This window comes from Paraburkholderia sp. BR10923 (genome assembly GCF_040948765.1).
Lineage (GTDB): Bacteria > Pseudomonadota > Gammaproteobacteria > Burkholderiales > Burkholderiaceae > Paraburkholderia > Paraburkholderia youngii.
Window position 1 is genome coordinate 56511 of sequence record NZ_JBFPKO010000014.1, and the last position, 114005, is coordinate 170515.

104 protein-coding genes and 2 pseudogenes (2 of these 106 cut by a window edge) are annotated in these 114005 nt (G+C 63.8%); 46 read left to right on the top strand and 60 right to left on the bottom strand.

All coding sequences use genetic code 11. From position 1 onward, the window contains the following. A protein-coding gene (locus tag AB3X94_RS24315; protein WP_176106501.1) for a gallate dioxygenase crosses the window boundary here: on the bottom strand, positions 1–464 show its 5' portion. It extends 379 nt beyond the left edge of the window; only the first 464 of its 843 coding nucleotides appear in the window; it begins with the start codon at positions 462–464; its stop codon lies off the left edge, out of view. A 391-nt stretch (positions 465–855) separates the two neighbouring features. On the opposite strand from AB3X94_RS24315, the gene AB3X94_RS24320 reads away from it, so the two are divergent. Both AB3X94_RS24320 and AB3X94_RS24325 read left to right on the top strand, forming a co-directional pair. Further along, a complete protein-coding gene (locus AB3X94_RS24320) occupies positions 856–1557 on the top strand; it encodes a GntR family transcriptional regulator (protein ID WP_368612958.1) in 702 nt (233 codons plus the stop codon). Beyond that, the gene (locus AB3X94_RS24325) at positions 1554–2861 is read left to right on the top strand and encodes a LysR family transcriptional regulator (RefSeq protein WP_368612959.1); all 1308 of its coding nucleotides are present in this window, start codon (positions 1554–1556) and stop codon (positions 2859–2861) included. The genes AB3X94_RS24320 and AB3X94_RS24325 overlap by 4 nt, the downstream gene beginning before the upstream one ends. A gap of 22 nt (positions 2862–2883) precedes the next feature. On the opposite strand, the gene AB3X94_RS24330 is transcribed toward AB3X94_RS24325, so the two are convergent. After that, a complete protein-coding gene (locus AB3X94_RS24330) occupies positions 2884–3117 on the bottom strand; it encodes a hypothetical protein (protein WP_368612960.1) in 234 nt (77 codons plus the stop codon). A 182-nt stretch (positions 3118–3299) separates the two neighbouring features. On the opposite strand from AB3X94_RS24330, the gene AB3X94_RS24335 reads away from it, so the two are divergent. The 6 genes and pseudogenes from AB3X94_RS24335 to AB3X94_RS24360 all read left to right on the top strand — a co-directional run bounded on the left by AB3X94_RS24335 (position 3300) and on the right by AB3X94_RS24360 (position 9179). Then, positions 3300–3896, top strand: coding sequence for a molybdopterin-dependent oxidoreductase (locus AB3X94_RS24335; protein ID WP_368612961.1), 597 nt, complete (start codon positions 3300–3302; stop codon positions 3894–3896). A 182-nt stretch (positions 3897–4078) separates the two neighbouring features. Then, positions 4079–4489 (top strand): DUF2946 domain-containing protein, encoded by a 411-nt coding sequence (locus AB3X94_RS24340; RefSeq protein ID WP_368612962.1) that lies wholly within the window; start codon positions 4079–4081, stop codon positions 4487–4489. A gap of 220 nt (positions 4490–4709) precedes the next feature. Further along, positions 4710–5600, top strand: a pseudogene (locus AB3X94_RS24345) (TonB-dependent receptor); the annotation flags it as partial. Between the two features lie 35 nt (positions 5601–5635). Continuing rightward, a complete protein-coding gene (locus AB3X94_RS24350) occupies positions 5636–7141 on the top strand; it encodes a PepSY-associated TM helix domain-containing protein (protein WP_368612963.1) in 1506 nt (501 codons plus the stop codon). Between the two features lie 101 nt (positions 7142–7242). Then, positions 7243–8037: a DeoR/GlpR family DNA-binding transcription regulator gene (locus AB3X94_RS24355; protein ID WP_368612964.1), complete on the top strand. Its 795-nt coding sequence runs from the start codon at positions 7243–7245 to the stop codon at positions 8035–8037. Beyond that, positions 8034–9179 (top strand): MFS transporter, encoded by a 1146-nt coding sequence (locus tag AB3X94_RS24360; protein ID WP_368612965.1) that lies wholly within the window; start codon positions 8034–8036, stop codon positions 9177–9179. The genes AB3X94_RS24355 and AB3X94_RS24360 overlap by 4 nt, the downstream gene beginning before the upstream one ends. A 6-nt stretch (positions 9180–9185) precedes the next feature. On the opposite strand, the gene AB3X94_RS24365 is transcribed toward AB3X94_RS24360, so the two are convergent. The 11 genes from AB3X94_RS24365 to AB3X94_RS24415 form a co-directional block, all read right to left on the bottom strand. Beyond that, positions 9186–10052: a sterol desaturase family protein gene (locus tag AB3X94_RS24365; RefSeq protein WP_368612966.1), complete on the bottom strand. Its 867-nt coding sequence runs from the start codon at positions 10050–10052 to the stop codon at positions 9186–9188. Between the two features lie 714 nt (positions 10053–10766). Continuing rightward, positions 10767–10976: a hypothetical protein gene (locus AB3X94_RS24370; RefSeq protein ID WP_368612967.1), complete on the bottom strand. Its 210-nt coding sequence runs from the start codon at positions 10974–10976 to the stop codon at positions 10767–10769. Positions 10977–11018: 42 nt separating this feature from the next. After that, on the bottom strand, positions 11019–11246 hold the full coding sequence (locus AB3X94_RS24375) for a hypothetical protein (protein ID WP_129963069.1): 228 nt from the start codon (positions 11244–11246) through the stop codon (positions 11019–11021). A 97-nt stretch (positions 11247–11343) separates the two neighbouring features. Beyond that, entirely contained in the window at positions 11344–11487 is a 144-nt protein-coding gene (locus tag AB3X94_RS24380) for a hypothetical protein (protein WP_176106510.1), read from the bottom strand. A gap of 58 nt (positions 11488–11545) precedes the next feature. Further along, on the bottom strand, positions 11546–11836 hold the full coding sequence (locus tag AB3X94_RS24385; RefSeq protein WP_176106511.1) for a hypothetical protein: 291 nt from the start codon (positions 11834–11836) through the stop codon (positions 11546–11548). Between the two features lie 245 nt (positions 11837–12081). Further along, positions 12082–12414, bottom strand: a complete 333-nt coding sequence (locus AB3X94_RS24390; protein ID WP_368612968.1) for a DUF2322 family protein — start codon at positions 12412–12414, stop codon at positions 12082–12084. A 382-nt stretch (positions 12415–12796) separates the two neighbouring features. Further along, on the bottom strand, positions 12797–13648 hold the full coding sequence (locus AB3X94_RS24395; RefSeq protein ID WP_368612969.1) for a carbohydrate ABC transporter permease: 852 nt from the start codon (positions 13646–13648) through the stop codon (positions 12797–12799). 10 nt (positions 13649–13658) lie between these two features. Continuing rightward, positions 13659–14639, bottom strand: coding sequence for a carbohydrate ABC transporter permease (locus tag AB3X94_RS24400; RefSeq protein WP_176106514.1), 981 nt, complete (start codon positions 14637–14639; stop codon positions 13659–13661). Between the two features lie 61 nt (positions 14640–14700). Next, positions 14701–15954 carry an ABC transporter substrate-binding protein gene (locus AB3X94_RS24405; RefSeq protein ID WP_176106515.1) on the bottom strand — a complete coding sequence of 418 codons (1254 nt, stop codon included), beginning with the start codon at positions 15952–15954 and terminating at the stop codon, positions 14701–14703. Positions 15955–16042: 88 nt separating this feature from the next. After that, positions 16043–18019, bottom strand: a complete 1977-nt coding sequence (locus AB3X94_RS24410; protein ID WP_368612970.1) for a beta-galactosidase — start codon at positions 18017–18019, stop codon at positions 16043–16045. Between the two features lie 20 nt (positions 18020–18039). Next, positions 18040–19191 (bottom strand): ABC transporter ATP-binding protein, encoded by a 1152-nt coding sequence (locus AB3X94_RS24415; protein WP_368612971.1) that lies wholly within the window; start codon positions 19189–19191, stop codon positions 18040–18042. Between the two features lie 192 nt (positions 19192–19383). Between AB3X94_RS24415 and AB3X94_RS24420 the strand changes: the two genes are divergently transcribed. Continuing rightward, positions 19384–20427, top strand: a complete 1044-nt coding sequence (locus tag AB3X94_RS24420) for a LacI family DNA-binding transcriptional regulator (RefSeq protein ID WP_368612972.1) — start codon at positions 19384–19386, stop codon at positions 20425–20427. A gap of 61 nt (positions 20428–20488) precedes the next feature. On the opposite strand, the gene AB3X94_RS24425 is transcribed toward AB3X94_RS24420, so the two are convergent. Continuing rightward, the gene (locus AB3X94_RS24425; protein ID WP_176379363.1) at positions 20489–21697 is read right to left on the bottom strand and encodes an MFS transporter; all 1209 of its coding nucleotides are present in this window, start codon (positions 21695–21697) and stop codon (positions 20489–20491) included. A gap of 449 nt (positions 21698–22146) precedes the next feature. On the opposite strand from AB3X94_RS24425, the gene AB3X94_RS24430 reads away from it, so the two are divergent. The 4 genes from AB3X94_RS24430 (at position 22147) to AB3X94_RS24445 (ending at position 26346) form a co-directional block, all read left to right on the top strand. Further along, complete coding sequence (locus tag AB3X94_RS24430; RefSeq protein WP_176379362.1) at positions 22147–23148, top strand: sugar ABC transporter substrate-binding protein; 1002 nt, start codon at positions 22147–22149, stop codon at positions 23146–23148. 97 nt (positions 23149–23245) lie between these two features. Further along, on the top strand, positions 23246–24235 hold the full coding sequence (locus AB3X94_RS24435) for an ABC transporter permease (RefSeq protein WP_176106521.1): 990 nt from the start codon (positions 23246–23248) through the stop codon (positions 24233–24235). A gap of 20 nt (positions 24236–24255) precedes the next feature. Continuing rightward, on the top strand, positions 24256–25059 hold the full coding sequence (locus tag AB3X94_RS24440; protein ID WP_217709874.1) for an ATP-binding cassette domain-containing protein: 804 nt from the start codon (positions 24256–24258) through the stop codon (positions 25057–25059). Between the two features lie 42 nt (positions 25060–25101). Further along, a complete protein-coding gene (locus AB3X94_RS24445; RefSeq protein WP_176106522.1) occupies positions 25102–26346 on the top strand; it encodes an ROK family transcriptional regulator in 1245 nt (414 codons plus the stop codon). Between the two features lie 5 nt (positions 26347–26351). On the opposite strand, the gene AB3X94_RS24450 is transcribed toward AB3X94_RS24445, so the two are convergent. Further along, complete coding sequence (locus AB3X94_RS24450; RefSeq protein ID WP_368612973.1) at positions 26352–29465, bottom strand: transglycosylase domain-containing protein; 3114 nt, start codon at positions 29463–29465, stop codon at positions 26352–26354. A gap of 309 nt (positions 29466–29774) precedes the next feature. Further along, positions 29775–30728, bottom strand: coding sequence for a LysR family transcriptional regulator (locus tag AB3X94_RS24455; RefSeq protein WP_368612974.1), 954 nt, complete (start codon positions 30726–30728; stop codon positions 29775–29777). A gap of 159 nt (positions 30729–30887) precedes the next feature. Between AB3X94_RS24455 and AB3X94_RS24460 the strand changes: the two genes are divergently transcribed. The 3 genes from AB3X94_RS24460 to AB3X94_RS24470 all read left to right on the top strand — a co-directional run bounded on the left by AB3X94_RS24460 (position 30888) and on the right by AB3X94_RS24470 (position 34078). Beyond that, positions 30888–31820, top strand: a complete 933-nt coding sequence (locus AB3X94_RS24460) for a dihydrodipicolinate synthase family protein (protein ID WP_176106525.1) — start codon at positions 30888–30890, stop codon at positions 31818–31820. Between the two features lie 107 nt (positions 31821–31927). Further along, a complete protein-coding gene (locus AB3X94_RS24465; protein WP_368612975.1) occupies positions 31928–33217 on the top strand; it encodes an NAD(P)/FAD-dependent oxidoreductase in 1290 nt (429 codons plus the stop codon). A 105-nt stretch (positions 33218–33322) separates the two neighbouring features. Then, positions 33323–34078, top strand: a complete 756-nt coding sequence (locus AB3X94_RS24470) for a TetR/AcrR family transcriptional regulator (RefSeq protein WP_176106527.1) — start codon at positions 33323–33325, stop codon at positions 34076–34078. A 109-nt stretch (positions 34079–34187) separates the two neighbouring features. Here AB3X94_RS24470 and AB3X94_RS24475 read toward each other — a convergent pair whose 3' ends face one another. The 3 genes from AB3X94_RS24475 to aroQ are packed head-to-tail and all read right to left on the bottom strand — an operon-like array spanning position 34188 to position 37008. Next, a complete protein-coding gene (locus tag AB3X94_RS24475) occupies positions 34188–35555 on the bottom strand; it encodes an MFS transporter (protein WP_176106528.1) in 1368 nt (455 codons plus the stop codon). Positions 35556–35605: 50 nt separating this feature from the next. After that, positions 35606–36556, bottom strand: coding sequence for a shikimate dehydrogenase (locus AB3X94_RS24480; protein WP_176106529.1), 951 nt, complete (start codon positions 36554–36556; stop codon positions 35606–35608). Next, a complete protein-coding gene (gene aroQ / locus AB3X94_RS24485; protein WP_176106530.1) occupies positions 36553–37008 on the bottom strand; it encodes a type II 3-dehydroquinate dehydratase in 456 nt (151 codons plus the stop codon). Before aroQ ends, AB3X94_RS24480 begins: the two co-directional genes overlap by 4 nt. 318 nt (positions 37009–37326) lie before the next feature. Here aroQ and AB3X94_RS24490 point away from each other — a divergent pair, with 318 nt between their 5' ends. The 3 genes from AB3X94_RS24490 to AB3X94_RS24500 all read left to right on the top strand — a co-directional run bounded on the left by AB3X94_RS24490 (position 37327) and on the right by AB3X94_RS24500 (position 40166). Next, on the top strand, positions 37327–39219 hold the full coding sequence (locus AB3X94_RS24490) for a bifunctional sugar phosphate isomerase/epimerase/4-hydroxyphenylpyruvate dioxygenase family protein (protein WP_368612976.1): 1893 nt from the start codon (positions 37327–37329) through the stop codon (positions 39217–39219). Positions 39220–39422: 203 nt separating this feature from the next. Continuing rightward, a complete protein-coding gene (locus tag AB3X94_RS24495) occupies positions 39423–39755 on the top strand; it encodes a hypothetical protein (protein ID WP_176106532.1) in 333 nt (110 codons plus the stop codon). Positions 39756–39911: 156 nt separating this feature from the next. Continuing rightward, a complete protein-coding gene (locus AB3X94_RS24500; RefSeq protein ID WP_176106533.1) occupies positions 39912–40166 on the top strand; it encodes a hypothetical protein in 255 nt (84 codons plus the stop codon). A gap of 73 nt (positions 40167–40239) precedes the next feature. Here the strand turns inward: AB3X94_RS24500 and AB3X94_RS24505 are convergent, their stop codons facing one another. The 7 genes from AB3X94_RS24505 to AB3X94_RS24535 all read right to left on the bottom strand — a co-directional run bounded on the left by AB3X94_RS24505 (position 40240) and on the right by AB3X94_RS24535 (position 46106). Then, positions 40240–40569 carry a hypothetical protein gene (locus tag AB3X94_RS24505; protein WP_176106534.1) on the bottom strand — a complete coding sequence of 110 codons (330 nt, stop codon included), beginning with the start codon at positions 40567–40569 and terminating at the stop codon, positions 40240–40242. 17 nt (positions 40570–40586) lie between these two features. Beyond that, complete coding sequence (locus AB3X94_RS24510; protein WP_176106535.1) at positions 40587–41354, bottom strand: AraC family transcriptional regulator; 768 nt, start codon at positions 41352–41354, stop codon at positions 40587–40589. A 158-nt stretch (positions 41355–41512) separates the two neighbouring features. Next, positions 41513–42805, bottom strand: a complete 1293-nt coding sequence (locus AB3X94_RS24515; protein WP_368612977.1) for an FAD-dependent oxidoreductase — start codon at positions 42803–42805, stop codon at positions 41513–41515. Further along, positions 42802–43077, bottom strand: a complete 276-nt coding sequence (locus AB3X94_RS24520) for a (2Fe-2S)-binding protein (RefSeq protein WP_368612978.1) — start codon at positions 43075–43077, stop codon at positions 42802–42804. The genes AB3X94_RS24515 and AB3X94_RS24520 overlap by 4 nt, the downstream gene beginning before the upstream one ends. Next, entirely contained in the window at positions 43070–44221 is a 1152-nt protein-coding gene (locus AB3X94_RS24525; RefSeq protein ID WP_368612979.1) for an NAD(P)/FAD-dependent oxidoreductase, read from the bottom strand. The genes AB3X94_RS24520 and AB3X94_RS24525 overlap by 8 nt, the downstream gene beginning before the upstream one ends. Further along, positions 44218–45174 (bottom strand): 4-hydroxyproline epimerase, encoded by a 957-nt coding sequence (locus tag AB3X94_RS24530; protein WP_368613029.1) that lies wholly within the window; start codon positions 45172–45174, stop codon positions 44218–44220. The genes AB3X94_RS24525 and AB3X94_RS24530 overlap by 4 nt, the downstream gene beginning before the upstream one ends. A gap of 182 nt (positions 45175–45356) precedes the next feature. Beyond that, positions 45357–46106 (bottom strand): response regulator transcription factor, encoded by a 750-nt coding sequence (locus AB3X94_RS24535; protein ID WP_368612980.1) that lies wholly within the window; start codon positions 46104–46106, stop codon positions 45357–45359. A gap of 292 nt (positions 46107–46398) precedes the next feature. On the opposite strand from AB3X94_RS24535, the gene AB3X94_RS24540 reads away from it, so the two are divergent. After that, positions 46399–47700: an MFS transporter gene (locus AB3X94_RS24540; RefSeq protein ID WP_368612981.1), complete on the top strand. Its 1302-nt coding sequence runs from the start codon at positions 46399–46401 to the stop codon at positions 47698–47700. Between the two features lie 157 nt (positions 47701–47857). After that, positions 47858–49318: an MFS transporter gene (locus AB3X94_RS24545; protein ID WP_368612982.1), complete on the top strand. Its 1461-nt coding sequence runs from the start codon at positions 47858–47860 to the stop codon at positions 49316–49318. 22 nt (positions 49319–49340) lie between these two features. Here the strand turns inward: AB3X94_RS24545 and AB3X94_RS24550 are convergent, their stop codons facing one another. The 6 genes from AB3X94_RS24550 to AB3X94_RS24575 form a co-directional block, all read right to left on the bottom strand. Then, on the bottom strand, positions 49341–49613 hold the full coding sequence (locus tag AB3X94_RS24550) for a hypothetical protein (protein WP_176106542.1): 273 nt from the start codon (positions 49611–49613) through the stop codon (positions 49341–49343). A 62-nt stretch (positions 49614–49675) separates the two neighbouring features. Beyond that, positions 49676–50110, bottom strand: a complete 435-nt coding sequence (locus tag AB3X94_RS24555) for a DoxX family protein (protein ID WP_018434221.1) — start codon at positions 50108–50110, stop codon at positions 49676–49678. Between the two features lie 103 nt (positions 50111–50213). Continuing rightward, positions 50214–50621, bottom strand: coding sequence for a VOC family protein (locus tag AB3X94_RS24560; protein ID WP_368612983.1), 408 nt, complete (start codon positions 50619–50621; stop codon positions 50214–50216). Then, positions 50618–51088 (bottom strand): RbsD/FucU domain-containing protein, encoded by a 471-nt coding sequence (locus tag AB3X94_RS24565; RefSeq protein ID WP_176106544.1) that lies wholly within the window; start codon positions 51086–51088, stop codon positions 50618–50620. Before AB3X94_RS24565 ends, AB3X94_RS24560 begins: the two co-directional genes overlap by 4 nt. A gap of 62 nt (positions 51089–51150) precedes the next feature. Continuing rightward, the gene (locus tag AB3X94_RS24570; protein ID WP_368612984.1) at positions 51151–51432 is read right to left on the bottom strand and encodes a hypothetical protein; all 282 of its coding nucleotides are present in this window, start codon (positions 51430–51432) and stop codon (positions 51151–51153) included. Positions 51433–51454: 22 nt separating this feature from the next. Continuing rightward, a complete protein-coding gene (locus tag AB3X94_RS24575) occupies positions 51455–51823 on the bottom strand; it encodes a nuclear transport factor 2 family protein (RefSeq protein WP_176379337.1) in 369 nt (122 codons plus the stop codon). 342 nt (positions 51824–52165) lie between these two features. On the opposite strand from AB3X94_RS24575, the gene AB3X94_RS24580 reads away from it, so the two are divergent. From AB3X94_RS24580 to flhC, 6 genes are all read left to right on the top strand, one after another. Continuing rightward, positions 52166–52471: a type II toxin-antitoxin system RelE/ParE family toxin gene (locus AB3X94_RS24580; RefSeq protein WP_176110457.1), complete on the top strand. Its 306-nt coding sequence runs from the start codon at positions 52166–52168 to the stop codon at positions 52469–52471. After that, positions 52468–52770: an addiction module antidote protein gene (locus tag AB3X94_RS24585; protein ID WP_176106547.1), complete on the top strand. Its 303-nt coding sequence runs from the start codon at positions 52468–52470 to the stop codon at positions 52768–52770. The genes AB3X94_RS24580 and AB3X94_RS24585 overlap by 4 nt, the downstream gene beginning before the upstream one ends. Before the next feature lie 171 nt (positions 52771–52941). Continuing rightward, positions 52942–53790 (top strand): helix-turn-helix domain-containing protein, encoded by an 849-nt coding sequence (locus AB3X94_RS24590; protein WP_368612985.1) that lies wholly within the window; start codon positions 52942–52944, stop codon positions 53788–53790. 41 nt (positions 53791–53831) lie between these two features. Beyond that, entirely contained in the window at positions 53832–54368 is a 537-nt protein-coding gene (locus AB3X94_RS24595; RefSeq protein ID WP_176106549.1) for a GNAT family N-acetyltransferase, read from the top strand. A 744-nt stretch (positions 54369–55112) separates the two neighbouring features. Further along, on the top strand, positions 55113–55433 hold the full coding sequence (flhD, locus tag AB3X94_RS24600; RefSeq protein WP_018434215.1) for a flagellar transcriptional regulator FlhD: 321 nt from the start codon (positions 55113–55115) through the stop codon (positions 55431–55433). A 14-nt stretch (positions 55434–55447) separates the two neighbouring features. Further along, complete coding sequence (flhC, locus tag AB3X94_RS24605) at positions 55448–56017, top strand: flagellar transcriptional regulator FlhC (RefSeq protein WP_368612986.1); 570 nt, start codon at positions 55448–55450, stop codon at positions 56015–56017. A gap of 153 nt (positions 56018–56170) precedes the next feature. On the opposite strand, the gene AB3X94_RS24610 is transcribed toward flhC, so the two are convergent. The 6 genes from AB3X94_RS24610 to AB3X94_RS24635 all read right to left on the bottom strand — a co-directional run bounded on the left by AB3X94_RS24610 (position 56171) and on the right by AB3X94_RS24635 (position 65944). Next, positions 56171–57499, bottom strand: a complete 1329-nt coding sequence (locus AB3X94_RS24610; RefSeq protein ID WP_368612987.1) for an Nramp family divalent metal transporter — start codon at positions 57497–57499, stop codon at positions 56171–56173. Between the two features lie 58 nt (positions 57500–57557). Next, positions 57558–58709: an acyl-CoA dehydrogenase family protein gene (locus tag AB3X94_RS24615; protein WP_368613030.1), complete on the bottom strand. Its 1152-nt coding sequence runs from the start codon at positions 58707–58709 to the stop codon at positions 57558–57560. Positions 58710–58942: 233 nt separating this feature from the next. After that, positions 58943–60577 (bottom strand): efflux transporter outer membrane subunit, encoded by a 1635-nt coding sequence (locus AB3X94_RS24620; protein ID WP_368612988.1) that lies wholly within the window; start codon positions 60575–60577, stop codon positions 58943–58945. A gap of 13 nt (positions 60578–60590) precedes the next feature. Further along, positions 60591–63776: an efflux RND transporter permease subunit gene (locus AB3X94_RS24625; RefSeq protein WP_368612989.1), complete on the bottom strand. Its 3186-nt coding sequence runs from the start codon at positions 63774–63776 to the stop codon at positions 60591–60593. A 43-nt stretch (positions 63777–63819) separates the two neighbouring features. Beyond that, positions 63820–65043, bottom strand: coding sequence for an efflux RND transporter periplasmic adaptor subunit (locus AB3X94_RS24630; protein ID WP_176106554.1), 1224 nt, complete (start codon positions 65041–65043; stop codon positions 63820–63822). Between the two features lie 34 nt (positions 65044–65077). Next, positions 65078–65944, bottom strand: coding sequence for an alpha/beta hydrolase (locus AB3X94_RS24635; protein WP_368612990.1), 867 nt, complete (start codon positions 65942–65944; stop codon positions 65078–65080). 176 nt (positions 65945–66120) lie between these two features. Between AB3X94_RS24635 and AB3X94_RS24640 the strand changes: the two genes are divergently transcribed. Continuing rightward, entirely contained in the window at positions 66121–67125 is a 1005-nt protein-coding gene (locus AB3X94_RS24640; protein WP_176106556.1) for a LysR family transcriptional regulator, read from the top strand. Between the two features lie 210 nt (positions 67126–67335). Continuing rightward, positions 67336–67638: a DUF4148 domain-containing protein gene (locus AB3X94_RS24645; RefSeq protein WP_368612991.1), complete on the top strand. Its 303-nt coding sequence runs from the start codon at positions 67336–67338 to the stop codon at positions 67636–67638. 271 nt (positions 67639–67909) lie between these two features. Here AB3X94_RS24645 and AB3X94_RS24650 read toward each other — a convergent pair whose 3' ends face one another. The 8 genes from AB3X94_RS24650 to AB3X94_RS24685 all read right to left on the bottom strand — a co-directional run bounded on the left by AB3X94_RS24650 (position 67910) and on the right by AB3X94_RS24685 (position 81738). Further along, entirely contained in the window at positions 67910–68575 is a 666-nt protein-coding gene (locus AB3X94_RS24650; protein ID WP_368612992.1) for a DUF799 domain-containing protein, read from the bottom strand. Between the two features lie 10 nt (positions 68576–68585). Continuing rightward, complete coding sequence (locus tag AB3X94_RS24655; protein WP_368613031.1) at positions 68586–68939, bottom strand: DUF4810 domain-containing protein; 354 nt, start codon at positions 68937–68939, stop codon at positions 68586–68588. An 86-nt stretch (positions 68940–69025) separates the two neighbouring features. After that, positions 69026–69706 carry a CsgG/HfaB family protein gene (locus AB3X94_RS24660; protein WP_368612993.1) on the bottom strand — a complete coding sequence of 227 codons (681 nt, stop codon included), beginning with the start codon at positions 69704–69706 and terminating at the stop codon, positions 69026–69028. A 58-nt stretch (positions 69707–69764) separates the two neighbouring features. After that, positions 69765–71510 (bottom strand): ShlB/FhaC/HecB family hemolysin secretion/activation protein, encoded by a 1746-nt coding sequence (locus tag AB3X94_RS24665; protein ID WP_368612994.1) that lies wholly within the window; start codon positions 71508–71510, stop codon positions 69765–69767. Continuing rightward, the gene (locus tag AB3X94_RS24670; RefSeq protein ID WP_176106561.1) at positions 71507–72283 is read right to left on the bottom strand and encodes a bifunctional 2-polyprenyl-6-hydroxyphenol methylase/3-demethylubiquinol 3-O-methyltransferase UbiG; all 777 of its coding nucleotides are present in this window, start codon (positions 72281–72283) and stop codon (positions 71507–71509) included. Before AB3X94_RS24670 ends, AB3X94_RS24665 begins: the two co-directional genes overlap by 4 nt. Before the next feature lie 236 nt (positions 72284–72519). Continuing rightward, the gene (locus AB3X94_RS24675; protein ID WP_368612995.1) at positions 72520–72765 is read right to left on the bottom strand and encodes a hypothetical protein; all 246 of its coding nucleotides are present in this window, start codon (positions 72763–72765) and stop codon (positions 72520–72522) included. 52 nt (positions 72766–72817) lie between these two features. Next, the gene (locus AB3X94_RS24680; RefSeq protein WP_176106563.1) at positions 72818–73099 is read right to left on the bottom strand and encodes a hypothetical protein; all 282 of its coding nucleotides are present in this window, start codon (positions 73097–73099) and stop codon (positions 72818–72820) included. Beyond that, on the bottom strand, positions 73096–81738 hold the full coding sequence (locus AB3X94_RS24685; protein WP_368612996.1) for a hemagglutinin repeat-containing protein: 8643 nt from the start codon (positions 81736–81738) through the stop codon (positions 73096–73098). Before AB3X94_RS24685 ends, AB3X94_RS24680 begins: the two co-directional genes overlap by 4 nt. 341 nt (positions 81739–82079) lie before the next feature. On the opposite strand from AB3X94_RS24685, the gene AB3X94_RS24690 reads away from it, so the two are divergent. Continuing rightward, positions 82080–83060 (top strand): aldo/keto reductase, encoded by a 981-nt coding sequence (locus AB3X94_RS24690; protein ID WP_368612997.1) that lies wholly within the window; start codon positions 82080–82082, stop codon positions 83058–83060. 82 nt (positions 83061–83142) lie between these two features. Here the strand turns inward: AB3X94_RS24690 and AB3X94_RS24695 are convergent, their stop codons facing one another. The 4 genes from AB3X94_RS24695 to AB3X94_RS24710 form a co-directional block, all read right to left on the bottom strand. Further along, positions 83143–84048, bottom strand: a complete 906-nt coding sequence (locus tag AB3X94_RS24695) for a cation diffusion facilitator family transporter (RefSeq protein ID WP_368612998.1) — start codon at positions 84046–84048, stop codon at positions 83143–83145. A gap of 171 nt (positions 84049–84219) precedes the next feature. Continuing rightward, on the bottom strand, positions 84220–89058 hold the full coding sequence (locus tag AB3X94_RS24700; RefSeq protein ID WP_368612999.1) for an NAD-glutamate dehydrogenase: 4839 nt from the start codon (positions 89056–89058) through the stop codon (positions 84220–84222). A 198-nt stretch (positions 89059–89256) separates the two neighbouring features. Next, positions 89257–90105 (bottom strand): alpha/beta fold hydrolase, encoded by an 849-nt coding sequence (locus AB3X94_RS24705; protein ID WP_368613000.1) that lies wholly within the window; start codon positions 90103–90105, stop codon positions 89257–89259. After that, a complete protein-coding gene (locus AB3X94_RS24710; protein ID WP_176106569.1) occupies positions 90102–91139 on the bottom strand; it encodes a M14 family zinc carboxypeptidase in 1038 nt (345 codons plus the stop codon). The genes AB3X94_RS24705 and AB3X94_RS24710 overlap by 4 nt, the downstream gene beginning before the upstream one ends. Before the next feature lie 313 nt (positions 91140–91452). Between AB3X94_RS24710 and AB3X94_RS24715 the strand changes: the two are divergent. Further along, a pseudogene (locus AB3X94_RS24715) lies at positions 91453–91752 on the top strand (integrase core domain-containing protein); the annotation flags it as partial. Between the two features lie 160 nt (positions 91753–91912). On the opposite strand, the gene AB3X94_RS24720 reads toward AB3X94_RS24715, so the two are convergent. The 3 genes from AB3X94_RS24720 to AB3X94_RS24730 are packed head-to-tail and all read right to left on the bottom strand — an operon-like array spanning position 91913 to position 93682. Further along, a complete protein-coding gene (locus tag AB3X94_RS24720; RefSeq protein ID WP_368613001.1) occupies positions 91913–92626 on the bottom strand; it encodes a hypothetical protein in 714 nt (237 codons plus the stop codon). Next, complete coding sequence (locus AB3X94_RS24725) at positions 92623–93237, bottom strand: hypothetical protein (RefSeq protein ID WP_368613002.1); 615 nt, start codon at positions 93235–93237, stop codon at positions 92623–92625. The genes AB3X94_RS24720 and AB3X94_RS24725 overlap by 4 nt, the downstream gene beginning before the upstream one ends. Continuing rightward, entirely contained in the window at positions 93155–93682 is a 528-nt protein-coding gene (locus AB3X94_RS24730; RefSeq protein ID WP_368613003.1) for a hypothetical protein, read from the bottom strand. Before AB3X94_RS24730 ends, AB3X94_RS24725 begins: the two co-directional genes overlap by 83 nt. A gap of 412 nt (positions 93683–94094) precedes the next feature. Here AB3X94_RS24730 and AB3X94_RS24735 point away from each other — a divergent pair, with 412 nt between their 5' ends. Genes AB3X94_RS24735 through AB3X94_RS24745 form a run of 3 tightly spaced genes read left to right on the top strand, consistent with a single transcriptional unit; the run spans position 94095 to position 95566 of the window. Next, on the top strand, positions 94095–94565 hold the full coding sequence (locus tag AB3X94_RS24735) for a hypothetical protein (protein ID WP_368613004.1): 471 nt from the start codon (positions 94095–94097) through the stop codon (positions 94563–94565). Beyond that, the gene (locus AB3X94_RS24740; RefSeq protein ID WP_176106572.1) at positions 94558–95142 is read left to right on the top strand and encodes a lysozyme; all 585 of its coding nucleotides are present in this window, start codon (positions 94558–94560) and stop codon (positions 95140–95142) included. The genes AB3X94_RS24735 and AB3X94_RS24740 overlap by 8 nt, the downstream gene beginning before the upstream one ends. Further along, positions 95132–95566: a hypothetical protein gene (locus tag AB3X94_RS24745; protein ID WP_176106573.1), complete on the top strand. Its 435-nt coding sequence runs from the start codon at positions 95132–95134 to the stop codon at positions 95564–95566. Before AB3X94_RS24740 ends, AB3X94_RS24745 begins: the two co-directional genes overlap by 11 nt. A gap of 85 nt (positions 95567–95651) precedes the next feature. Here AB3X94_RS24745 and AB3X94_RS24750 read toward each other — a convergent pair whose 3' ends face one another. Next, positions 95652–95843 carry a hypothetical protein gene (locus AB3X94_RS24750; protein WP_368613005.1) on the bottom strand — a complete coding sequence of 64 codons (192 nt, stop codon included), beginning with the start codon at positions 95841–95843 and terminating at the stop codon, positions 95652–95654. 267 nt (positions 95844–96110) lie between these two features. On the opposite strand from AB3X94_RS24750, the gene phnC reads away from it, so the two are divergent. From phnC to AB3X94_RS24785, 7 genes are all read left to right on the top strand, one after another. Beyond that, positions 96111–97025: a phosphonate ABC transporter ATP-binding protein gene (gene phnC, locus AB3X94_RS24755; RefSeq protein ID WP_368613032.1), complete on the top strand. Its 915-nt coding sequence runs from the start codon at positions 96111–96113 to the stop codon at positions 97023–97025. 59 nt (positions 97026–97084) lie between these two features. Further along, positions 97085–98062, top strand: coding sequence for a phosphonate ABC transporter substrate-binding protein (gene phnD / locus AB3X94_RS24760; RefSeq protein WP_368613006.1), 978 nt, complete (start codon positions 97085–97087; stop codon positions 98060–98062). Next, positions 98059–98898 carry a phosphonate ABC transporter, permease protein PhnE gene (gene phnE, locus AB3X94_RS24765; protein ID WP_176106577.1) on the top strand — a complete coding sequence of 280 codons (840 nt, stop codon included), beginning with the start codon at positions 98059–98061 and terminating at the stop codon, positions 98896–98898. The genes phnD and phnE overlap by 4 nt, the downstream gene beginning before the upstream one ends. Positions 98899–99236: 338 nt before the next feature. After that, a complete protein-coding gene (locus tag AB3X94_RS24770) occupies positions 99237–99515 on the top strand; it encodes a hypothetical protein (protein ID WP_176110461.1) in 279 nt (92 codons plus the stop codon). After that, on the top strand, positions 99512–100561 hold the full coding sequence (gene mdtN, locus AB3X94_RS24775) for a multidrug transporter subunit MdtN (protein WP_176106578.1): 1050 nt from the start codon (positions 99512–99514) through the stop codon (positions 100559–100561). Before AB3X94_RS24770 ends, mdtN begins: the two co-directional genes overlap by 4 nt. Before the next feature lies 1 nt (position 100562). Then, positions 100563–102572: an FUSC family protein gene (locus AB3X94_RS24780; protein WP_368613033.1), complete on the top strand. Its 2010-nt coding sequence runs from the start codon at positions 100563–100565 to the stop codon at positions 102570–102572. A gap of 7 nt (positions 102573–102579) precedes the next feature. Further along, a complete protein-coding gene (locus tag AB3X94_RS24785; protein ID WP_368613007.1) occupies positions 102580–104160 on the top strand; it encodes a TolC family protein in 1581 nt (526 codons plus the stop codon). A gap of 236 nt (positions 104161–104396) precedes the next feature. Here AB3X94_RS24785 and AB3X94_RS24790 read toward each other — a convergent pair whose 3' ends face one another. Then, positions 104397–104708, bottom strand: coding sequence for a hypothetical protein (locus AB3X94_RS24790; RefSeq protein ID WP_368613008.1), 312 nt, complete (start codon positions 104706–104708; stop codon positions 104397–104399). 236 nt (positions 104709–104944) lie between these two features. Here AB3X94_RS24790 and AB3X94_RS24795 point away from each other — a divergent pair, with 236 nt between their 5' ends. Continuing rightward, complete coding sequence (locus AB3X94_RS24795) at positions 104945–105481, top strand: thioesterase family protein (protein WP_368613009.1); 537 nt, start codon at positions 104945–104947, stop codon at positions 105479–105481. After that, positions 105474–106466 carry an alpha/beta hydrolase gene (locus AB3X94_RS24800; RefSeq protein WP_176106582.1) on the top strand — a complete coding sequence of 331 codons (993 nt, stop codon included), beginning with the start codon at positions 105474–105476 and terminating at the stop codon, positions 106464–106466. The genes AB3X94_RS24795 and AB3X94_RS24800 overlap by 8 nt, the downstream gene beginning before the upstream one ends. Before the next feature lie 43 nt (positions 106467–106509). Here the strand turns inward: AB3X94_RS24800 and AB3X94_RS24805 are convergent, their stop codons facing one another. After that, positions 106510–107472, bottom strand: a complete 963-nt coding sequence (locus tag AB3X94_RS24805; protein ID WP_176106583.1) for a response regulator — start codon at positions 107470–107472, stop codon at positions 106510–106512. 620 nt (positions 107473–108092) lie between these two features. Here AB3X94_RS24805 and AB3X94_RS24810 point away from each other — a divergent pair. Next, positions 108093–108944, top strand: a complete 852-nt coding sequence (locus tag AB3X94_RS24810) for a hypothetical protein (RefSeq protein ID WP_368613010.1) — start codon at positions 108093–108095, stop codon at positions 108942–108944. A 12-nt stretch (positions 108945–108956) separates the two neighbouring features. Here the strand turns inward: AB3X94_RS24810 and AB3X94_RS24815 are convergent, their stop codons facing one another. Beyond that, a complete protein-coding gene (locus AB3X94_RS24815) occupies positions 108957–109631 on the bottom strand; it encodes an HAD family hydrolase (RefSeq protein ID WP_176106585.1) in 675 nt (224 codons plus the stop codon). A 463-nt stretch (positions 109632–110094) separates the two neighbouring features. Between AB3X94_RS24815 and AB3X94_RS24820 the strand changes: the two genes are divergently transcribed. Beyond that, positions 110095–111255, top strand: a complete 1161-nt coding sequence (locus tag AB3X94_RS24820; RefSeq protein ID WP_368613011.1) for a porin — start codon at positions 110095–110097, stop codon at positions 111253–111255. 29 nt (positions 111256–111284) lie between these two features. On the opposite strand, the gene AB3X94_RS24825 is transcribed toward AB3X94_RS24820, so the two are convergent. Continuing rightward, positions 111285–112166, bottom strand: coding sequence for a LysR family transcriptional regulator (locus tag AB3X94_RS24825; protein ID WP_368613012.1), 882 nt, complete (start codon positions 112164–112166; stop codon positions 111285–111287). A gap of 120 nt (positions 112167–112286) precedes the next feature. On the opposite strand from AB3X94_RS24825, the gene AB3X94_RS24830 reads away from it, so the two are divergent. Beyond that, complete coding sequence (locus tag AB3X94_RS24830) at positions 112287–113039, top strand: TerC family protein (protein ID WP_368613013.1); 753 nt, start codon at positions 112287–112289, stop codon at positions 113037–113039. Between the two features lie 58 nt (positions 113040–113097). On the opposite strand, the gene AB3X94_RS24835 is transcribed toward AB3X94_RS24830, so the two are convergent. Then, positions 113098–113730: a DUF2894 domain-containing protein gene (locus AB3X94_RS24835; protein WP_368613014.1), complete on the bottom strand. Its 633-nt coding sequence runs from the start codon at positions 113728–113730 to the stop codon at positions 113098–113100. Then, positions 113723–114005 carry the 3' portion of an OmpA family protein gene (locus AB3X94_RS24840; protein ID WP_176106590.1) on the bottom strand. 371 nt of this gene lie beyond the right edge of the window, so the window shows 283 of its 654 coding nt (coding positions 372–654); the start codon falls outside the window, past its right edge — the gene reads right to left on this strand; its stop codon occupies positions 113723–113725. Before AB3X94_RS24840 ends, AB3X94_RS24835 begins: the two co-directional genes overlap by 8 nt.

Below are 114005 nucleotides of genomic sequence, written 5' to 3' on the forward strand. Positions count from 1 at the left end.
TACTGCAGCACGTTGACTTCGAGCGGCACCAGCGACAGCGGCCAGCCGCCCTGATGCGGCAGCATCAGCGAGAGCGGCGAATTGACGCCGTGATCGAGCGCGCGGTCCTGGAAGACGGTCAGATCGAACTCGTCGGCGACCAGTTGCTCGACGATATGGATCGCCAGATCCGGGTGGCCGGCGATGTCCGGCAGCGGACGCTTGCCCGCGCCTTCATCGGCGAATTCGTGATTGGGCGACACGCCGAGCGCGAAGGTCGGATAGCAATCGAAGAAAAAGCTGTTCGCGTGATCGTTGTAGAACATCACCATCACGTCGGGCTTCTGCTCGGCCAGCCACTGCGCCACCGGTTCATAACCCTTGAACATCGGCGCCCATGCCGGTTCATTCTGCTTGCCCTTGTCGTACGCCAACCCGATCGTGGGTACATGGGACGTGCCGATACCACCAATGATCCTTGCCATATTCGTTCTCTTCCGTCACTTCGTGCTGCTGCCAATCGGATAGGTCGCCTGGCTTACCGCGCTAGTCACCGCGACCGTCTTGGGATACAAAGATAGAAATTGTGCCTTGATACGTGAAGTACGGGTATACCTAGAGTTGTGCCCGAATGATGGGGAAAAACCCGGTATGCGGGCGACAGGCGAGCCGACGAACCCCGCCGCGACCCTCGCCGCGCAGGGCTCCCTCGGTATCCCAAGCCCGCGCGGCGTGCCTTCCGCGGCCTTCTCTCGCTCCGGCATGCGATAAATAAAACAGATGACCCGGAAAACAACTCGCAACGCACTTTTTAAAGGCTTGGAGCGGTGCTGCACGCGTGGCTATACTGCGATGCTTCCGACGAGCGACGAAACGATGAACGAGACGACCCAGCAAGCGATTGTGCAGACCTTACGCGAGAAGATCCTGTCGGGCGAATTGTCGCCCGGGCAGCGGCTCGTCGAAGCGCAGCTAGCGCAATGGCTCGGCGTGTCGCGCACGCCGCTGCGTTATGCGTTGAGCGTGCTGTCGGCGGAAGGCCTGCTCGATCGTTCGGGCTCGCGCGGCTATGTAGTGCGCCGCTTCAGCGTGCGCGACGTCCTCGATGCGATCGACGTGCGCGGCGTGCTCGAAGGGCTCGCCGCGCGCTCGGTCGCCGAAAACGGCGTGAGCCCGGCGCTCGCCGCCGCGCTCGACGATTGCCTGCGCGAAGGCGACGAAATCTTCGAGCAAAAGCATCTGAAGCCAGGAGACGACGTGCGCTACGCGCAGATGAACGGCCGCTTTCATGCGCTGATCGTCGAAGCGGCGCAGAACCAGGCGATCACGGCCGCGCTGAGCCTGAACGACAAGGTGCCGTTCGTGTCGCCGTTCACGATCGCGTTCGACGAAGCCGCGCGCGAGCGTCAGTTCATGATGCTGATGTACGCGCATCGCCAGCATCACGCGATCGTCGACGCGCTGAAGCAAGGCGAAGGCGCGCGCGTCGATGCGTTGATGAAGGAGCACACGCATATCTCGAAGGAAAGTCTGAATTTGTCGCTGCCATCGTTGCATCTGATCGCGGGCGCGGCATGAGCAACGACGCACTTTCCGCCGAAGCCAGCCAGGCGGCCGCCAAAGCGCCGCTGTCGGTCAGCAGCAAGGACCTGCTCAATCTCGCGCAATTGCGCGCCTTCCGGCTCGTCGCGGACATGGGCAGCGCGACACGCGCTGCGGCCGCGCTGTTTCGCGCACAGTCGGCGGTCACGCGCTCCGTGCAGGAACTCGAGTCGGCGCTCGGCGTGCCGCTGTTCGATCGCGGTCCTTCGGGCATGCTGTCCACGCCGGTCGGCCGCGCGGTGCTGCACCGCTGCGAGCGGATCTTCGCCGAACTCGAAGAGCTCGCGCAATGGTGCGCCGCGCGACAGACGCGCCGCCGGCCCGTATCGGAGGGCGCCTTGCCCGCGTACCTGCTCAATACGCGGCGGCTGCAACTGTTCGCGGCGCTCGCGCGGCATCGGCATATGCCGAGCGCGGCAAAAACCTTCGGCATCAGTCAGCCCGCGGTGAGCACCGCGATCCGCGTACTCGAAAGCGGCTCGGGACTGAGCCTGTTCCATCGCAGCCCGCGCGGCATCCTGCTGACGGCCGAGGGCGAAACGTTCCTGCTGCACGTACGCCGCGCATTGAACGAACTACGGCACATCCCCGACGATATCGCCGCATTGCACGGCAAGATTCAGGGCTCGGTGACGGTCGGCGCGTTGCCGCTCGGACGCACGCTGATCCTGCCGAAGGCGATCGCGCGAATGACCTCGGAAAATCCCGGCGTGCGGGTGGTCACCGACGAAAGCGCGTACGAGACGCTGGTGGCCGGTCTGCGCGCCGGCGACATCGACTTCATTCTCGGCGCGCTGCGCGACAACGACGCGACGAGCGGCCTGAAAAACGAGCGGCTGATGTCGGAAAACATGGTGGTGCTGGTGCGCCGCGGTCACCCGCTGACTCAAGTGCACAATCTGACCATCATGGGTCTGCGCGACGCGCAATGGATTCTGCCGCGCAGCAACGCGCCGGCGCGTGCGCTGTTCGAAACGCAATTCAGGCGGATGAAGGTGAAGCCGCCTTTGCCGACCGTCGAGACCGCCGACCTCGCGGTGATTCGCGGGCTGCTGCTCGGCACCGACATGGCGGCGGCGTTGTCGGCGCAGCAGCTGCATCACGAGGTTCAATCCGGGCAACTGGTGGTGCTCGACGTACCGCTGCACAACACGCGGCGCGAGATCGGCCTGACGATGCGCGCGGCGGGTACGCCATCGCCGGCCGCACGGGCATTGATCGACGCGATCCGGCTGTCGGTCGTCGATGTGACGCGCACGGTCAGCATCGGCGCGACCTGAGCGTTGCCATCGATCAGTTCGCTCAACTGTTTCTGTCGGGGTCCGGCAGGCTGTCGAAAAACGCGCGCGACAGCGTGTCGGCGACGCGGATCTTCGCCGCGCGCGCCTTATCTCGCAGCGCATCGCGCCGCAGGTCGAACATCGACACCTGCGCGCCCTTCGCGGCCAATGCCGCACCGAGTATGCCGCCCGCTTCGCGGAAGCCGATGAATGAGATGCGCGTGAGTAGCACTTCTTCATAAACCTGCGAAGACATGCACCGTCCTGGATCACCGCGCGACGAAGCGTGCCAGTTCCGCTGTGAATCCCATGCGGAAAGAGCATAGCGAATGACGCGTAAATGAAGCATCGCCGTATCATCTGCGGCGGCAATTCTCCGACAATAGAAGAGCGCTCAAATGACCCCGCCAAGCCTCATCGACACCCGGAGAAAACGTAATGAACAAACGCCAGTTCCTGACCAGCGCCACGGTGCGGGGCGCGGCGGTCGCGCCCGCATTCGGCGCAAAGCGTGAGCACGCCGAATGCGCGCCGTCTCCAGTTCTCCTGACGATCTCCGGTGCGATCAGGAAGAGCAATCGCGGCGCGCTCAATCCGGCTTTCGATCAACTGCTGGCGAAGCACCAGGTGAAGTTTTCGCAAGCGTATGGCGTCGATCTGCCGTTGCTCGCCAGCATGAAATCCGTGACGATCCATCCGACGATCGAATACGATGCGCACCTGCATACGTTCAGCGGCCCGCTGCTGACCGACGTGCTCGCGCATATCGGCGCACCGGATGCAGGCAGCACGCAAATCGTCATGCACGCGGTCGACGGCTACGCGGTGCAGACGACGCTCGACAAGGTGCGCGAGTATCACTTCATCGTCGCAACGCAAATGGACGGCAAGCCGCTGGCGCTCGGTGGCGTGGGGCCGTTATGGGCGATCTACGACGCGGATCAGATTCCCGAACTCGCGGCCAAGCCGCTGAAGGACCGCTTCGAACTGTCGCCGTGGGGCCTGTATCACATGCAGCTCACCGAGGCGTCATAGCGCGCCGCCGAATCGCTCGACGCACGCCTGCCGCACGCGCTCGACCGAGCTCGCCCAGTCTTCCCCTGGCGCGCGCCGGAACAGACGCAGCGTGTGCGGATACCACGGCGCTATACCTGACACTACGAATGAGAGGATCGCGTGGTGATGCTAGAATCGCCCCCGTCTTTTCTTCGACGCTCATGACTCGACGCTCCCGCAACCACCTGACCGCATGGCTTGGCCTCGTCGCCATGTGGCTCGTCGTGTTCGCGCCGCTCATCAGTCAGTTGCTCGAATCGAGCCGCGGCCACGAGCCGATTGCCGTGCTGTGTTCGGCGCTTCATCCGAGCGGCGCGAGCGATATCAGCGATGCGAGCGTCGTCGCTCGAACCAGTCCCGCCTCCGTGCATCTGAGCCACGACGATGCATTCGGTGCCTGCGGCTACTGTCATCTGTTCGAACATCACGTCGCGATGCCGACGCTCGCCGCCGCCGAGCCGCCGGCCGCGCTGCCGCTGGCCGGCACCGCGCCGCCCACGCTGTCCACCCGCTTCACGCCGCTGGGCGCGTTCCCGTCGGGACGTCCGCGCGCGCCACCTGTCGTTTCCTGATCGCTGCCGGTTCTGATCGCGCCTTCGTCGCTCATGTCGACGAAGCCTGCGACTGCCTGTTCAATGCATCGAGGAAACGCTCATGTTCAACTTCGCGCTGCGAAGGCTGTCTTTTTGCGTCCGTCGTGACGCTGTCTGTTCCGCTCATCGCGCTGCTCGCCGTTCCGTTCGTTGGCCCGCCCTCGTGCCTGCTTTCGTGCCGGCTTTGGTTGCAACACCCGCGCAGGACGCATGGCGCTTTCTGCCGCGCTGGAAGCTCGTCTACGGCGTGCGCTATGAAGACTGGCAAGCCTACGACGGCGCGCAGTCGCTGCCCGGCACGACGATCGCGTACAGCGACGCCAGCCAGCGTCACTTTTCGCCGAAGGCGTCGCTGTCGTTCGATGCCAGCGACGATTTGACCTTACGCGCGTCGATCGGTCGCGCTTATCGCTTTCCGACCGCGAGCGAACTGTTCCAGGGGCAAATCAATGGCTCCGCGATCGTGAACAACAATCCGCATCTGCAGCCCGAGGACGATCTGTCGAAAGAACTGAGCGCCGAATGGGCGCACTGGAATGGCGTGTTCCGCTTGTCGCTGTTTCAGGACGACGTGAAGAACACGATCTTCAGTCAGACCGACACCACCGTGATCCCGAACGTGACGAACTTCCAGAACATCGGCAAGGTTCGCTCGCGCGGCGTCGAAACGAGCTACTCGGGCGAAGACGTGTTCGTGCGCGGACTCGATCTGCTCGCGAGCGTCGCGTACACGCAGTCGAAGATCCTCGAAAACGCTCAGAATCCGGCCTCGGTCGGCAAGTACTTTTACCGCATTCCGCTGTGGCGCGCGAATCTTGCCGCGACGTATCACTTCGACGCGCGAGCGGCGCTGACGCTCGCCGCGCGTTACTCGGGCCGTCAGTACAACACGCTGACGAATACCGACACCAACCCGAACGTGTTCGGCGGCACCAGCACCTACACGGTCGCCGACGCGAAGTTCACGTTCAAGCCGACGAAGCTCAGCGAACTCGGCATCGGCGTCGACAACCTGTTCGACGCGCGCTACTTCGTCTACCACCCGTATCCGGGCCGCACGTTTTATGTCGAAGCGAAGCTGCGTCTCTGAGTAACCCATCGCCCCATTTGCCCGACGAGGATTTGATGTCCACGACTCCAACCGCCGAACCCGTACGTGCGCAGAACAGTACGGCCGCTGGCGCCGCCAGCGGCCCCGCACATCCAGGCTATAGAACACTGTGGCGCTGGCATTTTTATGCGGGCCTCTTCGTGATGCCGTTTCTGCTCGTGCTCGCCATCACCGGCACACTGTATTGCTTCCAGCCGCAGATCGAGCCGCTGCTGTATCGGCGGCAAATGGTCGTTGCGCCGCAAGCGGTGCAGAGACTGCCCGACAGCGTGCTGCTCGCGCGAGCGCGCGCGGCGATGCCGCCCGGCTCGGTCGCGACGACCGCCGTGATCACACGCGATCCGCAACGCAGCGCCGAATTCGTGTTTCGGCTCGCGGACGGTACGCAGCAGAGCGTCTATCTGAATCCGTACAACGGCGATGTGCTGGGCACGCTGAGCGTCGAGCGTCGCTTGATGCAGGTGGATCGCATGATTCATCGCAAGCTGCTGCTCGGCAAGCTCGGCGAGCTGCTGATGGAACTGGCCGCATGCTGGACGCTCGTGATGATCGGCACCGGCATCGCGCTATGGTGGCCGCGCGGCAAAACGACCGCGCGCGCTATGCTGCTGCCGCGCCTCGCGCTGAAAGGACGTCCGCTATGGAAAAGTCTTCACGCGGTGATCGGCATCTGGCTCGCGCTGGGCGCGCTGGCGTTCGTATTGACCGGTCTGCCGTGGACCGGCTCATGGGGCAAGCAGTTCAAGGTGTTTGCGACCGCGACGAAGCTTGGCGCGCCGCCGGGCGCGTGGGGCGGTTTGCCATTGCGCTCCATCGTGCCAGGAGCGCAATCAGAACAGGCCGACCACGCGAGCGGCACGAGCGCGCATGCCACGCATGCCGACATGGACTCGATGCCCGGCATGGTGATGGACGATCTGCCGTTGCCGCTGACGCCGTGGGCCGCGGGCAACTCCAGCGTGCCCTCTTCCTCGAACAGCGACGCGGCACAGCCTCTGTCGCTCGGTCATATCGTTGCGCTCGCCGCGTCGCTCGGCATCTCGGACGGCTACAGCATCGTGCTGCCGAATTCCGCAACCGGCGTCTACACGCTTTCCTGGTTCCCCGCGAATCCGCGAGACGAACGCACGCTGTACGTCGACCAATACAGCGGCGCGATCCTGAAGGACATTCGCTACGGCGATTACGGGGCGATCGCGAAGGCCGTGTCGTACGGCACGTCGCTGCATATGGGGCGCTACTTCGGCGTCGCGAATCAGATACTGTGCGCGGCCATTTCGCTCGGCCTTGCCGCGCTCGCTGTGACCGGCTTCGTGATGTGGTGGAAACGCCGGCCGCAACGCTCGCTCGGCGCGCCGTCGCGCGAGCGCGCCGCGCCGCCGATGCGTGGATGGAAAGCCGGCCTCGTGCTGCTCGGCGTCGTGTTCCCGCTGATGGGCGCGACGCTCGTCGCGGTGTGGCTGCTCGATCGGCTGGTTTTCGGCCGTGACTCGCGACCGGAATTGAACGAAGTCGCCTGATGCCAGGGCAAGCCGCGTCAGGCTGCGCTTGCGCTTCACGAGCGTTTACGATACATTTTGCTCGTTTATGATCGGTTTGCACCGAAACGGAGACGAGACCCATGCAGCGAACCCGGGAAGAAGCGATCAACGGGCTACTGCCCGAGCAGCGCGAAGCGCTGATTCTGGAGCGATTGCGCACGCATGGTCGCGTGCTCGCGGCCGAGCTTGCCGCCGAGCTGCAGATCTCCGAGCACACGGTGCGTCGCCATCTGCGCGATCTCGCGGATCAAGGCCACTGCAAGCGGGTGTATGGCGGTGCGCTGCTGATGTCGCCAGCAGACAAACCCGCGGCGCTGCGCATGCACGAGGCCGTCGATCGCAAGGCACGCCTTGCCGCGGCGGCCGTGTCGATCGTTCGTCCGAAGCAGATCGTGCTGCTCGACGCGGGTTCGACGAACGTCGCGATCGCGGCGGCGCTGCCCGACAACGCCGGCCTGACCGTCGTCACCAATTCGCCCGACGCGTGCGCGCGGCTGCTGAACCGACCCGGGATCGACGTGATACTGATCGGCGGCCGCATCGCCGGGGGCGCGGCGGGCTCGCTCGGCGCGACCGCGCTGCTGCAGATCCAGCAGATCCGCGCGGATCTCTGTTTTCTCGGCGCCTGCGCCTTCGATCCCGACGAAGGCGTCGCCGCATTCCACGCTGAAGATGCAGAACTGAAACGCGCGATGGTCAAAGCGAGCGGCCAGATCGCCATCGCGCTGACCTCGGAAAAGCTGATCACGGCGGCGCCGTTCGCGGTAGCGCCGGCTTCGGCGGTCGATTATCTGTTCGTCGAAGCGGACGTACCGGGCGCGCGTATCGCGAGCCTCAAGGCCGTCTGCGATAACGTGATGGTGGCACGCCCATGAACTCACTCGCCAGGGAACGCATCGCGACGCTCGCCGTCTTTCTCGCCAACGGTTTCGGCATCGGCGCATGGGCGGTCGAGGTGCCGCGCATCAAGGAAAGCCTGGCGCTCAGCGACACCTCGCTCGGCATCGCGCTGTTCTGCTTCGCGCTCGGCGCCATCGTTGCGATGCCGCTCGCGGGACAGCTCGCGCCGCGCGTCGGCAGCGGCCGCGCCACCGCGCTGCTCGGCGCGGCATTCGCGATCGCGCTGCCGTTGCCCGCGGTCGCGCCCGGCATGCTGACGTTGTGCGTGGTGCTGTTTGCGCTCGGCGCGTCGAATGGCGCGCTCGACGTGTCGATGAACGGACATGCGAGCGCGATCGAAACACGCTGGCGCGCGCCGATCATGTCGTCGTTTCATGCCGCGTGGAGCGCGGGCGGCCTGCTTGGCGCGGCGAGCGGCGCGATGCTGCAGAAAGGCGGCGTCGGCGTCCTGGGCGGGCTGCTCGTCCCCGATCTGTTCATCGCGGCCCTGATCATTTTCGCTGCATGGTTTGCGCTACGCGATATCGGTCCGCGCGCGGCCGCCGCGTCGAGCGGCTTCGCATGGCCCGACAGCGCCGTGATGAAACTGGCGCTGCTCGCGTTCATGTGCATGCTCGTGGAAGGCGCGGTAGCCGACTGGAGCGCGGTGTACCTGCGCTCCGCGTTGAACCAGGAAGCGAGCATTGCCGCGATCGGCTACTCCGCGTTCGCGTTTTCGATGGCGGCGTGCCGGATCGCAGGCGACGCGTCGGTGCGACGCTTCGGCTCGAGCAAGGTCGTCGCGCTCGGCGGTCTGATCGCGTTCGCCGGACTCGCGCTGGTGCTGAGCCTGCCTTCGGTGCTGACCGCCTGCGTCGGCTTCGCGATGGTCGGCATCGGTCTCGCGAATATCGTTCCAGTGATTTTCAGCGCGGCGGGCCGTTCGAGCGCGACGCCGGCGATCGGCGTGTCGATGGCGGCCACGTTCGGCTATGCGGGCTTTCTGGTCGGGCCGCCGCTGATCGGTTTCGGCGCCGGCGTGCTCGGCTTGCGCGCGGCGTTGGGTGTGCTCGTCATGGCCACGCTGATCGTGTCGCTGCTGGGCGGCAAGGCGGTGCGCGGCGCGCAACCCGCTTAGCCAGTGCTATTTCGCTTTCTTGTCGAGCACGGCAAGCGGCTTGCGAACGGGTAACGCATCGCGTCCCGCATGCTGACCCAATGGCCAGCTGAACGCGCCGAGCAGTGAGCTCGGCTGCGTGCCATCGTCGAGACCGGTGGCGGGCCACTCGTGTTTCGCGGGCACCCAGCGCGTGCCGAAGACGTGATCCCACATCGGCAATAGCTGCGTGAAGTTGTGATTGAGATGCTCGGCGCGAATCGAGTGATGCAAACGGTGATACTGCGGATTGTTGACCCACGTGACGTAGCGGCCGAGGTCCACGCGCAAATTTAGATGCGCGAAGTAGTTGCCGAACATGAACACGATCGACGTCGCACCGACGATCCACGGCTCGACCTTGAACAGTACGCCGACGAGCGGATAAAGGAGGCAGCCCTTGATGAGCACTTCGATCCAGTGATGCCGCAACGTGATCGTCACGTTGAAATCCACCGCGCTATGGTGCAGCGAATGCAGCTTCCACAAGATGGGCCACGTGTGCTGCAAGCGATGAAACGCGTATTCGAGGCAATCGATCGTCAACAGTACGATCACGAACGAAGCGAGCGCGCCCCACCCGTGCGACACCAGCACCACCATGCCGCCGCCGAATGCATTCACGATCGCGACGCTGGCGGCCGCGGTCAGCGGCTTCGTGGCTTCAACCAACGCCAGATACAGGCCCGCGTACGCCATGTTCAGACGCTGCCCCGCGCGCGATTGCAGCAATGCGGCCGGCCAGCGGCGCTCGAGCAACGCGCCGAGTCCCATCATGACCAGCACGAGCGCATAGCCTTGCAGCCACAGGCTCGCGTGGTGCAGCAATGCCGGAAACGGGCTCGACGCTAACATGGCATTCCCTGATGCAGCGGCTGCATACCGTGTAGAGGAGCGTTAGCATGATCTTCGCAGTCCGCTGGTCCGCGCGCAAGCGCCCTTTCGCTCGGGCCGCCGCGCATTCGGCTGCACCCGCAAGCACGGAAAAAATGGCGGGGTCATCGCTTCACGCCGTCACGATCGCGAGCGGACGTTAAATACAGCCGTATCGTCCGCTTGCGTCGTCGTTGTTTGTCGACATCCGTTTGGTGGTGGCCCCGCCGTACTTCGCATGTTGCGCCAAGCTCCCCGAGCGCGAATCGCGAAGACGTTTGCTGCCGTCGGCATTTATTCACTGCGTGAAATTCCGGCTGCAACATGTGTAGTTCTTGTGCCGGACTTATTGCAACGGCTATGCCATGCTGGGACAAAGCGTTGCCACGTATGGACGGATGCGTACCGATGCACTTCGAAGCGGGCCTGATCGCACGCGATGGATCGGAAATGAAACGCCGCGCGAATGTTCCGACGAGTTCGTGCTGGTGCGCACACGTCGTTCGGCGCGCGCGGGAATACCCGAACGCGGATTGACAGGTCAAGGTTTGCGACACGTATCGGCCAGGATCGCCGGAGCGCGATGCGACGAAAGAGTACCTGGGTCAGGCGGACCGGCGTGTCGCAAAGTTGAGACGACAAATGGCTTACAGCAGCGCGGTCAATTGCGCGACCCGCAACTCGAACTGCCGCAATTCATCGGCGGCAAGCGCCTTCTTCTGCGGCAGGTCGCTCGAACGCGGGCCCCGTGCTGACGCCGTCTTTCGAGTAGTAGAGCGGTTCACCTTGCGGATTCTTGTGAAGGAACACGTCGTGCGCGGTCGAGCCTCGTACGATGCGCACCGCGAGCAGTTCGCGCGCTGCGTCTTTGCCGTTGCCGCTACTGGTGTCGAAGACGGCGCTCACGCGGTCGCCAGCTTTCAGATCGCGCGACAGATCGCGGCCGGGTCAAGACAACGAAGCAAGCATGTTCGACAGACGCCGGACATGGGCCTTGAATGCGTCGCTCGTTTCGCGGTTCGTGGTGGGATTCAGATGCGAGCTTTCGGCGAGTTGCGCCTGCTCGTGAAAATCGTTGGCGATTTTGCGCTTGATGTCGTCAGGCAGCGACCGCACGATGGAGACCAGCAAAGCCTCTTCGGCATGCAGCATGCCGAGAATCGAATGTGTGTCCATACGAGAACCTCCGGGGGGAACATCGTCGGTGCCGGCCGGCAGTAGCGCCGGCGCTCTTCATGTTACCCCGTTGATTCCGCGTCGTCGGACGTGCGCGTCACTCGGCGATCGAATAGCGCGACGGACGGGCGCGCGGCTGTTGTACCTCACGCTCGACGCGCGGACTCGCGCCGCGGATGAACAGGACCGCGCAAAACGCGACCATGGCCCAGATGCAAAGAAAGACGGTCAAAGCGCTCATGTCAGCTTCCGGAACTTCGGGACTGCGGGTTAGTACTGTGTTGCTGCCGCGTTCGCCGTCAATGCAGCGTGGAGCGCTCGGGCGCACCGAACAGCAGCTCATCGATCAGGGCGGTGGTGAACGTCAGCTGCGTTTCGAGCGATTGGCGCGCGGCTTGCGCGCCCGCTTCGTCGCTTCGGGCGACCGCCGCGTGCGCCTGTGTGGCGAGACGCAGGATGGCTTCGGAACCGCGTTGCAGTTCGCGCATTGCGAGGTCGTCAGGACCCGGCGTCGGCTGATCCCATTCCGAGGTGGTCAGTTCAGGCAGGTCGGCGTCGAACCGGCGGGGTTTGTTGTGACGGGAAGACATCCGGGGCTCCTGACGGAAAGCGCGATATACGCGACGGGACGAACTCAGTGTGCGCCGCCCCCCGGCGTTTCAATTCGCCGAACAGAAGCCGAATCCGAAGCTAATCCGGGGGGTTCGAGAAAAACGAGGGTTTTTACCGGGCAATCAGCGCTGGCGGGCCGCAAATCCCGTCGCCGGGGCGTCGGAATTTGCGGCAGCGGTAGGAAAACGTCTAGCTTGTGGAAGCGGAAAAGACTCGAGCGGCCTTAAGCTGCCGGAACCACGTCGATGCGCAATGCCTCGCCACCGGCGGCAATCGCCAGCAGATGATCGACGTTCGGATGGGCGCCCGGACGGTTGCGCGCGTCGGCCGTATGCTCGGCGAACAGCGCGAGGCCGTGTTCGGCCGCCTTCGCGTCGAGCGTGCCGAACGCGCCGCGCAGGTAGTTGTACACCGCGAGCGAGCCCTGCTTGCCCGGTTGGTTCTCGATGCTAGCGACCACGGCACCTCTGCCGTTGATCAGATCGATGCGTGCGATGCCGTCGATTGCCGGCATTCTGGCGAGATTTTCCTTGAAGACGTTGCTCGGTTCGATCATTGAAACCACTCCTTCCGTTCTAAAAATGCATGGCGGGCCGTATCTTATCCGATGGGCGGCGAGCGGGTGAATCTGCGGCCGCGACCTGGTTTTCCCAGCGAATGTTTCGCACGGGCCATGACCTCGACAAACCAGAGATAGGGGTAGCAGCGATACCGGTAGTAGAAGTTGCGTTGTTGAGGTGCGGTATTGTGCGCGGCCGAATCCGCGCTCGAATCCAATCGGAAACTCTTCAAGCAATATGCGGTAGAACGTTCCGCGTCAGTGGAAATCATTCACGTGTTGATGGATAAGCCAGCGGGCGGGCAGCAATCGAGCACGAAAAAAAGCCCGCTTGCGCGGGCAACCCTTCTCTGCGCAGCATCGCCACGCGCCAACATCTTCACCCCTTCGTCGCGCCAAACGTCAGTCCCGCGACAAAATGCTTCTGCATCGCGAAGAACATCATCACCGATGGCAGCGCCGCCAGAATCGATCCCGCCGAAACGAGATTCCACGCGGTCGTCCACTGCCCTTTCAGCGCGGCCACGCCGACCGTGATCGGCGCTGCGTCATCGCCTTGCGTCAGACACAGGGCCCAGAAATAGTCGTTCCACACGAACGTGAACACGAGGATCGCCAACGCCGCGAGCGCCGGACGAATCAGCGGCAGCACGATCCTGAAGAACACGGTCCATTCGTTCGCCCCTTCGATGCGCGCCGCCTCGACCAGTTCGAACGGCAGCTGCTTGATGAAGTTGCGCAGAAACAGCGCGCAAAAGCCGGTTTGGAACGACACATGAAACAGAATCAGCGCGCTCACGGTATTGAACAGCCCGAGTTGCAACGACAGATCGCGCACCGGAATCATCAACACCTGGATCGGCACGAAGTTGCCCGCGACGAACGTCGCGAACAACGTCGAATTGCCACGAAAGCGATAGATCGCCAATGCGAAGCCCGCCATCGCCGCGAGTGCGATCGAGCCCATTACCGAAGGCACCGTGATCAGCACGCTGTTCCAGAAGTAATGCAGCATCGGCGACGTCGTCAACGCCTCGCGATAGTTGTCGAACATCGCGAAGTGCTTCGGCCATCCCCAGTAGTTGCCCTCGCTCAGTTCTTCGGTCGAACGCACGGACGTAATCAGCACCGCGATCATCGGCAGCAGCCAGATCAGGAGTGCAATCGGCAACGTCAGTTTGTATGCACGGCGCGTGGCCGGCTTCCATTTGTCGATCGGAATCGGAAACATCAGCGGCTCCTTATTGCTCGGCGCGCAGCATCCGCCGCAGGTGATAGACGATGTACACGAGCATGATGCCGAACAGCACCACTGCGATCGCCGCCGAATAGCCGATGCGGTAATACTTGATTGCCTGGTCGTACATGAAATAGGCAAGCACTGTCGAGCTTTCGAACGGACCCCCGCCCGTCATCACCGAAATCAGATCGAAGCTGCGCAGCGCGCCGATGATCGTCACGACGATCGCCATGAACGTCGTGGGCCGCAACTGCGGCAGGATCACGTGCCACAGCATCGACCAGCCCTGCGCGCCTTCCATTCGCGCGGCTTCGATCTGCTCGGCGTTCAACGTGGTCAAGCCGGTCAGATAAAGAATCATGCAATACGCGGTTTGCGGCCACAGTGCCGCGAACACGATGCCGAAGGTCGCATAGCGCGGATCGCCGAGCACCGGCACGCCGCGGCCGAGCATCATCGCGAGCAGGCCGAAGGTCGGATCGTAGAACCACGAAAAGATCAGTCCGACCACCACGCCCGACAACACGAACGGCGCGAAAAACAGCGACTTGACGATCCGGATGCCCGCCACCGCCTGGTTCAGATACAGCGCGACGGCGAGGCCCATCGGCGGGGCAAGCAGGAACAGTACGAGCCAGATCAGGTTGTTTCTCAGTGCCGTGTAGAACGTCGGCGTATGGACCAGCTCGATATAGTTCGCGAGACCGATGAAGGTCGGCTCGGTCATCCCGTCCCAGTTGAAGAAGCTCAGGCGGATCGTCGAGAGAATCGGCCACACCACGTACACGGCCACCATGAAGCAGGCCGGCGCGAGAAACAGGAACGCGGCGCGCCGCTGCCGTCGCGCGGTCGGCGTCGGGCCGCGCCGGCGCGACGCGACGGGTGCGCCGCCCAGCGCACCGCCCGGCGCCGGCAAGGTCGGCCCACCGGATTCAACAGGACCGTCGACGCTATGACGGCTGACGGAATGCGACACGATCAATCTCCCGATCCGATCTGATACAACGCAATGCGTCGGACAGCGGCCTTGCGGCCGCCGCCGCTCACTTCTTGTAGATACGCTGACGCGTCTGCTCGAGCTGCGCGAGGATGTCGTCGAGTTTCGACGGATCGGAGACGAACTGCTGCATCCCCTTCATCCCTTCGTCGGCCATTTCCTTCGTCATGTCGCGATCGTAGAACTGCGCGATACCGCCCTTCGTATTCGACAGGATCTGGAAGCCGATCTTCGAAATCGGTTCTTCAGGCTCCGGCGATTTGCTATTCGCCGACAACGAGCCGAGCCCCTTTGCGAGTTGTTCGCCGATCTCGGGCGTCGCGACAAAAGCAAGGAACGTGTGCGCATCGGTCTTGTTCTTCGCCTTCGACGGAATATGCAGCGATTCGACCGGCCCATCCTCGGCGGTCGGCACCTTGGAGTCGATGATCGGGAACTGGAAGTAGCCCATTTGCGGCTTCACGTTATCCGGGAAACCAGCCGCAATGAACGTGCCCATCAGCATCATGCCGGCCTTGCCCTGGAACAGGAACGGCTGCACCGCGTCGAGATCGTAGGACAGTGAATTGTTGATGAAGTAGCCGTCGTCGATCAGTTGCTTCCACGTCGTATAGACCTTCTTCACACGCGGATCGGTGTACGGAATCTCGCCGGCCATCAGCTTCTGATGGAACGCGTTGCCGTTCAGACGCAGATCGAGGTAATCGAACCAGCCCGCCAGCGTCCACGCATCGCGGCCCGCTACTGCGATCGGCGTAATGCCGGCGGCTTTCAGCTTTTTCGCGGCGTCGAGAAACTCGTCCCACGTTTTTGGCTCGCCCTTGATGCCGGCCTTCTCGAACAGATCCTTGCGATAGAACATCCCCCACGAGTAGTACACGGTCGGCGCGGCATACTGCTTGCCCTTGTACGACGACGCTTCCTTCGTCGACGCATACATGCCGTTCCAGCCGTTCTTCTGCCAGTCGCCACTCAGATCATCGAACAGACCACGCTGCGCGTAATAGGCCATCCGTTCGCCGTCGTGCCAGTTGACGATATCGGGTGCGACAGTCGAAAGCCAACCCGGCAACTGAACCTTGTAGGCCTCCTCGTCGATGAACGACACCTTCACGTCGACATCAGGATGCGCCTTCTTGAACTCGTCGACCACCTGCTGCCACACCGCGCGCTGGCTCGCGCCCTTGTACGCGATGTTCAGCGCGAGTGTGCCCGCCTGTGCGGTGCTGACGACGGAGGTCCCCGCGGCAACCGCGGCCAGCGCGAGCGCCAACAGAATCTTGCGTGGTTTCAGTTTCATCCTGACTGTCTCCTTTATGCCAAGGTTTTTGCGACGTTGTCGCTTCTGTTTCGAATGACTGCGTGGAGTTGCTACGACTGGACTTCTATTACGAGCGGTAGATCGCTACACCTTGCGGCGCCAACTCGCGTGAACCTATCACGAAAGCGTCGTCGGGAATGTGGTCGAGCGTGCGGGCTTGATCGCCATAGTTGAACACATAGGTCAGCGCGCCGCGTCGGCTGATGCGCACGCTGTCGCCGAGCGCCTGCGTTTCGAGGCCCGCTTCCTGTGCGATCCGGGCGAACAGATGCACCGTCAGCGCGTCGTCGAACAGGCTCGCGAAGTAGTGGAATGCCCCGCTTCGCACGTACGCGGGATGACCGTCCGCGAAACGCGCGCGCACTTCGAGCGCCGATGACGCATCTGTGTCAATGAAATCGCGCCAGTGACGAGCGACACCATCGGCCGCACCGCCCTTCTGTTCGAGCACCACCGCTTCCGTCACGTTCGGCCGCATCGATTCGACGCGCCACACCCGCAGCGGCAATACCGACGTCAATGCGCCAGGCGGCAGATTCGCCGGAATCCGCAGGTCGCGCGTCTTCGATCCGGTGCGCGGGCCGAGCACGACTTGCGCGCCCGAGCGCGCGAGACGTTCGGCGAAATCGTCGGGGACGACCGGCAGCGGCGGCACCACGATCAGGCTATAGCCATCGAACGATGCGTCGACCGGCACGACATCGACGTCGAGCCCCAGCGAGCGCAAAGCCGAGTAGTACTCGAACGCGAAGCGCGGATAGTGAAAATCCGCGCCCTGCGGATGAATCTCGAACAGCCACTTCGCTTCGTAGTCGTAGACGAGCGCGACTTTCGAGCGGATCGACGCATTCGCATCGGCATTCGCCGCGAGCACCTTGTGAATTTCCGATGCCACCTGCGAGGCTTCATTGCCGCCGACGTCGAGCCGGTTATCGGGCGTATTGAGCCCCGCATGCATTTGCTCCTGCGCGAACGGCGCCTGACGCCAGCGGAAATACGACACGCAGCCCGCGCCGTGCGCGAACGCTTCCCAGCTCCACAGCCGCACCATGCCCGGCAGCGGCGCCGGGTTCCACTGCGCCCAGTTCACCGGCCCCGGCTGCTGCTCCATCACCCACAGCGGCAGCTTCGACATGCCGCGATACACGTCGTGATTGAACGACGCGAAATCCGGATGACCGGTACGCAACCAGCGCGCCTTGATGTCCGGCGCGAACCACTGTTCTTCGAGCGCGCCGAGCGGATAGCTGTCCCACGTCGCGACGTCGAGATCGGCCGCGACCTTGTAGTGATCGAACTCGGTGAAAAGCTGCATGAAGTTGTGCGCGACCGGCCGGCCCGGCGAATGCGCGCGAATGATCTCGACCTGCATGCGGTTGTAGCGCGCCACTTCGTCGGATGCGAAGCGCCGGTAGTCGAGCCGATGCGACGGATGCGCCTCGGTCACGGTGCCGACCGGCGCGTCGATTTCTTCGAAGCCGCGGTACTCCATGCTCCAGAACACCGTGCCCCATGCTTCGTTCAACGCCTGGATCGTGCGATAACGCGCCTTCAGCCACTCGCGAAAGCGCGCGAGCGCGGCCGGCGAATAGCTGACCACCGTGTGATGACAGCCGAATTCGTTATCGGTCTGCCAGAAAGCGACCGCCGGATGCTTGCCGTAGCGCTCGGCCACAGCCGTGCAAATACGACGAGACGCCTCGAAATACGCGGGCGACGAGAAGTCGTAATGACGCCGCGAGCCGAACGCGCGTGGGCGGCCATCGGCGCCGACCGGCAGGATGTCCGGATGACGATCGATCAGCCACTTCGGCGGTGTCGCGGTCGGCGTACACATGACGACTTTCAGGCCAGCCGCGCCGAGCACGTCGACGGCTCGATCGAGCCAGCCCCAATCGTATTCGCCGGGCGTCGGCTCGATGCGGCTCCACGCGAATTCTGCAATTCGCACCTGCTCGATGCCGAGCGCTTTCATCCGGCGCGCGTCGTCTTCCCACATCGACTCGGGCCAGTGCTCCGGGTAATAACAGACTCCTAAACGCATCCCTGTGTCCCCAATGTTCTTCAAGCGTAGTGTTCGACGGATTCGATCGACGCGGCCGCGAAGCCGTCCTCGGTAAACAGATGACAGGCGGTACGCGGCACCCGCAGGCTCGCGCGATCGCCTGGGGCGAGGCGCGTGTTGCCCGGCGCCTTCGCGATCAGCACGGCCCCGCCGGGTTGATCGAGGTGCACGTAGCTGTGTTCGCCAAGCTGCTCGACGAGCGATACGGTGCGCGCGAGCACGCCGTCTTGCGACGCGGCCGATGCATCGACGAACTCCAGATGCTCTGGACGCACGCCGAGCGTGACCGGCTGCGCTGGCTGCAAGCCCGCGCTGCTGACCGGCACGCGCACGTTCTCGCCGGTGTGATCGAGCGTGACGAGCACGCCTTGCACATCGAGCGAGGCCACCTTGCCCGGCAGGAAATTCATTCGCGGCGAGCCGATAAAGCCGGCCACGAAGCGGCTTTTCGGGCGGTGATACAACTCGAGCGGCGCGCCGATCTGGGCGATGCTGCCGTAGCGCTCGGTGTCCTTGCCCGAATGCAACAGCACGATCTTGTCGGCGAGCGTCATCGCTTCGATCTGATCGTGCGTCACGTAGACCACGCTCGCCTTCGCGAACTGCTTATGCAGGCGTGCGATCTCGACGCGCGTTTGTCCGCGCAAGGTTGCATCTAGATTGGACAGCGGTTCGTCGAACAGAAACACGCCGGGCTCGCGCACGATTGCGCGGCCGATCGCGACGCGCTGCCGCTGCCCGCCCGACAGCGCCTTCGGCTTGCGCTCGAGCAGTGCCTCGAGTTGCAGGATGCGCGCGGCTTCACGCACCTTGCGCTCGATTTCATCCTTCGGGGTCTTCGCGAGTTTCAGGCCGAACGCCATGTTCTCGAACACGCTCATGTGCGGAAACAGCGCATAGCTCTGGAACACCATCGCGACGCCGCGTTGCGCGGCCGGCACGTCGTTGACGATCTTCCCGCCGATCGACAGGTCGCCGTCGGTCACATCCTCGAGCCCGGCAATCATGCGCAGCAGCGTGGACTTGCCGCAGCCCGACGGGCCGAGAAACACGCAGAACTCGTTTTCACCGATGTCCAGATCGACGTTGCGAATCACCGGCGCACCGTCGCCATACGCCTTCTGCACGCCTCGTAACGAAATGCTCGCCATTGCATCGACTCCGTGATTTAATCGGCGCGAAGTCGGAGATTAAGCGCTTAATCAGCGCGACCGAAAAAATCGACCGCAAGGCGATCGTTGGGTCTGTCTCCGATATCGTTTTGTACTTGGTTGAGGGCAGATGTTGCCGCGCCTCGCGCCGCGATGCAAATGCCGGACAGCCATCCCAAATACTGACCTATCATGCCTACACTCAGCGAAGTCGCGCGTCATGCCGGCGTTACCCCGGCCACCGTGTCCAATGTGCTGCGCAATCGCGGCCGCGTCGGCGAAACGACCCGGCAACGCGTGCTCGATGCGGTCGCGGCGCTCGGCTATCGCCCGCATCTCGCCGCGCGCGCGCTCGCCGAAGGGCGCGCGCCGACGCTTGCGCTGATGGTGTCGAGCATCGCGAATCCGTTCTATCCGGAGTTCGCGCTCGCGGTCGAACGCGCCGCGCGCGCGAGCGGCCACTTCGTGATCATCTGCAATACGAACGAGGATCCGCTGAGTGGCCGCGCGTACCTCGACCAGATCGCCGGCACGCTTTCCGAAGGTGTGCTCGTGACCAACGCGAACCTGGATTTCGCCGATCTGCACAAGACCGAAGCGCGCGGCACACCAGTCGTGCTGTGCATGTGGGAGCGGCCCAGCGAGCCGCCCGGGTTGCCGTGCGTCGCGGTCGATTTCCGGCTGGCCGGCAAGCTGGCCGGCCAGCATCTGCTCGAACTCGGACATCGGCGCTGTGGTGCGATCGTCGGCAGCAAGGCGTCGGGCATTCACGCGGCGCGCTACGAGGGTTTCGTCGACGCGTTGCGCGCGGCCGGCGTGACGAGGAATCGCGTGCGGCACGCGCTCGACACGATCCACGGCGGCTACCTTGCGACGCGCGCGCTGCTCGAAGCCGATCCGCAGCTGAGCGCGATCTTCGCGACCAACGACCTGCCCGCGCTCGGCGCGATGCACGCGGCGGCGGACCTCGGCCTGCGCGTGCCGCACGATCTGTCTGTGATCGGCATCACCGACATCCAGCTCGCGCGCGAGTCGCGTCCCGCGCTGACGACGGTGGCGGTACCGACGGTCGAGGTAGCGGGACTTGCAGTGGAACTGCTGCGCGAGCTGATCGAGACGTCGTACGGGCAAGCTGGACGCGCCGTGGGGGAGGTGCCAGCGCACGTGCCGATGCGGATTTCGTCCGAGCCGAAACTGGTGGTGCGCGCATCGACGGCCGCGCCCCGCTCGCGTTGATGTGGCAGTAGCAGCCACGGCGCAACGTGTAGTCGCCGACGCTCAGCCGGCTTGCCGCGCATCAACTCGCGTGACGAGGCACACGCGCACCGACCGCCAACGCAATGCAGGCCAATACCGCGGACACCGCCGCGAACGCGACGTTGGCCCACAAATGCCCGACCCGGGTCGACAGCAGCGCTATGCCGACCGCCGGCAACGAGTTGCCGGTGTAACAGCACAGCAGATACGCCGATAGCAATTCGGCGCGTTGGTCCGCGGGCGCGATCCGGTTGACCTCCTGCAAGCTGCCGCGAAACCCGAGCGCGGCTGCGATGCCACACAACGCCGTCGCCGCGCTCAGCACCACGATCGACGCGGCGACCTGCGCCCACAGCAGCAACGCCAGACTCGGCGGCAACAGCCACAGACCGGCGAACATCGCGGTGCGGGCGGCGAGTTTCGACGTAACCATCACCGTGATCGTGCTCGCGGCGAACAGTTCGGCGACGAGCGCCCCGCTCAGCGCGGGGCTGTGCAGATGCATGCTGTTCGCGATCAGATTGGGCAGCAGCGCCGCGAAAAAGCCGAGCAGCGCGAAGGTCGCGAATGCGGTGACGGCAGGCACGACGAATGCCACGCGCAATCGCGCGGGTACGCCGATGCGTGGCGCGAACGACACCTGTGCAAACGTCCGGGCGCGCTCCTGCACGGTTTCGCATGCGAGCGCCGCCAACGCCGCGGTGACCAGAAGCGTCAACAGATAAACGACGAACACCGTGTGCAACGGCCAGGGCGCGAACTGCGCGAGCAGTCCGGTCAGCAGCGGTCCCACTCCGAGCCCGGCCAGATTGACCGCCGCGGCAAGACGGCTGGCGGGCGCCTTGTCGGCGCCGGCGTGCAATTCCGCGATCCACGCGGTCGCCGTGGCGGCACCGACGCCGATCGCCAGTCCGCTTGCCGCTCGGGCGACGAACAGCCACGTCGCATGCGTGGCGAATAGAAAGCACATCGTGCTCGCGATCGCGGCTGCGAGCACCAGCAGAGTGACCGATCGACGGCCGGCCTGGTCGGATACGCGACCGAATAAAAACAACGCGCCGAGATTGCCGATCACGTAGGTCGCGTACACGAGCGTGATCGTCAGCTCGGACAAGCCGAACCGGCGTTGATAGAGCGGATAAAGCGGCGTGACCATCGTGCTGCCCGCGTACAGAACGCCGATCACGAGGGCGGCGGCGCTCAGCGATGCGCGGGAGCCGAGTCGTCGCTGCCACCAATGCGAAGGCATGGGTCTCTCCGACAGGTTCACGTCCTGTCGACGCGAGCAAGTGCTGTTCCGCCGCGACCTCGCCTCCGGATTCAGCGAACCCCGAAAACGCGCGTTACGTGCCGCGAAATGTGTTTAAAAGCCATCGCTCAGGCTTCAAATAGCTTTCAGTCGATCCAGGACTTTCCCGAAGCCCAAACGCGCTGCTTCGCACCGCAACACGCCTTCAAAGCCTTACCACGCAAGCCTTACAGCCTGCACGCGGTGCGCCGCACGGCAATTTTCCGCTTTCACATTTCCTTGACGATCGGCTGCGCGCCTGCTGTACTAAATCAACCAAAGTGATTTAGGTGATTTCCTTCTGACCACGTCGAATCGAAGGGTCATCGCCGAACGTCGACCCAGCAACTTTGCAGTTTCGATCTATCAGCAGTCTCACACGTCGTTGCCAATAACTGGAGGAGCGTCTCATGAATCTGAATTCCCACAGGCGTCCTGTCGTCAGGACAATCGTGTCGATGTGTGCCGCGGCAGCGGCGCTGTGGTGCGCGAGCGCGAGTCAGGCCGCCGACCAGCCCGTCATCGGCCTGATCACGAAGACCGATACGAACCCGTTCTTCGTCAAGATGCGCCAGGGCGCGGACGCGACCGCGTCGAAAGACGGCGCGAAACTGATCACGGCCGCCGGCAAGTTCGACGGCGACAACGCGAGCCAGGTCACCGCGATCGAAAACATGATGACGGCCGGCGCGAAAGCGATCCTGATCACGCCGAGCGACACCAAGGCGATCGTGCCGAGCATCAAGAAGGCGCGCGCGGCCGGCGTGATGGTCGTCGCGCTCGATACGCCGACCGATCCGCAGGACGCGACCGACGCCCTCTTCGCGACCGACAACTTCAAGGCCGGCGTGCTGATCGGCAAATATGCGAAGGCCGCGCTGAACGGCAAACCCGCGAAGATCGCCACGCTCGATCTCGCACCGGGCGTGTCGGTCGGCGTGCTGCGTCACAACGGCTTCCTCGAAGGCTTCGGTGTCAAGGAAGGCGATGCGTCGATCGTCTGTAGCCAGGACACGCGCGGCGATCAGGCGAAAGGCCAGACCGCGATGGAAAACTGCCTGCAGAAGGCACCCGATATCAACGTGGTCTACACGATCAACGAACCGGCCGCGGCCGGCGCGTATCGCGCGCTGAAGGCAGCGGGCAAGGACAAGGGCGTGATGATCGTGTCGATCGACGGCGGCTGCGAAGGCGTGCGCAACGTGAAGGCCGGCGCGATCGCGGCGACCTCGCAGCAGTATCCGCTGAAGATGGCCTCGCTCGGCGTCAGCGCCGGCGTCGATTACGCGAAGACCGGCAAGAAGGTCTCCGGGTATCAGGACACCGGCGTCACGCTGATCACCGATAGACCGATGTCCGGCGTCGATAGCAAGGACACGAAGTTCGGCCTCGATAACTGCTGGGGCAAGTAACGCGCATTGCACAGCGGCCCGTTGCGCGTCGTAGCGGGCCGCCATCTGATTCGCCGCGTGACCTTCAGGTCACGCTCATGTACCGAGGACTGCCATCATGTCGACCCCTTCCGCGCCCGCCGGCCGCCCGCGCCCGTCATTCTCCGAGCATCTGCCATCGCTGACCGAAATCGGACCGTTGATCGCGCTGGTGCTGGCCTGCGCATTCTTTATTTCGCAGAGCAGCCGCTTTCTATCGTTCCAGAACCTGTCCCTGATCCTGCAACAGACGATGGTCGTCGCGGTCATCGCGATCGGCCAGACGCTGATCGTGCTGACCGGTGGCATCGATCTGTCTTGCGGCATGGTGATGGCCTTCGGCTCGATCATCATGACCAAGTTCGCGGTCGTGCTCGGCGTGCCACCCATTCTCGCAATCCTATGCGGCATCGGCGCCAGCACATTGTTCGGCTTACTGAACGGCCTGTTGATCACACGCATCAAGCTTCCCGCGTTCATCGTCACGCTGGGTACGCTGAACATCGCGTTTGCGCTCACGCAGATCTACTCGAACGCGGAAAGCGTGTCGAACCTGCCCGACGCGATCATGTTCTTCGGCAGCACGTTCAGGCTCGGACCGGCGGAAGTCACGTACGGCACCGTGCTGACGCTGCTGATGTATCTGGCCACGTGGTTCGTGCTGCGCGACACGGTGCCCGGCAGGCATCTGTACGCGCTCGGCAACAACGCCGAGGCCGCGCGGCTGATGGGCCTGTCGTCGCAGCGGATTCTGCTGATCGTCTACACGCTCGCCGGCGCGATCTATGGCATCGCCGCGCTGCTGTCGGTAGCGCGCACCGGCGTCGGCGATCCGCAGGCCGGGCAAACCGAGAATCTCGACAGCATCACCGCGGTCGTGCTCGGCGGCACGAGTCTGTTCGGCGGACGCGGATCGATCGTCGGCACCTTGCTCGGAGCGCTGATCGTCGGCGTGTTCCGTAACGGCCTGACGCTGATCGGTGTGTCATCGGTGTACCAGGTCTTGATCACCGGCATCCTCGTGATTCTCGCGGTCGCCGCCGATAAACTCTCGCACCGCGGCCGTTGATCCCGCACAGGAGCCTTGTCATGCTGACCTCCACCTCCCCTTCCACGTCCGCCGCGATGCCGGTTCTGCAAGCACGCGGACTCGTCAAACGATATGGCAACGTGACCGCGCTCGACGGTTGCGATTTCGAAGTGCTGCCCGGCGAAATCCTCGCGGTGATCGGCGACAATGGCGCGGGCAAATCGTCGCTGATCAAGGCGCTTTCCGGCGCGACGGTGCCCGACGAAGGCGAGATTCTGCTCGACGGCAAACCAGTCAAGTTCCGCAGTCCGCTCGACGCGCGCGCGCAAGGCATCGAGACCGTGTACCAGGAACTCGCGGTTGCGCCGGCGATGAGCATCGCCGAAAACCTGTTTCTCGCCCGCGAATTGCTGAAGCCAGGCTGGCGCGGCTCGCTGTTCAAGATGATCGACAAGCGCCGCATGCTCGACGAAGCGACCGCGGCCATGAAAGACTTGCAAATCGGCATCCGCTCGATGCGCCAGGCGGTCGAAACGCTGTCCGGCGGCCAGCGCCAGGGCGTCGCGGTGGCACGCAGCGCGGCGTTCGCGCGCCACGTCGTGATTCTGGACGAGCCCACCGCCGCGCTCGGCGTGAAGGAAGGCAACATGGTGCTCGAACTGATCCGGCGCGTGCGCGATCGTGGTTTGCCGGTGATCCTGATCAGCCACAACATGCCGCACGTGTTCGAGATCGCCGACCGCATCCATATTCAGCGGCTCGGCCGGCGCGCGGCGCTCGTCAATACGAAGGACGTGCACATGTCGGAAGCGGTCGCGATCATGACCGGCGCGAAGAAAGCCGACGTGAAGGCAATCGCGTGACGCGCCGCTCAACCCGCTGAGCCACGAGGCCGATACACGACGATGGACACCTCCAGCACCAGCCCGCGCTCGCCGGTCAAACGCACGGTCGGCTCGAACCAGGTCGGCATGCGGCAATTCAACGAGCGGATCGTGCTGCAAACGATCCGCTTGCATGGCCCGCTGCCGAAGGCCGAGGTCGGCCGCCTCACGCGTCTTTCGATGCAGACGGTGTCGATGATCGTCGATCGGCTGATCGCCGACGGCCTGCTCGAAAAACAGGCGCGCGTGCGCGGCAAGATCGGCCAGCCGTCGGTGCCGATCGCGCTGCGCGCGGACGGCGCGTACACGATCGGCATCAAGGTCGGACGCCGCAGTCTCGACGTGCTCGCGATGGACTTCGCCGGGCGCATCGTGTGCCGCGACGTGTTCGAGTATGCGTATCCCGACCCGCGAACGCTGTTCCCCGCGCTCGAAAGCAAACTCGCGCGCGTGAACCAGACGCTCGGTGCGAAGGCCGGCAAAGTGGTTGGCGTCGGCGTCGCGGCGCCGTTGTGGCTCGGCGGCTGGCGCGACTTTCTCGGCGCGCCGCCCGGCGCGCTCGAAGCCTGGAACGACATCGATCTGCGCGCGCGCATCGCAACGATAAGCGGCCTGCCCGTCGAGTTCGCCAAAGACACCACGGCCGCGTGCGCGGCCGAACTCGTGATGGGCCAGGGGCGCGGCATCCACAACTTCCTGTATCTGTTCGTCGGCACGTTCATCGGCGGCGGACTCGTGATCGACGGCCGTCTGCATGGCGGTCCGCACGACAACGCCGGCGCGGTCGGTTCGATCCCGCTGCGCGAAGGCAGCGCACGCAAACCCGCGCGGCAGTTGCTGCACGCGGCATCGGGCTTCGTGCTCGAACAACTGTTCAGCGACGCGGGCGCGCCGGCCGCCGCGGCGCACGATCATCGCGCACTGTCGCCCGAGTTGTGGCGGCATACCGAGCAATGGCTCGATAGCGCATGCCCGGCGATCGCAAACGCGCTGACCAACGCGGCCGCGCTGCTCGATCTCGAAGCCGTCGTGATCGACGGCGAGTTCGACCGGCTATTGTTGCGCGAGATCATTCGCCGCACCGAGCGCGTGCTCGATCGTTTCGAATGGGAAGGGATGGTGCGGCCGCAATTGCTGGAAGGCGCGATCGGCGCCGACGCCCGCGCGATGGGCGGTGCGATTCTGCCGCTCTATGGGCATTTCGCACCGGTCCATGAGCTGTTTCTGAAGCCGGCGGCGTCGGAGGCGGGTTTTGACGAGCGGTAAGCGGTTCAGTGCGCGGCAACTTTCGTCGCTGCTGGCGTCGCTTGCGCCGGCACCGTCGTCACGGTTTTCTGAACCGGCTTATCGAGCAACGGCTGCAACGCCGGAGCCATCGACTTCAGCAACTGCACCGCCAGCGCACTCGTGAAGTCGTAACGCGCGGCGTAGGGCTCGTGCACCCACGCGGTCAGCGTGCCGTAGAAGCGGTCGCCGAGCGCGAACACGAAGGTCGCGCTGCGATTCACCTTGCGCGACTCGATCAAGCGCGCGCCCTTCGCATACACGTTCAAGCGCTGATCGCCGGTGCCGGTCTTGCCATAGACTTCGAGCGTTTCGCCGTTCGGGAACGTCATGCCTTGCGCGAGGCGCCTCGCGGTACCCCCCGTCACGACATCACGCAACAGCATCCGTACCTCGCTCGCGATCTCCGGCGACACCTGCTGCTGCGGCGCGACCACCGCGCGCCGGAAATGCGTTTCGTACGGCGTATCCTTCGCGAAGTCGATTTGCGTCAGCGTTTCGGTCGGCACCTTGTTGCCGCCGTTCGCGATCACGCCGATCAGTTGCGCGAGCGCCGCCGGACGATCGCCCGACGCGCCGATCGCCGCCGCATACGACGGCGTCAGCGATGCGAACGGATAGCCGAGCGCCTGCCACGATTTGCCGATCGCGTCGAACGCGCGCAGTTCGACCATGCGCTTGATGCGGCGATCCTGAGTCGCGTGATAGCGCGTCTTGAAGAGCCACGAGTAGGTGGACAGTCGCACGTCCTGGCTTGCGGTTTCGATCTGCGCGAGCGTCGCATCGGGATGCTTGCGCAGATAATTCAGCGTCCACAGTTCGAGCGGATGCACGCTGGAGATATAGCCGCGGTCGTTCAGGTTGAAGCGGTTGATGCCGTACTTGTCGTACAGATTCGCAAGGTCTTCGTCGTCGAGCATCGAAGCCGACGGGGTGTTCTTCAGCGCCGCGTACATCATCTTGTTGAACCAGGCGTTCGATTGATCCGGCGCGACGCTGCGCAAAGCGGTCGCCACTTTCGGCGGCGATTTGCGCACGCCGAGAAGCAAGAGCGTGATCTGCTGATCGGGCGTCTTGCCGTGATACTTCGTGTAGAAACGCTTCATGTACACGCGGCTTTCCTGATCGGCGAAACGCGTCAGATACATCTTGCGGGTCGCTGTATCGCCGAGCCATTCCGACGACGGCCCGGTGGTCTGCACCATTTCATAGTGCACGATATCGCGCATCAGGCGCACGAACACGAGGTTCACCGAATGCTGGAACGCACGATGCACGGTCAGGATGCGGCTGTTGTCATCGGACTCGAAGTTCGTGAAGGTCTGCGCGCCGCCGCCCGTAAAGAACGTTTCGCCGGGGCTCGCCGAGTATTTACGCTCGACGGCGGCGTCGAGCATCGGCTGCAGCGAGTGATCGCGCGTGTGCAGCAGATAGTCGATCGCCCAGCGCGTCAGCCGATCGTTCGGATCGGGCGTGACTGCTTTCAGCTCGGCATTGCTCAGCGAGGCGTAACGGGTGTGCAGATCTGTGACGATCTGCAGATACGTGATGACGGTGCGCAGTTTCGCGGTCGAACCCAGGTTCAGGCGCGCGCCCGAATTGATGTCGAACGGCTGGTTCACGCTATCGGTCTGCACGCGCACGAGGTTCGCGTCGCCGTGCCGTTCGAAAAGCGTGAAGCTGTAGGCGATATGCGTCGGATCGTCGGACCCGCGCAGCATTTCGTAGCCGACGAGCCCCGCGGCCTTCGCGCCGTCTTTGGTCGCGGCGGCGGCGAGGCGCTCGGCGACGGCCTGTTGCACATCATTGTTCAGCGTGCCTGTGGCCTGCACGTCGAGGCGGTCCAGTTCATAGAAGCTGCGCACACCGAGCGCGGCGAGCAGATGCGAGCGCATCGACGTCACGGCCTTGCGCGACACGAACGAACCGAGATCCGGCGTGCTGCGCGGCGCGCGATGCAGTTCGACATGCGCCGCCAACGCCGCGTCGCGCAACTGCGCGGTGATCACGCCGCCACTCGCGAGCAGCCGCAGATAGCTGTCGGTCAGCCGTTCGAGCTCGGGATAGCCGCGCTGCAGGAAAAACGACGGCGCGCGCTGCGCAATCATTAGCGACAGCACTTCGCGAAACGCCAGGCCCTGGTCGGGCAGATTCGCGTCGGTCGACGGCGCCTTCAGCAGACGGTTGGTCTCGCGGAAATCGCGCCCATACCAGGCGGCGAGACCATCGCCGATCCCGTTGATTTCGCCGACGCCGGGCTGCGCGGCGAGCGGCACCGAGTTCAGATAGTGCACGACGATCTGTTCGCGCGCGGGCAGTGTTTGCGGTCCGTTCAGATAAGCGCGCACCGACGCCGACGCGATTTGCCGCAGCTTTTCAGGCGGCGTCGCGGTGCGGCCGCCCGCCGAGTGACGGAATTTCTCGATCTGCGTTGCGAGCGTGCTGCCGCCCGGCGTCTGCTGATGACGATTGAAAACGCGCGCGCCCTGGTCGACGAGCGCGCGGCTGAAGCGCCCCCAGTCGATCGCCGGATTGCGGTTCGGCTGACCCGGATCGAGCAGATAGCGGTCTTCGATGAACAGCAGCGAGTTCACGACGAGCGGCGGAATCGCGTCGAAGCTGTCGTACACGCGGCCCGGAAACTGAGCGCTGTATAGCGGCACGCCAGTGCCGTCGAACAATTGCAGGCCTGCCGTGTCTTTTTCGTCGTAAGGCAGGAACAGGCCATCATCGGCCAGCGACAGCATGCGTTCTGAATCGCGCGCCTGCGAGCTGATTTCGAAGCCATGCTGCAACAGGCGCTGCTGAATGGCAGGCAACAGCGCGTAGCCGAGGCGCGCGTCGTACGGGCCCTTGTCGGCTTGCGGAAAGCGGATGGAATGACTGGGACCGTCGGCGACCGAGAAACCGACGTCGCGGGTCAGCTCGGAAAGGTAGCGCGCCTGCAGCCGCGAGGTCTCGATCTCGATCTGCACGAGCCGCGCAATCAGCGCCATCGCGAGCAGGAAAAACGCGGCCAGGCCCCATTTGAGCCAACGCCAACTCCGCACGGTCACGGTGCTGGTCGCGCGAAGCGGAAACCGAAGCGGTGGCCGATTCATGGCTGCTCTCCCCGAGCGATGGCCAGGATGTCCAGCCTGGCTCAGTTGATATAAACCAGTGTAGCTCGGAACGAGAAACCGTCATCGGCTCAGATTGACGCGACAGTGTCGCGGCTACAACATCCGCTGGCGTCGAATGACAAAACGCGAACCGGCATGAGATATTGAAGGACTTTTCACCCGAATACCAAACCGCCTTTTCGGGCGGTTTTGCCGTTTCTGGCGGCGCTTGCCGAAACAAAGTCGCTTTTTGGCTGGCATTCTTACCGGCAACCGGGCGAACGGCCGAGCAAGCCGGTGGCGGTGCGGCTAAGCTCGTATTTTCGTCTGCGTCCGTTGTGTCTGTGCGCGCAACAGCGCGATGAACCGCTCCGCCGGCGGCGACAGCACGCCGCCCTTGCGCGTGACGATGCCGAAAGTCTGCGATGGCGATTTGAGCCTGACCGGCACGACGCGCAGCATCTTGTGCCGTACGAACGGCCCGGCAATCGCGCTCGGCAGCAGCGAAACGAGTTCGGCGCTGCTTTGCAGCAGTGCCACTGTCACGAAAGTGGAAGCCGTCGAAATCGGATTGTCGGGCATGTCGAGGCCGGCGAGATCCAACTCGCGTTCGAGCAGCGCATGCAGCGGCATATGTGACGGATACATGACCCAGCGATGCCCGCCGAGCTCGCTCAACGTCATCTCGCGACGCGGCAACGGCGCATGCTGATACCCGACCACCACCGCCAACGGCTCGTCGCCGAGCGGACGATACTGATACTTCGACGGATCGGCCGCGACCGCCGCGCGGCCGATCACCAGATCGAGCCGGCCGTCGTCGAGCTGCGCGAGCATCCGCGCGCTGGTGTCTTCGACCACCTCGATCGACAGACCCGGTTGCGCCGCATGCAACTGGTTCAGCGCGGGCACCACGCAGTCGGGAATCGCGCCCATGATCGCGCCGAGCGCGAGCCGCCCGCCACGCCCCGAACGTATTTCCGCGACGTCCTGACACAGCGCGGTGAGGTCCGACGTCACGACGCGCGCATAGCGGATCACGCAATGGCCGAGCTGGTTCGGGACCATGCCGCTTTTCGAGCGCTCGAAAAGCGGCGCGTCGAGCATCGATTCGAGCTCCTGCAGCGCCTTGCTCGCCGCCGATTGCGTCATCGACATCACGCCGGCCGCTTTGTGCAGCGATTTGTGATCGTCGAGCGCGATCAGCAGATGCAGCTGCTTCATGCGCAGCTTCGACAGCAGGACGTTGAGCGTGTCTTTCATTGTGCGGGTGAGTCGCAAAAGCGATCACGATATGGAAACAATTCAATATACCTGCGACGCCCGGGGCCGTATAGTCGCCGCAGGAGACATTCATCCAGTTGCGCCGCTCGCTCGCGGGCTCGAGCGCAATCCTTCCATCCCAGCACGGACCACATCGCCATGAGCCAAGCGTCACACTCCCCCGCCCTGCGCGGCGTCTTCCCCGTCGTGCCGACGATCTTCGACGACGCCGGCCGCCTCGATCTCGAAGGCCAGAAGCGCTGTCTCGATTTCATGATCGACTCCGGCTCGAACGGCCTGTGCATTCTCGCGAACTTCTCCGAGCAGTTCGCGCTGTCCGACGACGAGCGCAGCACACTGATGCATCTCTCGCTCGAACACGTCGCGGGCCGTGTGCCGGTGATCGTCACGACCACGCACTTCAGCTCGTACCAGTGCGCGGAGCGCAGCCGCGCCGCGCAGGCCGCGGGCGCCGCGATGGTGATGGTGATGCCGCCGTATCACGGCGCGACGATCCGCATCGGCGAGCGCGGCATCTACGAGTTCTATCGCACGGTGTCCGATGCGATCCAGATTCCGATCATGATCCAGGATGCGCCGGTCAGCGGCACGCCGTTGTCCGCGCCGTTCCTCGCTCGCATGGCGCGCGAGATCGACAACGTGTCGTACTTCAAGATCGAAACGCCACAGGCCGCCAACAAGCTGCGCGAGCTGATCGAACTGGGCGGCGACGCGATCGTCGGTCCGTGGGACGGCGAGGAAGCGATCACGTTGATGGCCGATCTCGATGCGGGCGCGACCGGCTCGATGACGGGCGGCGGTTATGCCGATGGCATCCGCCTGATCATCGATGCCTATGCGGCCGGCGATACCGAGGGCGCCGCCGCGCACTATCAGCAGTGGCTGCCGCTGATCAACTACGAGAACCGCCAGGGCGGCCTCGCATCGTGCAAGGCGCTGATGAAGGAAGGCGGCGTGATCGCGTCGGACGCGGTGCGTGATCCGCTGCCGCAAATGCATCCGGCGACGCGCGAAGGGCTGTTGAAGATCGCGCGCCGGCTCGATCCGCTGGTGTTGCGCTGGGGTCGATAACACACGTTGAAATGCAGCGGGGCGCCCGCCGACGTGCGGGCTTCCGCGGGCTGGACGGCGACACGCGATTGCCGCTAACCTAGGGCGTGTCCACGAGCTCGCGCCCCATGCAAAGTTTCTACGAAGCCACCGTCACTCGCTCCTGCGCCTATGCGCCCCTCAACGGTCGACGCAGCGCGCACGTCTGCATCATCGGCGGCGGACTCGCGGGACTCTCCACCGCGTTGGGACTCGCCGAGCGCGGCGTCGAAGACGTCGTCGTGCTCGAAGCACAGCAGGTCGGCTTCGGCGCATCGGGACGCAACGGCGGCTTCGTGTTCGGCGGCTACAGCCTCGATTGCGCCGACCTGCTGAAGACGCTCGGGCCGGCACGGGCGCGTGAACTCTATGCGCTGACCACCGACGCGGTCGAGCTGATGCGCAAACGCATTGCGCGCTATCGGATCGATTGCGACGCAACCGATGCCGGCGTGATCCTCGCGAACCGGTTCGACGAACCCGGGCGCCTCGAAGCGCAACGGCGTCTGATGCGCGATTCGTTCGGCGTCGACTGGGAACCGATCGCCGCCGACGAACTCGCCGCGCAACTGAAAACGAGCCGCTATCACGGCGGACTGTTCGAGCGCAACGCGTTTCATTTTCATCCGCTCAAGTACGTCCTCGGCGTCGCCGCGGCGGCCGCGCACGCGGGCGTGACGATCCACGAGCGCTCGCCGGTCGTCGGCTTGCGGCGCGACGGCGCGGGCTTCGTTGTCGAGACACCGCAAGGTGCGCTCGACGCCCGTCATGTCGTGATGGCGGGCGGCGGCTATGCGCGCAACGTGTATGCGCGCGTCGAGCGCGCGGTGCTGCCGATCGCCACCTACGTGATGGCGACCGAGCCGCTCGGCGAACGCTTGCACGACGCGATCGCGACGCGCGCCGCGGTCTACGACACCCGTTTCGCATTCGACTACTACCGGCCGCTGCCCGACACCCGCATCCTGTGGGGCGGCCGCATCTCGGTGCGTAATCGCGAGCCCGAGGCGATCGCGCGTCTGTTGCGGCAGGACCTGCTGAAGGTCTATCCGCAGCTGCGCGACGTACGCATCGAGCATGCGTGGGGCGGACTAATGAGCTACGCGCGGCACAAGATGCCGCAGATCGGCCAAAGCACGGACGGCGTCTGGTACGCGGTCGGTTTCGGCGGACACGGCATGGCGCCGACCACGGTGTCGGGCGAATTGCTGGCCGCGGCGATCTGCGGTGAACGGCCGGTGCCCGATGCATTCGCGAGCTTCGGCCTCACGCGCACATACGGCGCGCTCGGTCTCGCGGCCGCGCAGCTCACGTACACCGCGATGCAAACACGCGACGCCCTCGCCGCGCGCCGCCGGCCCACGCGACCGGTCGCGTAAGCGCCACGCAAGCTCCTTCGAAATACCTGCACCGATGCCCGAGACCCGCGCCAGAGGCCCATTTCACCATGCTAGAATGCGCCGTCACTGCCGCTCGAAACCACAATGAAAAAGGGAAGCAAGGCCGCCGAGCCTGATACCAACGGCATCGTGTCGGGCGCGCCGCACGCCGACGCGCGACGTACCGACGCCAAGCGAGCCGACGCCAGCCGTGTCAACACCCGGCGTGCGGACGCCCCACGCAAATACGATCCCGAGCAGACGAAGCGCAACATCCTCGACGTCGCGACCCAGGAGTTCTCCGCGATGGGACTGACGGGCGCACGCGTCGACGCGATCGCGGAGCGCACGAACACCACCAAGCGCATGCTGTACTACTACTTCGGCAGCAAGGAAGGGTTGTACCAGGCGGTGCTGGAAAAGGTGTATGGAGACATTCGCGCGCTCGAACAGGATCTGCACATCAGCGAACTTGATCCGGTCGAGGGCATGCGCGCGCTGGTCGAATTCACGTTCGACTACCACGACCGGCAGCGCGACTTCGTGCGCCTCGTGACCATCGAAAACATTCACGGCGCGAAGTACGTCGAGCAGGTCAAGACGTTCAAAGGACGCAACGTCACTGTGATTCACACGATCGAGGATCTGCTCGCGCGCGGCATCGCGTCCGGCCAGTTCCGCAGCGATATCGATCCGATCGATCTGCATCTGATGATCAGTTCGCTGTGCTTTCATCGCGTGGGCAACCGGCATACGTTCGGCACCGCGTTCGGGCGCGATCCGTCGCATCCTCGATTGCGCGCGCGGCATCGGGCGATGATCGTCGATGCGATCTTGCGGTTCGTGAAGAAGGACGATTGAGGCCGCTTGCGTAGCGACCGGCTGAAAATGAAAAACGGGATGTGGCTTTCACCACATCCCGTTTTTGCTTCGACACCCGTCACCTGAAGCGACGTCTCAACAGGAAGCCTCAATCCGCCAGCACGATCCGCTTGATATCGCCGACGATGAAGATATACGACAGCGCGCCGATCAACGCGATGACACCAATGAACACCAGCGCACCGACGAACGAACCGGTCGCCGCGACGATCAGGCCCACCACCAGCGGGGTCACGATACCCGCCAGATTCGCGGCGAAGTTGAAGATGCCGCCGGTCACACCAAGCAGGCCCTCGGGCGCGATATCCGACACCAGCGTCCAGCCGAGCGCGGCCATACCTTGCGCAAAGAATGCCACCGACAGAATCGCGATCACGACCACGTTGCTCTCGACATAGTTGGCGAGAATGATCGTCGATGCGAGCAGCAAACCGGCGATGATCGGCAGCTTGCGCGCGACGTTCGGCGATTTGCCACGACGCAGCAGCCAGTCGGAAAACACACCGCCGAACATCACGCCGATCGACGCCGCAATGAACGGCATGATCGCGAAGAAGCCGATCTTCAGCCACGCCATATGACGCTCGGTGGCGAGATACGTCGGGAACCACGTGAGGAAAAATACCAGCGTCGAATTGCCCGCGAACTGGCCGAGGCAGATGCCGGTCAGCTGACGATGCTTGAGCAGCTGGCCGATCGTGCGCCATTGAAAGCCGCTCGTCTTCGATGCCGCCGCATCGGCCGCACCCGCGACATCCTTGTGGCGTTGCGTGAGACCGCCGCCCGCCTCGATATAGTCGAGCTCTTCCTGATTCGCCGACGGATGATCGCGCGGCTCGCGATACATCAGCCACCACACCACGCCAAACGCGATACCGACGCCGCCGACCACGAGAAACAGCGAGCGCCACCCAAACGCGCCCATCAGCATGAACAGGAACGGGCTGAAAAACGCGAGGCCGATATATTCGCCGACCGTGTAGGTGCCGGTCGCCATCGCGCGTTCGCTTTGGGGAAACCACGTGGCGACCACGCGGCTATTGGTCGGGAAGCACGGTGCTTCCGAAACGCCAAGGCCGAGACGGAACGCGAACAGGCCGGCGATGCCACCCACGAGCCCCTGCGCGAGCGTGCACAGTGACCAGAACGTCATCGACAGGAAGTACGTGAGCTTGCTGCCGAAGCGGTCGAGAAACAGGCCGCCCGGAATCTGCGAAGCCACGTAGCTCCATGAAAACACGGAGAACAGCAGGCCCATCAGCGCGGCGTTGATGCCAAGCTCCTTCGTCAACTGCGGCGCCGCGATGCCCAGAACGGTGCGGTCGAGATAGTTGATCATCGTGCCGACTGCGAGCAGTCCGAGGATCTGATAACGGGCTTTCGAACGGCGCGCGGGGCTGGCCGACTTGCTCTGCGCGGGCGAGCCCGCGGAACTGGATTGGAACGATTGCGTCATGTCGTACTGGTCTCCTCGATCAGCTTGGATGCCGGTCTCTACGCCGCCGGTTAGCGTTGCAACAGCGATTGAAAATGGGTGTAGACGCGCTCGGCGTCCGGCTCGAGCCCCGTAAAAATGCGCATCGCGTCGACCGCCTGGTAGACCGCCATGCCGCCGCCGCTCAGCGTGCGGCAGCCGAGCGCCTCGGCTGCCTGCAGCAGCGCCGTGCGAATCGGGAAATAGACGATGTCGGCAACCCACAGGTCGCGGTGCAGCAATTCGGCCGGCAGCGGCAGGCCGGGCATTTTAGCCATGCCGGTCGGCGTCGCGTGAATCAGCCCTTGGGCGGCGGCGAGCGATTCTTCGAGCGAGGTGCCCGCGCTGACCTTGGCTTTCGGGAAACGCGCCTGCAATTCGTCGGCGAGCGATTGCGCGCGGCCGGCATCGACGTCGAACAGCGTCAGCGACTGCGCGCCCATGTTCAGCGCCGCGTGCGCGACCGCCGCGCCGGCGCCGCCCGCGCCCAGTTGCACGACGCGTTCCAGCGACACGTCCGGCAGGCCGCGTTGAAACGCGCGCGCGAAACCGGACCAGTCGGTGTTGTGACCGATACGCTTGCCGTCCTTGAACAGCACGGTGTTGACCGCGCCGAGCGCGCGGGCGTCGTCGGACAGTTCATCGAGCAGCGGAATCACCGCCTGCTTGCACGGATAGGTGATGTTCAGGCCGTTGTAACCCATCCGTTCGGCCGCGGTCAGCAGCTCCGGCAGTGCGGCGGTATCGAGCTTCTGCGCATCCAGATCGATGCGTCGGTACACGTAATGCAGACCAAGTTTGCTGCCCTCTTCCTCGTGCATTGCGGGCGTGAGCGAACCGCTGATGCCCGAGCCGATCAGTCCGACCAGAAAGGACTGGGGCGTGGCCCGCAAACTCGCCTGCGCATTGGCCAACGCGGTGATCTGCGCGTCGGACCGGGGATTTTCCTGAGTGTTCGCTTGAGTGTTCGCTTGAGTGTTCATTTGGCCGCCCTATTCTTAAGAATCGTCGCCATCCGTTCCAGCGCGAGCACATAGCCCTGCGTGCCGCAGCCGACGATGATCGCGTCCGCCACCGCCGACACGTACGAGTGATGCCGGAACGCTTCGCGCCGATGCACATTCGAAATATGCACCTCGACGACGGGCTTTTCGATCGCCGTCAGCGCGTCGGCGATCGCGACCGACGTGTGCGTGTACGCGGCCGGATTGATCACGATGCCGTCGACCTTGGTGCGCGCCGCGTGCAGCCAGTCGATCAGTTGATGCTCGGCGTTCGACTGGCAGAAGTCGATCGCGAGATCGAGGCGCTCGCCCGCGTCGCGGCACAGCTTCGCGACGTCGTCGAGCGTTTCCGAGCCATAGATGGCCGGCTCGCGCGTGCCCAGCAGATTGAGGTTCGGTCCGTTCAGGACCAGTACGGAGGCAAAGCTCATGACAACGACTCCCACAAAATAAAGCGCGACTCGAACCGCGGCACTCGCGACGGTTCTTCGACGCATGGCGAAGTGTGCGCTCATCGGCCGTCACCGTCATTCGGGGTTTCTACGAATTTGTACCATCTAGTTAGTTTGTATAGACTATCGAAACTCCCAGCTAGTGTGGGGCATTCTGGTCCGCGTCTTGCTACAGTGCGTAACGAAGTAGCTCATTTTGCGCATTGCAGCAAGCCCGGTAGGCAGCCTCCATAGGCGCGCCGCAGTGGTTTGTCTCCTTGTTTCCCCTTCGTTTGTCCGTCTTTGCAGGAGCCGTTCATGCAACGTTCGATAGCCACCGTGTCGATTAGCGGCACCCTCGTCGAGAAGCTGAGCGCGATCCGCGCGGCAGGCTTCGAAGGTGTCGAAATCTTCGAGAACGACCTGCTGTATTTCGACGGCTCGCCGGCCGACGTGCGCCGCATCGCCGACGACCTCGGCCTGAAGATCATGCTGTTCCAGCCGTTTCGCGATTTCGACGGCGTCAGTCCCGAGCGGCTCGAGCGCAATCTCGACCGCGCGAAGCGCAAGTTCGACGTGATGCACGAGTTGGGCACGGACCGCATTCTCGTGTGCAGCAACGTGTCGCCCGAGACGATCTGCGACGACTCATTGATGATCGACCAGTTGGGCGCGCTGGCGCGCGCGGCCGAAGCGGCCGGCGTGATCGCCGGTTACGAGGCGCTCGCTTGGGGCAAGCACGTGAAGACCTATCGCCACGCGTGGAAGCTCGTCGACGCCGTGAACCATCCGAGCCTCGGGCTCGTGCTCGACAGCTTTCATACGCTTTCGCTGAACGACACGCCCGACGCGATCGCCGACATTCCCGGCGAGCGCATCGCGTTCGTGCAGATCGCGGACGCGCCGAAGCTCGCGATGGACGTGCTCGAATGGAGCCGCCACTACCGCTGCTTCCCCGGCCAGGGCGACTTCGACCTCGCGAACTTCACCGCGCAGGTCGTCAAAGCCGGCTACAAGGGCCCGCTCTCGCTGGAAATCTTCAACGACGGCTTTCGCGCCGCCCCCACCACGATTACGGCCGCCGATGGCCATCGCTCGCTGCTGTTCCTCGAAGAGCAAACTCGTGCGCTGCTCGAAGAGCAGCAGCAGCCGCAGAAAACGACGGGCGACCTGTACCGCTCGCCCGCCGCACCCGCGCACGTCGGCTATCAGTTCCTCGAATTCGCGGTCGATCACACCACCCGCGCGCAACTCGCCGACTGGCTCGGCAAGCTGCGCTTTCGCCAGGCCGGCCAGCATCGTTCGAAGGACGTGACGCTGTATCAGCACGGCGCGGCATCGATCGTGCTGAACGCGGAGCCCGATTCGTTCGCGAACGCGTTCTTTCAGCAGCATGGCTTGTCGCTGTGCGCATCGGCGTTTCGCGTCGACGACGCGAGCCAGGCGTTCGAGCGCGCCGCCGGCTTTGGCTACTCGCCGTTCTCCGGCCAGATCGGGCCGAACGAGCGCGTGCTGCCAGCCGTGCAGGCACCGGACGGCAGCCTCAACTATTTCGTCGACGAAACGCCGGATCAGCCCACGCTGTTCGAGGCCGATTTCGTGCTGACTGACATCAACGGGCCGACCGAGGTGGGACCGCTCGAGCGCATCGATCACGTGTGCCTGTCCGTGCCGGCGAGTGCGCTCGACACGTGGGTGCTGTTTTTGCGCACCGCGTTCGGCTTCCAGGCCGAGCCGGGGGTGCTCGTGCCCGATCCGTACGGCCTCGTGCGCAGCCGCGCGCTGCGCAGCGCCGACGGCTCGGTGCGGATCGCGCTGAATGCATCGGTGGATCGCCACACGGCGGTGGCCGAGGCGCTGCACACGTATCACGGCTCAGGACTGAACCACGTCGCTTTCAGTACCGGCGACATCTTCAGCGCGATCTCCGAATTCGTCGCCGACGGCGTGCCGATCCTGCGCATTCCGCGCAATTACTACGACGACCTCGCGGCCCGCTACGCGCTGTCCGACACGCTGCTCGAAGCGATGCGCGCGAACAATATCCTGTACGACCGCGACGAACGCGGCGGCGAGTTCTTCCACGCTTATACGGAGCAACTCGACCAGCGCTTCTTCCTCGAAATCGTCGAGCGGCGCGGTGGTTATGACGGCTACGGCGCGGCCAATGCGGCGGTGCGGCTCGCGGCTCAGGCACAGCGCCGCAAGTAACGGGCAGGCAGACACCCCAGGCACGGCGGCGGCTTCGTCATTGGCAAGTCGCCGCGACGATACAGGATTTGGTGTTTCAGGCACGCGATTTGCGCGCTCGATCGGTCAGTTCGCCGTCTCGATATAATGGCGGCTGTTTTGGGGTCCAGCCCGCGCGACGCGTGGACCCGCGGCCGAATCGCCGAATCAACGCCAGGAGAGATATGAAGAAGTTCGCTGCAGTCCTGTCCCTTTCGCTGCTTCTCAACGCTTGCGCGTATTTCCAGAAAGACCCCGATTCCGGCGAACCCGTCACGGACACGACGACGCAGCGTTCCGTCGACGACGTGGTCGCCTGTCTGACGCAGTTGGCCAATCACCACAACGCCGCGTTCAAGTCGACCGGCATCCCGCAAGGCCAGATGCTCGATTTCGGCGACTCGAACATCATCAAGGTACGCAGCGACAACGGCGCGACAACTTACCGTTTCTATGCGGGCAAGCGTCATGTAAGCAATCTGTGGATCGAATCGGCAGCCAAGACCTGCGCGCCATAAGGCTTGGTGGCGCATAAAGGCGAAGTTGCGGGGGCCGGAATCTGACCCATTGCAACGTTCATGTCACGGTGTTACAGGACAATGGAGTCTTAAGAATCGTTTAAGACTTCGTCCGCAACATCCCCGGACATGTCCCCGCACGAGGTGCGCTCCATAATGAACCAGCCCGAACCGAATACCAACGAAACGCCGGCCAAGCGGCCCACTATCCTGCGCCGTCTGTTGAGCCATCACGAACTCGCGACGCTGCTGCTGCTGTTGCACGCACCGATCGATGCATCCGCAAAACCCGAAATTCCGCAGCTTTACGAAGCAGGTCTCGTCGAGACCGTTTCGAACGACGCGGGCACGCAGCATATCCGCCTGACGTCCGAGGGTAATGCGGTGTTGCGGGGGCTTGGAGTGAAGTAAAGCACGACCATCGTAACGATCTGATGGCCGCGGCGACGATCGACGTTTCCGCGGCCTTTTTCATTCAAGCCTCTCAAGCCTGCCACACCCCATACCCCGCCTCGCGCAACCCGATCGCCAGTTCCACTTCCATATCCTGCGCGCCGCGGTAAGGCATCGGGTTGAACACTTCGTACAGTTCGGGCATCAGACGCAAGCCGTAGTCGCGCACATATCGATTCGCCTGAACGCCTGCCTTGTGCCGATCGAAGCGCAGGTCCGGGTCGAGCCCGGTCATGCCGACGTACACGCACGGCTTGTCGAAACGGTAATCGGGATTCGCGCGACGAAAGCGCGCCTCGCTCCACACCTTGTCGTCGAGCGCGACGACGTACACGTAATAGTGATGTCCGCGACCGGCCATGACACGCCCGACGCCGCTCAGCCGCGCAGCGTGCCGTGCAGCAACATCCGGTATTCGGTCGGTGTGACGCCGACGGTCGCCTTGAATTGCCGCGTGAACGCACTGTGATCGGTGTAGCCGCAACGCGCGGCAACGTCGGTGACCTTGTCATGCGAAACCAGCAGCGCGGTCGCCGCATCGAGTCGCGTTTTCAGGAGCACCTGGCGCGGCGTCAGATGAAACACCTTGTGAAAGTAGCGCTCCAGCTGCGCGACCGACATGTCCGCCATCGCCGCAAGCTGCTTCAGGTTCAGCGGCTGCACGTAATTCTCCTGGATCGACCGCACGACGGCCGCAAGCCGGCTGTAGGCCGGGTGGCTGCTTTCGTCGGCTTTCAGATCGCGGGAGATGCCGGCAAGGCCGACCACCTTGCCGCTCGCATCGCGCAACGGCTGTTTGCAGGTCAGGCACCAGCCCGGTTGACGGCCCGGATACAGATGCAATTCGAGCTGATCGAGCATCTGGTTGCCGACGCCGATGATCGCCTTGTCCTGCGCGGTATAGATGCGCCCGAAGCGGCGCGGAAACACGTCTTCCGCGGTCTTGCCGAGCAGCGCCGCCTTTTCCTTGAAGCCGCAACGCGAAGCGAGCGTGCGGTTGACGAGCGCGTAGCGCGCGTCCGCGTCCTTCACGAAGAACACGACATCCGGCATTGCATCGAATACCGGCTCGAGCAACCTGAAATGCGACAGCATGCCGGACAGCGTCGTATCGCCCGGTTCGAGCGGATGAGCCAGCGTGTTCATCGTGCGGTTCCGTTGATGCGTGCCTGGTTGATTGCGTTAGGTGCGTTCGCGGATGACTGCGCCGGTGAGGCCGCGCAGCCTGCTCGTGCAGTCGATAGCGATCGATTATAGAGCGGCGCGCCGCCTGCCAATATCTGTCGAGGGTAAGCGCGGAGCCGTCACAGCGCCGCTGTCGGCGGCTCGGCGGCGCTCATCAGCGTGCCAATTTGCGCCGGGCTGAATGGCGGACGCGGCGCGGCGGCCGGCCAGCCGAAGTACAGGCTCGCGGCCGCGCCGCAGACGCGCCCCTGGCAAGGGCCCATGCCGCAGCGCGTCTGCAGCTTCGCGTCACGCCAGTCGGCGCAGCGGCGCACCTCGCCGACGCTCACGTCCTCGCAACGGCACAGCAGCGTCGCATCGGCAGGCGCCGTGCGAGCCGCCTCGCCCAATGCGAACGACGCCGCGACGCGCGCGCCAAAGCCCCGCCAGCGCGCGCGCTGCGTAACGAGTGCCGCCAGTGCGGCGCGTTGGGTAGCCACCGCGCCGCTCGCCACGAGACCGGCGATCTCGCCTTCCGCGCAAGCGAGTTCCGCGCCGCCCACGCCCGTGCACTCGCCCGCCGCATAAACGCGTTCGAGCGAGGTGCGCTGCCCAGCGTCGACGGCGATTTCGCCCGCGTCGTTGATCGCGCAGCCGAGCGCCTGGGCAAGCGTGACGTTCGGCAGCAGTCCGTAGCCGCACGCGACGCGCTCGCAATCGAGCGTCACGTCGCGCTCGCCGCGCCGGATCGTCACCTGCTCAACGCGCTCGGCGCCGCGGGCTTCGCGCACGATGCTGCCGCTCCAGTAGCGCAGTCCCGCGAAGCCGCGCGTGAGACTGATCGCCTGACGCAGCTTCGCAGGCTCGCGCAGCAGCGACACGCCGAACCGCGCGACCTTCGCCGCCGATGCCTGCTCGACCACCGCGATCACATGCGCGCCGGCCTCTCGCGTGGCGGCGAGCGCCGCCATCAGCAGCGGGCCGCTGCCGGCGATTACGATGCGTTCGCCGCGCACCGGCATGCCGCCTTTGATCAGCGCCTGCAATGCGCCCGCGCCGGTCACGCCCGGCAAGGTCCAGCCGGGAAATGGCAGAAGACGCTCGCGCGCGCCGGTCGCAAGAATCAGCCTGTCGTAGGTGATCGACACGCCGCCTTGTTCGGCGGATTCGAGCAGCAAAGCTTGAGCGCCGAGCGGCGCGATCACGCGCGTCGCTGGCCAGTAAGTGAAGTTTCGCTGCGATAGCAACGCCGCGAGCAACGCATGCAGCGGCGCTTGCGGCGGATAGCCGGGCCCCTGGCGCCAGATCTGGCCGCCGGCGCGCGGGTTGTCATCGATCTGCGCGACCGTCGCGCCTGCCTGCGCCGCCGCTCGCGCGGCATTGAGCCCGGCCGGACCACCGCCGATCACCACGATGTCGAAGTGCCGCGTCATGCGTGTACTGTCCCGTTTCGTGTCTGCACGCGCTGGCCGTCGCGGCACAGCGTCTGGCACGCGAGCGCATGCGCGCGACCGTCGATCGTCACGCGGCACTCCTGGCACACGCCCATCCCGCACAGCGCGGCGCGCGGCTCGCCTTTGACCGACAGACGCGAGCCGCGGATGCCCGCAATAGCGAGCGCCGCGGCCACGATCGTGCCGGGTTTCACTTCGATGCTGCAACCGTCGACCGTCAATCGGATGCTAGCCGCGTCAGGGTCAGTCATGGGCCACCTGTTCAGCAAAACGGACTGGCAGATAAGGTTCGAACGGAATCGGCGCGGCGTGGGCCGCGATCTGCGCGGCGAGCAGTTTCGCGGTCGCGAGCGAGGTCGTTACGCCAAGCCCTTCGTGACCGACCGCAAGCCATATGCGGGACGTGGAACCAGAGCCAACTTCGGGCGCAAACTCGCCGGCCGGTCCGATCAGCGGCAGGCCGTCCGGCGACGCCGCACGAAACCCCGTCCACGCGCGGATGCCGCTGAGCGTCGGCAACGCCGGCAGATACAGCGCTGCGCGTTGCAGCATCTGCGCGAGCACGGGCATCTCGACGGCGGGATCGGTCGTTTCGAATTGGCGCGACGAGCCGATCAGCAATTGCCCGGTCGGACGCGGCTGCGCGTTGAACGCGACCGACGTGCCGGTCGCGTGATGTGCGCTCTTGATGTAGCCGAGCTCCAGCAGTTGATGACGGATCAGCTCCGGGTAGCGGTCGGTGATGAGCAGATGGCCTTTCTTCGGCTGCATCGGCAGCGACGGCAGCAATTGCGCCGCGCCGAGGCCGTTCGCGACGACCACGTGCGCCGCGCTGATGCACTCGCCGCTCGCCAGCGTCACACCGCCCGCATCGATCGACATGACCCGCGCACCGAGCCGCACGCTGATATTCCCCGCGTGCGGCGATTGGGTGAGCAGCCATTCGGCAGTGGTCGGCGCATACACGATGCTGTCGTGCTCGATGCGCAAGCCGCCGGCCATCGATGGTGCGAGCGCCGGTTCGCAGGCGCGCAACCCGGCCGAGTCCACCAGTTGCGCGGCAACGCCTTGGCTTCCAAACGCCGCATGCATTGCGCGCGCGGCTTGCCATTCTTCGTCGTCGGCTGCGACCCACAGTGTGCCGCAGCGCGCGAACGCGTCACGCGCGCGCAGCTGCGGCGCGAGTTCGAGCCACAGCTCGCGCGAATAGCGGCTCAGTGCGAATTCGGCGGGCGAGTCGTTCATCACGACGATGTGGCCCATGCCGGCCGCCGTCGCGCCGCCGCCGATGCGCTGCGCGTCGAGCACGTCGACGCGCATGCCGAGCGCGGCCAGTTCCGCCGCGCACGCGGCACCGACGATACCCGCTCCGATGATCAGCGCGTCCGGGCTCATGCGGTCCGGATACCCCACGCGAACGGATCGCGCTCATCGAAACACAGACGCCCCTCGGCCATCACGTGCGCGTGACCGGTGATGGTTGGAATCACATGGACGCCGTCGCCCGCGGCGCGATAGCTCGCCTCGAACACGCTGCCGATGATGCTCTCCTGGCGCCACACCGCGCCTTCGGCGAGCTTGCCGTCGGCCGCGAGACACGCGACCTTCGCGCTCGTGCCGGTGCCACACGGCGAGCGGTCGTACGCATTGCCTGGACACAGCACGAAACTGCGGCTGTCGAGGCCCTTGCGCGAGCCCGGTCCGAACAGCTCGATATGGTCGATCAGCGCGCCGTTCGCGCCGGTGATGTTCTGTGCGATCAGCGCGTCGCGAATCGTCGAGCTGAACGCCGTCAGGCTCGCGATGTTCGCGGCTTCGAGCTCGTGGCCATGCTCGGCGACGAGGAAAAACCAGTTGCCGCCCCAGCCGATGTCGCCGGTCAGCACGCCATAGCCAGGCACGTCGACCTGCACGGCCTTGCGGTGGCGATACGCGGGCACGTTGCGCACTGCGACGGCGCCGTCTTGGTTCAGCGCCGCCTCGACCACGCCGACCGGCGTTTCGATGCGGTGCCGTCCCGGCCCGATCCGCCCCATGTGCGCGAGCGACACGACGAGCCCGATCGTGCCGTGCCCGCACATGCCGAGATAGCCGACGTTGTTGAAGAAGATCACGCCGGCCGCGCAGCCCGGATCGTCGGGCTCGCAGAGCAGCGCGCCAACCACCACGTCCGAGCCGCGCGGTTCGGTGACGATGCCGGCGCGCCAGTCGTCAAAGCGGGTGCGGAAAACGTCGAGCCGTTGCGCGAGCGTGCCGCCGCCCAGGTCCGGGCCACCCGACACCACGAGGCGGGTAGGCTCACCGCCGGTGTGCGAGTCGATGATGTTGAGGGTTTTCATGTCGCCCATGGTAGGAATCGCGGGCGGGTGGGTCTTGGTGCGCGTGCGCGCGGATTGAGACGATTTCGGCATACCGGGACGATGCGTGATCCGCCGCGCGCGCGGCGCGCGAAACGTCCCGCTATTCGGTATCAGCGTCGACAAACATCACTCCGGACACGTCACCGAACGCCACTGGCCAGCCCAACGGCCTACAACGCGGATTTCAGCATATACCCGGCCGACTGCAAATCTTCACCCCCGAGCACATGGTCGCCGACCCGCAGCAACCGGTAGCCGCTCCTGTATACAGGCTGCAGCCGGAAACCATTACGCGGCTCGATCGCGAGCGACAGACGCAGCCGCGACACGTGACTGTCGATGGTCCGCGTGTATTCGCGCAGCTCGCGGCCCCACACCGTCGCGAAGATATGGTCGCGCGACATCACGCGACCGATGTTGGAAAAGAGCAGCACCGCGATCCGGTACTGCGTGGGTGACAACGGCACCGGCTTGCCGCGCAGCGCGACGGCCCGGCGGACCGTGTCGAAACGGTAAGGGCCGATCTCGAAGCAGGTCGCGGCGCTGAAGCTCTCCGGGTAAGCGCGCCGCAGCAGCGCCGCGACTCGCGCGCGAAACTCGGCGTCCCGCAACGGCAACGCGAGGTATTCGTCGGCACCGCCAGCGAGCGCGCGCACCATGCTTTCCTCCGATCTGTCGTTCGACACGAACATGATCGGCACGTGCTCGCCTGCCACGACGCGCATCGAGCGCAACAGGTCCGCGCCGGCGGGCCGCGTATCCTGCCAGTCGAGCACCAGCAGATCCATCGTGGAGTGCACGAGCGATTTCGACATCGCGCGGCCGTCGTCATACGCCGCGCAGAAATGGCCGGCTCTCACCAGCATTGATTCAATGGACCGACGCATGACCGGGTCACGCTGAAGGACAGCTACGCGCATGGAATGGACTCTCGATAAGGACTAGCGGGTCATTCTCCGGGACGCACCCCGATCCCTCCCTTCGGAGCATTCCTAATTTCCGCGCTTTCTTCGCTCAATTGGGCGCTTCCGCGGCACTTCCCCTTTCATCCTGTAAAATCCGCGCCGGCCTCAGTCGTCAGCGCGCCCGCCCTATCCGGACGGCGCGCCCGTGTTCCGTGCTCTACCCAGCGCTTGCCACACTTCTCGCCCGACGACCGCCATATGTCCACGCGTGACCCGCGTGGCTTCCAATTCAACGAAAGACATGGCAATGCAAGCAACAAATCTGGGTGGAGCACAGGCTGTCACCCCACGCCCGCTTGGGCACAGCGATTACAAGACACTCGGTCTCGCCGCGCTCGGCGGAGCGCTCGAGTTCTACGACTTCATCATCTTCGTTTTCTTCGCGCCGGCGATCGGCCAGCTGTTCTTCCCGGCGGCGATGCCGGACTGGCTGCGTCAAGTGCAGACCTTCGGCATTTTCGCGGCCGGTTATCTGGCGCGGCCGCTCGGCGGCATCATCATGGCGCACTTCGGCGACCTGTTCGGCCGCAAGCGCATGTTCACGCTGAGCGTGCTGCTGATGTCGGTGCCGACGCTGCTGATGGGCCTGATGCCTACCTACGCGAGCATCGGCGTGCTCGCGCCGGTGCTGCTGCTGCTGTTCCGCGTGATGCAGGGCGCGGCGGTCGGCGGCGAAGTGCCGGGCGCATGGGTGTTCGTGTCCGAGCATGTGCCCGGGCGGCACGTCGGCTATGCGTGCGGCACGCTGACGGCCGGCCTCACGGCCGGCATTCTGCTCGGCTCGCTGATCGCGTCGGCGGTCAATCGCCATTTCACGCCGGCCGAAATTTCCGAGTTTGCTTGGCGCATTCCGTTCCTCATCGGCGGCGTGTTCGGCATGTTCTCGGTGTATCTGCGCCGCTGGCTGCACGAGACGCCGGTATTCGCCGAGCTGAAGCAGCGCAAGGCGATCGCCGCGGAAGTGCCGCTGAAGGCCGTACTGCGCGATCACGGCCGCGCGGTGATCGTGTCGATGCTGCTCACGTGGATGCTGTCGGCGGCGATCGTCGTCGTGATCCTGATGACGCCGACGCTGCTGCAAAAGCAATTCCACATCGAGCCGGCCACCGCCCTGCTCGCGAACTGTGTCGCGACGCTGTGCCTGACGATCGGCTGCGTGATGGCGGGCTCGATCGCCGGACGGATTGGCGCGGGTCGCACGATTTTCGTCGGCGGCGTTGCGCTTGCAATCACGTACTACGTGATGTTTCGCCAGTTGGCCGTCGACACGTCCCTGCTCGTACCGCTGTATGCACTGGCCGGGCTGTTCGTCGGCGTGATCGGCGCGATTCCGCTCGTGATGGTCCGCGGATTCCCGCCGGTGGTGCGCTTCTCGGGCATTTCGTTCTCGTACAACGTCGCGTACGCGGTGTTCGGCGGTCTGACGCCGATCGCCGTGTCGCTGATGATGAAGTCGAACCCGCTGGCCGCGCCGCTGTATGTCGCGGCGATCTGCGTGCTGGGCGCGCTGACCACGCTGTTCATCAAGGACGCGCCGCAGGGGCGTTGAGCCGACGCCGGAGCCCGCTTCGTCGATCCGCATCCAGCGCGTCGACGAGGCGCTCCGCGACGGCGCGGCCTTCGACGCGCCGTCGCTCGCACGGGCGACATCCATACTTCACGCCACACCGAAACGTGGCACGCTGCATCGGGCATACGATGCAGTCATGAACTCATCCACACCCTCCTTTTCGCCCGCCCTCGGCCGCGTTCTCGCGACCGTCAGCGTCGGCTTCGTGGTCACGCAACTCGACGTGACCATCGTCAATATCGCGCTGCCACGAATCGGCGCGGATCTGCACGCGAACGTCGCGGGACTGCAATGGGTCGTCGATGCGTACACGCTCGCGTTCGCCGTGCTGATGCTCTCGGCCGGCGCGCTCGGCGACCGCTTCGGCGCGCGGCGCATGTATGCGTGCGGAATCGTGCTGTTCGCGCTCGCGTCGCTGGCCTGCGGGCTCGCGCTCGACGCCCCGATGCTGGTCGCCGCACGCGCGGTGCAAGGCATCGGCGCGGCCGCGATGCTGCCGAATTCGCTCGCGCTGCTCAATCAGTCGTTCGGCCACGAACCGAAGCTGCGGGCGCGCGCGGTCGGCCTGTGGACCGCGTCCGGCGCGATTTCGATCGCGGCCGGGCCGGTGGCCGGCGGTCTGCTGATCGCCGCGTTCGGCTGGCGCAGCATCTTTCTCGTCAATCTGCCGATCTGCGCGGCGGGCCTGCTGGCGACGCTGCTGTGGATTCCGCATCCGCAAACCGCGCAGCGCGGCACGCCCGCCGCCGCTCGCGGCAACATCGGCGCGATACCGCGCGGCATCGATCTCGGCGGCCAGTGTCTCGCGATCGTCGCGCTGACCGCGTTCGTCGCCGCGGTGATTGAATGGCGGCCGCTCGGGCTTGCGCATCCGCTGGTCGCCGGCGGCTTCGTGCTGGCGCTGCTGGCGGCGGTCGCGTTCGTGTTCGTCGAAGCGCGTGTCGCGAGCCCGATGCTGCCGCTGTCGCTGTTCGGCACGCGCACGTTCAGCGCCGCGGTGCTGTTCGGCATCTGCGTGAACCTGACGTATTACGGCATGGTGTTCGTGCTGAGCCTCTACCTGCAGCGTGTGCGCGGCTACACGCCGCTGCAGGCGGGCCTCGCGTTCCTGCCGCTGACGGGCGGCTTCCTGATCTCGAACGTCGCGAGCGGCTGGGTGATCGGCCGCCTCGGGGTGCGCGTGCCGATGATCCTCGGTGCGATCACGGCCGGTCTCGGCTACGGCGTGCTGCATCTGGTCGATGCCGACACGCCGCTGATTGGCCTGCTGCTGCCGTTTTTGCTGATTCCGTCGGGCATGGGACTCGCGGTGCCCGCGATGACCACGGCGGTGCTCGCATCGACCGAAGCGCGGCGCGCGGGCACGGCGTCGGCGGTATTGAACACGGCGCGCCAGGCCGGCGGCGCAGTGGGCGTGGCGGCGTTCGGTGCGCTCGCGGGCGGCGCCGCCGCGACCCAGATCGTGCCGGGGATGCAGGCGGCGACGGCCATTTCGGTGGGATTGCTGGTGCTGGGTCTCGTGCTTGCGTGTTTCGTGCATCCTGAGCCGCACGCGACGGCATCGTCTGGGCGCGGGGCGAGAGCCGCGAGTAAGTAAACGGCGTGTGTAACGCAGGCGCCTACAGCGACGCCTCCTGAATCGTGCCGGTATCGATTGCGCGCTCGATCAGGCCTTCGTCGCGCGCCTTGACGATCGCATCGGCGACCAGTTTCTCCGGGTCCTCGATCTCCGCCTTCAGCGTGCCGATGAATCCGGACGCATCGAGAACCACCAGCGTCTTCGCAGAATCGGCGAGGCTGATGATCACGCGATGCGGCGTCGCCCCTTCGCCGAGACTCGCGCACAGTTGTGTCATCTTGCCGCCGATCATTTGCTCGAAGTTCTGAATCATCATCTGCTCCCTTGATTGGCGCCGACCGGAAACCCTGCTGGTAGCAGGATGCGGGCCGCGCCCTACAGGCCGCCGAGTCCGCTGCGCGGCGCGCGCGCGTTGTCGATGCTCAGACGCCCCGCGCCGGTGACGAACAGCAGCAGAAAACCGCCCGCGATTCCGATGTTCTTCCAGAAATGAATCACCATGTCGTGCTGCAACGCAGGGTCGGTGATATTCCAGAAGTCGTGGCCGAGCACCGCCGTCGCGACCGTATACACCGCCATGATCAGCGCGAGCGGTCGCACCTTGAAGCCGACCACGAGCAGCAGGCCGCCGAGCACCTCGACCGCGGTTGCGATCGGCGCGGCGATCTGCACGAACGGCACGCCCTTCGAATGCAGGTAGCCGACGAAGCCCGCATAGCCCAGCAGCTTCATCACCCCGCTCCACAGGAACAGCACGGAAAGCGCAAGACGGGCGATGAAAATAATGCCGAAATCGACGGGACGCGACATGGGGGGACTCCTGTAATGAATAAGCAGCAGACCCGAATAGACGGGCTCAGTTCCCCGCCTCGCCCCTGAGCATATGTGCAATGGCGACGATTTCCAAGCCCGCTCAGGCTGGTGGATAGGTGGCGACCTCGATCAGGTTGCCGTCCGGGTCGCGGCAATACACCGAGGTCATCTTGCCGCGCGCGCCGTCGCGCTCCACCGGCCCCGCCTCGATCGCTACGCCTTGCGCGAGCCAGTGCGCCTTGACTTCGTCCGGGCTCGCGGTGGTCACGAAGCAGAGGTCCGCCGTGCCCGGCACCGCCTCGCGCGACGTGAACCAGACGACGGTATCGGCCGACGCGGGACGCAGGTTGATCTTCTGGTTGCCGTAGGTCATCGCCACGCGCATGCCGCTGCGCGACATGAACTCGGTGCGTCGCATGCCGAGCATCCGCGCGTACCAAGCCGCGCTCGCTTCGACGTCCGCGACGTTCAGAACGAGATGATCGAGACTGACTAGCTGGAAGCTCATGGTTGTGCGTGCGGTGCGTCCGGCGCGAGCAACACGCCCTTCGTGAACACGAAGCAACCATAGCCGCGCTCTTCGCCTGTCGCGATCACGCAGTATGCGCGGCGCGCACGCTCGTAAAACGCGAAGCGCTCGATCGACACGAAGGGCACCTCGCGCCCCTCTCCCGCATTGACTTCGGCTTGCGCTTCGCGCTGCACCGCGGGAATCGCGTGCGGCTCGCCCACCACTTCCATGCGCGAGGCGGGATGCTCGATGAAGGTGTCGAGCGGCAGCACCGACAGCACCGCGCGGATCGCGCGCGGCGAACTGACGCCGTCGAGGCGCAGCGGCCTGCCGAGCACGGTCTCGCGCGCGACCGCGTCGGCCGGGAAGTTGGCGTCGCAGATCACGAGCTCGTCGCCGTGGCCCATTGAGCGCAGCGCGTGCAGGATATCGGCGTTCAGCAGCGGGTCCAGATTTTTCAGCACGGGGTCTCCTGGTCGTTCGGTTGGGAACATGCCGCGGCGGTGAGGTCGTGCGTGTCACGCAATCATCCGCACGACGATCGATTGTAGCAAGCGCGTCGCGGATCTTGCGGCGCTGCGCTCGCACCGCATTGCCAGCGCAGCCATCCGACCACGGCGAGCAGCACGAGCCCCGCGCCGCCGAGCACCGGCTCGCGCCAACCGAACAGTGCGATGAACATGAACGCCCGCGCGCCGCCGAGCAGCGCAAAACTGGCGATCGCGCTCGATACCGCATCGAACGCGGCCGCGACGCGCAGCAACGCGAGATGGACTTGTGCGGGCCTGGCGGCGGCGGGGTCGCGCATGATCGTCTCCGTGAAAAGCGCCTCAGGCGGCGCCGGGGGTTTCGTCGAGGAATCCGGTGACCGCTTGCAAGCGTCCATGCGCGTCCACCACGCCGAAGTCCGAGCCCTTCACGATCGCCTCGCCGGCGGGCGTCGTCAGTGCCCACGAGAAGCGCAGACGATTCGCGAAGCCGTCGACGTCGGTCGTGCGGCGAAACGTGTGATGCGGAAAACGCTCGTGCACAGCGCGGATCATCGCGTCGATGCCATCGTGGCCCGCCCCCGCCAGCAGCGGGTCGCGATAGTCGGCGTCGGCGCTCCACGTGGCCGCGATCAACTCGCGACGACGCGCGCCATCGGTTTCGTTCCAGGTATCGAAATAACGGTCGATCAGATCGGTATGTGCATTCATCTCAAACTCCTCGATTGGCAGGACTGAGCACTTCGCGCGTCATACGCATCGCATGCGGCGGGCTCGGAGTGAAGATTGACGGTTCGCGTGCATTGCGTCGATTACGTGAGAGGTAATCAAGCGGATGCAGCGTCTTTCACTGTCCTTCACGCCAAATAGGCCATTCGGCCGAGTCGTCAAGAAACCTTCGCATCGCTAACCTCACGAAGCCTGCCGATGACATCGCGAGGCGGGCAATGCAATGAACAGGAGGACGGTTTGGACCGCTTTATCGAAACACTTTTTTCGCTTGCACGACCGTATCCTCGGGGATACAATCATCCGCAGATCGAAACACCGCGCGTGTACACGATCAACTGCACCGAGGAGTTCGATCGTTGGCTTCACGGCCTCACCGACCTCAAGGCGAAGGCGCAAATTCTCGTGCGAATCCGGCGCGCGGAGCGCGGGCTTTTCGGCGACGCGAAGTTGCTGGAAAACGGCGTGTTCGAGATGCGCATCGATTGCGGCCCGGGTTACAGGGTCTACTACGCGCGCGAGGGGCGCATGATGTATCTGCTGCTGTGCGGGGGTAACAAGTCCACGCAGCAGGCCGATATCAGGCATGCCGGAACAATGTGGGCAACCATCAGAAAGGAACGGTCATGAGCAAGATCAAAACCGCACGCTTCGACGCATCGAAGTACCTCGACAACGACGAAATGGTCGCGGCCTATCTGAACGCCGCGCTCGACCAGGGCGACTCCGATCTCCTGCTCGCCGCCATTGCGGACATCGCCAAAGCACGCGGCATCACGAAGATCGCCGCGGCAGCCGGCCTGGGCCGCGAAAGCCTGTACAAGACACTCGCGCCCGGCTCCAAGCCACGCATGGACACGGTCCTCAAGCTGGCGAGTGCGATCGGCGTCAAATTCACCGCCGTGCCGCTGCGCATTGCCGCTGCCTGAGCCGGGCGCGGCGCTGCCACGGTGTCGCGCGAGTTCGCGTGTGGCGGCCGAGGCCGGCGCAATCGTTGGTGTGAATCGACGGTATCGGCCGCGCGTCGCGTTGGTTGAAATTGGCGGGGCATTACCTCTCAGGTAATCGATTGCTTGCACGCTTTGGCTATCATCGGTGGCATGAACACACTCTCTATCGCACAAACGGCTCCGTCATCCCCGTCGAGAGGCACTCGGGCGGTCGGCGAACTTCTCCGCGAATGGCGGCAACGGCGGCGCAAGAGTCAGCTGCTGCTCGCCACGGAGGCCGACATTTCGACGCGCCATCTGAGCTTTGTCGAATCGGGGCGCGCGCTACCGAGCCGGGAAATGGTCATGCATCTCGCCGAGCGTCTCGACGTGCCATTGCGCGCGCGCAATGCCCTGCTCGTCGCGGCCGGCTACGCGCCGCTGTTTCGCGAACGTCCGCTCTCCGACCCGCAGCTCTCCGCCGCGCGCGAAGCCGTCGAACTGGTGCTCAAGGGACACGAGCCCTACCCGGCCCTCGCGATCGACCGGCATTGGACCATCCTCGCGACCAACAATGCGCTTGCGCCGTTGTTGAGCGGCGCGAGTCCCGAACTGCTGAAGCCGCCGGTCAACGCGCTGCGACTGAGCCTGCATCCGCAAGGCATCGCGGCGTCGATCGTCAACTGGCATGCATGGCGCGAGCATGTGCTGGCCCGGCTGCAACGGCAGATCGACGTCAGCGGCGACGACACGCTGAGCGACCTGCGCGACGAGTTGGCCGGCTATCCCGCGCCGCCTGATGCAGACGCGTCGATGCCGGACGATGCAGTCCTCAACCAGATCGCCGTGCCATTGCGGCTGCGCACGCCGCTTGGCGTGCTGTCGTTTTTCAGCACTACCACGGTGTTCGGCACGCCGGTTGACGTTACGCTGTCGGAACTCGCTATCGAGGCGTTCTTTCCGGCGGATCAGCAAACTGCGGCCGCGCTGCGCGAGTTTGCCGAACGCCAGCGCGGCTAGTCCCCCGCGGGCCCGGTCCCGACTCACCACGAACAAGTGATATGTCCGTCAACGCCGACACCCTGCTCATACGCCAACTCGGACCCACCGATCGGGACGCCTATTTCCAGTTTCGTCTGCGCGGGCTGAAGGCGCACCCCGCTTCGTTCGGACAAAGCTACGACGAAGCGCTCGCGAAAGGCGCCGCGCAGCATGACGCGACGTTGCTGGGCTCGGAGGCGGAAGGCTCGTTCCTGCTCGGCGCGTATGCATCGGCGGATGCTCCGCTGATCGGCGTCGTCGGTCTGCTGCGCAACCAGGCCCACAAGGAACGGCACAAGGCGAACGTCGTCGGCATGTATGTTGCACAGGAAGCGGCTGGTCGTGGGGTCGGGCGTGCGTTGCTCAGCGAGCTGTTGACGCGCGCCGCACGCGTCGACGGCTTGCGGCAGGTGCAACTGACGGTGGGTAGCCGCAACGACGCGGCGCGCAAGCTGTATGAATCGCTCGGCTTTCGCAAATATGGATGCGAAGTCGGCGCGTTGGACGTCGACGGCGAATTCCATGACGAGGATCTGATGGCGAGATTCCTCGCATAGCGCCCCGGAAGCATTGACAGCGCCCCCCTGAGGCCGATTCCGGTGCCTCGGCAAGGTTGTAAATATCGGCGCCCATTGCAGCAACATATCTGTCAGGCATCCTGCACGGCTCTGGCTCCCCGTCGTGCTCGTCGGCAATGTAAGCGGCACACGTTTGCGACGGCTTTTCGGTCTCGGGGCCGAACGAATCCGCCCGTCCGCCTGCCGACCCGCACCAAGCCGTTACAAATCCCGCCCTAGTTTGCGCAGTTGTAACTGGGGGCGCATCTTGCCGTTACACCCCTCATCCGTCCCTCCCCCGAGGCGCAAGACGAGTATTTATTACCGTCTATTCCATCGCTTCTATTTCCTTTCCAATTCAAAACGAATTTACCGAGCGCCGCGCGGTGGCGGATGCGTGGCGCGAACAAGTACGCTCGGTGCCCACCCAGCAAGGGTTTTCATGGATTAGAGGTGACTCTCGAAAGGCTAAAAATTCACCTGGCATCATTCATTACAACGGCGTGAAAAAGTTACCGAAAAATGATGTGGTTTTTTGAGATATTTTTTTATGAAGGGATTGATTTCTGGTTTTACCCTTCATACAATTCGTCCCAGCTGTTACGAAATGTAACGGCTTGTATCAAATGTTCGCTGTCTGTAGCAGGTAGCAACATGTAGCCGGAGGCAGCGTTTCCGGCGAGGCAGAAAAGACATAACGGCGCAAAGCCGACATAGAAATTCGGGGCTTCGGAAACAGAGAAAATGGACCGTAGCAGCGAGACGCTGGATTCAATCCGCGAGATCAATTTGTCTTACATCATGCTCGCGCAACGCATGTTGCGCGAGGACAAACCGGTCGGAATGTTCCGGCTGGGACTGTCGTCGGAACTGGCTGATTTGCTTGCCGGGCTGTCGCTCGCGCAAATCGTCAAACTGGCCTCTTCCGACCAGCTTTTGTGCTTCTTCCGTTTCAACGACCACGCGATGCTGTCGGCGTTGACGCAAACGACGAAGCACGCCGCAGTTGCACCGACCCACACGGCGATCCTGCTCGCAGGCCAGCCCGCCGAGCAATTTGCCTGATCGAGATGACTGCAATGCTCAAGCGAAGCCTGACCGAAGATGCACAGGAAGTATTTCGCGCGATCGCACTGATCGAGCTCGGCGCCCGCATGCAGGTGCTCGAGAGCGAGCTGACGCTGTCGCGCGACCGTATGATCCGCCTGTATCGCGAGGTCAAGGGCGTATCGCCGCCCAAGGGCATGCTGCCGTTTTCGGCGGACTGGTATATGACGTGGCTCGCGAACATTCACGCGTCGCTGTTCTACAACACGTACCTGTTCCTGAAGAACGAAGCGCGCTGCTCGCATCTCGATGCGCTGACCAAGGGATATCGGTTGTATCTCGAACATTGTCAGCACAGCGAAACCGAGCCGGTGCTCGATCTGACGCGCGCGTGGACGCTCGTGCGTTTCTTCGACGCGGACATCCTGCAGCTGACCCGGTGCTGCCGCTGCACCGGCAAGTTCGTCGCGCACAAGCACGACTTGCAGCACAACGTCGTATGCGGCGCGTGCCAGCCGCCGTCGCGTGCCGGCAAGACGAAGAAGGCAGCCGCCGCGCGCCGGGCAGCGCTCGGTGCGGCGCAGGCCGCGCAGGCCGCCTAACCGTTCGAGCCGCCCGTCGCGAGACGCGGCCAAGCCGATTCCGATTCAAACCGAAGCTCACGTGGATCCGCGCAGTGATTGAACTGCGCGGATTTTTTTTGCCTGCGCGCCGGGCCAACCAGCGTTCCGAATGAGTCCTCGCCGCCGGTCAGATCAGCCGACCAGCCCCACCGTCTGGACCACGAGCCACAGATTCGCGGCACTAATCACAACAAACAGCGTCCACACGAGCAGACGCGTCGGCAGCGTGTTGGCGAATTCGCCCATCAGCGAACGGTCGCTCGTCATGCGGATCAGCGGATAAAGTGCGAACGGCAGTTGCAGGCTCAGCACGACCTGACTCGCGACGAGCAGTTGGCCGACCGCGCCATTGCCGAGCATCCGCACGCCGATCAGCGCCGGAATCAGCGCGAGCGCTCGGGTGATGAAGCGCCGCTGCCAGCACGGAATCTTCATCTTCAGGAAGCCTTCCATGATGACCTGCCCCGCCACCGTACCGGTGAACGTCGAGCTTTGTCCCGACGCGAGCAGCGTGATCGCGAACAGGACCGCGGCGAAGCCGGTGCCGACGATCGGCGCTAGCAGCCGGTAGGCGTCCTCGATCTGCGTGACCTGGTCGTGGCCCGTCGCATGAAACGCGGCGGCCGCGAGAATCAGGATCGCCATGTTGATCAGCGCCGCGAGCACGAGCGATGCGATCGTGTCGATACGCGACATGCCGATCGCCGAGCGGATGCTGGCCGAATCGCGCTTCACCGCGCGGGTCTGCACGATCGACGAGTGCAGATACAGGTTATGCGGCATCACCGTGGCGCCGAGAATGCCGATCGCGAGATACATCGGCTCGCGCGAATTCAACGCCTGCCACGACGGAATCAGCCCCTGCGCGACCGACGGCCAATGCGGCCTGACGAGTGCAAGCTCGATGATGTAGCCGACGCCGATCGTCGCGATCAGGCCGAGCATGATCGCTTCGAGGTCGCGAAAATTCTTGCCCTTCAGGCCGAGCACGATCAGCGTGTCGAACGCGGTGAGCAACACGCCGGTGGTCAGCGAGCAGTTGAACAGCAGATGAAACGCAAGCGCGCCGCCCAGCACTTCGGCGAGATCGCAGGCGATGATCGACAGCTCCGCGAGCAGCCACTGCGCACGCGCGACGCCCGGCGCATAGCGCGTGCTCGACAGTTGCGCGAGGTCGCGCCCGGTCGCGATGCCGAGCCGCATGCTCAGGCATTGCAGCGCCATCGCCGCGGGGCTCGACAGCAGCACGACGAACAGCAGACTGTAGCCGAAGCGCGAACCGGCTTCGATCGCGGTGGCCCAGTTGCCCGGGTCCATATAGCCGATCGATACCAGCAGACCGGGCCCCGCGAATTGCAGGATCTTCTTCCAGAACGGCGCGCCCGCGGAGACGGCCACCGAACCCTGTACCTCGGCCGGGCAGAACGGCGCTGTGGCGGTTGTAGGTAGTTTGAACAGCAAGCCGGAACTCTCTCGGGAGGAATCGACGCGACGCCTCGGGCGGGCGTCGCAAACGGCCTCAAGTGTACAGAGAAACTTCCGGCAATGTCCCGCTAAGCGCGTAGCGGCCGACGTCGCGCACGCGATAGTCGAGCGGATCGTGCAGCGTGTGCACGCGCGCGTTGCGCCAGAATCGATCGAGCGCGAGCGGCGCATGAGTCGCGCGCGCGCCGCAGGCGTCGAAGAGTTTTTCGCCGATGTCGAGCGCCGCCCGATGCGCGACGATCTTCGCTTCCGAGGTCGCGAGCGCGACCCGCGCACGGCTCTCGGCATCGAGCGTTGCGCGCTGCTGCCACGCTTCGTCGAGCGCGTTCGCGGCGCGCGCGGCCAGCGCCGCGGCGCTGACCGTCTGGATATGCATCTCGCCGAAGCGCTGGATCAGGTAGGGGTCGTCGGTCGCTTTGGCGACGCCGGACGCGATCCACGGCCGGCCATGTTCGTGCACGTAGGCTCGCGCCTCTTCCAGCGCACCCTGTGCGATCCCGACGAACAGATTGGTCAGCACCTGTTGCGAGATCAGTGTGCGCAAGCTCGCGTGCGGCGTGTCGGGTCGTTCGAGCACCTCGTGCGGCTCGACCCTGACGCGCGCGAACGACACGCTGCCGCTGTCGGTCTGCCGCTGGCCGATCGGGTCCCAGTCGTCGTGAACGGTGATTCCCTCGCGCGTGGTCGGCACCGCCGCGAACAGGGGTTTGCCGGTCGATGGATCCTGAGCGGACACGGTCATCATCTGCGAGCCGCGCGTACCGGAACAGAAGCCTTTCTGGCCGTCGAGCAGGTAGCCGCCGTCGTGCGTCGAAGTAGCGATGAGGCGCGTATCCAGCGGATTCACCGCATTGCCCCACCACCAGCGATGCTCGACGGTGCCGCGCAGATATTTCTCGCGCTGCCGTGAATTGCCCCACAGGTCGATGCTGACCACCTGCAGACAGGTGAAGCCGACCAGATGCGCGAGCGCGCTATCGACGCGCGCCAGTTCACGCACCACGTCGTAAATCGCGGACCAGCGCGCGCCAGCACCGCCGAATTCGCGCGGCACGGCGAGCGTCAGCAGGCCCGCGTCGGCGATCCACTGCTTTTGCTGCGCGGCATGACCGCCTTCGCGATCGCGCTGCGCGGCGCTCGCGCGCAACGCGGCTAGCAGTGTGGTGAGGTCGCGCGCGCAATCCATATGCTGCTGCTCGCTAATCTGCGCGATGCCGTCATGCACGAAAGTCACTGGTTTGCCCCAGGGTCGTCATTGGCTGGATCGGACGATGATAGGGAGCCGCGCGCACGTGGTCTACGAAGCGATTTGCACAAGGAAAGCGCGAAAAACGATTTGCATGAAAAACGCCGGGCGGCGCTTGCGCGGCCCGGCGTGGTTGATGAGGCTGATGAAGCGCTTGCTACAGGGTTAGGTAGTCAGCGCTTCGCCACTTGCTGTTGCGCCGAAACGTCTGCAGCTTCAGCCGCGGAACCGGAAGCACCAATCGGCACCGGCACCGCCCCCACCGCCGTACCCCCCGCCGTCAGATCGCCCCAACCGCCGCCGAGCGCGCGAATGAGATTAACAGTTGCAACAGCCTGCGTGCCCGCCAGATGGCTCGCCTGCAATTGCGACTGCAGCACCTGCCGCTCGCCATCGATCACGTCGAGATAGCTGACCGCGCCCTCCGTGTACTGCGTGCGCGACAGATGCGCGGCGCGCTGCGACGCATCGACCGCGTCGTTCTGCTCGCGCATCTGATCGTCGAGCAAACGCAGATCGGCGAGATTGTCTTCGACTTCACGGAACGCCACGAGTACCTGCTGGCGATATTGCGCGACGTCCTCGTCGTACTTCGAACGCGCCTGCGCCAGATTGGCCTTGCGACGGCCGCCGTCGAAGATCGGCATCGTCAGCGCGGTACCCACGGCCGGACCGAGGATGAACGCGCGGCTCGACCACATGAACAGATCGCCGAGTGTCGCCGATTCAAAGCCGAACGCACCGGTGATATCGAGCTTCGGGAAGAACGCCGACTTCGCGAGCCCGACGCGCGCATTCGCTGCCTGCATCGCGCGCTCGGCTGCCGCGATGTCAGGCCTGCGTTCGAGCAGCGCCGACGGCAAACCGGCCGGCACGCGCACCGTCACCAGCGAGAGCGGCTGTTCCGCGAACGTGAAATCCGCGGGCGGCTTGCCGAGCAGAATCGCGAGGCTATGCTCGGAGGCCGCCCGCTGCCGCGCGACGCCGACCGCATCGGCACGCGCGCTGGCGAGCTCGTTACGCGAACGCGACAGATCCAGCTCGCTGATATCGCCTTCCTTGAAGCGCCGCTGTACGAGCTTCAGCGTGTCCTCGCGCAACGCGACGGTGCGACGGTACAGATCCTGGTCCGTGTCGAGCTCGCGCAACTGGAAGTAGTTCTGCGCGACGTCGGCCTGCAACGACAGCTGCACTGAACGGAACAGCGCTTCGCTCTGCTGCTCGTCCGAGCGCGCCGCGTTCACGTTCGAGCTGACGCGCCCGAACAGATCCGCTTCATACGACGCGCCGACCTGCGCGCGCCAGATCGTGCCGGTCGTGCCGCCCGCGCTGTCCGGCTGGAATTGCGATGCCGCCGACGCGCGTTCGCGCGTCGGGCCGAAGCCCGCGTCGAGCTTCGGGAACCAGTCGGACTTCGCGGCCTGCGTGACCGCGCGTGCCTGCTGCACGCGCGCGGCCGCGGCCTTCAGGTCCTGGTTCGCGGCGGCGGCCTGCTCTTCGAGCGCGTCGAGTTGCGGGTCGCCGAACACCTTCCACCATTCGCCGCGCAGCGCGTTGTCGGCGGGCTCAGCCGGCTTCCACGTGCCGTTGTTTTGTGTCGCCCCGGCCGAACCAGCCGCAGCGCCCGACGCCGCCGCAGCCGACGTCTTCACCGCGGGCGCTTCCTTGAACGCCGCCGGCGTATCGACATCGGGACGCTTGTACGTCGGCTCCACCGAGCAAGCGGCCAGCAGCGCAATCAGCAAACCGCTCGCGGCGGCGCGGCCCCATCCGCGCAAGGATACAAAGCGAGATTCAAAGCGTTTCATTGTTGTTTTCTCCTCAGGCGTCCGTAACGGGCGCGCCATAGCGCGGCGCATCCTTCTGCGCGACGTGTATCGTCCCGCCCGCGAGCGAACGCAACACCACATAGAACACCGGCGTCAGCATCAGGCCGAACAGCGTGACGCCCAGCATGCCGAAGAACACCGCGACGCCCATCGCGTGACGCATTTCCGAGCCCGCGCCGCTCGACAGCACCAGCGGCACCACGCCCATGATGAAGGCGATCGACGTCATCAGAATCGGCCGCAGACGCAGACGGCTCGCTTCGATTGCCGCCTGCAGCGGACTGCGTCCATCGTGTTCGAGCTCACGCGCGAACTCGACGATCAGAATCGCGTTCTTCGCCGACAAGCCCACCAGCACCATCAAACCGATCTGCGTGAAGATGTTGTTGTCGCCACCGGTGAGCCATACGCCGGTCAGCGCCGACAGCACGCTCATCGGCACGATCAGGATCACCGCGAGCGGCAGCGTCAGGCTTTCGTACAACGCTGCGAGCACGAGGAACACGAGCAGCACGCTGATCGGGAACACCCACAGGCCCGCGTTGCCGGCGAGGATCTGCTGATACGTGAGGTCGGTCCACTCGAGCTTCACCCCGCGCGGCAGCACTTCGGCGGCCACGCGTTCGGCCGCGGCCTGCGCCTGTCCCGACGAGAAGCCGGGCGCCGGGCCGCCGTTGATGTCGGCCGCCGTGTAGCCGTTGTAGCGCACCACCATCTCCGGCCCATAGGTCGGCGTCACCGTGACGAGCGACGACAACGGCACCATCTCGCCCGCCGCGTTGCGCGTCTTCAGTTGCAGAATGTCGTCGGCGCGTTGACGGAACGGCGCATCCGCCTGCACACGCACCTGATACACGCGGCCGAAGCGGTTGAAATCGTTCACGTACAGCGAGCCCAGGTAAATCTGCATCGTGTCGAACACGTCCGTGACCGGCACGCCGAGCTGCTTCGCCTTCACGCGATCGAGATCGACATTCAGTTGCGGCACGTTGATCTGATAGCTGGAGAAGGTCGGCCCGAGCTCGCGCGTTTGCGCCGCGCGCTTCACGAAGGCTTCGGCTGCCTTGTTCAGTTCGGCGTAGCCGACCGCGCCGTGATCCTCGAGCTGCAACTTGAAGCCGCCGAGCGTGCCGAGCCCGAGCACCGGCGGCGGCGGGAACACCGCGACGAACGAGTCCTTGATCGCGCCGTACTGCTGGTTCAATGCACCGGCAATCGCGCCCGCCGACAGCTTCTTGTCGCCGCGCTCCTTGAACGGCTTCAGCGTGACGAACACGATGCCCGCGCTCGAACTATTCGTGAAGCCATTCACCGACAGACCCGGGAACGCCACCGCGCTTTCGACGCCCTGTTGCTTCAGTGCGATCGAACTCATATCGCGGATCACCTTCTCCGTGCGATCGAGCGACGCACCGTTCGGCAACTGCGCGAACGCGATCAGATACTCCTTGTCCTGCGCGGGCACGAAGCCGCCCGGCACGATCCGCGCCATCAATACGGTTGCACCGACGAGGATCGCGTACACCGCGAGCATCGCGCCCTTGCGACGCAGCACGCCGGTCACGCCGCGGCCATAGGCTTCCGACCCACGATGAAAGACCTTGTTGAACTGCTTGAAGAAGCCGCCGAGGACACGGTTCATCACACGCGTCAGCCAGTCCTCCTTCTCGCCGTGACTGCGCAACAGCAGCGCGGACAACGCCGGCGACAGCGTCAGCGAATTGAACGCCGAGATCACCGTCGAGATCGCGATGGTCATCGCGAATTGCTTGTAGAACTGGCCCGTGAGTCCCGTCATGAACGCGAGCGGCACGAACACGGCGACGAGCGTCAGCGCAATCGCGATGATCGGCCCGCTCACTTCGCGCATCGCCTTGTAGGTCGCATCGCGCGCACTGAGCCCGCTTTCGATGTTGCGCTCGACGTTCTCCACCACGACGATCGCATCGTCGACGACGATACCGATCGCGAGCACCATGCCGAACAAGGACAACGCATTGATCGAAAAGCCGAATGCCAGCAGCAGCGAGAACGTACCGACGATCGACACCGGCACCGCGATCAACGGAATGATCGACGCGCGCCACGTCTGCAGGAACACGATCACGACGATCACGACCAGTGCAATTGCTTCGAGCAGCGTGTGGATCACCGCCTCGATGCTCGAACGCACGAACTGCGTCGGGTCGTAGACGATCCGGTATTCGACGCCGGCCGGCATGTCTACGGCGAGTTCCTTCATCGCCGCACGCACCTGCTCCGAAATCGCGAGCGAGTTCGCGCCCGGCGCCTGATTGATCGCGAGCGCCACCGCGGGCTTGTTGTCGAGCAGCGAACGCAGGCCGTATTCCGACGCCGCGAGTTCGATCCGCGCGATATCGCGCAGATAGGTCACGCCGCCATCGGGCGCGGTCTTCACGATGATGTCGCCGAATTCGCTCTCGGTCTTCAATCGGCCGCGCGCATTCACCGACAACTGCAACTGCGTGCCGGGCACCGACGGCGATGCACCGATCACACCGGCCGCCACCTGGATGTTCTGCTCGCGAATCGCGTTGACGACTTCAGTCGCGGTGAGACCGCGCTGCGCGACCTTCTGCGGATCGAGCCAGATCCGCATCGCGTAGTCGCCCGAGCCCCACAGCTGCACTTCGCCGACACCTTGAATCCGCGCGAGCCGATCCTTCACGTTCAGCAGCGCGTAATTGCGCAGATACGTCATGTCGTAGCGATCGTTCGGCGAGATCAGGTGCACGACCATCGTCAGCGTCGGCGAACTCTTGATCGTCGTCACGCCGAGTCGCTGCACGTCTTCAGGCAGACGCGGCAGCGCCTGATTGACGCGGTTCTGCACGAGCTGCGTCGCGAGGTCGGGATCGGTGCCGAGCTTGAAGGTGACCGTCAGCGTCAGATTGCCGTCGCTATTCGCCTGCGACTGCATGTACAGCATGTTCTCGACGCCATTGATCTGTTCTTCGAGCGGAGCTGCGACCGCCTCGGCAATCACCTTCGGATTCGCGCCCGGATACTGCGCGTGCACCACCACCGAAGGCGGCACGACTTCCGGGTACTCGGAGATGGGCAGCTTGAACAGCGAGATGATGCCCCCAAGCAGGATCAATACCGATAGCACGCCTGCAAAGATCGGGCGATCGATGAAGAATTTGGATATGTTCATTGGAAGCTCTTAACTTTGGAACATGCGGGTTGGAACACGCGGCTCACGAATTGCCTTTCGCGCCGGTGTCCGCCGCCTTGCCGTGCGACTGTGCGAGCGCGGCGCTGTTCGGGTCATCGTCGGTCGTCATCGGCACCATGTGCGCGCGCACCGCGTCGCCGGGGCGCACACGCTGAACGCCGTTGACGACGATGCGGTCGCCCGCCTTCAAACCGTCCTTGACGACGCGCAGATTGCCCTGCATCGAACCCGTCGTGATCTCGCGATAAATCACGTGGTTGCCCTGATCGACGACCAGCACGAACTTCTTGTCCTGGTCGGTGCCGACCGCGGCATCGTCGATCAGTAGCGCCGGATGCGGGGCGCTACCGCCCACCTTGACGCGCGCGTAGAGGCCCGGAATCAGCGCCCCGTCCGCGTTGTCGAACTTCGCGCGCACGCGGATCGTGCCCGACGACGTGTCGAGCCGGTTGTCGACCGACTCGATCGTGCCGCTGCGCGAATAGCCGGATTCATCGGCGAGACCGAGTTCCACCGGCACCTTGCCGCCGTCCTTCGCGCGGCTCAGGTATTGCAGATAGGTCTGTTCGTCCGCGTCGAACGATGCGTAGATCGGCGACACCGACACAAGCGTGGTCAGCGGCGCCGAGCTGGCGCCGGCCGACACGACGTTGCCGACCGTGATCTCCGCGCGCGACACGCGGCCCGATACCGGCGCGACGATCTTCGTGTAGCCGAGATTGATGCGCGCCGTTTCGAGCGCGGCTTGCGCGGCCTTCAGGTTCGCGCTCGCCTCGCGCGCGGCGTTCTGCTTCTCGTCGTAGTCGCGCTTGGCGATCGCGTTGTCGACGATCAGCCGTTGCGCGCGTTCCCAGTCGCTCTGCGTGTAACCGGTACGCGCCTGCGCAGCCGCGAGCTGGGCTTCCGCGCGATCGACTTCGGCCGCGTACGGACGCGGATCGATAACGAACAGCGTGTCGCCCTGCTTGACCAGCGCGCCGTCCTTGAAATTGACCGACACGATCGTCCCTGGCACCTGCGAACGCACGTCCACTTTCTGGACGGCTTCGAGACGGCCCGAATAGGATTGCCAGTCGGTGATCGTCTTCTGCACGACGGTCGCCACGTCGACTTCCGGCACGATGGTCGGCGCGGCCGGCGAGCTTGCATCCACGCGGATCGCGCCGAACGTGCCGAGCCCGGCAAGAACGACGACCACTAGCGCGGCAAGCGCCACGCGGCGGCGGGAAAGAGGAAGGATAGTCATGTGTAGCTCCCGGTATCGTTGATTGAATTTCTGTTTATCGATGAGCGCGCGCATCGAAGCGCCACTGGAAAAAGCGCACCGCTTCCTGCAAAGCGGGCGGATGATCGGCGAGCGCCGCGTGCGACACGCTCGGAAAGCGCACCACTTGGGTCTGCACGCCCGCGTCGATCAGATTGCTTGCATACTTTTCTGCCTCGACGTGCAGCACGTCGTTCTGCGCGGTGGCGATCAGCGTGGCCGGCAAGCCGGCGAGCCGCGACGATTCGAGCGGCGCCGCATACGGATGCATGCGCTGCGACGCTTGCGGCAAATACGCGCGATAACACGCGGCGCACTCGCGCGCGGTGATGTCCGAACCGAGCCGCTTCTCGTCGCCAAGCCGCGTCAGGCTCGGGTCGAGCATCGGACCGAACAGCGCCTGCGCGCTGATCTGCACGTCGCCACGATCGCGCGCGATGAACGCGAGACAATTGGCGAGTTGGCCGCCCGCGTCATGGCCCGCCACACCGATCTTTCTGCTATTGCCACCAAACGCTCGCGCCCGCGTCTGCACCCACAGCGCCGCGCGATGCGCATCTTCCGGCGCGGCTGGAAACGGAAACCGCGGCGCGAGCGAATAGCCCACCGACACCACGAGCGCCGGTAAGTGTTCTGCGAAATACCGCGCGGCGAAGTCCGCGCAATCGATCGAACCCTTCGTAAAGCCGCCGCCGTGAAAATAAAGCAATACTGGCAATGCGGTTTTTTTCGTCAGCCGATACAGGCGTAACGTAATGGGCTGAGCGTACCCATCGATACCCACGTCGGTGACTTCAAGTGTTGCGTCATTGGCCTCAGCGTCAGTGTCTTCGGCGGAAACGCCGATGGAAACGGACGGGTACGGCGATTTGAATGCATCCATGTCGAGCCGCGCAAAATGCGCATAGAACTTCAATGGTGCGAATTGTGGGTTCAGCAGACTCGCAAATAAATGCCTATAATCCGGCAACACAATTCGGTGCCTTTGAACAATCCGGTTGCGATTGTTTTTGCGGACTCCATTCCCGCCTGCGCACCTGCCCCTACTGGAGGTTTGCAATGGACCGGCTTCAGGCCATGCAAGTGTTCACACGTGTCGTCGACACCAACAGCTTTACCCGCGCAGCGGAGACGCTCGACCTGCCGCGCGCATCGGTTACTACGATTATTCAGAACCTCGAAGCGTTTCTCGGCACGCGGCTGATGCACCGGACCACCCGCCGTCTGTCGCTGACGCCCGATGGCGCCGCGTACTACGAGCGCTGCGTGCGCATCCTCGCTGACGTCGAAGAGACCGAGGCGAGTTTCCAGAGCGGCAACAAGAAGCCGCACGGCAAGCTGCGCATCGACATGCCGGGCTCGATTGGCCGTCTGCTCGTGATTCCAGCGTTGTGCGAATTCCACACGCGCTATCCGGACATCGATCTGCAACTGGGCCTGACCGACCGGCCCGTCGATCTGCTGCAGGAAGGCGTCGATTGCGTGGTACGCGTCGGCGCGCTGCAGGATTCGTCACTGGTCGCACGCCGCATCGGTCTGTTCGAGGGCGTGACGTGCGCGGCACCCGACTACATCAAGCGCGCGGGGATTCCCACTTCGCTCGAAGATCTCGAAAATCACAAAGCCGTCAATTACTTCTCGAGCCGCACGGGACGCACGCTCGATTGGGCGTTCCTGGTGAACGGCGACGAGGTGGAGGTGAAGATGAAGAGCATCGTGTCGGTCAACGACGCCGATGCTTACGTGACCTGCGGACTCGAAGGCTTCGGCCTGATTCAGCCGGCGCTCTTCATGGTGCTGCCACATCTCCGCTCGGGCCAGCTCGTCGAAGTACTGCCGGAACTGAAACCTTTGCCGATGCCGATTTCGGCAGTCTATCCGCACAGTCGTCATCTGTCGCCGAAAGTCCGCGTTTTCGTAGACTGGATTGCAGAGCTGTTCGATCGGTGCCCATTGCTCAGCGGACGCGGCAGTCTCGACGCCACCTGCACGAAGCGCACGTTCGAGCAGCGCGAGTCTGCGCCGGCGCTCGACACGCCGGTGATGTCCGAATGGGTCGCCTGAAGTACGTTAATTGAAACAGTGAATTCCAGCCGCGGCGCCAATGCCGCGGCAAGCGTGCAATTGCACTGCTTCTGCAAGGCTCGCTCGCGATTGTTCCTGAATCGCGACAATTCATTTCGCAAAACCGCGATTTATCCGCAACACGTCAACGTCTACATTTCACCCTGTCGCAGCGCAATCACGCTGCCAATGAATCGACAGGAGTGAATCATGAAACGTAATCTGTTGGCAGGCCTCGCCCTGTCGCTGCTCGTCAGCGTTCCGGCATTTGCGGAAGGCGGCGGTATCGGCCGTGCAGGAACCTATGACACGCAACCGGCGCCGAGCGCGAGCACGAAAACGCGCGCCGAGGTCAAGGCCGAACTGGTCGCCGCGTATCGCGACGGCTCGCTGCCCTCGTTGAATCGCACGTCGTATCCGAACAAAGGCCTGATCGGCCAGACGCAGGCCGCGCGCATCGCGTTGCAGGAAGGGACCAACGGCGAAGTGACCCGCGTCGCGAAGGGCCAGTAACGAGTTGGCAGAGGTTGATTCGGAAACCGGCGCGCCTGCCGCACTAGAAGCGCGCGCCTCTTCATCAAGGAGCACATCATGACACCATCGGAACTCGATAACTGGGATACCGATACGCCGGTGTGGACGCCGTATCGCCCGGTACAGCATTGAGTGTTGGCTTTCTGTCGTTCACGGCACTCGCCGCTATGCGCCCGCGAAGTGGCTTCGCGGGCGCATTTGCATTGAAGCGATCGAAAGCGCAAGCCGTTTTTTGCTGACCTGGGAGCGTTCAATCGGTGCCGTATTTGGGTGACCGTGGCCCGTACAACAGTCCGTTCGGCGGCCCGGCATGCAGAAGCCGATAGCTCGTCACGCCGGCGATATCGTGTCCCCTGTCCGTCAGCGAATTCGCAATCTGCTTGATCGCTGCCGTCGCCAGCATGCCGATCAGACCACCGCCGACATAGTTGTCGCCCTCGTTGCTGTTGGCGCTCGCACTACCCTGCCATAGCACGTCACCGGTCTTGAGATCGACTAGTTTGGCGGATGCCGTGACGACTGTCGCACTGTCGAGTACGTGATATACGGTGCCGTACTGCGTGATCTTCGAATACAGGGCCGCGTCGGCACCGAAGATTTCGCGCAGCTTCGCGGGCGAGGTCGCTTCGATCTCCGTCGCGATCGTCAGGCCGTTCTGCCTGAATGTTTCGTCCATCACCGCCACCGGTACCACGTAGTAGCCGGATTCGCCAAGCGGCATCGTCATCTGCGAGAGCATGCTGTTGGTCGCCTGAACATCAGTCGTTTCGTTGATCGGCGGCAGCACGAGGATCGAGCGTGGCCGACTGTTCCTGAAGTCCGTGTAGTCGGCGTGCTTAGCTGGTTGCGCGCACGCGGCCAGCAGTGCGACAGTCGACAGAGCAAACCAGAGTTTGAGGGAAAGGATCTTGGACATGGTGACTCGCTCAGGGCTGTTTCGGTTTCTTCATCAGGAAGTCCATGTAGGTCGAGGATTCCGGAAACAGCTGCTTCTCGGACTCGAATCCCTGCATGGCCTGGGTGTCGTTGCCGACACTCGCGTACAGCATGCCCAGTTGCGCATGAAATCCGGGCGGCGGCGTGTGCCCGTTGCCCCGGATATCCTGGAGGGACTTTTCGAGCGCCTCGATCTGCTCCTGCGGTGCCTTTTCACCCTTGAGATAGTCGTACACGGCCGGCTGGTAGCCGGTCCACTGGTAAAGCGGCGGGGGGCTGTTGGCCGCGCATCCCGAGAGGAGTACGGCTGCCATTACTACTGGCAAATAGATTCTCCGCATCATGCGGTTATGTTTCATCGTGAATCGCGTCATCATGTTGATTGCTGGTGCGGTTGGACGTGGATCGAACGCAATAGACCAGCACGCATTTACTGTGCGGCCCTGAGCGTGCCTGCATCGACCTGCTCGACGAGGTGATTGACGGCCTCCTGGATCGCCAGATCGAGCACCTTGCCGTTCAGTGTGGAGTCGTAGCTGGCGGTGCCGCCGAAGCCGATGACTTCACGGTTCGAAAGGCCGAACTCACCCGCGCCCTGGCTCGACGCCACGACTTCGGATGTCGTCGTATCGACGACGTTCAGGCTGACCTTTGCATAGGCCACCTGACTCTTGCCGCGGCCGAGGATGCCAAATAGCTGCCGGTCGCCAACCTCCTTACGACCGAATTCCGTGACGTCCCCCGTGACGACGAAGCGCGCACCCTTGATCGACTGGGCCTTTTTGAGGAAGCTCGCTTCCTGGCGGATTTCGTCGAGGTTGTCGCGATCGAGCACATTGAAGCGGGCGCTCTGCTGGAGAGACGTGATTAGAATGGTTTTGGCCTGACCACCGAGACGGTCAACGCCGTCCGAGAAGATCCCGCGCATATAGCTCGAGCGGTTGTCGAACTTGCCCACTGAAATGCCGATGGGTTGGCCCACGGCCGGTTTCTGGGCGCTGGCGACGGGCGGTACCGGCAGTGAGCGCGACGACTCCGTTGCACAGCCGCCCAGCGCCACGACGACGGCAACAGCCACGGTTCCAAGCGCATATGTTTTTGATGACTTCATGTTGTTTTTCCTCTTTGTTGAAACGACAGAAACCCCGATAGCGTCGGCGGGGAAAATTTCAGAATTGCGCGGTTACCTGGAAGCCCAATGCGACGCGTGCGGCATCGAATCCGGCCGGCTTGTAGATCGGCGTGCCCGCGAACACGTCATAGCTGTATGCGCCGAAACGCGACGGTACGGAGCCTTTCACGCCGATGGCCGCCCCCGCGAGTTGCGTGCCCGCGAGGTTCGCTGCCGACGGTCCCCATAGGTGGCCGTAGTCGAGACCCCCATACAGCACTTGTCCCGTCTGCCCAAGCGGATACTGAAGTTCATTACGCCAGTAAAAGCCCTTTTCCGCCGCGAGCATCGTCTGGCCACTGAAACCGCGCACCGTGTAGCGGCTGCCGATCGTCAGGTCGTCGATGTAGTTCAACTCGTCATTGGTGAATTGCCCGTGTACGGTTCCCACGTAGCGCAGCGACTGGCCTGCCGCCTGGAACGGCACTGAGAGATTGGCGTCGAGCGTCGCCATGTGGAAGCGGTAGGTTGGGCCGCCCGGCGTGTCGGACTGTGCGCCGAACCCGCCGGTACCTTGGCGGTAGGCCAGTGTTCCATCGAACTGCGCCGCGCCGAAGTAATGCCGGTTAGTGAACCCCACCTCGATGAAGGTGTTGTCGCGCTGCTGCTGCGGAATTTCGGTGCCCTCGATAAAGCTAGCCCCGAAGCGCTTGATCAGCTGGAATTCGACTCCCGACACATCGTTCTGGCTGCGGTGAAAGACGCGTTCGAGCTTTAGACCGGCCGTCTGCGCATTGCCGCTTGCCACGAACGTGCCGTTGACCGCCGCGATCTGCTGGTAGTAGGTGTTCGTGTAGCCATACAGCGTGCCGGTCCAGTAGCCCCACGGCACCGAATACGAAGCGTTCCAGCCGTGTGTACCGAGGTCGTGATTGCCGAACTGCAAGTCCTGGTTGTAACCGGCCGAGAGAATGTCGTTCAGGCCGAGCAGGTTATATAGTCCAAGCCTCACATTGCCGATATATCGGCCCGATTCGTTCGTGCCTGAGTTGCCGGCCGACAGGGCGAGCGACCATGGCTTTGAACGCTTGACAGTAATTGCCACGTCGCTTTCTGCGGGCGCGTCGCCGGGGACGATCTGCATGGTCGTGTCCTGATTGGGCACGCGCTTCATCTGCTCGAGTCCCTGTTCGAGATCACGAAGCTGGAGCACGTCGCCGTCGCGCGCGGGGAAGGCTGTCTTCCAGGTGCCGCGTGTGGACTCGTCGGCGAACTTAAGCTGACGGACGACGCCGGGGACGAGGGCGAGTCTTAGCGTGCCCGTTGAAAGATCCTGCGTTGGCAGCATCACGCGCGTGGTGATGTAGCCGCGGCTCAGGATCTCTGCCTGCAGGCCCTTTGTGAGCACGTCGAGCCCTTTCTGGCCGACGCATTGGCGCTGGTAGTGATCGAGCCATTCGCGCGCGAACGCGAAGCGGTCCTGCGGTAGCGCGGATGCGCCTTGCGAGCGGACTGATTCCGGCAGGGTGGACGGCACGCCGAGCGCGAACTTATCGATGCGGAAACAGGGCGTTTCGGCTGGCAGTTCAGGCCAAGCTTCGTTCACAGGTACCGTTGACCGCACGACCGGTGCGGCGACAGTTGCCGCTCGCTGCCCGGCGTCGTGCTGCTGCTGGACTTGTTGCTGCTGTTCGGCGTTCGCACGGCCCGCGGCCGCCTGTTCGGCGGAGATAGGCGTCTGCGCCGCCGCGTCAAAGGCCACTACGGATGCGAAGAACAGCAGGGAATTTGTGCGCAGGGTCATTGGGAGGTGCGCAAGATTGGCTCGTCTATGCTGCCGCAACGCAATGGCGCTGCGTCCGTCCGGATAGCCGGTCCTCGCAGGTCGTGGCTCGTTTTGCGAAACGCGGCGATGAGGGATCGACCGGTGAAGACCCTGAGGTTGAAGTACGCCGGATGCGCCTCTTTGCGCTCGAAGAATCGCGAGTGCAGTCGCCGGTGGATGTGTGCGGCGCTCCAGCGCGCGAACGGATAAAGAACGACCGCCAGCGGACACACGACGACCGCCTTCTTGACCCGGTCCGCGGTAGCAAAGACTAGCCCCGCTCCGCGCGCTGCCATCACATAGCCAAGGGTGTAAACGTCGATGGGTGATATATGGCCCTTGTCGAAGGTCGATCTTTCATCGCCGATCAATTGCGCCGAGGGCTTGAATTGATAGAAGTACCCGCACATCAACAGAACGATGCGGGACCACAGGCACGAAACATTTGGGGTGCTGATATAGATCAGGCCGCCGGCTTTTGTCACACGTACCAGCTCGGAAAGCAGTTGCCGCTGCCGAAGCACGTGCTCGATGCCTTCCATGCATACCGTGACATCAAATGTTTCACTCGGGAAGGGAAGAGGTTCCTCCATGTTGACCTTCACGAACTCGGGGTACGCCTCGTTCAGGTCTGCACAGGTGACGTCGTATCCGAGAACGCGCAGGTGCTCCCCAAACAGGCCGTTTCCCGCAGGTAGGTCGAGAATGCTCGAGCCTGGCGCAGCGCGCTTCACGATATCGTCGTGAATCATGCGCATGTACGCCGTGTACCCTGACACGTGGCTGAAACGTGGTCTACTCATTTGTGGTTTACTCATTGTTGATTGTGCATGGAGGTACAACCCGCAAAACCGTCCATCGATAAAATCATGCGCTCTCGCATGCACCTCCCCAAAAAACAAAGGGCGGCTTCTGGGCGTGGACTACGAAAGAAAGGGAAGACGCTATGTAACCGGCAACGGCACGACATACGCATAAACTGCATTGATTATTTGAACGCCGAAGAAATTTTTAAGTTAATTTCGCCACTATTTTCATTAGCAGCGCCCAAACAATTGATCGTGATCGTGTCGAGTCCCGCATTGCCCCGTGTAGTGGTCGAGCCATTTGCGCGCGAACGTATCAATGCCGTGCAGCTGCTGTGTTGTCCGCTGGCGGCGGCGTTTGCTGTGCGAAGGAGAGCGATGCCACGGCCGTAAGTGGGGACACCACCAGCCTCTTTTTTGATTTTCATAGCCATTTCGAATCTTATTCTTTGAACGCGCCACGAATGTGCGTCCATTATCTCAGGCCTCGCTGTCCCGCTTGAACCATGGACCAAATTTTTTGGGATCGTCACTCAGCATCCCGGCCTTGCGAAGATGGTTTGGCAGATATCGGATGAAGACAGTCAAGATAACCACGAAGGATGGGATCCCAATACCAAATACAGAAAAATTGTCACTCAAACCAATTAATTTTCTGCATATGCCGACCACGATAACGGCGTAAAATCCGGCCGCCGCAACCGAAATCCCACCAACAGCACCCACTATTTGGCTAACTGCATACAGACGCTTCCAGTTCACTTGTCGCCCCCGCTATTACGGATGTCGTTTATAAGGGCCAATCCTTTCATCCCTACACCAAATAGCAAGACGCCTTGATTTGTTCCGTATGGCGTTGCCCGATCGATGAACGGAATCAACTTATTGTTGCTAATTTGTGGCACCGTCACGTCAAACATCGAATTTGGGCGCCGCAAGCCATCTGACGTGCCCATCTTGAGGGGGACAGGAGCATATAGAGCAGCAATTGCGGCGGCAAGACTTAATCCGTTATATGCGACGTTTCCCCACCCCGAGGGCAACACCTCATTGAACCCGTAACGTAATGGATTCACACTTGGCGCATTGATACCGTTGTATCGGTTGTACAGTCCATCCGCGCCTTCGGCCATATCACTCAAACCGACCGACGCCATAGGCACACCGGCTGCACACCCGAGCGCCGTCGTGCAAAGTCCGACCCCTGTTTTGGCTGTCACGCCACCCAACACCAGTTTCGCCCCATCCTTCGCGACACCGACTGGATCACTATGAACCGCGTCGCCAATTTTTTGCGTCGGCGTATAGACGAACAATCCCGCCTCCTGCTGACGGTTCACCCACTGAATCTCCGGACCAAGCTGAGACGCCTCAAGCTGACTCACATAGTTCGCGTTGTACTCCTCACTTCCCGGTGCGTACTCCGCCCAGCACTTCAAGGCATAGCACGCCGCACGCGTGAGCCTGTCCTCTTCGGCCTTGTCTCCATTGACCTGCTTCGCGATAGCGGTCTTTTCCTCCGGATGCAACTGCCGATTGAAACGATCTACGTTGTAACCCGAGAATGCCCCCGATTCGCCGCCGACGGCACCGCCAGCCCCCGTGGCGATCGCATTCGCGACAATGTTGCCAAGCGCTTCGTTCATGCTGGCGTTACCGGTCGGGTCCGCGCCCGCAATCGCACTGCTCAGTTCGTTCAGCTTGCCTCCGGCGATCGACGCGACCGCCGCGCCCGCCGCACCACCCACGGCATTCCCGCCCGCCAGGCCCGTCACCAGCGCCGCGCCCGCACCCTGAATCAGCGCACGGCTTGCCCCGCCTTCCTTCCAGGCATCCATCCCCGCCTGGTCGCCCGCGTCCTTTGCTTCCTTGTACTTCGAATCAGCGTAATCGCCGATCCGGCGCGACACCGCCTCGCCTGCCGCACTCGCCGCCGACATCATGTCCGCCTGCCGGTCCAGCATGTTCTGCATGTCCAGTAGCTTCGCCACCGTGCCGTTCGTATCCGTCGTGTCGCGGTTCAGGCTCGCCAGATCCTGCTGCTGGTTCGCCGGATCAGTCACCGTGATCGTGCCCGCGCTGACGCCGCTCTTCGTCGTCGCGCTGTCGTTGCTGCTGTCGTGCTGACCCAGCATCGGCGAAGCACCACCGGTATTCTTGCCCGACGTATTGCCGTGCGTGCTGTAGTTCGCACCGCCGTCTCCCGTCGTCACACCCGCGCTGAAGCCGCTCGATTTCACGTCGTAGTTGGACTGGTTCTGGATGTCCGAGAAAGACAGCGAACCCGTCGTCAGCGAATTCTTCGACGCATCCGCGTCGCTCGCGATCAGCCCACCTTTCAGGTCCGTGTTGCCCTTGACGTTGATGCTGAAACCACCGTCTCCCGCCTGAATTCCAGCCTGTTCGTTGACACCCGCGTAGCTGCCCGTCGCGTCACCCCTGCTCTGGCTGAAGCTGCCACTGGCACCGCCCAGGCTCGCACTGAAGCCGCCGCCCGCACTCGACTGATGCGCCGAGCTCACCAGCGTATCCTGCACACTCGCGATGTTCAGATTGCCGCCCACATCGGCGCTCACCTGATTGCCACTCACGTTCGAGCCAATGATGTTCGTATCTCCGCCCGAGATGATCGTCACGGTATTCGACGCGATCACACGGCTGTTGTTCTGCGTTGCCAGATCGCTATTGCCGTCGCCATTCGCCTTCGACATCGCCGCCGAGACGCCGAATCCGCCCGTGCCGTACGAAATCCCCACGCTCGCGCTCTGCGACTCGTTCGAACTGCGCGTCGAATCCGTATCCGTGGTATTGACGATATTGACCTGATTGTTCGCCGCCAGAATCACGTCGCTGGCATTGACGTTCGAACCAGCAATCGTCACATTACCGCTGCCGGGCGTGGCGTCACCAGTTGCCGCAAACACCACCGTGCCGCCCGCGTTCACGCTTGACCCTACGTTTGTCGTGGAGCCCTCTGAGTACGTGCTTTTCGAGCTACTGGAGCCGAAACTGAGTTCGACCTTCATCTGGGGCGTCGTGCCCGCCGCAAGATCGTTGACCAGCCCGCCTGCGGCCATGTTCGCGTCCCACGCCGCGCTCGCTGCCGCCATGCCGTGCAATGCCGCCGCACGATCATCCTTGCTGTTGCTGGCCGCGTGTGCCTGGCCAGCCGCATTCGATATCGCATCAAGCACCGGCGCTTTCACGGCAAGGGTGAACCCGCTCTGTTTGACCGCATGCGATTCGTCATGGTGCGTGGTGTCGGTGGCCGCGTCGATGATGACGTTCGCGCCATTGCCCGTGACGTTCTGCGCTGCGATGAGGTCGCTGCCGGTCACATGCAGATCATTGCCCGCGACGATGTTCAGATTGCCCGCGAGCGAGCCGACGGTGCTGCCCGTGTTCGTTACCTGCGACGTATTGGTGGTATCGGTCTGCGTCTTGCTGCCGACCGATATGCCGATACCGCCGCTCGTACCGAACCCCGACTCATGTTTCTGATAGTACGTGGACGTAGTCTCTGAATCCTGTGATGTCGTAATGTTGACGTTACCAGCAGCTGTCAGATTCACGTCATTCGTGCCCGCCACCGTCGAGCCTTTCACAGTCAGGTCCTTGCCCGCGCTGATGCTGACTGAGTCCCCTGCAACCGTACTTCCCACGCCGATATTCGCATGCGTGCCCTGGGTCGTGTCGGAGGTGGAGCTATGGAACGCACTACCGCGCTTCGACCCGGTTGCTACATAGGAATCGTGTTCCTCGCGGGCTTCGTTGACATTCACGTCGCCGCTTGCCGCGATGATTGCTGCACCGGTACCCGCTGTGAGTGTCGAACCGGTGAGCGTCACATTGCCCTTGCTGGTGTCCGTGCCGGCCGCCGCGAGTATCGCATTGCCGCCTGCCGAAAAGGTCGTGCCAACTGCCTGCTCGTCGTAGATGCGATCGACTTCCTTGCGCGAACTGTCGTCAGTCGCGACGTTATTAAAGGTCGCGGTGTTCGTGACCGTTGTCGCCGTCAGGTTGCCGCCGGCCACCGCTGCTAGGTCGCCGCCTGCCGTGACCGTCGTGCCCTTGAACGTCATGTCATTGCCGCTCTGCATCGCGAGGTCGCCACCGGCCGATATCGCGCTCGTCTGGTTCGTTGTGCCGCTCGCCTCCCAATGATGCTGGTCATTCAGCGTCACCGATTGCGTGGTCGTGGACTGCACGGTGTCAACATCAATGTCGTGACCAGCGCTGATCGACGCGTCACCGCCCGCGTTGATGTTCCCGCCGTGCACGGTCAGATCATTGCCTGCGGCAATGACCATGTCGCCGGTCGAGGCGATGGAGCCCAGCGCGCCGAGCAGCGTCTGGCCGACCTTGCTGTCACCGGCGGCCGAACTGATTCCAGTCGCGTCGACCAGCGTCGTATTGATGATGTTGTTGGCCGCCAGCACCGCGACGCGGTTGCCGCTGATCAGACCCGATGCATTGACCACGTCGCTGGTTGCCGACACGACCGTCGTGCCATCCGTGCCGCTACTCGTAATCGTGCCCGCCCGGTTCACGATATTGGTGCCCGTGACGACCGTCTGCGTACCACCCCTGATCGTGCCGCTGTTGTTCACGCTGCCCGTCGCGTGCAATTCAACATCGTCAGCGGCAATGAGCGCGCCCGTAGGCTGCAGATCGTTGGCGTGCGTCTGCGCCAGATAGACCTGCGGAACCAGCACCGATTGCGTCGTGCCATCCGGCAGCGTGACTGTCTGGCTGACCAACCACACGATATCGCTCGTCAACGCATCCATCTGTGCCGCGCTCAGCGCGACGCCAACGGCCAGGCCAAACTGCTGCGCGACATTCACGCCCGCCGTCATCAGCGCCGTGTATTCGTCGAGGTTGCTGCTGTAGCCTTGCAGGTAGACGCGACCGGTGAGTTGCGTAATCTGGTTTTGTACCAGCTGTGCCTCGTACAGTCCGTCGCCGAGGCGCTTTTCCACACTTTGAGGATTCAGGCCCAATGCGCCAAGCATGTAGTCGCTGCTGATGAACTTCGTGTAGCTCGTAAAGCGCGAATCGGTCTCGACGAGGTAGGGTGCGTTCGGTGCAGTACGTAGCGAATACAGGCCGCTCGTCGGCAGCGTGACATGGAGCGACCCGGAACTGTCCGCGACCGTCTGCGGCGCGTTCGCTTTCTGGCCCGTCAGCACCTGGTTGGCGCCGAGCGTGCCGCCCGTCGCTCCGGTTGCGGAGTTCGCCGCAGCAACGTTGGTATTGTTGATGTCCGTGCCACTGATAACCACCGCCCTGTTCGCGATGATCGTGCCGCCCGTTCCGCCGATCGCCACCGGCGCGAGCACGACCGACGGTTCCACCACCTGACCCACGTCCTGCGTGATGTTCTCGTTCCATGCGTAGGTCGATACGATGTCCTGGCGCTGGTACTGGTACAGCGTCTGCCCGGTGTTGTTCACCTGGGTGCCGCCGTAGTTGCCGCTGCCCGACGGATCGAGCGAGCCGTCCTGCGTGGTACTGCCAATCTGGATCGAGCCACCCGCCGCAATCGCGCTGTAGTTGTTGTTCAGCGTGCCGATGTTCGCGAGCGTCATGTCACCGCCCGCAAGCAGCTGACCCTGCTGTGCCTGCGCGCCCGTTACCTGATCCTGCTGCGTTGTGGTCGTCGTATCGCGTGCATACTCGACGCGCTGGTAGCCCTTGTGTCCGTCGCTGCGGGTTGCGTACTCGGTTGACGGCAGGTAGTTGATATTCGGGTTGTAGTCGTCCCAGTAGTTGACGGTGATCGTGCCGTCGCCGTTGGTCGTGATCGAGTTGTACCAGATCGTCTGCTGCGTGCCATTGACGTTCACAACGAGCACATTGTCCGTCGGATTGGGGCCCGCCGTTTGTGAAATGATCTGCGAAGCGGAGAACGTCGTGTCGATCGGCGCAATGTAGCCGTTATCCCACATCGACTGCGAGCAGTAACCGCTCACGGCATTGCCTGTTGCACAGGCCATGTATTTGCCGCGCTTGGTCTGGTGGACCGTCTCGACGTCGGTCGTCACGGTCTGAACCGTCGGCGCGGGCCGCGAGTTGGTCAGCGTCTGTGCGGCGATTTGGAGGTTGCCCTGTGCCTGGATCGTCGACTGGTCGTTCGTGACCGTGTTCGAGCGGTTGGACAGCAGGCCGTTTGCGTCGCGCGTGCCATCCGCTGCGAGGTTCACGTCTGCGAGGCTGAAGACGTTCGCGCCGCCTGTGTTCGATATATCGCCGGGCGAATAGAGGTTCACTTGCGCCGCCGCGGCAATGATCGCGGCGGCGCCGGTATTCGCGATGGACTGGCTGCCGGTCAGCGTCACCGTATTGCCGATGATGGTCGCCGTATTGGTCAGCGTCGCGCTGTTCGTCGTGACCGTATCGCCCTCGATGCGGCCTTCGTTGGTGATTGCGTTCGTTGCATTGACGGTCGTGCTGGCCGAGTTCAGGTCTGCGCCCGCCTGGTTGTCGACGTTCGCAGCATTCACCGTCAGCACATTCACCGCGCCCAGCGTGCCCTGGTTTGTGAGCTTGCCCGCGACAGTGAAGCTCAGATTGCGGTTGGCCTGCATCTGGTTGGCAGCATGGTTCACGTAGTCGCCATTGACCGTCACCGCGCCATCCCGACCCGCGATGATCGTGCCGTCGCCCGCCAGCCGGTTCGTCGTGAGCGTCAGGTTCTGATCGCTGCCGATCGCGCCGTTCTGATTCGTGAGGGTGCCGGTCGTGATGACGACGCTGCCACCGCTGCCCTGATCGTTGCCGATCCTGCCCGAGGTGTTGTCCAGCGACGCGGTATCGAGACTGACCACGCCGTTGCCATGGATCGAGCCGTTCACATTGGAAACCGCCGCGCCTGTGCCGTTGAGCGTCAGGTCGTTCGCGCCCGATAGCGTACCGTCCGAATTGTCCACGGACTGCGATTCGTAAACGGTCAGGTTGTTGCCCGCGACGATCTGGCCACCCTGGGTATTCGACAGCGACGCGCCTGAGACCATGACATCGCCGTTCCCGCCGATGACCCCTGCGCCCGCTACGCCGCTCCCATTGCTGTTCCTGATCGATCCCGCGCTGACCGTCGTTGCGCCCATACCGGTATTGGCGATGCGGCCCGAAGAATTGTCGAGCGATGCGCCGGCAATCTCCAGGGTAGCCGACCTGCCGTTCGTGCCGATCTGCCCACCCGCATTGGTGAGCGCACCTTGTGCGGAGACAAATGCATCACCATCCGACTGGATGAGTCCCGCCGCGTTGTTCAGTGTGCCGCCTGACTGCGCGGCCAGCGCGCCGCCCGCGACCAGCGAACCGCCGCCATTGTCGATGCTGCCGCCCGACACCGACACGTCGCCGTTGCCACCAATCAGGCCGCCCGCTGTGTTCGACAGTGCACCCGACGCACTGACGGTAGTCGTACCCGTACCAGCGTTGGAAATGCTGCCACCGTCGTTCGCTACCGTCTGTGCGTTGATGCCTAACGTGTCGTCCGCCTGCACGGTGCCGCCGGCGTTGCTGAACGCCCCGGTGTCCGCAATCGATACGTCGCGGGCGCTGATCTGCCCACCCGCACTGTTGTCCAGCGAGCCAACCCTGAATGCCGCCAACGACTGCGCCGCCAGCGTGCCGCCCCGGTTCGACACCGCTCCTGCCTGCACGTCGAGCGAGCCATTGGTGGCAAGCGTGCCGCCATTGTTCGACAGCGCGCCTGTCTGCACGGACAGCCTTCCGGCGCCCGAACTGGTGATCGTGCCGTCGTCGTTGAGGATCGTGGCAGGGCTCAGCACCAGATCGGCGCTGTTCGTCTGCAATGAGCCGCGGGTGTTGTCAAGCGTGCCGGAGACGGTAACCGTAATCGGCCCCGTGCCGGTCTGCGTGATCGTGCCGCTGCGGTTCGTGAAGTTGCCTGCACGGATCGCAAGTTGCGGCGCGTTGAAGGTGCCGCCGCTGTTGTCGAGCGTGCCTGCCGCATTTGCCGTAATGGACGAGCCTGCGCCGGTGATTGCGTTGACGAGGCTCAGGTTACCGTCCCTCGCTGTCAGCGCGAGCGCCGTACCTGCCCACGTCTGCGCATTGGCCAGATCGAGCGACACGCCGTAAAGCGTCACGGTGCCGGAGGCGGCGTTCTGGCCCGTAGCGGACAGCAGCCCCGCCGAGGTCACCGACAGATTGCCACTGGTGCCCAGACTGCCGTCAGGACTGACGCCCGCGCCGAGCAATCCCGTCGACGCGACGCTGCCCGCCGTCGCCATGAGGTCTTGCTGCGCCGCAAGTGTTCCGGAATTCGTTAGCGCGCCTGTCGCGCCGATCGTGGCATTCCGCTGCCCGTAGATCGTGCCGCTATTCGCGACGCTCGCCGCACTGATGCCGATGCTGCCGCTTGCGTTCATCGTGCCGGACTGCACGAGCTGGCCCGAACTCGTCAGTGTGAGGTCGCCCGCCTGCGCGGCGATCGTGCCTGCATTGGCCACACCGACACCCTTCTCCGTACCGACCAGCGTGATACGGTTCGCGTACATGCCGCCGAGCTGCGCTACGTCGATGGACACGCCCGGCGCGGCTCCGCTTCCAGTGATGGGCGTCGCGTTCAGGCTCGCGTAATCGACGCTGTTCGCACCCGCGAATACGTTCAGCGTATTGGCGTAGATCGCTGCGTTCACCTGCACCGCGCGTGCGATGAGGTCCACCTGATCGATATTCGAGGTGTTCAGACCCGCACCTTGAACCGTGATCGTGCCGCCCGTAACGTTGAACCCGGTTAGGTTGCCACTGCCGTCGATCAGCGGATTGCCGGTCGTGAGGATGCCGCGCGAGGTATTGATGAAACCGCCGCCGTCCACGACCAGCCCCGATGAATTGGCGATCACGACAGCCGCCGCTTTCTGGCCCGCGACCTCGACATAACCGCGCAGCAGCGACGGATTATTGCTATTGACCTGATTGACGATAATTTTCGCGGCGTCGTTCGGCCCGAAATTCGGATTGCCGTTAATCTGCCCCGCCAATTGCGTACCCGTTATAACGGGCGAATTGTTGAGAATCGCGCCATTCTTCTGGACGTCGAACTGTGAATAAGTGTTGAGAGAAACACCCGCACCGGACGGTTTATTGATATTAACCTGCGGCAGGCCGTTTGCCGTGCTGACTACGCCAGGCGCATGGGTACCTGATGGGACAATCTGCGCGTCTGAAAGCGCGGGCGCGAGTCCGCACAGCACCAGCACGGCAAAGGCCGCATGACGCATTGCAAAGAGTGTGACAGACTGTAACGCAACCGATAAGCCGGTTTCACCGCGACTGGAGTTCCCGTGACCGATCGCAGTTTCTGCAACGGCAGTGAGCATACCTCGAAGCGTGCTGAAAACAAGCCGATAACAACGGTTATTCATTGCTTATACCTGTGATGCCCGATGAAGCCCTGCGCAATGCAACGGCATCAAAAGGTTATCAAGGAGAGCAAATGGCGACTACGAGACAATTCTGAGTTATTCTGAATTTGTCGATATTTAACGATCGTAGTTATCCACCGCTTTTTCAGAAAGTCCAACGCTTCATCAAATCCACGCCTTTTGCAGACTTTTCTTAACTGTCGTTCACGTCACTCGCCATTTGCTTTGAAGCGATCGAAAGCGGCCGCGGCCCGCGACGACGCGCTTGCGGTCGTTTCCCTATAATCGAAGGTCTTTCCCTCGCAGCGGGTTTGTGCGCTTCACCATAGGAGAGCAACACGATGGAATATGTGAAACTCGGCCGCACCGGCCTCGATGTATCGCGTCTCTGTCTCGGCTGCATGAGTTATGGCGTGCCCTCGCGCGGCACGCATACCTGGACGCTCGACGACGAAGCCGCGCGGCCATTCATCAAGCAGGCACTCGATCACGGCATCAACTTCTTCGATACCGCCAACGTCTATTCGGACGGCACCAGCGAGGAAATCGTCGGCCGTGCGCTGAAGGACTTTGCGAAACGCGATGAGTTCGTGCTCGCCACCAAGGTCAATAGCCGCATGCATCCGGGCCCGAACGGCGCAGGGCTGTCGCGCAAGGCAATCATGGCGGAGATCGATCACAGCCTGCGGCGGCTCGGTACCGACTATGTCGACCTGTATCAGATTCATCGCTGGGACTACGGCACGCCGATCGAAGAAACGATGGAAGCGCTGCACGACGTCGTGAAGGCCGGCAAGGCGCGCTATATTGGCGCATCGTCGATGTACGCATGGCAGTTTGCCAAGGCGCTACAGGTGGCCGAGCGCAATGGCTGGACCCGCTTCGTGACGATGCAGAACTATGTGAACCTGCTGTATCGCGAGGAAGAGCGCGAAATGCTGCCGCTGTGCGAGAGCGAAGGCATCGGCGTGATTCCGTGGAGCCCGCTTGCACGCGGACGCTTGACGCGCGACTGGGACACCGAGAGCGCGCGCTCGGAAACCGATGAGTTCGGCCGCACGCTGTACGCGCAGACGCAGGAAGCGGATCGGCGTATCGTCGAGCGGGTCAGCGAGATCGCGAAAGAGCGCGGCGTGCCGCGCGCGCAGGTTGCACTAGCGTGGGTGCTGCAGAAGAAGCCGATTACCGCGCCGATTGTCGGTGCGACCAAGCTGCATCATCTCGACGATGCGGTCGCGGCGCTGTCGTTGAAGCTCAGCGATGAAGAGATTCACCGGCTCGAAGAACTGTATGTGCCGCATGCGGTGGCAGGGTTCAAATAAGCGCTTTGGCGCGTACAGGAGTCCAGTTGGCTCAGGCGGAATGGCCCGCGATTTCAGTGCGGGGCGTTTCGCCTCCTCTTCGCTAACTACGCGGCACATCCGGTTCGAAGAACACCCAGCGCACCTGAGGAAACGTGGCCTGCAAGTCGGCCTCGATAACATTGATCGCATCGACCATCGCGCGGCCGCTCGCATAGTCGATCATTTCCGCCTGCACCGCCACCACCACGTGACGTCCCCACTGCAGCGTGATCATATTGATGATGCTGCGAATCTCGGGACGCGCGCGCAGATGCGCGTCGATGGCGCCGCGCACTTCCGGGCTCGCCGATTCGCCGACGATCATCGACTGCACTTCACGCGCGACGAGCCACGCGATCGTCATCAGCAGAAGACCGACTCCCACCGAGCCGAGCGCGTCATACAGGGGGTTGCCGGTCATCATCGTCAATAGCACCGCGACGAAGGCGATCGCGAGACCGAATAGCGCGGCGATATCTTCGCCGGCTACGACCAGCAGATCCGATTCGCGCGTCTCGCGAAACCACTGCCACAGATTCTTGTCCGGATACGTCTTGCGAATCTCCTTGATCGCGCCCCACAGCGATAGCGCTTCGAGCACCACCGACACACCGAGCACCGCCAACGCGACGAACGCGTACTGCAACGGCTCGCGGGCAATGAGCCGATGCACGCCCTCATACACCGAAAACGCGCCGCCGACGAAAAACAGCAGCAACGCAACCAGCAGCGAATAGAAGTTGATTTCGCGGCCGCTGCCCATCGGATGCAAAGGGCTTACCGGCTTGCGCGCTTCGCGCAGCCCGAAAAGCAGCAGCAGTTGATTGCCGCAGTCGGCGGTGGAGTGAATCGCTTCGGCGAACATCGAGCCGGAGCCGGTGAACGACGCCGCGGCGAACTTGCAGACGGCGATGCCGAGGTTGGCGGCGAGCGCGTAGAAAATGGCTTTCGGCGATTCTTCTTTCATCTGCGGGCGGGCGTCCGTGAGTGGGCTGGGTATTGTTGGCGATTGCACGACCGAAGCGATCGGCAAGCACTCGGTATTATGGATGACAACGACACACCAGGCCGCAGGAATCAGACCCGACGTGTCGCCGTGCCGCCAGCACCCCAAGCGCCCTTTCCACCTTCGCGCGGCTCACGCCCGCTCGAGCGCCGCCATCTCCCGCACGACCACCAGCAGCACCGAAAGACTCGCGCCGCCCGTCGCACGCAAATCGGTCAGCAGACGCGTATAACGCTCGAGCTGCGCCGCGCGTTTCTCGCGCCACGTTTGCACCAGCGAATCGGGCGCCGACGCATCGGTCGCGCCAGCCAATGCGCTCGTGGTCAGCGCGCGCTTGAGGCGGGCGAGTTCGGCGAGCGCCGATGCGCGCGCGAGCATGTCCCAATGCGTCGGCGCCGGCAACGAAGCGGCGCGCTCGCTGATCCAGCTGTAGTTCAGGAGCGTGCCGAGCGCGAAGTAGACGCCCGCGACCTGTTCGAGATTGCGCTCGCACGTCGAAGCGACTTCGGCAATATCGAGCAGCGCGGCCGACACCTCGCCGCTCGCGATCCGCACCGCGAGATCGCTATCGACACCTGCATCGACGAACGCCCGCTGCCGCTCCGACAACGCTTCGAGATCAGCGGCCGGCAACAGCGCCGGCCATTGCGGCGCGAGACGCTGCGCGGCATCGCGACAGCGTGCGAGCAGGCCGGTCACGTCGCCGTTGGTTGCGCCCGTTTGCAGATGCCGCAGGAACCACAGCGCCGAACGTTCGACAAGCCGCGCGACCTCTGCGAACATGCGCGCCTGCACGTCGTCGGCGACGCGGTTGTCGAGCGCGTCGATGCTGCGCCAGATCTGATCGAGATCGAACACATCGCGCGCCATGATGCACGCGCGCACGATGTCGCCGGGCTGCGCATCGGTCTCCTCCATCAGCCGATGCACGAACTCGCAGCCGACGCGATTCACGAGCGCATTGGTCAGATGCGTCGCGAGGATTTCACGGCGCAGCGGATGGCGCTGCATCGGTTCGCGGAAACGCTGCCGCAGCGGCTTCGGAAAGTACTCGATCAGCATGTCGCTGACGAGCGGGTCCTCCGGCATCGACGATTCGAGCAGCGCGTCATAGAGCCACATCTTGCTGTACGCGAGCAGCACCGCGCGCTCGGGTGTCGTCAGTCCCTGCTTCGCGGCCGCACGCTCGGCGACGTCTTCGTCGGTCGGCAGAAACTCGATCACGCGATTGAGCCGCCCCGCCTTCTCCAGATAGCGCATCAAACGCGTTTCGGCATCGAGCAACTCGACGCCGAAGCGGCCCGCGATCGACAAGGCCTGCGTCTGGTAGTAGTTGTCCGTCAGCACGAGCAGACCGACTTCATCGGTCATTTCTGCAAGCAGCGCATTGCGCTGCTTCTCCGTCATCTCGCCGTCGGCGACGACGAGACCCAGCAGAATCTTGATGTTGACCTCGTGGTCCGAGCAATCGACACCGGCCGAATTATCGATCGCATCGGTATTGATGCGGCCGCCGTGCTGCGCGAACTCGATGCGGCCGAGTTGCGTCAAGCCGAGATTGCCGCCCTCGGCCACGACCTTGCAGCGCAGGTCGGCACCGTTCACGCGGATCGCGTCGTTCGCACGATCGCCCGCCTGCTGGTTGGTTTCGCGGCTCGCCTTCACGTAGGTGCCGATGCCGCCGTTATAAAGCAGATCGACCGGCGCCTGCAGAATCACCCGCATCAGCTCGGCCGGCGACAGCGCCGCCGCGCTGGTCCCGAGCGCCGCCTGCACCGCCGGCGACAGCGGAATCGTCTTCGCGCTGCGAGGGAACACGCCGCCGCCCGCCGAGATCAGCGACGGATCGTAATCGGCCCAGCTGGAGCGGTCGAGCATGAAGAGCCGCGCACGCTCCGCCATGCTCGCGGCGGGATCGGGATTCGGATCGAGGAAGATATGGCGGTGATCGAACGCGGCGAGCAGCTTGATATGCGGAGACAGCAGCATGCCGTTGCCGAACACGTCGCCCGACATGTCGCCGACACCGACCACCGTGAAGTCCTGGCTCTGCGTGTCGATGCCCATTTCGCGGAAGTGCCGCTTGACCGACTCCCACGCGCCGCGCGCGGTGATGCCCATCTTCTTGTGGTCATAGCCGACCGAGCCGCCCGACGCGAACGCGTCGTCGAGCCAGAATCCGTATTCATGCGAGATTGCATTCGCGTAGTCGGAGAACGTGGCCGTGCCCTTGTCGGCGGCGACGACCAGATACGGGTCATCGGGATCGTGGCGCACCACGTCAGGCGGTGGCACGACGTCGGTGCCCGCCAGATTGTCGGTTACGTCGAGCAAGCCGCGCAGGAAGGTCTGATAGCACGTGACGCCTTCGCGTATCCACGCATCGCGCTCGCTCTGCGGCGGCGGATTCTTGACGACGAAGCCGCCCTTCGAGCCGACCGGCACGATCACGACGTTCTTCACCATCTGCGCCTTCATCAGGCCAAGCACTTCCGTGCGGAAATCCTCGCGCCGATCCGACCAGCGCAGGCCGCCGCGCGCGACGCGCCCGCCTCGCAGATGCACGCCCTCGACGCGCGGCGAATAGACCCATATCTCGAACATCGGCTTCGGTTCGGGCAGGCCGGGCACCTGCGCGGGATCGAACTTGAACGACAGGTACGGCTTCGGTTGCCCCTGAGCGTCGTGGCGGTAGTAGTTGGTGCGCTTGGTCGCCTTCATCACGCCGAGGAACTGCCGCAGGATGCGGTCTTCGTCGAGATTCGGCACCTGGTCGAGCGCGCTGTCGATCGACTCCAGACAGGCGTTGACGCGGGCTTCGCGTACCGTGCCGAGCGCCGGATCGAAGCGCGCGACGAACAGGTCCACGAGCATGCGCGCAATCGCCGGATTGCCGGTCACCGCGCGTTCGATATACGCGTCGCTGAACGTCGAACCGACCTGGCGCAAGTACTTCGCGTACGCGCGCAGAATCGTCACCTCGCGCGCATTGAGCTGCGCACGCAACACGAGGCGGTTGAAGTCGTCGCTTTCGATCGTGCCGGTCCACACCTGCTCGAACGCCTGCTCGAACAGATCCTTGACCCGCTCGATGTCGAACTCGGCATCGTCCGCAACTTCGAGGCCAAAGTCGTGGATCCACGCGGGCATCGCGCCCGGCGCCTCGATCAGATAAGGCCGCTCTTCGTCGACGCGCACGCCCAGATGTTCGAGCATCGGCAAGCTGCGCGACAGCGCGATCGGCATGCCCGCGCGATACACCTTGAAGCGGAACGCCCGCGGTCCCGATTCGATCGGCCGGTACAGGTTCATTGCGAGCCGCTCGCTGCCTTGCACGCGCTCGATCAGTTCGATATCGCGCACCGCCGTGCGCGCCGGATAGTCGTCGCGATAGCCGGCCGGAAACGAGTCAGTGTAGTGCTGCAGCAAACGGTTGCCCTGCTCTTCGCCGTAGGCGTCGAGCAATGCGTCGGCCAGATCGTCCTGCCAGCGTCTCGCGACCTGCACGAGGCGCGCTTCGAGCTCGCGCGTATCGACGCTCGGCATGCCGCCCGCTTTGGCATGGACGACGAAATGAATTCGCGCGAGTGTCGACTCCGACAGCAGCGGCGTGAATTCGACGTTCTCACCATTGAACGCGTCGGCGAGCAGATTCGCGATGCGTTGCCGCAGATCGGTGTTGTACTTGTCGCGCGACACGAACACGAGGCACGACACGAAGCGATCGAAGCGATCGCGCCGCACGAACAGCCGCGTGCGCTGATGCTCCTGCAAACGCAGCACGCCGAGGGTGGTGTCGTACAGCTGATCTTCGTCGGCCTGGAACAGTTCGTCGCGCGGATAAGTTTCGAGCACCGTGACCAGCGATTTCGCCAGATGACCTTTCGGCAGGAATGCGGCGCGTCTGACGATATTCGCGCATTTGCGCCGCACGATCGGAATCTCCGCGGCCGACACGAAATAAGCGGTCGACGTATACAGGCCGATGAAGCGCCGTTCGCCCGTCACCCTGCCATCGGCGCCGCTCAGCTTGATGCCGACATAGTCGAGATAGCCGGGCCGGTGCACCGTGGCGCGCGAATTGGCCTTGGTCAGGAAGATCGGCGACGAGCCTGAGATGATCTCCGCAGCCGCCGGCGGCAACGGCGTAACTTCCGGCGCGCCGCCCGCACCCTGCGCATCGCGCAGAATGCCGAGACCGGAGCCCGCCACCGCCCGCAAACCATAGCCGCCATCGAGCTGCACCAGTTCGTAATCGCGCTGGCCGAGGAACGTGAAATGATCGGCGACCATCCATTCGACGAACGCGCGCGCTTCGACGCCCTCGGGACCGGTCTCGCGCGCCTTCATATCCTGAATCGTCTGCTTCGCGCGTTCGATGATCTTCGGCCAGTCCTCGACCGCCGCGCGCACGTCGCCGAGCACCCGGGCGATATCGTCGCGCAACGCGTCGAGTTTTGCGGCATCGCCACAACGATCGACTTCGAAATGGATGCACGAGGTCAGATGCGAGCGCGTATCGCCGGCTTCTTCGGCGCCCTGGCTCACGCGTGTGATGCTGCCGTCCGCCGCGCGCCAGACCCGGAACACCGGATGCACGACCGAATGCAGCGCGAGCCGATGGCGGTTGACCGTCATCGAGACCGAATCGACGAGGAACGGCATGTCGTCGTTGACGATCTCGATCACCGTGTGATCGGAATGCCAGCCATGCTGTTCGAGGATCGGGTTATATACGCGCAGCCGCTGCTGGCCCGGCACGAAGCGCTGCGCGGTCTGCCAGTGGGCGAGCGCCGCGCCGTACAGATCGGCGATCGAGCGGCTTTGCAGATCGCCTGCGTCGACGAAATCGTAGTAATGCCGCAGGAAGGGTTCGACGATATTGAAGGTCGGTTCCGGCAACCGCCCCCGCGCAAATTCGACGACATCGTTCAGCAGGTGCGTGACGGCTTCTTCGTTCTTTGCTTGCATGATCGACTCCCCTGGCTGGCGGCAATGGTGAGTATCGCGTGATTCGCAGGCAACGTCTGACTTGGAATTATGCGCCTGCAGTGTGCGATGCGTCCGTTTCGCGCAGTCAGGTAATACCCGCTGACGGGTCGTCGAAGAATGGTCACAGTTGGGTTGGAAAGGGCCGCGTCGCTGCGGCGCGGCAATGCCGCGCGGGGCTCAACGCGCGGGCTTGGCCGGTGCGGGTCCCGGCGCCGCCGCATCGCTGTCTTCGCCGCGCTGAGTGAGCCACGCGCGAATCTGCGCGGCGGTCCACGCGGGGTCGTCATGCGGCAGATCATGGCCGGCCCACGGATGCTCGCGATGCGGCGCGCGCCACGCCGCCGCGAGCTTCGCCGAACAGACCGGATTGACGAGCCCATCTGCCGCCGATGACAAAATCAGCAGTGCACACCCCGGCGCGGCGGGCGCCGCGCTAAAGCGGGCGGCCGCCCACAATTGCCGCAGCGCATTCGCGCGACTCACCGGTGCGCTGCGGCGGATGTTGGTCCAAGCGGCGAGATCGGCTCCCAAGGTGTCGAGGTTGTTGCACGTGAGGCGATGGATACCGCTCTCGGCATCGGTTGCATCACCCCAATGCGCGGCGACGCCGAGCAGACCCGGCCACGCCGAGGGCCGCAGCCGCTCGTGCATGCGGCTGAATGGCCGCATGCTCGTATTGATCAGCACGAGCCGTTCGATTTCGCCGGGATGCCGCTGTGCCCAGTCGGTCGCGACCATGCCGCCGAGCGACATCGCGATTATGTTGTAGGGGCCCGGCATGCCCGTTTCGAGCGCCGCCTGCCGCACGAAGGCGACGATGCCCGCGACGCTCGCGGGCGCGCGCCGCCGCACATATTCACCGTTGCCCGGCAGATCGAGCAGCAGCAAACGGAGGCCGGTCGTGGTCGTTGCGTTGGGGGTGGCGGCGTCCGGGCTCTGGCCCAAGGTTTCGCGCAACGCCGCCGGCAAGCGCCCCCAATGCCGCGTTTCGCGCGTCAGTCCGCGCAGCAGGATCCATGTGCTCATTCGCGATCCGGCCTGTACCAGTGGTCGAGCGCGCTTTGCAGCAACTGCTCGCGATGGTTGCCTTGCGGCAGCCAGCGCCGCGACGAAAACGCCGCGCGCGCGAGGAAGTCGAACAGGTTCGCATGGCGCCGCAGCACGCGCGCGGTGCGATGCTCCATGACCGGATTGAACATGCCCTGCCGCGAAAACAACTGGCGCGGGTTCTTCTTGATCCACAGCCACGAGCCGAGTTCGAGCGTCATCGGCAGGAAGATGTTCGGCACCGGCGTGCGGTCGTACGCGTAGTCCCACAGATCGCCGTGCAGCAGATACTGATGGCTTTGCGGCTCGAACGTGTAGCCGTGATGCGGATGCGCGTGTTCGAACATGCTCTTCAGCATGTACATTTCGGGAAGATGCGGCATCTGCTGACGGGTTCGCGCGTACGGAAACCAGATGCTGTCGCTCCAGCCGTAGCCGGAATGGCAATCGAGCGCGATGCTCAGCGGCCGCGCGGCGAGTTGCGTTTCGACCACGTGCAGCAGCGCGGCCGCCTCGACCTCCATCGGCTCGCCCGCGCGGCCGCGATACCACGGTAACCACGCGCCGACGCGCTGGCCGCCCGCAAGCAGAGGCACACGCGCGTCGGCGTCTTGCGGTGCGTTGCGCATCAGGTCGACGCCGCGCGGATTGGCACGCGTCGCTGCCCACATGCCGCCGGGATTCGCGATCGGTAAAAAGATCAGCCGGATGGACTGCAATTCACGCACCAGCAGTTCGTCCCATTCGAGCCGCGCGAGCAGCGAGCGCATATAGTCGAGCACGAGTTGCGAACCGATTCGCTCGAGCCCGTGAATGCCGCCGAAAAAGCCAATGGCCGGCGCGAGCGGATCGGATGAACCGATGCTCGCGGTATAGATGGAAAAGCGCCGGCTGCGTACCTCGGTCTCGCAGATCGCGCGGATTTCGAAGCTCGCCCTGCCCTGGTCGAGGATTGACTTGAGATCTTCATATTCGGCAAAACTGTCCGGAAGGAAGCTCAAAGGTGTCGGCATGACGGCGTGACCGGGGTGTCGGGATTTTTAAGGGCGGCCGGAAAAGACGCACTATAGCCTGGCTGTGTGTCAGTACGCGCGGGCGTCCAGCCAAGCGGCAGCTGCGTGGGATCGAGGTCTAGCGCCGCGTCGATGCGTGGGCCGTGCCGCGGTTAGAGACAAGGAGATAAGCAGATGCAAACGCTTGACGCAGCTGACGCACCCCGTGAATTCGTAAACATCGACTCGGGCATGCCGGGAAACGAAACTCGTCGGACTAACGCACAGTTAACCAGACTCGGAAGCACGGAATTGACTGGACTTCCCGGAAAGCGCCGACAACGGGAGCGAGTTCTCTGGTCGTCTGCTGGACATATGGGCGTACCACTACAAGGTACAGATCGACCTCAGCCGTCCAGCCAAACCGACGGATAACAGCTTCATCCAAACATTCAACGGTTGCTCATTCCGGGACGAATGCCTGAACCTGCACTGGTTCGAATCTCTGGCGGAAGCGAAACGCCAGATCGAGGCCTGGCGGCGGGACTACAATGAGACCCGGCCTCACATGGCGCTGGACGATTTAACACTGGGCGAATTTGCCCGGCAGCACAGTCTTCGGTCGTCGGCATAAGGCTCATGAAAGGCCAGACACTAACACTGCTACATGTCCAGAAAACCAAAGCGGTTCACCATCGTAGGATGCTCACATCATCTGCAAGTGACAGTCCTCAGATCGGCAACCCGATACCGGCTCTGTAAGTAAGCCGGCGCGAGGGAAGATGGTCGGTCGCTTAGTTCTTGTCTTGGACCGAAAATTGAAACGGTATCTCTGGTTGCGCAAATCTGAGCCGAAGTTGGCTTAGAGCCGGGACCGGGACAAAGCGCTGATTCTCAAACGCGTAGTACGTCACTAACAACCCAACGCGGGATTCTTGTGCATCATCGAACAGGTAACTGTTCTTCGGAAAGGCAAGCTTGCCGTCCTTCGTCGCCACTACAGCCAGACATGACGAAAGCAGACTTGGCAGATGCAACAATGTCGGCTTGCGAGCTAGAGGGTTCACCAAAAGGAATATCTGCTGGTGCCGGTCGGCTTCGCCTGAACCACTGCCGTACCCTTCCATACACAGAAGCGGAGGACGATTGCTCGTCCCTCCCGCCAAGAACACCTGAGCGTTGCCCGGATAAATGTCTATTGCATACTCATCCGGAAACGTCGTCGCGCGCGCAAAGCGATAGCTTTTGCCATTGACCGTTATGCGATTCTCTGCAACCTCGATTCGCACAGGCTTTCCGTCCAGAGTGGTTCTCAGTTCCGTGTAACTACCGTGCCCCCCGAGATCTGAATAAAGTTGGAGAGGCCCGGCACGTTGCTTGATCGGGGCACCGAACACCACGCCCGGCTGGGCGGAATAGAGCGCATCGTAACTGTCGTAAGATCGGACCGCGTGTGCATTGCTCGACATGACGGCCAGAGCCGCCATCAGCATCACGGTGGATTTCATCGGTATGCCTTTGCTCCGTTAGCGTTCAGGTAATCTGGGTTGTGCCGCCAAAATACGGTGCCACCGTGAGCGGCCGTCGAAACCCATACCGAATCGTAGCGGCCGCGTTCGCCGCCGTCGACGATTTGCCCAGTCTTCTTATTACGGACTCTCCAATACTTGATGACTTCGCGCCGCTTCTCTGGCACGCCGAAAATGTTGTCAGATGGGGAGCCCCATTTGAACCCGTCTAGCACCTTGGGACGGCTCGCGTATCTGGTCTTGAAGTCGAGCCCGTCCCACCAGAATGCACCGTTCGACGGGTCCGGTCCATCGTTGGCTAATGCCTTTTGAGCCCAATCGAGAGCCAGCTTCATCCCAGGATTCGGTTCAATTTCACTGTCAGTGGCACGCATCAATTTGTTGAATCTAGCGTTGGAGCCATCCCATGCGTAGGAATAGTTCGGGTCTGCGGCGCGCAACTCGGACACGGTCTTTCCGCCCCATGCACGACACCGATTTGCCACGGCAAACGCAATTCCCCCGATTTCATGCGGGTCGTTGGCCGTGGATGCCTCCCCGTAAGCGATCGCGGCAAGCAATCGCACCTCCTGACTGATTGCGCCGCTCATCGCACATCCCCTCACGCCACGGCACGAAGGTTAGATTCGGATGCCGCTTCAATGAGAACGCGCGCGTTCTCCCGCCTGCCAGCGTCGCGTCGTCGACAAGACATTGACCATCGCTGGATAGCCTATAGGTCATCCCTTCGACGGGAGCCTTGGTCTTCGCGTCAACAAGCTCGAAATATTGCTCGAGTTCCTCAAACTTCGGCGCTGCCTTGCGTCCGCGACAATTGCACGCCCATGCGTAACCCAGCGCTTCGGCCATGGCATAACCGGATTTCATCTTACGAACCCTGTCAAACGGAAAGAACTCGCCGGTTTCAGCGTTCAGGGCCTGAGCGTGCGGCATCGGCGGGAAGTTTGAATAGATCGAATAGGTGATACGGCAAAGGTCGCATTCTTCCTCGACTGTCCAATCCTTTCCACTGCTTTGCTGATTCAGTTGCTCCATTACACTCCTCAAGAGTTTTCAGACGACGCCTCGCGAATTAATCATCGAAACGGACCACGGTCAACCGCTTTAAATCGGGATAAGCCCGTTTTGGACAGAGTGGCCGTTACGAATCCTTCCTCAACGAAGCACTGACCGGGTTCAATCCATGACGATAGGGCGACTCAATGTCGCCATTCTTTCATCCTGCGCCAGCAGGAATATGCAATAGAAATCAAGATACCGGACACAGTCGTAAATAGTTGTCAAAACGCCCTTATCCCGATTTAAGGCGGTTGACGGCTAAGCATCTTGGATGGTTTATTCGCGGGTGTGCTTCAACCTGAACCATAGCGCGTCGGACACTGGTGCCATTGTTACGCATGGTCGAGGTCTGATGGTCTGAGATCGACAATTAACCTATGGATGTCCAATGTACGAAAGAATGCGCTCCGCAAAGGAGATCATTGAAGAAATGAAGGCTGGCTTTTCGGATATGTTCGAGGGATCAGATGGCCGGGAATGTCTTGGTTGTCGTATTACATTCAAGATATACAAAGGATTTACTGATATGCCTCACGCAATGACGACGAACAAGAAAACCGGAGAGTGGATTTCGATTAATGCGATCAGGGCTCTCCCAACTGGTTACGACATGACGCGGGCTTTAGGGCAAGACGACGAATGCCGCTGTCGCAATCGATCTGCGGGCCCGTTCGATGAACAGTTCACGCTAAAAGACCACAACGGGCGCGCGCTACCCGACACCCTTTATACGGTCCGTTTGCCATCGGGCGAACTGACGCACGGCGTTACAGATCACGCGGGGCGTACAGCCCGGTACAGGACACGCGGCGCGCAATCCATCGACATTTACATCGGTCATAGGGGGCGCAATGCCTGATGCGCTTGCAACAGTACTAACAAATACAGACCCGAATTCGTGTGTTGACGTGCATTGCAGTAGGCACGGCAAACCCTGGCGTCTTTCGAATGATGGATTGGCGTTTATGGCCGTGTGTGAAAGTGGCGTTTTGAACGGAACTTATAAGGGCTTGCCCGTTGTTGATGGGATGATCCTTAAAGTCTATGTTGATAGCAAGGGATATCCTACAGTTGGATTCGGGCATAAGGTTCTTCCCTCAGATCATCTGCACGTTGGCGATGTGATTTCAGTGGAGCGTGCGCGACAACTCGCAAAAACAAATTTTGAAGAATGTGAGTCTGCCATTAATCGCCGGATACGGGTTCCGTTGCTCCAGTATGAATATGATGCACTAGTAAGCATGGCTTTTAACGCCGGACCGGGACATGGAATTGCAGAGCTGGTTGACAAGGTCAACACCGCAGAATACGGTAAATTACCGGCCTATATTCGCGCGTATCGCGCGCGAGGAATTGAATGGAGGCGCGCACTTGAGGCACGACTTTTTGAAACAGGGAATTATGATGCACAGCACGGGAAAGGCATTGTCATATAGACTTATCAAATGTTTTGTATTAGTAGTGGCTTTGGGCGGCTTTCATTCAATATATGCCGACGAAGCTATAGATGATTCGAACTGTCTACAATATCTAGGCGGTGGTGGATTCGGAGACTTCGATTGTTACGAAGATCATGCCAGGAGCCTGGAGGCTGATAACAAGAAGGTTTCTAATGCAATTTTGGTCGCGCACGGCGTTTCCAGAACGAACAAGATCGAGTTGATCCGTTATATGCGAGTGCAAGATGACGCTGTGAAAGCTTGCGATCTTGCGATTAAAATTGAATATCCGTCAGCAAAGGAAAGAGCAAAAAGAAATCACATAGAACTATATGATGTGATGGCGGCCCGTTGCCACTATTCAATTCGGAAGCAGCAAAACGAGTTCCTGCGCGACCTCGATTCGATCAAAACGGATTGAAGATCATATAGACGCACGTCAACCATGCCCCCGCTTCGGCGGGGCTTTCATTTGGGCGGTGCGTCGTGACAGATCGCGCGCCGTGTCACGCGACGAACCGGCACCACCACTTCGCATAGGCCATGTCGCCGATGAACTCGATACAACTATTAACGACTGTGTCGGGTATCTCGATTTCTATTGCATATTCCTGCTGGCGCAGGGCGAAAAAAAAACGGCATTGCGCCGCCTTTATCGACAGGGAGCGAAACTGGTTAGTGTTGCGTCCACGAAGCATCCATCGCCGCCAGTTTCGCGTTCACGCCTTCCGTAGCGTCAGCGAGAATCGCAAATCATGTCATCCGTATGTCACTCTCCGTTCAAATCAGCGACTTCAAGCTGACTTCGTTCTGCCATCCCGACGACACATGACGCCGCGGGAAAATTCGACACAGAAAGATATAGTCGTCTAGACGTTGCGATGCCTTCACTCAACCGTCACAGTCGCTTTCTAGAATGAGACCCACACATGCCGGCAGTGTCCGGATGCATCGAGGGAATACAGATGGAAGCGATCCGGGAAGCTATTCGAATCGAACGTTTGAGCAAAACGTTCGGCAACGGCCGTAAAGCGCTCGACGAAATCGATCTGCGCGTCGCGCCCGGTGAAATGGTCGCGCTGATCGGTGCGTCGGGCTCGGGAAAATCGACGTTGCTGCGGCATATCGCGGGCTTTACCGCGTCGGACGCGCAGCCGTCGCAGATCGAGATTCTCGGCCGGCCGATCCAGCAGAACGGCCGCATCGTGCGTGAAGTACGCAGCATTCGCCGCGACATCGGCTTCGTGTTCCAGCAGTTCAATCTGGTGAACCGGCTGTCGGTCGAAACCAACGTGCTGATCGGCGCGCTCGCACGCCTGCCGTGGTGGCGGCGTCTCTCCGGCCGCTTCCCGCGGGCGGAGCGCGCGTTGTCGCTGGCCGCGCTGCACGAGGTCGGCATCGGCGAGCATGCGCGCGAGCGGGCCGCGAACCTGTCGGGCGGTCAGCAGCAACGGGCCGCGCTCGCGCGGGCGCTGGTGCAGCGCGCGCAAATCGTCCTCGCCGACGAGCCTATCGCGTCGCTCGATCCCGAGTCGTCGCGTCGCGTGATGGACATGCTGCAAGCGCTGAACGTCGAGCATCGGATCACGGTGCTGGTGTCGCTGCACCAGATCGACATCGCGATGCAGTACTGCCCGCGCACAGTCGCACTGCGTCGCGGCAAGGTGGTCTACGACGGCCCTTCCAATGCGCTGACGCCGGCGCTGCTAAAGAAACTCTACGGCGACGATGCGCGCGAACTGTTCGACGACGCGACGCACGACGCCGACGACACTCACGACGCGCCCGACGCCCCCGACACCGCCGCCCCCGCGCGGCCGGACACCGGCCCCGCCGCCGCGCGCTACGCGTTCGCGCTGAACGCCGCGCCGTCGAACTGAAGCGCGCACGCCGTCGCGACCTCCTGATTCGCTCCATCCACTCAACCGGACCTCAACCGATGAAACTCCTGCGCTCCCTGATCACGCTCGCGGCCGGCGCTGCCGCTTTCACCTGTGTCGCCGCGGCCCACGCCGAGGACATCAACCTCGGCATCATCTCGACCGATTCGTCGGCGGTGCTCAAGCAACGCTGGGAACCGCTTATCGATGACATGAGGAAACAGACCGGCCTGGACGTGAAGGCATTCTTCGCGACCGACTACGCGGGCATCATCGAAGGCATGCGCTTCAACAAGGTGCAGGTCGGCTATTTCGGCAATGCGTCGGCGATCGAAGCCGTCGATCGTTCGAATGGCGAAGTATTTGCCAAAGTCGAGCACGCGGACGGCCAAAGCGGCTACTACTCGCTGCTGATCACCAATGTGAACAGCCGCTTCAAGACGCTCGACGACGTGTTCAAGGACACGAAGAGCGTCACGCTCGGCTTCGGCGATCCGAACTCGACCTCGGGCACGCTGGTGCCGGGCTACTACCTGTTCGCGAAGCACAACGCGCCGGTCAAAACGTCGTTCAAGAGCGTGCTGCCGTCGAGCCATGAGGCGAATCTTCTGGCCGTCGTCAACAACAAGATCGACATCGCGACCAACAACAGCGAGATGATGGACACGCTGAAGCAACAGCATCCGGACAAGTACGCGCAGGTGCGTGTGCTGTGGACCTCGCCGCTGATTCCGTCGGACCCGCTGGTGTGGCGCAAGGATCTGCCTCAAGCGACGAAGGACAAGCTGCGCACATTCTTCCTGAACTACGCGAAGACCGATCCGCACGAAAAGGCGGTGATGGCCGCCATCACCGGTTACAGCGGCTTCTCGGCATCGTCGGATCAGCAACTGCTGCCGATCCGCCAGATCGTGCTGTTCCAGCAGAAGCAGAAGATCGAGAGCGATGCGCATCTGTCAGATAGCGACCGCAAGACGCAATTGGCCGCGCTCGACGCGAAGCTGAGCGCGCTCGGCGCCGCACAGCAGAAGCAATGAACACGACCGATCTGATCGTGTCGCCGGCGCGCGCGAGCGAAGCGGCCGCCGCGCAGGCGGCGCAATCGAAAGATCGTGCCGGCAAGCGCAGCTGGTGGTCGTTGCTCGGTTGGATCGCGGTGCTTGCGGTGCTCGGCGGCGCGTGGCACGGCGCCGACATGCGTCCGCTCGATCTGCTCAGCGACTCCGCCAACATGGGCACGTTCGCGGCGGACTTCTTTCCGCCCGACTTCACCGAGTGGCGCACCTACTTGCACGAGATGTACGTGACGCTGGCGGTCGCGATCTGGGGTACCGCGCTTTCGCTCGTCTGCGCGGTGCCTTTTGGACTGATGTCCTCCCACAATCTCGCGCCGCAATGGCTTCTGCAACTGGTGCGCCGCCTGATGGACGCGTGCCGCGCGATCAATGAAATGGTCTTCGCGATGCTGTTCATCGTCGCGGTCGGCCTGGGGCCGTTCGCCGGCGTGCTCGCGCTGTGGGTACATACGACGGGCGTGCTCGCCAAGCTGTTCGCCGAAGCGGTCGAGGCAATCGATCCGCGCCCGGCCGAAGGCGTGCGCGCCACCGGCGCCACGCGCCTCGACGAAATCGTCTATGCGGTGCTGCCGCAAGTGCTGCCGCTGTGGATCTCGTACGCGCTGTATCGCTTCGAGTCGAACGTGCGCTCGGCGATGGTGGTCGGCATGGTCGGCGCGGGCGGCATCGGGGTCGTGCTGTACGAGGCGATCCGCTCGTTCAACTATGCGCAGACGGCCGCCGTGATGATCATGGTGATCGTCGTCGTGACGGTGATCGACCTCGGCTCGGCGTGGTTGCGTGAGCGGGTGATCTGAACACCGTTGGAGCGCACCGCGCTTCAGTTCTGAAAGACAACGGGCAAAGCGTACGGCGCTTTGCCCGTTTTTCATTGTCTCCCCGGCTCACATTTGCCTTCGAGGTGCCCGACAGCACACTTCCCCGGAAAGTCTTCCGCCAGCCAGCAACGCCTCGTCCCCTTTTCCGCGCCGGGCTCCTGGTGTATTTATGGAGGCGAGAAAGTACCTCGGACGATCCAATCGACCGTCGGCTACTGGTAAAGTCCTCTTCAGATATTGCGATTCTCGCAACGCGCGACGATCGTGTCGCTGCGGCGATGCCCTGCTCGGCCTTGGAACGTATGACAAACGTAGCTATGCGCGGCACCCAGCGTCTGGCGGTCATCGCCGCCCCGAGCCTGTTGCTGGCCGGGTGCGTGCTGCGCGGCGCGCCATCGTTCGAGATCTTCGGCGCGTACTTCCCTATCTGGCTGCTCGGCGGCGTAATAGGCCTGCTCGCGGCGCTGCTCGCCCATCGCCTGTTCGTTGCGACAGGCTGGGCATCGATCGTCCCGCTTCAGCTTTCCGTCTGCCTCGCGATCGGACTCACGGTCGCGGTGCTCGTCTGGCTTTCGGGCACGGGACACCTGCTATGAAAATGGCCGGCACATCGAGGGCTCCGCTCAAAGGCCGCCTGATCGCGGGCGCGATTATCCTGATCGGCCTTGCGGCCGCGTATTTCGCCTACGACCGCACGACGCGCTTCCCCTCCACCGACGACGCGACGATCGACGCCGACGTCGTGCATATCGCGACACCGGTCGGCGGACGCATCGTCAGGCTTGCGGTGCAGGAAAACCAGCGGGTCGCACAAGGCGACCTGCTGTTCGAAATCGATCCCGTGCCGTACCGCCTCATCGTCGCGCAGGCGCGGGCCGATCTCGAGCTCGCGCGCGCAGCGCTCGAAACTCGTCGCAGGACGATCACGGGCGAGCGCGCCAACGCGGCGGTCGCCGGAGATCAGGCCAGCAAGGCGGCGCACACCTACGCGCTCGCGACGCGCAACGTGGAGCGCCTCGCGCCGCTGGCGGCGAAAGGCTACGTACCGGCCCAGCAACTCGATCAGGCGCAGGTTGCGCAGCACGAAGCCGGGCTGTCGCTCAGTCAGGCGCGCGAGCAGAAGCAGGCGAGCGCCCAGACGATCGGCGACGATGCCGATGCGATCGCCGCCGTGCACGCGCGCGAAGCCGCGCTCGCGCTCGCCCAGCACAATCTCGATGAAACCGTGGTGCGCGCGCCGCACAACGGCTACGTCACCGGCCTTTTCGTGCTGGCCGGTGAAACGGTCGCACCGAATCAGTCGATCTTCACCCTCGTCCACGCGGACGAATGGTTCGCTGTCGCGAACTTTCGCGAAGGCGCACTCTCACGGATCGCGCCTGGCGATTGCGCGACCGTGTATTCGATGATCGACCGCAGCCAGCCGATTCACGGCAAGGTCGTCGGCATCAGCGCAGGAGTCTCCGATACGGATCGGCTCAACCTGCCGCGCTCGCTGCCGCTGGTGCAGTCGTCGGTGAACTGGGTGCGAGTCGCGCAGCGCTTCCCGGTGCGCGTGCTGCTCGACGAACCGGCCGAGCGACTGGTGCGCGTCGGCGCGAGTGCGATCGTCGAGGTGAGGCATGGCGCGGCGTGCCGTTGACATGGACAGCGCGGCCGCCGCCGGTTACGTCGAGCGTCCGCTGCGGCCCGGCGTCGCCGACCTGTTGAAACTCCTTGCGCCTTTTCCCGGACGCGCCGCGACCGCGGCACGCGTCGCGCTGATCTGCGCACTGACGGTATGGGTCACGAGCGCGTACGGCACGCCCGAAGCGGCACTGTCGGCCTACATCGTGTTCTTCATGATCCGGCCCGACCGGACCACCAGCTTCGTGACCGGCGTGGCGCTTCTGGTGCTCGTCAGCATCGTAATCGGCCTCGTGCTGGCGGTGGCCATCGTCGTGGTCGACTATCCGCCGTTGCGCGTCGCGGCCATGGCCTTGCTGTCGGCGAGTCTGCTGTTCGTCACGTCGGCAAGCAAGCTACGGCCGGTGGGCGCCATCGTCGCGATGATCGTCGGCTTTGCGCTCGACCAACTGGGCCGCGTGCCGGTCGGCGAACTGGCGACTCGCGCGCTGCTGTATGCGTGGCTGTTCGTCGCGATTCCGGCCGGTATGTCGGTCGCAGTCAGTCTCGTGTGCGCGCCGTCGCCGCGTCGGCTCGCGTCGCGCGAACTGGCCGAACGTCTGCGCCTCGCCGCGCGTGGCCTGCGCGAACCCGGCCCCACGCGCGATGCGCTCGACGCGGCGCTGCGCAAAGGCAACGCGGAGATCGGCTCGTGGCTGAAGATGTCCGCTCTGGAAGGAACGTCGCTGCGAGCCGATGTCGTTGCGCTCCAACGTGCCGCGGTGTCGAGCGTCATGCTGCTAGCCGCGGTCGACCTCGCGTGCGGCGAAGCGTCGGCGCGCCTGCCGGCTTCGTTCGTCGAACCGATCGCGACTACGCTGGAGGAGATGGCGCGCATGCTCGACGCTGGCGGCTACCCGGTCGACATCGAACTGACGTTGCCCTCGTCGGCGCCGCTCACTCCGCTCGCACGTGCGGTAGCCGACACGCTGCACGATACGATCACGCGGTTTGCCGAGCCCACTGTCGAATCCGGAGCCGCGCACGACGCGCCCTCGCAACCGGCGCCGCTCGCGCCGCACGCCGGCTTCTTCGCCGCCGACGCTTTCACGAATCTCGACCACGTCCGCTACGCGCTGAAGACCACAGTCGCGGCGATGTTCTGCTATCTGCTGTACTCGCAGCTCGACTGGCCCGGCATCCACACCTGCTTCATCACTGTCTACGTCGTGTCGCTCGGCAGCACCGCCGAGACCGTCGAGAAACTGGCGCTGCGCATCGCCGGCTGTATCGCCGGCGCGCTCGCGGGCACCGCAGCGATCGTGTTCCTGATGCCCGCGCTGACCTCGATCGGCGAGTTGATGGCGGTCGTGGCCATCGGCGCGGGCTTGTCGGCGTGGGTTGCATTCGGCTCGCCGCGCATTGCGTATGCGGGCTTTCAGATCGCGTTCGCGTTCTTCCTCTGCGTGATCCAGGGCGCGGAGCCCGCCTTCGATCTGACGATCGCGCGGGACCGGACGATCGGCATCCTGATCGGCAACGTGGTCGTCTATCTGGTGTTCACACGGGTGTGGCCGGTCAGCATCGCCGCGCGCGTCGAACAGGCGCTGGCCGCACTGCGCGAGCAATGGGCACGCCTTGCCGCGCCCGGGTACGCCGGCAAGCGACGCGCCGACGTGGCGGCCGCGCTGGCCCGCGGCCGCGCGCTGCGCGAGGATGTTGCGCTGATGCATTACGAGCCGTCGTGGGTGCGGCCCGGACCACAGTGGCTCACCGCGCACCACCGCGAATTGGCCGGCCTCGCCGCGCTCGAAGCGCCGATGCTGCTGCTCGTCGAACGACAGCCCGCCGCCGCGACGATCGAAGGCTGGCTGCAACGGCTCGCGGCCGTCGCGCATGGGCAACCGCCCCGCGTCGATGCAACGACCACGACGCAACGGCCGGCGCCCGACGTCACCGACCCGCCAAGCGCCGCGCTGCAAAGTCTCGGCGACGCACGCCTTGACGAATTCGAACGCGCGGCGTCCGCCGACGCGGCAAAGGAGTAGTCGAATCATGCGTCGACTCAACCCGCCCATCGCGCTGGCGATATTCGTCGCGGCAGGCTTGAGCGGGTGCGCGACTTCATCGCTCGACATGGCGCCCGACAGCTCCGCGACGCCGTGGCAGCCACAGACCGATGCAGCGGGCGCCATCGTGCCGGGCGCTCACGCGCCGGGTGCGCCGTCGGCATCGACCACGCCCCGCTATCAGCTGCCCGCCAATCCGGCGCTCGCCGCCGTGCCGCCGCCACCCGCGCTCGATCCCTCGCACGCGTACGAACTGCCCGAGTTGATCGACATCGCGGAGTCGGCCAATCCGTTGACCCGCATCGCGTGGAACGATGCGCGCAACGTGGCGCTCGCGGCCGGCATCGCGAAGAGTGCTTATCTGCCGCAATTGTCGGTCGCGGCGATGGCTCACTACACGGGCGGCAAAAGTTCGGACACGTCGCAGCTCGGTCAAGCGTCGATCAGCGGCGAGACGCACGGCGTGACCTCGGTGCTGTCGCTGGAGTGGCTGCTGTTCGATTTCGGCGGGCGGGCCGCACGTGTCGAGGCCGCATCGCAGGCCTCGGTGGTCGCCAACATCGGCTTCACCGCAATCCATCAGCAGGTGATCTACGACGTCAGCGTCGCGTTCTACGCGTACCAGAGCGCCCGCGCTCGCCTCGGCACCGCAAAGCAAAGTGTCGCGAACGCCGACGCGATTCTGTCCGCCGCGCAATCGCGCTATCAGCGTGGGGTGGGCACCGTGATCGAAGTGGCCCAGGCTCGTCAGAACTTCGCGCAGGCAAAACTCGGCCTCGTGCAAGCCGAGGGGGCCGAAAGCAACGGTTACCTCGCATTAATCTCCGCGATGGGCATCTCTCCACTCGCCAAACCCGCGATCGCCGACATGCCTACCCACACACTATCGCCGGCGATGAGCGAGCCGATCGACCGGATCGTGGCCACGGCGATCGCGCGGCGTCCGGACGTGCTGAGCGCCTACGCGGCGGAACGCGCGAACCTTGCGAAGATCAAGGCAGCCGAGTCCGACTTCAAGCCGAAAGTGTTCCTGTCGGCGTCGGCGGCGTACAACTCGAACAGTTCGTCGATTTCGGCGGTGCCAGGGATCGGCCAGCAATTGCCGACCGTCAATCTGAGCGGCAACCGTTATGGCGGCACCGTGGTGGTCGGCGTGTCGATTCCGCTGTATGACGGCGGCTTCCGCTCGGCCGTGCTCGCACAGGCACGCAACGACGCCGACAGCGCATCGACCCGTCTCGCGCACAGTCGCGAAGAGGCTGTGCGGCAGATCGTCGGCGCGCAGAACGCGCTGCAAACGAGCCTGAGCGCGCACACCGCCGCGAAGGAACTGCTCACCGCCGCGCAAACGACCTACGACGCCGCGTTCGACGCCTATCGCCACGGCGTAGGTTCGATCACCGATGCGCTGCTCGCGCAGAACCAGTTGCTGGCCGCGAAGAATGCCTACGCGGACAGCTATAGCGGCGCGCTGTCGGCGGCGGCGGCGCTTGCGCTCGCGACGGGTTCGATCGATGCTCCGGCCGGTGCGGGCCCGGACTCGCCGCTGGACGCGCCTGTCAACTAACGCCGCGCTGCTGCGTCGTCCCCTTCCTGCCGCCGTGCATCTGCTGGAATGATCACGGGCTCGCGACCGCACTGCGGTCTTTCCTTGCCCTCTTCGTCCGATCCCGCTGTGGACGGAACCCTTTGTCGTCCTGCCGGTGCTGTTCTCCGCACTGCTTCACGCATATCGCGGGTCGGTGCGATCGCCGAAGTCACGCTGAGCGACGGTCGCGAATTCGGGCATTTCACGATGTGTAGTCAACGCGTGTAATTCACCACCGGCACGGAATAAGAAGTCGGCGCGAAATCGGTCCGGCCGCCGCGCTGCGACGAACCATTCGACGGCGCACCGTAGCCACTGTTCTGCGCAGCCTGGTTTTGCCCCGCGACCTTTGCTTCGCCCGCCTGGATATTGGCCGGATAGTCCATCGGATTCGCGTTGGACGGATCGTGCACCTGCGCGCGCGAGAGCGGCTGATTGGCCTGATTAGACTGCGCAAACGCCGCGATTGGCGCGGCAATCAGAGCGGCGATAACCCCTGCTTCGATCAGCGACCTGATGGACTTCATGATTTCCAACCTCCAGAGATGGCTTCATCCGATTGCCGCGGAGCCTCGCGCGGCAGCAAAACCAGTTTAGGAGCCGGTCAGGCCGCGCAGTAAGCCCTGAACCATGAATTCACTGTTGCCATAGCGACCACAATTCGAAGTCACCACGTTCCGGCGCGGCGTCAACGCGATGAACTACACTGATAACGCCAAAGACGCGCCACAGCCATCGCATTCGATCGAGGAGATAGACGCTCATGTCGCATCCCGTTGCCCTGCCGTCTTACCGCGACAGCGTGCGCGCCGAATGGGTCGACTACAACGGCCACATGCGCGACGCGTTCTACCTTCTGATCTTCAGTCTCGCGACCGACGAGCTGATCGATCTGATCGGCTTGCCCGATGCGGTGCGCAAAGAGCGGCATCGATCGATCTACACGCTCGAAGCGCATGTCAACTACCTGCATGAAATCAAACGTGGCACGCCGGTGCGTGTCGACATGCGCGTGCTCGGCTACGACGCGAAACGTCTGCATGTGTACTTCGAAATGTTTGCGCTGGACGCGACGCAAAGCCAACGCAACGGCCCGGTCGCCGCTGGCGAGCAGATGCTGCTGCACGTCGATACCAGCGGACCGCGCGGCGTCGCTTTCGATCCGGACGTCAAAGCGCGCGTTCATGAACTCGCGCAAGCCCATGCGGCATTGCCGCCGGCGCGTTTCGCGGGACGTGTGATCGCATTGCCCTGCGCAACGCAACGGGAAGCACTACCCGAACGGAGTGACCATGCTTGAGCCGGAAATCGCCGCGTTTATCGAACGAGCCAGTGCGCTCTATCCGTCGCATCACGCGGCGATGACGACGCGCGAGCAGCGCGAACTGTACGACCGTTACGCTGCCACGCTGACGCCGCCGCTGCCCAGCGAACTCACCACACAGGACGCAAGCTTTCGCACCGACGCGGGCCATGCGATCCCGCTTCGGCTCTACCGGCATCGAGCGAAGGCAAGCGAACACGGCACGAACCGCGGCACGGTGCTGTATTTTCATGGCGGCGGATTCGTGCTCGGCTCGCTGAACAGTCATCAGATGATGACCGCGCGCCTCGCCGCGGACACCGGCCTCGACGTGATCGCGGTCGACTACCGGCTCGCGCCTGAGCATCGCGCGCCGGCCGCGCACGACGACTGCCTCGAGATCACGCGTGCCGCGTTGAACGACCGCCTGCCGTTCGATCTGCCTGACCCCGCCGGATTGCAACTCGCCGGCGATAGCGCCGGCGGCACGCTCGCGGCAAGCGTCGCGCTGCGCTTGCGCGACAACGGCGTGAGCGGGGTGCGCGGCATCGCGCTGGTTTATCCGATGCTCGGCACCGAACCGCAACTACCCGCGCGCGACACCGAGGCCAATGCGCCGATGCTGACGCTCGCGGACGTGCATAAGTTTCGCAACGCGTACTGGGGGACAAGCGGGGGAAACAGCGGAGGAAGAGACGAAGAGAAAGGCGACCGCACGCCCGGCCCCGCATGGACGATCCCGCTCGCCGCAAGCCGCTTCGACGGACTGCCGCCGACGCTGGCCATCGGCGCCGAGCACGACCCGCTACGCGACGACGCGCGCGTGTTCGTCGAGCGGATTCGCGAGGCTGGTGGAGATGCCCGGCTGCTGATCGGCACGGGGCTCGTGCATGGATGCTGGCGCGCGCTTGAAACGAGCCCAGGCGTGCAGGCCATGCACAGGGCTGTATGCGATTTTCTCCGCGAACGCGCACGCCATTAGCGCAGCGACACTAACCGCCGCGCCCAGTGCGCTCCCGCGCGGTTCAGCGATTGCGCTCAGCGCGCCACCGCGCGAACGTGACGAGATCGAGGCCGACCTCGCCCGGCTCGATGCGGGTCCAGCCGAAGAACGCGTCGTCCCAGCCGGGAATGCTTTGCGGCGTCAGCGACCGGAACTTCATGCCGGAACGATACGCGAGGTCCGGCCAGAACAGTGGCATCACCTCGCGCGTGGCGAGCTGGCGCAGCAGGTCGGACGGGCCACCCTCGTCGGCGACGATTTCGCCCTGCGAGATCCAGTCGTTCTCGGCCCACGCGACAAATACGCTCGGGTTGCCCGCGGCGTCGAACATCAGGATCACGTTCTGCTCGGGCCGCCAGTAATACTCGACGATGCCCTGCGCGGCCACCACTTCGTCGATCACCTTGCGGGTGCGCGGATCGCAGTAGGTCATGCCGTTTTCACCGAGCGCGAGCCAGCCCGACTCCCCGCAATGGCGGCTCTTTGCGTCCTTCAGGAAATGGGTGAGGCGATTGGCCGAATCCGCATCGGTCTTGCGCAAGTACAGATCGACGATGCCGGCGTTAAAGGCTTTCACCGCGACGGTTTCATCGGCGACGCCGGTGAGCAACACCTTCGCGCAACGCAGATGCGAGATCGACGACAGGAATTCGACGCCGCCGATGCCCGGCATGTCGTAGTCGACGACGACCGCCGCCACTTCCTCGAAGCGCGACGGCCGCGCGACGATGTCGCGTTCAGCCGAGGTCTCGACGAAGCGCTCGACACCCGGCTCGCTCAGACACGCCGACGCCGCCGCGAATTCGAGCGAATTCTCGCGCGCGTGCTGGCGGATATAGTTGAGGGCCGCTTGCGGCCGCGTGAAAAACAGGTTCGTGTAGGTGCCCGGAAAAAACCGGCGAAGCGCGTCGAGGTAGCTGTCGTTGTCGTCGACGAAAACCACCGTGGACGGATAAAAAACGGGAGGTCGAATAAAGTTGTTCATATCTTCACGTGTTTCCCACGCCGCCGCGAACGCGCCAGACCAACCGGTCGGCTGGTGGATGTGGCGTTTCACAAAGCGACTGCCCAAGGTATGCCGGGCAATGTCTCGCCCGCGGGTCCGCATGATCAATGGGTTCTTGTCGCTACTTCCGGTCACCGCCTGCCGTCGCCGCTATCGACGCTGTTCGTGCATCTCGGATGGCTCAGTCTGGCGGGCCTGCCGGCATGTGCACTGCGAGCCAGTCGCTGCAAGTCACATTTACACGCCGGATAATCGAACTATGGCAGCCGGTCGTCTGCAATGGTTCGTATAGTACAGGGTCCGGGCATTGACGGCACAACTTAAATCGCTTTCCTGCAGGCGCCTATCGCGCAAATGCGGCGCGACTGATCGATCGAAAAGAAAACCGCGGAACAGGGAAAAAATGCCCGCTTCGCTCGCGCCGGCCAAGCCTATCGCGGCAGCCGCGCACCGTTCCGGTGCCAGGTCCGATCAGACATCTACCATCATGACGCGTCGCAATATGCCGACGAGAAGCGTCGCTGGCGAAATGGTCGTTTATCATCAGTCAATCGCAGTTGCTTAATGGTTGTTGCTTAGATATGACGAATACCGGGAAGATGATGATAGTTGGGCTGCTCGTGATCGATGCGGGCGTCGCCGGTTATCTGCTGTACCCCAGGGACGATCAGGTGCCGGCCGTGACCGGGTCGGTGACTCGCAGCGTCACCGGCACGGTGGAATCGCAACCGCAGACGGACACGGCGCGTGCCATTGGCGGCAGCATGAGGCCGGCGCAACCGGTGAGCCCGCCAGCGGACCTCGCGAACAACGCCCCGATCGCGCCGCAATCGGCGGCCCCGCGGACGGAGTCGGCTGCTCCGGCACCGCCTGCTCCCGCTCAGGCTCAGGCACTCGCTCCGGCACCGCCTCCAGCTCAGGCGCAAGCTCCGGCACTCGCTCCCGCACAGTCCTTCCCCGCAACAGCGGCCTCCCCCGCGCCGAGCGTCACGCCCGATGCCGGCCAGACCGCCAGCGGCCGCATCGACAACGCAGCGCCGGCTGCGGGCAATCCGGCCGCGGTCGCGCGCGAGCGCTCGAAACCGCAGTCGTACGCGCAGCAAAGAGCCCAATCGAGGCCACAGTACGGGCCGCGCATCGACCAGACGACCCAAGGCCGCCGGCGCGACGACACACACCCGAACGGCGCCAACCCCGTCGCCGCGATGCTGACGGATCAGCTGGTCAAGGAATCGGCGAAACCCGACCCGTCGCTGCCGATGCCGTCTGGCGTCACCGTGCCGATGCCGTCTGACAATGGCCCCGGACCTGGCCCGGGTGTCGGCCGCGGCAGCACGAATCCGGTCGCGTCGGCGATGACCGATAAGCTCGTGCGCGAATCGTCGAAAGTGGGACCCACTCAGGGCCCCACTCAGCCCCCGGCTGAGCCGCCGATCCTCAACAAACCCTGAGCGACGCCGGGCTCACGGCCGCGACGCCACCTCGTCGAGATGCGCGAGCAGATCGGCCGGATCGTCGTAGACGCGCAACGCGCCCGCGCGCTCCAGTTCCTCGGTGCCGTAGCCACCCGACAGTACGCCGACGCCGAGCGAGCGGCAGCGGCGCGCGGCGAGCATGTCCCAGATGCTGTCGCCCACCACGACCGTGTGCTCGATCGGCACGCCGAGCCGCTCGGCCGCGGCGAGGAACAGGTCGGGATCGGGCTTCGCGTATTTGACGTCGTCGCGCGTGACGACGACCGCCTTGGCCGGATCGACGCCGAGCGCCGCCAGATTCAGCGACGCGGTTTCCATCCGCCCGCTCGTCGCGACGGCCCACGGCGTGCCGGCTTGCGTCAGCGCGGCGAGCAATTCGCGCGCGCCCGGCAGCGGGCAGACCTGCGCGCGCATCCGCTGATAGGCGGCCGCATGCGCATGCCGCAGCCGTTCGGCGCGTTCGACGCTGATCTCGCCGTGGGTCTCACGCAGCAACTGGTCCGTGAACAGCCCACCGCTCATGCCGATCTTGCGATGGATACGCCAGACGGACAGCGGGATACCCTCGCTGTCGAGCGCCTCTTTCCACGCCAGCACGTGCTGATAGACGCTGTCGACGAGCGTGCCGTCGAGGTCGAAAAGAAAGGATGTCTGGATACGCATGCCGGCCTCCGGTGATGATGGGTTCAGTCACTATGCCATGTGTCGATGAAGCGGCGAGGGCGGGCCGCCGCCTTTCAGCACGTTCCGGTATCTAACCGATTTGCGCGAATTACCACAGATTCGCGCGTCTTTCCCCCGATTTCGCCGTGCCCTCGCCCGGCGCACACCCGAACACGGTAAGCTTCGCCCCTTCGTTGTTTGCGCCGTCACCCTTTTTCGAAAAAATCCCCGCTTTATTTCTCCGCTGGACGACCCGAGCGCGATTTCCGCGCCCCGCGTCAGGCCCGAGCACGCCGCGTGCTTGTGGCTGATTCGCTAAATCACCCGATACCCGGTTACCCAGCCATCGGCTCACTGCTGTCCGGAATAAAAAGCGAGCAAATAACCGACGCTACGACGTCCAGCGAATCGCGCAACGAGCCCAATCAGTCCAAAAACACGTTAGTCAATCAAGGAACCCGCGATGAAAAAGACCCTGCTCGCCGCCGCGCTGTGCGGCGCCTTCACGATATCGGCGCACGCCCAAAGCAGCGTGACGCTGTACGGCCTGATGGACGCCGGCATCGTCTATACGACCAACCAGCTCGGCCACAGCAACTGGCAGCTCGCGAGCGGCACCACGCAGAACACGGTATTCGGCCTGAAGGGTTCGGAAGACCTCGGCGCGGGCCTGCGCGCAGTTTTCAAGCTCGAGCAGGGCTTCATGATGAACAACGGCGCGCAGGCGTTCGCCGGCAGCGGGTTCGGCTCGCAGGCATGGCTCGGCCTGCAAAGCGATTCGTACGGCACGCTGACGTTCGGCCGCCAGTTCGACGTAATGAACGACGCCGTCGGCCCGCTGACGGCTGGCTATAACACGTGGGGCGGCAGCCTCGCCGGGCATCCGTTCGAAAATGACAACCTCGCCGCGAACTCGGTCGTGATCAACAACTCGGTCAAGTACGCGAGCCCGCTGTACCACGGTCTCACGGTCGGGACGATGTACTCGTTCAGCAACAAGGCCGGCGGCTTCGCGAACAACCGCTCCTACGGCTTCGGCCTTGCGTACGCGCGGGGCCCGCTGAACCTGGCGGCCGGCTACCTGCAGCTCGACAACGCGGGCAACGGCGCCGGCGCCGTGACCACCGCCGACACCAGCGCGAACTTCATCGCCAGGCGCCAGCGCGTGTGGTCGCTCGGCGGCAACTACACGTTCGGACCGGCGAGCGTCGGTCTCGTCTGGAGCCACACGCAGATCGACGACGTCGCGGGCGTGTTCTCGTTCGGCACCGGCGGCTATCTCGGCGCGGCCGGCGACGCCACCGGCACGCTCAGCGGCTCGCTGCATCTCGACAACTACGAGGTTAACGCGAAGTACGCGCTGAGCCCCGCCTGGAGCGTATCGGGCGCGTACACCTTCACGCACGGCGCGTATAACGGCTCGTCGCCGGCGTGGAACAGCGCGATGCTGCAGACCGACTACGCGCTCAGCAAGCGCACCGACTTCTACCTGGAAGGCGTGTACCAGAACGCGCACGGCGCACCGGCCGATTCGGTGTTGTCGCACGCGATGATCAACACACTGTCGCCGTCGTCGACGAATTCACAGGTCGCGGTCACGGTGGGCATGCGCCACGCGTTCTGATGCGCGCGCGCCGCGACGGTGAGATGCCCTCACGACTGCGCCGCCGCGATCACCTGCGACGCGAGCGCATGATGCTGGCCGCGTCGCGAGCGGATCGCGTGAATCTCCTCGATTACGCCGTCCGCGCGGCCGAGCCAGCGCAAGCCCCGCAATAACGTGAGATCGTCGGCGCCGAGCTCCGCCAGCGGAAACACGCCGAGCCCGCGCGCCGCGAACACCGCCATCAACGCGCTGTCCTCGAATTCGCCGACGACGCGCGGCCTGATTCCCTGCGCCTCGAACCAGCGGTCGAGCCGCGCGCGCAGTGCGCCGTGGCGGGTCGGCAGCAGCACGGGCAGGTCCGCGAGACAGTGCGGAAAGCCGTCGCGCGCCGGCTTGCGCACGATCTGCGCGGGCCCGTACCAGTCGACCGGCGAGCCCGCGACGCGCTGGCTCAGCACGCGCAGGTCCGCGCCGTGCGGCGCCAGCTGACAGGCGAGCACCAGGTCGAGCCGATGCAGCGCGAGCTCCGACAACAGTTGCGCGGGCTCCCCCTCGTGACACAGCAGCCTTAGCGACGGCGTGGCTAGCACCGGCGCGAGCAACGCATGCGCGGCGAGCTTCGAAATCCCATCCGACAAACCGACCGCGAGCCGCACCGACTCCGCGCCGCTCGTCTCGCGCATCTCATCGAGCAACGCCTCGCCCAACTGAAATATCTGCTCCGCACGATTGAACGCCTGCTCACCGGCTTCGGTCATCGCGACGCCACGCCCGGCGGGCTTCAATAGCTGGCGCCCGAGCGCTTTCTCGAGTTCGCGAACCTGCGCGCTGATCGTCTGCACGGCCATGTCGAGTCTCGCGGCCGCGCGCGCGAAGCCGCCCTCCTTCATGACGATCCAGAAGTAGTACAGGTGACGATAGTTGAGCATGCGGATCCGATACTTCGAAAAAACCGAAATGTCGTTCAGATTAGCACTGGTTCATTCGAACCGTGAACAGGCCGATGATGGCGATTCCGCCGCTCGCGGCGCACTCGCTCGCCCCACCTCATGGACTCCCTGTTTGCACTCGTTGCCGATCCCGCCGCCTGGGCCGCACTGGTTACGCTGATCGTGATGGAAATCGTGCTCGGCATCGATAACCTGATCTTCATTTCGATCCTCAGCAACCGCTTGCCGGAAGCGCAACGCGCACGCACACAGCGCACCGGGCTGCTGCTCGCGCTGGTGATGCGGCTGATTCTGCTCAGCACCGTCGCCTGGATCGCGAAGCTGACCGCGGTCGCGTTCACGCTGTTCGATCATGGTTTTTCGTGGCGCGATCTGATCCTCGTCGCTGGCGGCCTGTTTCTCGTGTGGAAAGCGACCACCGAAATCCGTCAGCACATGATCCCCGATGACGAAGTCACCGCGAACTCGAACTCGACCGTACAGCTGACCGTAGCCGCCGCGATCGGTCAGATCATCCTGCTCGACATCGTGTTTTCGGTCGACAGCATCATCACCGCGGTCGGCATGACCGAGCACCTGCCGATCATGTTCGTCGCGGTGATCGTATCGATCATGGTGATGCTGTTCGCGGCGCAGCCGCTCGCGCGTTTCATCGATCGCAATCCGACCATGGTGATACTGGCGCTGAGCTTCCTGCTCGTGATCGGCATGACGCTGATCGCCGATGGTTTCGGCTCGCACGTGCCGAAGGCCTATATCTACGCGGCGATGGCGTTCTCCGCGTTCGTCGAGGGGATGAACATGCTCGCGCGGCGCGCGAAGACGAAACGTCTGGCAAGCAACGAGGGGTAATGCCGTGATGAAATGCCCGGCGGCTTGGCGCAAGCAGCTTCCAGCCGCCGTTGGCGCGTTAGCGCGCCTTCCTGCGAGCGCCCTTGGCGGTCGTCGCGGCGCGCGGCGCTTCCTTCTCGACCGGTGCGCCGCCGTTCATCTGCTCGAGCCACGACAGCGTATCGACATACGACAGAAACTGCTTCAGATACCCCGGCGACAGCTCGCGCATCAACGACAGCGCACGATGCACGAGGCTGCTCGAATTGAGCGGCCCCGCGTTGCCGGGCACCTGCGCGAGCGACTGGCGCAACTGCTTTTCGGTGCGGACTTTCGACCAGACTTCGCGGAAGTAGTCGAGCGCGGGGAGTTCGGGATAGGCGGCGGCGTGCGGAGCGTCGGCCCGCGCGTGGTGGCGGGCAAGCCGTTCGATCAGCGCCGCGAGCGTGGCGTCGCTGGGCGCGTCGGTTTCAACGGGAGTGGCTTGCAACGCGCTTTCGGCCACGGCCGCACGCTCGACCTCGGCCGCATATTCGGCCAGTAATGCCGCCAATCGTTGCTCGATCACCCGTCGCGTCTCGCCGCTGTGCCGCGCCGCGCGCCGCGCAAGCGCTTCGAGCAGATGAAAGCGCAGCGGATCGAGCCGATCCGCACCGCTCGCGCGCCATGCATCGAGCGTCGCGCGAGCCGCTTCGATTGCGTCGTCAAGCACCGGACTTCTCCGCCGTCGCCGCGCTCGACGGCCGCGGCACCGGCGCGATTTCGACGCGGCGGTTTTTCGCGCGGCCGGATTCGTCGGCATTCGAACTGACCGGCTGCTCGGCGCCGAACGCCGCCGCAAACACCGACGACGCCGGCACGCCCTCGTCGATCAGCGTGCGCGTGACCGTCAACGCGCGCTGCGCTGACAGCTCCCAGTTATCGGCGAAGCGTCGATTGCCTTCGCGCAGGCGTTGATCGTCGGTGAAGCCGCTGACCATCAGGATC

Coding starts and splice junctions, on each gene's coding strand:
- AB3X94_RS24780 (WP_368613033.1), top strand. CDS start 100,563: ATGGACAGCGCGGCCGCCGCCGGTTACGTCGAGCGTCCGCTGCGGCCC.
- AB3X94_RS24435 (WP_176106521.1), top strand. CDS start 23,246: ATGTCGACCCCTTCCGCGCCCGCCGGCCGCCCGCGCCCGTCATTCTCC.
- AB3X94_RS24420 (WP_368612972.1), top strand. CDS start 19,384: ATGCCTACACTCAGCGAAGTCGCGCGTCATGCCGGCGTTACCCCGGCC.
- AB3X94_RS24795 (WP_368613009.1), top strand. CDS start 104,945: ATGTCGCATCCCGTTGCCCTGCCGTCTTACCGCGACAGCGTGCGCGCC.
- AB3X94_RS24590 (WP_368612985.1), top strand. CDS start 52,942: ATGAACACACTCTCTATCGCACAAACGGCTCCGTCATCCCCGTCGAGA.
- AB3X94_RS24805 (WP_176106583.1), bottom strand. CDS start 107,472: ATGAACAACTTTATTCGACCTCCCGTTTTTTATCCGTCCACGGTGGTT.
- AB3X94_RS24450 (WP_368612973.1), bottom strand. CDS start 29,465: ATGAATCGGCCACCGCTTCGGTTTCCGCTTCGCGCGACCAGCACCGTG.
- AB3X94_RS24645 (WP_368612991.1), top strand. CDS start 67,336: ATGAAACGTAATCTGTTGGCAGGCCTCGCCCTGTCGCTGCTCGTCAGC.
- AB3X94_RS24515 (WP_368612977.1), bottom strand. CDS start 42,805: ATGACGCGGCACTTCGACATCGTGGTGATCGGCGGTGGTCCGGCCGGG.
- AB3X94_RS24815 (WP_176106585.1), bottom strand. CDS start 109,631: ATGCGTATCCAGACATCCTTTCTTTTCGACCTCGACGGCACGCTCGTC.
- AB3X94_RS24830 (WP_368613013.1), top strand. CDS start 112,287: ATGGACTCCCTGTTTGCACTCGTTGCCGATCCCGCCGCCTGGGCCGCA.
- AB3X94_RS24330 (WP_368612960.1), bottom strand. CDS start 3,117: ATGTCTTCGCAGGTTTATGAAGAAGTGCTACTCACGCGCATCTCATTC.
- AB3X94_RS24375 (WP_129963069.1), bottom strand. CDS start 11,246: ATGGACACACATTCGATTCTCGGCATGCTGCATGCCGAAGAGGCTTTG.
- AB3X94_RS24695 (WP_368612998.1), bottom strand. CDS start 84,048: ATGAAAGAAGAATCGCCGAAAGCCATTTTCTACGCGCTCGCCGCCAAC.
- AB3X94_RS24635 (WP_368612990.1), bottom strand. CDS start 65,944: ATGGATGCATTCAAATCGCCGTACCCGTCCGTTTCCATCGGCGTTTCC.
- AB3X94_RS24615 (WP_368613030.1), bottom strand. CDS start 58,709: ATGGATTGCGCGCGCGACCTCACCACACTGCTAGCCGCGTTGCGCGCG.
- phnD (WP_368613006.1), top strand. CDS start 97,085: ATGAAACTCCTGCGCTCCCTGATCACGCTCGCGGCCGGCGCTGCCGCT.
- AB3X94_RS24475 (WP_176106528.1), bottom strand. CDS start 35,555: ATGACGCAATCGTTCCAATCCAGTTCCGCGGGCTCGCCCGCGCAGAGC.
- AB3X94_RS24800 (WP_176106582.1), top strand. CDS start 105,474: ATGCTTGAGCCGGAAATCGCCGCGTTTATCGAACGAGCCAGTGCGCTC.
- AB3X94_RS24540 (WP_368612981.1), top strand. CDS start 46,399: ATGCAAGCAACAAATCTGGGTGGAGCACAGGCTGTCACCCCACGCCCG.
- AB3X94_RS24810 (WP_368613010.1), top strand. CDS start 108,093: ATGATGATAGTTGGGCTGCTCGTGATCGATGCGGGCGTCGCCGGTTAT.
- AB3X94_RS24660 (WP_368612993.1), bottom strand. CDS start 69,706: ATGAAGTCATCAAAAACATATGCGCTTGGAACCGTGGCTGTTGCCGTC.
- AB3X94_RS24410 (WP_368612970.1), bottom strand. CDS start 18,019: ATGCGTTTAGGAGTCTGTTATTACCCGGAGCACTGGCCCGAGTCGATG.
- phnC (WP_368613032.1), top strand. CDS start 96,111: ATGGAAGCGATCCGGGAAGCTATTCGAATCGAACGTTTGAGCAAAACG.
- AB3X94_RS24560 (WP_368612983.1), bottom strand. CDS start 50,621: ATGAGCTTCCAGCTAGTCAGTCTCGATCATCTCGTTCTGAACGTCGCG.
- AB3X94_RS24460 (WP_176106525.1), top strand. CDS start 30,888: ATGAGCCAAGCGTCACACTCCCCCGCCCTGCGCGGCGTCTTCCCCGTC.
- AB3X94_RS24735 (WP_368613004.1), top strand. CDS start 94,095: ATGTACGAAAGAATGCGCTCCGCAAAGGAGATCATTGAAGAAATGAAG.
- AB3X94_RS24725 (WP_368613002.1), bottom strand. CDS start 93,237: ATGAGCGGCGCAATCAGTCAGGAGGTGCGATTGCTTGCCGCGATCGCT.
- AB3X94_RS24335 (WP_368612961.1), top strand. CDS start 3,300: ATGAACAAACGCCAGTTCCTGACCAGCGCCACGGTGCGGGGCGCGGCG.
- AB3X94_RS24665 (WP_368612994.1), bottom strand. CDS start 71,510: ATGACCCTGCGCACAAATTCCCTGCTGTTCTTCGCATCCGTAGTGGCC.
- AB3X94_RS24320 (WP_368612958.1), top strand. CDS start 856: ATGAACGAGACGACCCAGCAAGCGATTGTGCAGACCTTACGCGAGAAG.
- AB3X94_RS24385 (WP_176106511.1), bottom strand. CDS start 11,836: ATGTCTTCCCGTCACAACAAACCCCGCCGGTTCGACGCCGACCTGCCT.
- AB3X94_RS24685 (WP_368612996.1), bottom strand. CDS start 81,738: ATGAATAACCGTTGTTATCGGCTTGTTTTCAGCACGCTTCGAGGTATG.
- AB3X94_RS24655 (WP_368613031.1), bottom strand. CDS start 68,939: ATGATGCGGAGAATCTATTTGCCAGTAGTAATGGCAGCCGTACTCCTC.
- aroQ (WP_176106530.1), bottom strand. CDS start 37,008: ATGAGCTTTGCCTCCGTACTGGTCCTGAACGGACCGAACCTCAATCTG.
- AB3X94_RS24365 (WP_368612966.1), bottom strand. CDS start 10,052: ATGTTAGCGTCGAGCCCGTTTCCGGCATTGCTGCACCACGCGAGCCTG.
- AB3X94_RS24720 (WP_368613001.1), bottom strand. CDS start 92,626: ATGAAATCCACCGTGATGCTGATGGCGGCTCTGGCCGTCATGTCGAGC.
- AB3X94_RS24390 (WP_368612968.1), bottom strand. CDS start 12,414: ATGATCGAACCGAGCAACGTCTTCAAGGAAAATCTCGCCAGAATGCCG.
- AB3X94_RS24750 (WP_368613005.1), bottom strand. CDS start 95,843: ATGCTTCGTGGACGCAACACTAACCAGTTTCGCTCCCTGTCGATAAAG.
- AB3X94_RS24790 (WP_368613008.1), bottom strand. CDS start 104,708: ATGAAGTCCATCAGGTCGCTGATCGAAGCAGGGGTTATCGCCGCTCTG.
- AB3X94_RS24570 (WP_368612984.1), bottom strand. CDS start 51,432: ATGCGCGACCCCGCCGCCGCCAGGCCCGCACAAGTCCATCTCGCGTTG.
- AB3X94_RS24710 (WP_176106569.1), bottom strand. CDS start 91,139: ATGCCGACACCTTTGAGCTTCCTTCCGGACAGTTTTGCCGAATATGAA.
- AB3X94_RS24495 (WP_176106532.1), top strand. CDS start 39,423: ATGAAGAAGTTCGCTGCAGTCCTGTCCCTTTCGCTGCTTCTCAACGCT.
- mdtN (WP_176106578.1), top strand. CDS start 99,512: ATGAAAATGGCCGGCACATCGAGGGCTCCGCTCAAAGGCCGCCTGATC.
- AB3X94_RS24445 (WP_176106522.1), top strand. CDS start 25,102: ATGGACACCTCCAGCACCAGCCCGCGCTCGCCGGTCAAACGCACGGTC.
- AB3X94_RS24490 (WP_368612976.1), top strand. CDS start 37,327: ATGCAACGTTCGATAGCCACCGTGTCGATTAGCGGCACCCTCGTCGAG.
- AB3X94_RS24785 (WP_368613007.1), top strand. CDS start 102,580: ATGCGTCGACTCAACCCGCCCATCGCGCTGGCGATATTCGTCGCGGCA.
- AB3X94_RS24440 (WP_217709874.1), top strand. CDS start 24,256: ATGCTGACCTCCACCTCCCCTTCCACGTCCGCCGCGATGCCGGTTCTG.
- AB3X94_RS24825 (WP_368613012.1), bottom strand. CDS start 112,166: ATGCTCAACTATCGTCACCTGTACTACTTCTGGATCGTCATGAAGGAG.
- AB3X94_RS24415 (WP_368612971.1), bottom strand. CDS start 19,191: ATGGCGAGCATTTCGTTACGAGGCGTGCAGAAGGCGTATGGCGACGGT.
- AB3X94_RS24595 (WP_176106549.1), top strand. CDS start 53,832: ATGTCCGTCAACGCCGACACCCTGCTCATACGCCAACTCGGACCCACC.
- AB3X94_RS24520 (WP_368612978.1), bottom strand. CDS start 43,077: ATGACTGACCCTGACGCGGCTAGCATCCGATTGACGGTCGACGGTTGC.
- AB3X94_RS24405 (WP_176106515.1), bottom strand. CDS start 15,954: ATGAAACTGAAACCACGCAAGATTCTGTTGGCGCTCGCGCTGGCCGCG.
- flhD (WP_018434215.1), top strand. CDS start 55,113: ATGGACCGTAGCAGCGAGACGCTGGATTCAATCCGCGAGATCAATTTG.
- AB3X94_RS24670 (WP_176106561.1), bottom strand. CDS start 72,283: ATGATTCACGACGATATCGTGAAGCGCGCTGCGCCAGGCTCGAGCATT.
- AB3X94_RS24620 (WP_368612988.1), bottom strand. CDS start 60,577: ATGAAACGCTTTGAATCTCGCTTTGTATCCTTGCGCGGATGGGGCCGC.
- AB3X94_RS24545 (WP_368612982.1), top strand. CDS start 47,858: ATGAACTCATCCACACCCTCCTTTTCGCCCGCCCTCGGCCGCGTTCTC.
- AB3X94_RS24380 (WP_176106510.1), bottom strand. CDS start 11,487: ATGAGCGCTTTGACCGTCTTTCTTTGCATCTGGGCCATGGTCGCGTTT.
- AB3X94_RS24730 (WP_368613003.1), bottom strand. CDS start 93,682: ATGGAGCAACTGAATCAGCAAAGCAGTGGAAAGGATTGGACAGTCGAG.
- AB3X94_RS24820 (WP_368613011.1), top strand. CDS start 110,095: ATGAAAAAGACCCTGCTCGCCGCCGCGCTGTGCGGCGCCTTCACGATA.
- AB3X94_RS24425 (WP_176379363.1), bottom strand. CDS start 21,697: ATGCCTTCGCATTGGTGGCAGCGACGACTCGGCTCCCGCGCATCGCTG.
- AB3X94_RS24530 (WP_368613029.1), bottom strand. CDS start 45,174: ATGGGCGACATGAAAACCCTCAACATCATCGACTCGCACACCGGCGGT.
- flhC (WP_368612986.1), top strand. CDS start 55,448: ATGCTCAAGCGAAGCCTGACCGAAGATGCACAGGAAGTATTTCGCGCG.
- AB3X94_RS24325 (WP_368612959.1), top strand. CDS start 1,554: ATGAGCAACGACGCACTTTCCGCCGAAGCCAGCCAGGCGGCCGCCAAA.
- AB3X94_RS24575 (WP_176379337.1), bottom strand. CDS start 51,823: ATGAATGCACATACCGATCTGATCGACCGTTATTTCGATACCTGGAAC.
- AB3X94_RS24555 (WP_018434221.1), bottom strand. CDS start 50,110: ATGTCGCGTCCCGTCGATTTCGGCATTATTTTCATCGCCCGTCTTGCG.
- AB3X94_RS24395 (WP_368612969.1), bottom strand. CDS start 13,648: ATGTTTCCGATTCCGATCGACAAATGGAAGCCGGCCACGCGCCGTGCA.
- AB3X94_RS24675 (WP_368612995.1), bottom strand. CDS start 72,765: ATGAAAATCAAAAAAGAGGCTGGTGGTGTCCCCACTTACGGCCGTGGC.
- AB3X94_RS24690 (WP_368612997.1), top strand. CDS start 82,080: ATGGAATATGTGAAACTCGGCCGCACCGGCCTCGATGTATCGCGTCTC.
- AB3X94_RS24500 (WP_176106533.1), top strand. CDS start 39,912: ATGAACCAGCCCGAACCGAATACCAACGAAACGCCGGCCAAGCGGCCC.
- AB3X94_RS24640 (WP_176106556.1), top strand. CDS start 66,121: ATGGACCGGCTTCAGGCCATGCAAGTGTTCACACGTGTCGTCGACACC.
- AB3X94_RS24550 (WP_176106542.1), bottom strand. CDS start 49,613: ATGATTCAGAACTTCGAGCAAATGATCGGCGGCAAGATGACACAACTG.
- AB3X94_RS24470 (WP_176106527.1), top strand. CDS start 33,323: ATGAAAAAGGGAAGCAAGGCCGCCGAGCCTGATACCAACGGCATCGTG.
- AB3X94_RS24505 (WP_176106534.1), bottom strand. CDS start 40,569: ATGGCCGGTCGCGGACATCACTATTACGTGTACGTCGTCGCGCTCGAC.
- AB3X94_RS24585 (WP_176106547.1), top strand. CDS start 52,468: ATGAGCAAGATCAAAACCGCACGCTTCGACGCATCGAAGTACCTCGAC.
- phnE (WP_176106577.1), top strand. CDS start 98,059: ATGAACACGACCGATCTGATCGTGTCGCCGGCGCGCGCGAGCGAAGCG.
- AB3X94_RS24700 (WP_368612999.1), bottom strand. CDS start 89,058: ATGCAAGCAAAGAACGAAGAAGCCGTCACGCACCTGCTGAACGATGTC.
- AB3X94_RS24770 (WP_176110461.1), top strand. CDS start 99,237: ATGCGCGGCACCCAGCGTCTGGCGGTCATCGCCGCCCCGAGCCTGTTG.
- AB3X94_RS24630 (WP_176106554.1), bottom strand. CDS start 65,043: ATGACTATCCTTCCTCTTTCCCGCCGCCGCGTGGCGCTTGCCGCGCTA.
- AB3X94_RS24740 (WP_176106572.1), top strand. CDS start 94,558: ATGCCTGATGCGCTTGCAACAGTACTAACAAATACAGACCCGAATTCG.
- AB3X94_RS24360 (WP_368612965.1), top strand. CDS start 8,034: ATGAACTCACTCGCCAGGGAACGCATCGCGACGCTCGCCGTCTTTCTC.
- AB3X94_RS24650 (WP_368612992.1), bottom strand. CDS start 68,575: ATGTCCAAGATCCTTTCCCTCAAACTCTGGTTTGCTCTGTCGACTGTC.
- AB3X94_RS24355 (WP_368612964.1), top strand. CDS start 7,243: ATGCAGCGAACCCGGGAAGAAGCGATCAACGGGCTACTGCCCGAGCAG.
- AB3X94_RS24510 (WP_176106535.1), bottom strand. CDS start 41,354: ATGAACACGCTGGCTCATCCGCTCGAACCGGGCGATACGACGCTGTCC.
- AB3X94_RS24465 (WP_368612975.1), top strand. CDS start 31,928: ATGCAAAGTTTCTACGAAGCCACCGTCACTCGCTCCTGCGCCTATGCG.
- AB3X94_RS24350 (WP_368612963.1), top strand. CDS start 5,636: ATGTCCACGACTCCAACCGCCGAACCCGTACGTGCGCAGAACAGTACG.
- AB3X94_RS24340 (WP_368612962.1), top strand. CDS start 4,079: ATGACTCGACGCTCCCGCAACCACCTGACCGCATGGCTTGGCCTCGTC.
- AB3X94_RS24455 (WP_368612974.1), bottom strand. CDS start 30,728: ATGAAAGACACGCTCAACGTCCTGCTGTCGAAGCTGCGCATGAAGCAG.
- AB3X94_RS24430 (WP_176379362.1), top strand. CDS start 22,147: ATGAATCTGAATTCCCACAGGCGTCCTGTCGTCAGGACAATCGTGTCG.
- AB3X94_RS24535 (WP_368612980.1), bottom strand. CDS start 46,106: ATGCGCGTAGCTGTCCTTCAGCGTGACCCGGTCATGCGTCGGTCCATT.
- AB3X94_RS24705 (WP_368613000.1), bottom strand. CDS start 90,105: ATGAGCACATGGATCCTGCTGCGCGGACTGACGCGCGAAACGCGGCAT.
- AB3X94_RS24625 (WP_368612989.1), bottom strand. CDS start 63,776: ATGAACATATCCAAATTCTTCATCGATCGCCCGATCTTTGCAGGCGTG.
- AB3X94_RS24525 (WP_368612979.1), bottom strand. CDS start 44,221: ATGAGCCCGGACGCGCTGATCATCGGAGCGGGTATCGTCGGTGCCGCG.
- AB3X94_RS24480 (WP_176106529.1), bottom strand. CDS start 36,556: ATGAACACTCAAGCGAACACTCAAGCGAACACTCAGGAAAATCCCCGG.